Below are 113,733 nucleotides of genomic sequence, written 5' to 3'. Positions count from 1 at the left end.
AGCCCACCAGTGAAGAAGAAACCATCCTCTTCGCCGCCATTCGCGCCAAGCTGGCGGTGGATGCCACCTGGTACACACGCAAGTCGGCCGAGATCATTGGCGTGACCGAAGAAACGACGACGGGCGTGCACCGCCTGAACGAAATGTCGGCCAAGGGCACATTGCTGTTCCGCGCGATCAATGTGAACGACTCGGTCACCAAGAGCAAGTTCGACAACCTGTATGGCTGCCGCGAGTCTCTGGTGGATGGCATCAAGCGCGCCACCGACGTGATGATCGCTGGAAAGGTCGCTTGTGTGGCGGGTTACGGCGACGTGGGCAAGGGCTCGGCCCAGGCGCTGCGTGCACTGAGCGCGCAAGTCTGGGTGACCGAAATCGACCCGATCAACGCCCTGCAGGCAGCGATGGAAGGCTACAAGGTCGTGACGATGGAATACGCCGCCGACAAGGCGGACATCTTCGTCACCACCACGGGTAACAAGGATGTGATCCGCCACGAGCACATGGCCGCCATGAAGGACCAGGCCATCGTCTGCAACATTGGCCACTTCGACAACGAAATCGACGTAGCGTCGATGGAAAAGTACGAGTGGGAAGAGATCAAGCCGCAGGTAGACCACATCACCTTCCCCGATGGCAAGAAGATCATCTTGCTGGCCAAGGGCCGCCTGGTGAACCTGGGTTGTGGCACGGGCCACCCCAGCTTTGTGATGAGCGCGTCGTTCGCCAACCAGACCATTGCGCAGATCGAGCTGTTCACCAAGCCTGCTGCCTACCAGGCTGGCAAGGTTTATGTGCTGCCCAAGTCGCTCGACGAAAAGGTGGCGCGCCTGCACCTGAAGAAGGTCGGCGCCATGCTGACCGAGCTGACGGATGCACAGGCCGCCTATATTGGTGTGAGCAAGAACGGGCCGTACAAGGCCGAAACCTACCGCTATTGATCGGCGGGTGAGCCGCATGCAGGCGTTAGCCTGCATGCATGTTTGCTTCAAAAAACATAGCTGCTAGCGCTTGTCCAATAAGCGCTAGGGGCTAATTTGACTCCAAAGGATGGCGCGATGCGCGCAGACGTGTTTTTGGTGGAGCGCGGCCATGCCGCCACCCGGTCCCAGGCACAGCGGCTCATTGCAGCCGGTGTGCAGTGGCGACTCTCGCAGGGATTGCCTTGGCAGAAGGTGACAAAAAACGGCGATGACATTCCTGGCATCGCCGAGGTCGAATTGCTCGACAGCGCCGAAGCCCGGTACCTCTCGCGCGGTGGGCTCAAGCTGGAGGGCGCTCTCAAGGCCACGGGGCTGGCGGTGGCCGGTTGGCGTTGCCTGGACGTGGGCCAGAGCACGGGCGGCTTTACCGACTGCCTGCTTCAGCAGGGCGCAGCGCAGGTCATTGGTGTGGATGTAGGCCATGGCCAGTTGCACGAGCGCCTGCGCAGCGACGTGCGCGTGGTGGGCGTGGAGGGCCTGAACGCCCGCGCCATGACGGCCGAGTCGCTGCAGGAAGCGTGCGAAGAAGCGCTGTGTGAGCGTGTGGAGCAAGACCCCGATGACAACGACACCCAGCCGGTCGCGCCCTATAGCTGGATGCGCAATGGCGGCCTGGTGGACGAGGAATACGACGACAGCGACGATGCCAAGGAGCAGGACGTGGAGGCCTTCAAGGCCGAACGGGTTGCCAGGGAGAATTCCCGCGCCGAGGGGGCACTGCCCACCGTGCGCCGTCGCAGGGAAGGCCGCGAAGCCGTGGACATCACGCCCGCGTTCGACCTCGTCACCGGCGATTTGTCCTTCATCTCCCTTACGCTGGTTTTGCCTGCCCTGGTGCCGTTGATGAAACCCGAAAGTGCATTGCTCATGCTGGTCAAGCCGCAATTTGAATTGCAACCGGGCCAGGTGGGCAAAGGCGGTATCGTGCGGGATGAAGCCTTGTATGGGGTGGTGGAAACGCGCATCCGCGAGGCCTGCGCTGAGCAGGGGCTGGCGGTGGTGGCGTGGCTGCCCAGCACCATCGATGGCGGTGACGGAAACCGCGAGTTTTTTGTATACGCAAGGAGGGCCGCATGAACGCAGCCAGCGCGCAAGGCACCGGATTCCCGGTAAGTTTTGAGTTCTTCCCGCCCAAAACCCCCGAGGGCGTGGAGAAGTTGCGTGGCGTGCGCCAGCAGCTTTACACCCTGCAGCCCGATTTTTGCTCGGTGACCTATGGGGCCGGTGGTTCCACCCAAGAAGGCACCTTTGGCACCGTGCGTGAGATCCTGGCAGAAGGCGTGGGCGCCGCGTCCCACTTTTCGTGCATTGGTGCCACACGCCAGTCCGTGCGCGAGGAGTTGGCCACTCTGAAGGCCATGGGAGTCAAGCGCCTGGTGGCATTGCGCGGAGACCTGCCCAGCGGCTATGGCGCGGGGGGCGAGTTTCACTATGCCAGCGACTTGGTAGCCTTCATTCGTGCCGAGACGGGGCGGGATTTCCACATTGAAGTCGCGGCCTACCCTGAAGTGCATCCCCAGGCCAGGTCGCCGCAGGCGGACCTGCAAGCCTATGCGACCAAGGTATTGGCGGGGGCGGACTCCTCCATCACCCAGTATTTTTACAACAGCGATGCGTATTTTCGCTTTGTGGAGGATGCCCGGCGGCTGGGGGTCGACGTGCCTGTGGTGCCAGGCATCATGCCGATCAGCAGTTCGACGCAGCTGATGCGTTTCTCGGACGCCAGTGGTGCTGAAATCCCGCGCTGGATTCGCTTGCGCTTGCAGGCGTTCGGCGACGACACGGCCAGCATCAAGGCCTTTGGCCTCGATGTGGTGACGGACCTGTGTGACCAGTTGCGCAGTGCAGGCGTCCCGGCACTGCATTTCTACACCATGAACCAAAGCGCGGCGACTCTCGAAATCTGTCGCCGGCTGGGGATCTGATGGCGGGGCGCAGACGGGTCACGTTTGCGCAGCTTGGTTTCCTGGTCTCTGGGCCAGGCTTGGTGGGGTGCGTTGTGGCGGCGTGTGTCTTGGGGGCTGCGTTGCCTGTTGCACGGGCCCAGGGCCTGTCGGCACAGCCGCAAGACCTGGCGCCGAATCTCCTCACGGTGCCGGGGGAATCCATGTTGATCGACCCGCCACCTGCGCCGCCACCCGTCAGCGTCGATGCCTCCCCCCTGGGCCTGCAAGCCGATGAAGTGGGACTCGCGTCATGGTATGGCGCCCGGTTCCACAGGCGCCGCACGGCCAGTGGCGAACTGTTTGACATGCGGGCGTTGACCGCGGCACACCCCACCTTGCCCTTTGGCACGCGGGTCTGCGTGCGCAGCGAGGCCACGGGACGGTCGGTGGTGGTGCGCATCAACGACCGGGGCCCCCACATCCGCAACCGCGTGATCGACCTCAGCCGGGGTGCGGCCGAGGCGCTGGGTGTGATGGGGCTTGGGCTCAAGCCGGTTGAGCTGTTTGCCCTGGAAAGCGACGAGCAGGACTGCCCGGCGCCGTAGGCACGGTCTCAGGCCGCTCAGCCGCCCGATTCGAGCGTGTGGGTGGCGTGTTTGTCTTGCGCCAGCAGCTCCGCCATCTGTGGCAAGGCTGTTTTCAGGGCTGCCTTCAGCGTGAAGGGTGGGTTGATGATGAACATGCCACTGGCCGGCAGGCCCGGGCGCTTGACATCACCGGCTGCCGTCTCCGTGAGTTTGCTGGACTTGACCGTCAGCGTTGCATGCAACCAGCTTTTGCCCGCTTTGGTGGCCAGCGTCTTCAGGCGCCGGGGCAGGTCGTGCGCTTCGGGGCGGGGGATGATCGGGTACCAGAACGCGTAGGTGCCCGTGGCAAAGCGCTTGAGCGAATCGGCCGCCAAATCCAGCACCTTGCCGTAGTCGCTCTTGATTTCATAGCTGGGATCGCATAGCACCAAAGCGCGCCGGGCTGGTGGGGGCAGAAACTTTTTGATGCCCTCAAAGCCGTCTTCGTGCAACACAGCCACTTGTCGGCCCGCCTGCAGCTGGGCCACGTTGCCGGCCAGGGCCCGCAAGTCAGTAGGGTGCAGCTCAAAAAGCTTGAGCTTGTCTTGCTCGCGCAGCAGGCGCTGCGTGATGAACGGCGAGCCGGGGTACACCCGTAGCGTTTTGCCCTGGTTGAAGGCAGTCACCATCTCTACATAGCTTTGGAGCGCCGGCTCAAGTGCTGGAACCGTCGGCGCAAAGAGGCGGACGATGCCGTCGGCGGCCTCGCCGCTGGTGCTCGCATAGTCACCATCGAGCCGGTACAAGCCCGCGCCGGCATGGGTGTCCAGCACGGTCAAGGCCGCGTCTTTTTCGATGAGATGTTGCAAGGTGGCAATCAGGACCGTGTGCTTGAGCACATCGGCGTGGTTGCCTGCGTGGAAGGCGTGGCGATAACTGAACATGGCCCCAATGGTAACGATTGCGCCTGCAGATCTCATCCAGGGTGCTTTCGGGTCGCGGCACAATCGACACCTGCCGGAGTGCAGGATGGCCACGTGCGTGATGTTTTTGGCATACAGGAATCCTTTTGTTGCGATATCCCGTGGACCATGCTTCATGATGGTGCCCGCAGCGGCTTAGGCGCCCGCCGTGTATTTTTGATTTACCCTTGATGCCGCAAGCCCGCCAACTATCTTGACCATGACCGAAAGCGCCGCCCCAGCCCCTGCCAGTGGTGTCAGCCACGTCGACGCGCTGCCACCCGGCTCCCGCTTGGCCGAGTTCGAGATTCTTGCGCTTTTGGGCGTGGGTGGTTTTGGCATGGTCTACAAAGCGTTTGACCATTCACTGCATCGCGCGGTGGCCATCAAGGAGTACATGCCTGCGGCGTTGGCCGGCCGAGCAGAAGGGCAGTCGCTTTGGGTGCGGTCGTTCTCCGACCAGCAAACATTTCACGCCGGACTCGCTTCGTTCGTGGGCGAGGCGCGTTTGCTGGCGCAGTTTGATCACCCGTCGCTGGTCAAGGTGTTTCGTTTCTGGGAGGCGAACAACACCGCGTATATGGTCATGCCGCTATACAGCGGCATGACCCTCAAGCAGGCACGGATGCAAATGCGCACGCCACCGCCTGAAATCTGGTTACGCAAATTGTTGTGGTCGGTGCTGGGAGCCTTGCGCGTGTTGCACGAGGGGAACACGCTGCATCGCGACATATCACCTGACAACATTTTTCTGCAGGACAACGGGCCCCCGGTGCTGCTGGATCTGGGGGCGGCGCGCCATGCGATCAACGACCAGGACCGTAAACACACGGCGGTTCTCAAGGTGAACTACGCGCCCATCGAGCAGTATTCCGAGGATGATGAAGATCTGCGGCAAGGGCCATGGAGCGACCTGTATTCACTGGCCGCCGTGATCCACGGTTGCCTGACCAATGACACCCCCTTGCCTGCGACGCTGCGCTCCATTCGTGACCGCATGGTGTCGTTCTCGCGCATCGCAAGGACTGTCAAACGACAGTTCGGCGTGGAATATTCGGCCCCCTTTGTGGCCGCGATATCACAGTCGCTGGCGTTGCGCCCCGAGGACCGTCCGCAAAACATCGATGCGTTCCTGCAGTCCATGGAGATGACTTCGGCACCCGACGAAGTCCAGCATTTTGATTTCAGGGCCGAGTTGGGCGATATCTGGGTCGAACCCGCCGATCAACCCGGGCCCGGGTTGCTTATCCCCACCGTCGACGTGACCTCGGCGCCGGGTATCGTGGCCGATATCCATGCCCAAGCGCAACGGGTGCAGAGCGCTGATAAAGTCCCCGCTGCGGACGAGTCTGGCGGCGATACGGTCATGCTGGATGGGCCAGACACAGTGGTGTCTGACCCTGGCGATACCGTTTTCATCGATGCGGGCGATACCGTCGCAGTCGACGACTCGCGTTACGACGAGTTGGTGAATAACTGGAGATCCGACGCGGGCGGCAGGCCTTCCGTCGAGCCACGCCCTCACGCCTTGGAGGCCGACACGGTGCGGGCGGCCGCGCGCGGGGCGGGCAAGATTCCTAAAACCGCGCGGAGAACTCCGGTTTGGGCGGGACTCGCTGTCGCAGTCCTGGCGGTGGTTGTGGTAGCTGCGGGCGTGAGGTGGTCTCAGCGGGGTAAGCCTGCGCGCGATGAGATCATCACAGAGATGGCCGAGCGGCCGTCGACGCCTATTGTCGCAGAGGCCGCGCCTGCCGATCCGGGCATTGCGGGGGGCATTGTTCCCGTTGCGGATGTCGCGGGCGGTGCCAATGTGGTGCCACCGCTCGCCTCTGACGGTGCCAGCGCTGTTGTCTCCGCCGCATCGGCGCCAGTCCCTGCGTTTGTCGCTGCGCCCCAGCCGCGTGCGGCGAGCCGTTCGGCCAAACGCGCAGCCCCCGAGCCGATTTCCACGCCGATCGTTGTCCACGAGGAGCCTATCCCTGCGCCGCCGCCCATCGTCACTCCGCCCAAGCCCAAGCCCGTGGCTGCGCGGGTGCCGTCGCCGCAAGACGTCTGTGCCGATTCCAATTTTTTTGCGCGCCCCATGTGTATTTACCAGGAGTGCCAGAAGCCTGCTCAGGCCGGGCAGGCCATCTGTGTGGAAAACCGCCGCCGCTATGAAGCCGAAGAGCAGCGTCGTCGCCAGAGTTCCAACTGAGTGGTGTACGTGAATTGCAAGCGCCTGCTCGCTTAACGCCAGTGCGCAGCTTGCGTTCGATATCAACAAATTCGTATAATCGCGGGCTTCGCAGCGCTTTTGTGGTCCCGCGGCGAAGATTGACTCCCACCTAAGAGGCTTCCTTCAGAGAAGCACCGACCGTGGAAAAGGACCCGCCAAACCCTCTTCATAAGAGAAAACTCATGACTACAACTTTCAGCGCTAAGCCCGCTGAGGTCGTGCACGAGTGGTTTGTGATTGACGCGACCGACAAGGTCCTCGGACGAGTAGCCAGCGAAGTTGCTCTCCGTTTGCGCGGCAAACACAAGGCCATTTACACGCCTCACGTCGACACTGGTGACTTCATCGTCATCATCAACGCCGCCCAGCTCAAGGTCACCGGCACCAAGTCCCTGGACAAGGTGTATTACCGCCACTCGGGTTATCCCGGCGGTATCACGGCCACGAACTTCCGCGACATGCAAGCCAAGCACCCCGGCCGCGCGCTGGAAAAGGCCGTCAAGGGCATGCTGCCCAAGGGCCCCCTCGGCTACGCGATGATCAAGAAACTCAAGGTGTACGGTGGTGCAGAGCATCCCCACACCGCCCAGCAGCCCAAAGTGCTGGAAATCTAAGGAGCCTTGAGATGATTGGTGAATGGAACAATGGCACCGGCCGTCGCAAGTCCAGCGTCGCCCGCGTGTTTCTGAAAAAAGGCTCCGGCAAGATCATGGTGAACGGCAAGGACATCCAGTCCTACTTCGGCCGCGAAACCTCGATCATGATTGCCAAGCAACCGCTCATGCTGACCAACCACGCCGAGACCTTCGACGTGATGATCAACGTGCACGGTGGTGGTGAATCCGGCCAGGCGGGTGCTGCCCGTCACGGTATCACCCGTGCGCTAATCGACTACGACGCAACGCTCAAGCCCGTCCTGAGCCAAGCCGGCTTCGTGACGCGTGATGCCCGTGAAGTTGAACGTAAAAAGGTCGGTCTGCACTCTGCACGCCGCGCCAAGCAGTTTTCCAAGCGTTAAGCTTTGGAGCTGTCCGGATGTTGCCTTGTGCAACATCCACTGCAAAGTATTCCTCGGACTGCTTTACAGAGAAAAACCGCCTTCGGGCGGTTTTTTCGTTTATGGTGCGCTCTTTTGTTTTCAGCGGGCGGCGCGCGCCTGCACTGTTCTGACTCAATGCGTTTTCGTCTCCTTCGCCGTCGGCTGACTATTACTGCCCCTCGGGTTGCCATTCGCAGTGCGTTGCCATGGCCTTTTCGCTGGCTGGCATTGGCGGTGGTGTTGGGCTTTTGCGCCGCCGTTGCACTCTGGGCGTTTGAGTTTGGTAAATCCATTGCGGGGCTCGACACGGCTTCACATGACGAGTTGCTCAAGCTGAAGGCCGAGGTCACACAATTGCGGGATTCCGCGCAGGAGAGGCAAACCGTAGCGCTGACGTCTGAGGGTTTGTTGGTGACCGAGCGTGCCGCCAAGGAAAGCTTGCTCACCCAGGTGCGCCAGCTTGAGGCCGAAAATCAGACCCTGCGTGAAGACCTTGGTTTTTTTGAAAAACTGATTCCCGCAGCGAAGACGGATGGCCTGGCGATTCGCGCGCTGCAGGCCGAAGTGGTAGGGGGCATGCAGTTGCGGTGGCAGGTATTGCTCATCCAGGCCATCCGCAATGCGCCTGAATTCAATGGGCGGCTGGAGTTGGTACTGGCAGGCACCCGAAATGGCAAGCCCTGGACTCAGACCCAGCCACCCCAGGGGCACCCGGTTCAGGTCAAACAATACCGCCGTATCGAGGGCGTCGTCGATTTGGCGGCGGACACCGTGGTAAAAACCGTCACTGCACGCGTGATGGATGGCACTGCCATTCGCGCCATGCAAGTCATGCCCGTCGACCAGTCGCCGGCTTCTCCGTGAGTCGGCGATGGGTGCTCGTCTTGCCAAGGTGGCACCCACTAGATCCGGGGCTTTTTCATGCGGATCTGGCCGCACAAAGCCTTTTTACCCCTCTCACATGCCCGCCCGCGGGATCCATGTTTTCAAGGACTTTTGCCCATGTTTTCGCGTAAAAAGCAGCCGCCCATCAAAAGCCTGGTAGCGCAGGGCACAAAAATTGAAGGCAATGTGCACTTTGGCGAAGGCATGCGCATCGACGGCGACGTGGTGGGGGATATCCGCGCCAGCGCCGGGCAGCCCAGCATTCTTGTGATCTCCGAAACGGCCCGTGTTGAAGGGGCCGTGCATGCTGACCATGTCATCATCAATGGGCAGGTGCTGGGGCCGGTACACGCTGGCGAGCTTCTGGAGTTGCAGCCCAAGGCGCAGATCACCGGCAACGTGCACTACAAGGCGCTTGAAATGCATCAAGGCGCCACGATAGCGGGACAAATGATTCCCACCACCGTGCTGATCGGTGAAAAGCCCCCACTCAAGTTAGCGTCAAACAGCCAGTGAACCGAATTCCCGACGGGTTTGCAGTAGTATTCCCTGCAAACCCTGAACCCGGAGTACCTCATGAGCGCTGTTGCCGAAAACATCCAGACCGAAATGCCTGCCCCCATTCTGTTTACCGACAGCGCGGCGGCCAAGGTGGCGGACCTGATTGCCGAAGAGGGCAACCCTGATCTGAAACTGCGTGTATTTGTGCAGGGCGGTGGCTGCTCAGGGTTTCAGTATGGTTTCACGTTTGATGAAATCACCAACGAAGACGACACCATCATGTCCAAAAATGGGGTGTCTCTGTTGATCGATGCCATGAGCTACCAGTATCTGGTGGGCGCAGAGATTGATTACAAAGAAGATCTGCAGGGCGCGCAGTTTGTGATTAAAAACCCGAATGCCACCACCACGTGTGGCTGCGGTTCCAGCTTCTCCTGATCCGTGTCACGCGGCGCAGGCAGTTTGCCAGACTGCTTGCGCGATACCGAATGAATCAAGCCGCCTCTGGGCGGCTTTTCATTGGGACTTGGGGTCCTGAAAACGGCCCTTGACTGTCGATATGCCCTGGGTGGGCCGCGTGGGCCCTGACACCCTGCGCGGCAGGCCGGTTTGAGGCTGGTTTTGTTTTGAAGGCGTTGCCCAGCACCATGTCGCAGCAATCATCCCCCAAAGTGCTTTTATGGCTCGTAGCCGTCGGCTTCTTCATGCAGACGCTGGACGCGACCATCGTCAACACCGCGTTGCCGGCCATGGCGAAGAGCCTGGGCGAAAGCCCGCTACGCATGCAGTCTGTGGTGGTGGCGTATTCGCTGGCGATGGCGATGCTGATCCCCGCCTCTGGTTGGGTCGCAGACCGTTTTGGGGCGCGCCGTGTCTACCTTTGCGCCATCCTGCTTTTTGTGGCGGGGTCGGTGTGTTGCGCGTTTTCGCAGAGTCTTTCTCAACTGGTGGCCGCGAGGGTGGTGCAGGGGGCGGGTGGTGCGCTTTTGCTGCCTGTGGGGCGGTTGGTGGTGCTGCGGACTTTCCCACGCGAGAAGTTCTTGCGGGCGATGAGTTTTGTGGCCATTCCGGGGCTCATTGGCCCGCTGCTGGGGCCAACCCTGGGTGGGTGGCTCGTGGAGGCGGCGTCGTGGCACTGGATTTTTCTCATCAACGTGCCGGTAGGGCTGATAGGCTGCGTGGCCACCTTGCGCCACATGCCGGGCGAGCCGGTGCCCATGGTCTCGCGCTTTGACATGGCAGGCTACCTGATGCTGGCCTTCGGCATGGTGGCCTTGTCACTGGCGCTGGATGGGCTGGCCAGCCTGGGGTTGCGGCAGGCCAGCGTGTTGGTGCTCATGATTTTCGGGCTGGCCAGCCTCGTTGCCTATTGGTTGCACGCAGCCCGCAAGCCTGACCCGTTGTTTTCCCCGCGGCTGTTCTCTATCGACACCTTGCGCATTGGTTTGCTGGGTAATCTTTTTGCCAGACTGGGCAGCGCGTGCATGCCGTTCTTGATCCCACTGCTGCTGCAGGTCACCATGGGCTACTCGCCAATGCAGGCGGGGATGATGATGCTGCCGGTCGCCACAGCGGGCATGTCGATGAAGCGGTTCACCACCACGCTGATCACCCGCTTTGGTTACCGCCAAGTGCTCGTGGGCAACACGCTGCTGGTGGGCGTGACCATGGCCAGCTTCGGGCTGGCGGCGCCCACGCAGCCGCTGTGGGTGCATGTTGTGCAACTGGCCGTGTTTGGCGCCGTGAACTCACTGCAATTCACCGCCATGAACACCGTCACCCTCAAGGACCTGGAGCACGCCATGGCCAGCAGCGGCAACAGCTTGTTGTCCATGGTGCAGATGGTGGCGATGGGCATGGGGGTGGCCGCCGCTGGTGCCGTGCTGGCTGCGTTCACCGAGTTCTTTCAAGCTGCGGGGGCGGGGTTACAAACACTGCCAGCGTTCCAGGCCACCTTCGCCTGCATGGGGCTCATCACCGTGGCATCTGCAGGTATCTTTTGGCAGCTGTCACCGCAAGACCGCTCGCGCCATGCCGCCGAGGCGGCGGTGGAGGCCCGCGAACCGGGCTAACGGCACCAGGGCGTAGTCGCCAGGCGCGCGTCCTTCGGTCAGGGGCAGGCCGGGTACACGGCACCCAGCACCCGCTGGCCGACTGCGCCGGTCACACTGGCCAGGTTACCAGGCGCTGCGTGTAACGTCTGTCGGGCCAGCCATGCAAAAGCGGCTGCTTCTACCTGCATTGCGGGCAGGCCCAGCGCATCCGTGGGCACCACCTGCAGGTCGCGGCAGGCGAGCTGAAGGCGCGTCATGAGATGGGTGTTGAGTGCGCCACCGCCACATACTGCCAATGTTTTGCTATTGTTTTTATAGCTATTTGCGCAATTGCAGCAAGCGCTAACGGTGAATTCTGTCAATGTCGCTTGCACGTCAACCGGCGCCGCATGTGCAAAGCGCTGCAGATGAGTCTCCAGCCAGGCCGGGTTGAACAGATCGCGGCCCGTACTTTTGGGGGGCGTCTTTTGCAAGAAGGGCTCTTGCATCAATGCCCCCAGCAAGTCAGGCAACACCTGCCCCGATGCGGCCCAGGCGCCGGCAGCGTCAAACGCGTGCCCGGTATGGCGTTGACACCAGTAGTCCATCAATGCGTTGCCGGGCCCGCAGTCAAACCCGATGACGCTATCGTCCGCGCCCAGAACGCTGAGGTTGGAGATACCGCCGATGTTCAGCACCAGAACGGTTTCACCGGTGCGGCCGAAAATGCCTTGGTGAAACGCTGGCACCAGCGGGGCCCCCTGGCCCCCGGCTGCCACGTCGCGGCTGCGCAAGTCGGCGACCACCGCAATGCGCGTTATTTCCGCAAGCAGGGCAGGATTGCCCAGTTGTAGCGTGTAGCCTGTTCCGTCAAATTCCTGGGGTCGGTGCCGCACTGTCTGGCCATGGGCGCCAATGGCTCGGATGGCAGACGCGGCGTGGCCGCTGCGCTCCAGCAGTTCATGCACAACGCGGGCGTATGTGCGCGACAGCGCATTGCCGGCCAGCGCGGCGCGATGTAATTCGTTGCTACCGGGGGTATTGAGCGCCAGGAGCTCTGCGCGCAGCGCTGGCGCAAAAGCGGTGCTGGCATGGTGGGTGACCACCATGCGCGGCCCGGAGAAGTCGGCCAGCACGCCGTCCACCCCGTCGAGCGATGTGCCCGACATCAGGCCGATATACAGATCGGACATGGCCTGTGGATCGGTCGCGACGGTGGGCGGGGCAGCGTGTTTGGCCAGCAGTGCGGGGATCAGTCCGCGCTGGCCTGTTCGATCAGCGCTGCGGCAGACAACTGCACCCGCATGTTGGCCGCCAGGCGGTTGAAGACAGGGCGCGCAGCCGCCGACACAGGTGCCGCTGCATCACTTTGGGCGACGATGGTCATCGGGTCTTGCTGCTGGCCGTTCACGCGGAATTCGAAATGCAGGTGTGGCCCGGTGGCCCAGCCGGTGGCGCCCACGGCTCCAATGGTCTGGCCTTGTTCCACCGTTTGGCCCTGGTGCACATCAATGCGGCTCAGATGGGCATACACGGTGACGTGCTGATTGCGGTGCTTGACGAAGATAACGTTGCCATAGCCGTTTTGCACGCCGGCAAACTCGACCACACCATCACCCACGGTGCGCACGGCAGTGCCGGTGGGGGCTGCAAAGTCGGTCCCCAGGTGCGCTCGCCACGTTTTCAGGATGGGGTGCAGGCGCATTTTGAAGCCGCTTGTCACCCGCGAGAATTCCACCGGTGCCGCGAGGTAGGCGCGGCGCATGCTCTCGCCATTGAGGGTGTAGTACGCGCCTTTGGCTGCGCCCGGTTCCTGGAACCAGACGGCTTCATGGTTCTTGCCGTTGTTGACAAACTCGGCGCTCAGTACGCGGCCGCTGGAGAGCGGTTCGCCATCGGCTTCCAGGGTTTCGTACACCACCGAAAAGCGGTCGCCCTTGCGCAGCGAGCGGCGAAAGTCGATGTTGCCCGAAAACAGCTCGGCCATTTGCACCGCGACAGCGTCGGGGATGTTTGATGCATCGGTGGCGGCAAACAGCGAACTCTGGATGATGCCGCCCGACAGGCGGCTGCTGGTCGTCATCTTGGCGGTTTCGATGCGCGTGGCGAATTGCTCGCCCTTGCGCTCGACAATCAGGCGGCGGAAGTCGCCACTGTCGTCAGGTACCCAGCGGACTGTCAGGCGCACGAGGCGATGGTCATCGGTGGTCTCGGCAGAAACGATACGGCCAGTGCGTCCGAGCACATTTTGTCGGACAGGACTGTCACTTCGCAAAAAAGCGGCAGCGGCCGGGTCGGCCACGCCCAGGCGTTGAAGCAACGACTCTGGCGTGTCGCTGCTGCGCACCTGCTCGGAGCGGAACAGCGAGAAGCCTGGGGACTCCAGTTGGCCCAATACCAGATTTTCAGCCAGTGACTCTACGGGGTAGCTCACCGTGCGCACGGGCAATTCGGCCACGTCGGGGCCCAGCGATGCCACGGCGAAAGCGCCGCCACCGCCGGTCAACAGCAAGGCTGCGATGGCGGCAGTGATACGTTTGGGGTGTTGTTGGATCGTGCGGGACAGTCGGTCAAGCAAAGCCGAACTGGCGGTGGTCAAGCCGTGAATCAAAATTCTATTCCCAGGGTGATTGCGAATCCATGACACTCCTCCGGCGCTAAGACGGGGCAAGGCATGAAACACAGACTGTCAGGCTGCAGCCATTCGACAGGATGACGAAAAACAAGTCGAAACAGCGGGCCCACTAGAATCCGCCTCTGCAATGTGGGCTGAAGTATAGCGGTGCATGCTGTCTAGACATCCAAAAAAACCCTTATGAATCAATCTGCTGTTACAACAACCCCGGTCTCTGATGGTGTAGGACGGGCCCTCGAAATCTCGCTGCGCGGCGTGCAAGAGCTGCTGCCGCAGGACGAATGGGTCAAGAAGCTGACACGCTCGGAGGCCACCGGCCAGCCGCTGCGCATCAAACTGGGCCTGGACCCCACGGCCCCCGACATCCACATCGGCCACACGGTGGTGCTGAACAAGATGCGGCAGTTGCAAGATCTGGGCCACCAGGTCATCTTCTTGATCGGCGACTTCACCAGCCTGATCGGCGACCCATCGGGCCGCAACAGCACGCGCCCGCCGCTCACGCCCGAGCAGATCAAGGTGAACGCCGAGACTTATTACAAGCAGGCCAGCATGGTGCTGGACCCCGCGCGCACCGAGATCCGCTACAACAGCGAGTGGAGCGAGCCCCTGGGTGCGAGCGGCATGATCCAGCTGGCCTCGCGCTACACCGTGGCGCGCATGATGGAGCGCGACGACTTCCACAAGCGCTTCACCACCGGCCAGTCCATTGCGGTGCACGAGTTTTTGTACCCGCTGATGCAGGGCTACGACTCGGTGGCCTTGAAGAGCGACCTGGAGCTGGGCGGCACGGACCAGAAGTTCAACCTGCTCATGGGCCGCCATTTGCAGCAGGAATATGGCCAGGAGCCGCAGTGCGTGCTCACCATGCCGCTGCTGGTGGGGCTGGATGGCGTGGACAAGATGTCCAAGTCCAAGAGCAACTACATCGGCATTGCCGAGGACGCCAACACCATGTTTGCCAAGGTGCTGTCGATCAGCGACACCCTGATGTGGGACTGGTACACGCTGCTGTCGTTCAAGAGCCTGGCCGAGATCGCCGCGCTCAAGGCCGAGATCGCAGGCGGGCGCAACCCCAAGGACGCCAAGGTCATGCTGGCCAAAGAAATCACCGCGCGTTTTCACAGCGCCGCAGCGGCCGATGCGGCCGAGCAGGATTTCATCAACCGCAGCAAGGGCGGCGTGCCCGATGAGATTCCCGAGGTGTCGTTGTCTGGCGCGCCGTTGGGCATTGGTGCGCTGCTCAAGCAGGCCAATCTGGCGCCGTCGGGCAGCGAGGCCAACCGCCTGATCGACGGCGGCGGCGTGCGCGTGGATGGCAGCGTGGTCAGCGACAAGGGCCTGAAGCTGGCCGCTGGCACCTACGTGGTGCAGGTGGGCAAGCGCAAGTTTGCGCGGGTGACCTTGGCCTGAGTTTCAGGCCAAATGGGCCGGTAGCGCTTGATGGATAAGCGCTGGTAGCTATCAAAATAGAAGCGCTGAACCCCGCTGGGTCAGCGCTTTTTTGTTGTCAATCCAGGTTGTCGTTCAAGTCCGGGTCTGGCACATCCCCGATCGCCTCGCGCGTGGCCTGCGCCTGGATCTGCAGCCAGGCGCAAAACGCCTTGATCTCGGGCCGCTGCGCGCTGCGCGGCCCCACCATCAGCCAGTAGGCCAGCGGCGAGTCGATGCGGTGGCCGGGCAGCACCTCCACCAGGTCTCCGGCCGCCAGGGCATCGGCAATCAGCGGCATGCGGGCCAGCGCCAGGCCCTGGCCGGCCAGGGCCGCCTGCACGATCTGGTGGGCGTAGTTGAAGTACAGCCAGCGCTGGGGTTGCAGCTTGGTCAGGTCGCGGGTGTCAAACCAGCGGCGCCAGCTCAGGTGCTCCAGGTAGTGCGTGCGGTGGGCGTCGCCCGCCTCGATCAGGGTGAACTGCGCCACGTCGGCCGGGGTGCGCAGTGGCTTGCCGCTTTTGAGCAGCCAGGGGCTGGCCACCACGGCCAGTTGCTCGCCAAACAGGCGGATGCCGCCCTGCGTGGCGCCAGCGGGCATGGCGTAGCGCAGGGCCAGGTCCACGTCCGAGGTTTCCAGGTCGACCTGCACATCGCTCGCATCAATGCGGATGTCGATGCCCGGGTTGTCGCGCTGGAACTCCTCCATGCGCGGGATCAGCCACATCGAGGCAAAACTCGCCCAAGTGGTGATGGCCACGCTGCGGCGCCCTGCGGTCTGGCGCACCAGGCGCACGGCGGCGTCCATGCGCTCCAGCGCCGGGGCCACGGCGCGCTGCAGTTGCGCGCCTGCACTGGTGAGCTCCACCGCCCGCGTGTGGCGCAGGAACAGCGTCACCCCCACTTCTTCTTCCAAAGCCTGTATCTGGCGGCTCACGGCCGACTGGGTGAGCGCCAGCTCGTCGGCGGCAGCGCGGAAGTTCAGGTGCTTGGCCACCGCCAGAAAGGCGCGCCAGTGGCCGGTGGCCACGGGGCGGGTGCGAAGAACGGCAGGGGAGTATTCGGCAGAGGTCATGGTGGCATTCCTGCGCAGGATGATTCATGCGTTGATGGAATGAATAGCGTACCGCGTTTTCATTGGACTGTGTAGCGCCGCAAGCGCACCATCCAGCCCTAACAACACCTTGTCATTGAGCCGAAGGAGCTTGTCATGCCACCGACCCACATTCTGGAAACGCAACAATTCGTTCAGGCCAGCCAGGCGGGCCGACCTGCGGCCGGTTGCTGGAAATTGACCAATGGCCAGGCCCTGTCGCTGCGCCCGCGCACCCGTGGTGTGCTGCAGATTGCGCAAGGGCAGGTCTGGCTCACGCTGAGGGGGGCTCTGGCGGACTGGCCGGGCTCTGCGGCGGACCATGTGCTGAAGGCGGGTGAGCAATTGGCCATCGCGCCGGGCCAGCATGTGGTGATGGAAGCTTGGAACCCTGCGGGGCACACCGATGCCGTGGCTTTCCGTTGGGACAGCGTGGCGGCACCGGCCACAGCACAGCCCACCAGCCTGGCCGCCCGCGAATGGGAATGTGGTGTGGTGCAGCCGCTGCGCGACCTGGTGCATGCACTGGGCCAAGGCGGGCGTGCCTTGGGTACGGCGCTGGTGGATGTGACGGGTGCGGGCGGCCGATTTGCTGCGGGCCTGGCCCGGTTTGCTATGCATCGGATAGCAGGCCCGCTCCAGCGCAAGCCAGCCTGAAGCGCCCATGCAGAAAAAGCATCAATAGGTGCCGTGCTTTTCATTGGACGTTGTTCTACAAGCCGCGCACCATACGTTTTATTAGGGTTAACCCGGACAAAATCATGACAACCTCTCGCGCTCTCCATTTGCTCTCCACATCCCGCGCCGTGGGCGCCATGGCCGCAGATGCCGCCGGCTTCGTGGCCGCTGGTGCCGCCATCCGTCTGGCCCCTAAGGCCGCGATGACACTGCGTATTGCCGAAGGCCAGGCCTGGGTCACGCTGGGCAAGGGCATCGGCGATAGCAGCGACGTGTTCCTGTGCGCCGGGCAGTCGCTGCCCGTGGCTGCAGGCCAATCGGTGGTGGTCGAGCCGCTGGGCGGCCGCCGCCTGCAGTACCGCTGGGTGCGCGGGGATGCCGCCAATGCCCGCCCTGCATCGTGGTGGCGCCGTGCGTCGTTTGGCAACGGGGCGCCTGCCCACGGTGCCTGGGGCGACGCCTGCTACGCCTGACCTGATCTGCTGGGGGGGCATTCCCCTTGGTGTGGATGTGATTGACACGCTAAAGAGCTGCAAGCGATTGCCTATCAATCGCTTGCAGCTCTTTTTTTGATAGCTAACGCCCTTGGAGCAGGCTCTCAGGTCCGTGCGGCGGAGGCCGGGGCCTTCACGACAGGCTTGACGCTTGTGAACTTGAATGGGCTATGGGCGTGGGCTATGTGGCGCTAGGGCGGTGCCTCGCCCAGCAACCCGATTAACTGGGTCTGCAGCGTTGTCAACAGCTCATCCGACAGGGCGGGCCGCCCTGTCGCAGTGGCCCGGGCCAGCACCAGCCCGCCGACCATGGTGGCCAGAACGTGGATGGCGCGCGCGCGGTCTTGCGGTGGCTCGGTGGCGCTGCCTGCCTCCGCATGGCTGTCTGCCAGCAACTGCGCAAATCGCCCGATATTGCGCTCGATGCCCTGGGCAAACACTTCTGACAATTTGCCACCCGCCCGTGCGGCATCCACCGCCAGGGCGGCGACCGGGCAGCCCGTGCCCGGCGCGTCGCGGTGCTGGGGCGAGAGGTAGCTCTGAATGCGCTCGCCCACGGTGGGCGCGGTGGTAGGGGGCGTGGCGCCGTTCAGCGGGGCTATCGACCAGTCGAACGCACGCGCGCACGCCTCTTGCACCAGCGCATCCTTGGAGGCGAAATGCCGGTACAGCCCGCCATGCGTGAGCCCCGCATCGCGCGTGATGTCGGCCACGCCCACGCCGGCCAGCCCCCGCTCGCGGTACAGGCGGGCCGCCGCGTCCAGGATGCTCTGTCGGTTTTCTGCGGCCTGTGCTTTGGAAACCTTCATGCTTGCCTCTTATTGATTGCGGCCGTACGCAAAAATGGATTCGGCGTTTATGATGATGGTTGCAATCATAAAGGCGCGAACCTGGTCGTTCGCGCTCCGCTGCAGCACCCCGGTGTTGCAGCCCCATCTGTCTGACGAGGTGAATCCATGAAAAAAATGACCCCTGGCGGCTGTTGTGCCGATGTGTGGAGTGGTGTGTGTTGCGGCAAGGCGGTGGCCTGATGCGGCGCGTTGTGGTCACGGGCATGGGCCTGGTGTCGCCGCTGGGCTGCGGCGTGGATCTGGTCTGGCAGCGCCTGCTGGCGGGGCGCTCGGGTCTGTCGCGCCTGCCGGAGTCGGTCACGGACGGCATTGCCGCCAAGGTGGCGGGGCAGGTGCCCAGCGTGGCGGACGACGCGGAGGGGGGCTGGGATGTGGATGCCATCGTCTCGTCCAAAGACCAGCGCAAGATGGACCGCTTTATCCCCTTTGCGCTGGGCGCCGCGCAGCAGGCGCTGGCCCAGGCCGGCTGGCCCCCGGCCGACGAGCGCGCACGCGAGCGCACCGCCACCGTGATCGCGTCGGGTATTGGCGGCTTCGGTGCCATTGCCGAGGCCGTGCGCACCACCGACTCGCGCGGCCCGCAGCGCCTGTCGCCGTTCACGGTGCCGTCGTTCCTGGTCAACTTGGCGGCGGGGCAGGTGTCAATTCGCCATGGGCTCAAGGGTCCGATCGGCGCGCCGGTCACGGCGTGCGCCGCCAGCATCCAGGCGATTGGCGATGCGGCGCGCCTGATCCGCAACGGCGAGGCCGACGTGGTCGTGTGCGGCGGTAGCGAGGCTGCCATTGACCGCGTGAGCCTGGGCGGTTTTGCGGCAGCCAAGGCGCTGGGCTCGGCCTTCAATGACACCCCCGAGCAGGCATCGCGGCCGTTCGATGCGCAGCGCGACGGTTTTGTGATGGGCGAGGGCGCGGGCATGCTGGTGATCGAGGCGCTGGACCATGCCCTCGCGCGCGGCGCGCAGCCACTGGCCGAGCTGGTGGGCTACGGCACGTCGGCCGACGCGTACCACATCACCTCCGGCCCCGAAGACGGTGACGGCGCCGCGCGCAGCATGTGGGCCGCGCTGGCGCAGGCGGGGCTCAAGGCCGACGAGGTGCAGCATCTGAACGCACACGCCACGTCCACCCAGGTGGGCGACCGGGGCGAGCTCGCTGCCATCCGCCGTGTGTTTGGCGCGGGCGCGCAGGTGGCCATCAGCTCCACCAAATCGGCCACCGGCCATCTGTTGGGGGCCGCGGGCGCGGTGGCGGCCATCTTCACGGCGCTGGCGCTGCGCGACCAGGTGGTGCCGGGCACGTTGAATCTGCACACGCCCGATGTGTTGACCGAAGGGCTGGACATGGTGGCGCTGCGCCCGCGGCCGATGGCGCTCACGCACGCCATGCTCAACGGGTTTGGTTTTGGGGGGGTGAATGCCACCCTGATCTTGCGGCGCTGGCCGGCAACGGCCTGACGCGCCTTACGCCTGGCTCGTGATGCGGGTTGCCGGCCTGGCCCGCTGCGGGCCGGTGCCTTTCAGTGGACGAGCTCGCCGCGCACGACTTCAAATGCGGCGAGGGCGGCTTCCCCATCCAGTTGCTCCATGCGGGCCAGCGCTTCCACATCTTCTACCGTGCTGAACGCCAGGCTGAACTGCTGAAAACGCCGCCCTGCCAATGGGCCGTGGTGCAGCACCTCCACGTTGACATGGCGGGGGTCGTTGCGGATGCGCTCAATAAGCTTGAGTACCGCTTTTTGCGGGCCTTCCAGTTGCTGGCAAAAGCGCTGGCCGTCAAAGATCAGCAACCCTGTCACGTCCAGCTCCGCGTTGACATGGCGCGCGCGCCCAGCAATCTCCGCCACCACGCTCAAGGGTTGATCGGGGGCGAGGGTGCTCACATAGAGAACCTCGTAGAGGACGGGGGATACGTTCATAAGTGAGGCCCAATGTAGAGGGCGCACGGTGGCCGCGCAATGTCAAAAGACATAGGTGTGACCGCTGCGCCACCCCGCGAACGACGGCGTTGTAGTCGGATGTGAATGGACGCCCTCCGTCCCTAGAATGGCGCCACCATGAATGTCACCTTGCCTGCCAACGTCTGCCCTCCGACCTGCCACGATTGCCGGTTGCGAAAGACCGGTGCGTTCACCGCCGTGAAGCCCGAGGTGCTGGATTTCATCGAAGGATTTCGCATCGACAGCCTGGCTGTAGAGGCCGGCGGCGCGCTGGTGCGCGAGAACCAGACCAACGCCAAGCTGTTCACCCTGTATTCGGGCTGGGCGTTTCGCTACAAGACCATGAGCGACGGGCGCCGCCAGATCCTCAACTTCTTGCTGCCTGGTGACCTGGTGGGCCTGCAGCAGGAGTTTGGCGATGTGTCTACCCACGGTATCGAGGCGCTGACTGACTGCTCGTTGTGTGTGTTCCAGAACGACAGCCTGTGGGCGCTGTTTCGCGAGCATCCGCGCCTGGGCTACGACATCACCTGGCTGTCGGCCCACGAAGAAGGCCATGTGGACGACAACCTGCTTACCGCCGGCCGCCGCAACGCCACCGAGCGCGTGGCCATGCTGCTCATGCACCTGTACCGGCGGCTCGACCGCATCGGGCTGGTGGAGGACGGCACAGTGGCGTTCCCGCTCAACCAGCAGCACATTGCCGACGCCCTGGGGCTGTCGCTGGTGCACACCAACAAGACGCTGCGGCGCCTGTCGCTGCTGGGCCTGCATGAGCTGAAGAACGGCCGCTTGCGCCTGCTCAACACCCGGGCTCTCGCGCGCATCGCCGAGTACTACGACACGCCGCCCCGGCTGATGCCGTTGCTGTAAAACGCTGTCTGCTGCGGCAGAGATCTGAGAGAAATTGCCTCTAGCGCTTGATAGATAAGCGTGAATAGCTATTGTTTTAATAGCTTTTTGCGCCCAGCGGGCTGCAGCCGATAATCCACGCCATGCCCGCGCGCCGGGCTTTTGCAGCGCCCACCCATCTCCTCTTTCATGACCTCACTCGACATCCTCATCATGGCGGCCGGCAAAGGCACGCGCATGAAAAGCCGCCTGCCCAAGGTCCTGCAGCGCCTTGCTGGCCGCCCCTTGTTGCACCACGTGCTGGACCAGGCCGCGCACCTGCAGGCCCGCAGCGCCATCGTCATCACCGGCCATGGCGCTACAGAAGTAGAAGCGGCTACCGCAGGTGCAGCAGGCGCTGGCGCCTCTTTTGACCTCAAATTCGTGCGCCAGGAACCCCAGCTGGGCACGGGTCATGCCGTGTTGCAGGCCGTGCCGCACCTGCGCGAAGACGGCACGGTGGTGGTGCTGTCGGGCGATGTGCCCCTGACCCAGGCCGACACCCTGCGCGCCCTGGTGGCTGCCAGCGGTGGCGAGCGGCTGGCGCTGCTGACGGTGACCCTGCCCGACCCCATCGGTTATGGCCGCATCGTGCGCAATACATCGGATGCCGTGCAAGGCATCGTCGAACACAAGGATGCGAGCGAGGCCCAGCGCGCCATCACCGAGATCTACAGCGGCATCATGGCCGTGCCCGCGCGGTTGCTCACGCCCTGGCTGGCGCGGCTAACCAATGACAACGCCCAGGGCGAGTACTACCTGACCGACATCGTCGCCATGGCCGTGGCCGACGGTGTGCCCGTAGTGGCCCACCGCATCAGCGACGCTCTGCAAGTGGCAGGCGTCAACAGCCCGCTGCAACTGGCCGAGCTGGAGCGCGCGCACCAACTGCGCCAGGCGCGGGCGCTGATGGAGCAAGGCGTGCGCCTGGCCGACCCGGCCCGCTTCGATGTGCGCGACGATGCCCGCACCGGCGTGCGCGGCGAGCTGGTGTGCGGCCAGGACGTGGAGATTGACGTCAACTGCGTCTTCACCGGCCGCGTGGAGCTGGGCGAGGGCGTGAGCATCGGCGCGAATTGCTGCATTGCCAACGCGCGCATCGCGGACGGTGCCGTGATCCACCCCTACACCCATATCGACGGCGAAAAGGCGGGCGCCACCGTGGGCGAGGGCGCGCTGATCGGCCCCTTTGCCCGCCTGCGCCCCGGCGCGCAGCTGGGCCGCGAGGTGCACATCGGCAACTTTGTGGAAGTGAAAAACAGCACCCTGGCCGATGGTGCCAAGGCCAACCACCTGGCCTACCTGGGCGACGCCACGGTGGGCGAGCGCGTGAACTACGGCGCGGGCAGCATCACCGCCAACTACGACGGCGCCAACAAGCACCGCACGGTGATTGAGGCCGACGTGCACATCGGCAGCAACTGCGTGCTGGTGGCGCCCGTGACCATTGGCGCGGGCGGCACGGTGGGTGGTGGCAGCACCATCACCAAGAGCACGGCGCCCGGCGCGCTCAGCGTGGCGCGCGGCAAGCAGGTCAGCATTGCCAATTGGACCCGTCCCGCCAAACAACCCAAGCCATGAACGAGCCAGACGCGACCGGGCAGGAGCTACAGCAACTGCGCGCCGCGCTGGCCCGCAGCCAGCAGCAGGTGGCCGACATGGCCGCCGCGCAAGAGGAGTTCCTGCGCGCCGTCTCGCACGACCTGCGCGCGCCGCTGCGGCATGTGACGTCATACGGCACGCTGGTGCGCGAGGTGCTGGGCGACTTGCCGCCCGAAGTGCTGCAAGGGCCCGAGGTGCAGGAAGCGCTGGGTTTTCTGGCCACCATGGACCAGTCTGCCCGCCGCATGGGGTTGATGATCGACGGCCTGCAGGCCCTGGTGCGCGTGGGCCGCGCACCGCTGCTCCTGCAACCCGCGTCGCTGGCGGGGGCCATTGCGCAGGCGCGCGCCACGCTGGCAGGGCAGGAGGCGGGTCGGACCGTGGATTGGCAGGTGGCGCCCGACCTTCCCGTGCTGCACGCCGACCCGGCGCTGCTGCAGGAGCTGCTGGTGCAATTGCTGGGCAACGCGCTCAAGTTCACCCGGCCCGTGGCCCAGGCCCGCATCGCCGTGCAGGCCGATGTGGCGCCCTCGGGTCAGGTGGGTTTCATGGTGCAGGACAACGGCGTGGGATTCGACCCTGCGCGCGCGGCTGGCTTGTTCGGCGTGTTCCAGCGCCTGCACCGCGAGGCCGAGTTTGAAGGCGTGGGGGGCGGGCTGGCCTTGTGCCGCACCATTGTCGAGCGCCATGGTGGAACGGTAACCGCCACCGCCGTGTCGGGGCTGGGGTGTACGGTGCGGGTGCAGTGGCCTGCTGGTTCCTACCCCCCTGCCATGCCAGGTCGAAAGATCGCTAGACCGCTAGACCGCTAGACCGCTGGCAGCAGCGCAGGCTCCATACAACCGGCCACCTGGTTGCGCCCCCCGTTTTTGGCCGTGTAAAGCGCCGTGTCTGCTGCGTCGATCCACGCCCGCAGGCTGCTATGGCGGTGGTCTGCAGGCGCTACGCCGATGCTGCTGGTGATGCGAATACCCGGCAGGCTGCGCAGCCGCACCCCTTCGGTTTGCTCGCGGATGCGGTGCGCAATGGCCAGGGCGTCCTTGGCGTGCATGCCGGGCAGCACGATGGCAAACTCGTCGCCGCCATAACGCCCAGCGCAGTCGCCTGCGCGCACATTGCCGCGCACCACGTGGGCCAATGCGCGGATCACTTCATCTCCCACGGTGTGGCCATGGGTGTCGTTGATTTCCTTGAATCGATCGATGTCCAGCATCAGCATGCAGGCGGGCTCATCGGTGGTGTGGTGGCGGCGCAGTGCGGCCTCGGCCTGCTCTTGCCAGTGGCCGCGTCCGAACAGGCCGGTGAGTGCGTCCATGCGACGCAGCTCGTCGAGCATCTGATTCTGGCGCGCGGTTTTGCGTATCAGCTGGTAGCTCACCATGCTGACCGACAGCGTGTGCAGCACCATGACCGGCAGGCACGCGATCATCACGCGCATGGATGTCTCGGGTGCCCAGTGAACGCCCATCAGCAGCGCGCAGACCGAGCCGCCTGCCAATATGGCCCATAACGCGTGAGCCCACAGCCTGCGAATGCCCGTGGTGATCTTGTCCACCATGGTCAGCGTGACCACCAGCACGCTGGGCAGCAGATTGAAGTGCATCAGCGGCACAAACGCGGCCGCCATGGCGGAATCAACGAGCAGGTTGTTGATCTCGGTGCGATACGGGTCAGCGCTGTAGCGCGTGCGCAGGTAGGCCACGTGGGGCCACACAAACGCGAGCAGCACCATGCCCGCCCAGGCATACAGCGACGCCTGGCGTTCCCACAGCACGACGCCCACCACCATGCCACCCAGCCCCATGCCCAGCATGCGCAAGGGGTAGATACGTCGGGGCATCTGGCGGCGAGGCGTTGACATGGGTGTGATGGGCGTGATGGGTGTGCCAAGGGTGCCGGGGCGGCCTGCAGCGGGCATTCGTGCAGGCGGTGTGTAAGAAATTGTCAGAGCTTACAGTGCGCCGCCAGCAGACACCAGCATGAAATTGCCACGTGACCCCCGTGCCGGAGCGCCGTGGCGCATGGGCCCGCACTGTGGCGCTCCAGGCATGTGGTGTGGCAGCGAGCGTTTGCTCTCAATGCCAAATGCCCAATGCGGGGCGTCGAAACCCGTCAACGCGCCTGAAGATGCCGCAACTGCTGGCGCAATGCGGCCACCTCCTCGATCAGGTCGGTGGTCAGGGCGGCCAGTTCGGGGTCGGCGTCGAAGGTGGCTTCCAGGTGGGCCAGCCGCCGTGCGCGCACCACGGTGGCGCTGCTGAATCGCCATGTGGTGGGGTTGCCGGTGGCGCCCTCGGCACTGGTTTGCAGCAGGCCCTCTTGCAGCCGTGTGAGGACCCAGTCGGCATCCATCCGGCAGGCGCTGGCCAGGGCGTCGAGGGTGAGTGCGGTGGCGTCGTCGTCCAGCAGCTCGGCCAAGAGGGTGTGGCGCGGGGCCGCGCTGGTGCCAGAGGTGGATTGCGGGGCGCTCATGGCTGGGCTCCTTGGGGGGCTCGTGGATTGAAATGCGCAAACGCCTGTGCGAGCGACGCATAGGCTGCGCGCGTTGCATCGTCTGTGGCGGGCGGCAAGGCGATATGCAGCTCCAGATACAGGTCACCCGCCGGCTTGCCGGGGATGCCACGGCCTTTCAGGCGCAGCTTGCGCCCGGCCTTCCAGCCTGCGGGAACGGTGACCTCGATCACCGACCCGCCCGGCGTGCCCACCTCGATCGAGGCGCCCAGTGCCGCCTCCCAGGGCGCCACCATCAGCGGTTGATAGACATCGCGGCCCTCGGTGCGCCAGCGTGGGTCGGGCTTGAACATGACCTCCAGGAACAAATCGCCCGCTGGTGCGCCACCCCAGCCGGGGCTGCCCTGGCCCGCCAGGCGAATCAGCTGGCCCTCGCGCACACCCTGCGGGATTTTGACCAGCAGGCTGCGCTCGTCCCGCGCCAGCGCGCCGTCATCGGCCTGGTGAGCACTTTGCAGCGTGAGCGTGCGCTCAGCCCCTTGGTAGGAGTCCGCCAGGTCGAGCTCGATGCGCGCGTGATGGTCTGTGCCGCGCACGGCCTGGGGGTGTGAACCTGCGGCGCCGCTATCGTGGGCTGAGCCCGTGGACCTGCCGTGTGCCCTGCTTGCCCCCGCACGCGCTTGGGCAGCGCGGCCAAACAGTTGCTCGAAAAAGTCGCTGAAATCTTCCGGGGCGCCGCCCTGGCCTTGGGGGCCGTAGCTGTGGGCGCCGTCTGAGAATTCGAACCCCGCGTCCCAGTGGGGCGGTGGTCGATATGCCTGCCCGGCCTGTGCGCGGGGCTCCTGTGCCAAGCGGTCGTAGGCGGCCCGCTTTTCGGGGTCTGACAGCACTGCATTGGCCTCGTTCAGTGCCGTCATGCGGGTAATGGCATCGGGCTCCTTGCTCACATCGGGGTGGTACTTGCGCGCCAGCTTGCGATAGGCCTTCTTGATCTCGTCGGCGTTGGCGGTGGGTTTGACCCCCAGCGTCTGGTAGTAGTCCTTGAACTCCATGCAGCAGGCTCCTTGGATGGGCGCGTTGGCAAGATGCCCTATGCGCGCCACGTGTGTGCCACCCACTGTATGCCAGCGCCGTTGCCAATGCCAGTGCCCAGCGACAGGGCAATCGCACCTTGTGCGCGCCCGCCAAGGGCACGCCCTTTTGCCCTGTTTTGTCAAAAACAATAGCTGCTTGCGCCTATGTATCAAGCGCTACAGGCACTTTTGTATCAAATTTTGCGCGGCGTGTCGCAAAGAATGTCTTGACGTTGCGTACATTGGCATCGCTCGTGAACAGGCGCTGAGACAGTGCGAGATACCCGGGCATGTCGCGTGTGTGCACCACCAGCACGAAGTCTGGCCCCGGGGAGACGCGCCAGCACTGCTGCACGTCGGCATCTGCCACGGCGCGGGCTTCAAACGCGTCGAGCTGCTCTGCGCCCTGGCGGTCAAGCGACACCTCGACAATGCACGCCAGCCCATGGCCCTGCACGGCGGCCAGCCGGTCGGGCTGCAGGATGGCTACTTGCCGCTCGATCAGCCCTGCATCCAGCAGGCGCTTGACGCGGCGCAGGCAGGTGGGCGGCGACACATGTGCCTGTTCGGCCAGCGACTGGTTGCTCTGTGCCGCGTCTGTTTGCAGAAGATTGAGCAACTGCACGTCAATCGCATCGAGTGATATGGATTCCATTTTTCTATGATAAATGGATATAAATTTCATCAAATGGTTGTGTTGAAATTTAAATTCAAAAACTATGAAATATTGATTAAAAATTAATTAGCAGCGTGCCTACCATCGCACCATCGCTTCCCATCAAAGGCATCACCATGTGCGGCATCGTCGGCGCGGTCTCCACGCGCAACATCGTTCCCATCCTCGTCCAGGGCCTGCAGCGGCTTGAATACCGGGGCTATGACTCCTGCGGAGTGGCCGTGCATGCTGCCAGCCTGGACGCCACGCGCCACGGCACACCGCAGGGCGGCTTGCAGCGCGCCCGCAGCACCGCCCGCGTGGCCGAACTGCTGGAACAGGTGCACACCGAACACATCGACGGCGCCACGGGCATCGCCCACACCCGCTGGGCCACCCATGGCGCACCAGCGCTGCACAACGCTCACCCCCATTTCAGCCACGGCGCCGGTGCAGACGCCGCCACCGCTGCGGGCCGTGTGGCGCTGGTGCACAACGGCATCATCGAGAACCACGAAGAGCTGCGCAAAACGCTGCAGGCGCGAGGCTACGTGTTTGTCAGCCAGACCGACACCGAGGTCATTGCTCACCTGGTGGACAGCCACTACAACGGCGACCTGTTCGATGCCGTGCGGGCCACCGTGGCCGAGCTGCAAGGCGCCTATGCGATTGCCGTTATCCACAAGGACGAGCCCCACCGCGTGGTGGGCGCGCGCGCAGGCTCGCCGCTCATTCTGGGCGTGGGGCAGGGCCAAGGCGCTGCCGCAGAGGCGTCACCGTCCGTCGAGCACTTTCTGGCCAGCGACGCCATGGCTCTGGCCGGGGTGACGGATCAGATCGTTTACCTCGAAGAAGGCGATCTGGTGGACCTGCAACTGGGTCGCTACTGGATCGTGGGCAAGGACGGCGCAGCACTTACACCCCTCCAGCGCCCCGTGCGCACCGTGCGCGCCCACAGCGGCGCGGCCGAGCTGGGGCCCTACCGCCACTACATGCAAAAAGAGATCTTCGAGCAGCCCCGCGCCATCGGCGACACGCTGGAAGGCGTCGAGGGCATCGTGCCCGAGCTGTTTGATGGCGTGGGCCAGCATGGCGAGCCCGGTGCAGCGGCCTGGCGCGTGTTCAAAGAGATCGACCGCGTGCTCATCTTGGCCTGCGGCACCAGCTACTACAGCGGCTGCACCGCCAAATACTGGCTCGAAGAAATCGCCGGCATCCCCACGCAGGTGGAGGTGGCCAGCGAATACCGCTACCGCACCAGCGTGCCCGACCCGCGCACCCTTGTCGTCACCATCAGCCAGTCGGGCGAAACCGCCGACACCCTGGCTGCGCTGCGCCATGCGCAGTCGTTGGGCATGCAACACACGCTCACCATCTGCAACGTGGCCACCAGCGCCATGGTGCGCGAATGCAAGCTCGCCTACATCACGCGTGCCGGGGTCGAGATCGGCGTGGCCAGCACCAAGGCCTTCACCACCCAGTTGGCCGGGCTGTTTTTGCTGACCCTGGCGCTCGCCCAGTCCAAAGGCCGCCTCAGCGAAGACCAGGAAGCCGCCCACCTCAAAGCCATGCGCCACCTGCCCGTGGCTTTGCAGGCCGTGCTGGCGCTGGAGCCGCAGATCATCAGTTGGGCTGAAGACTTTGCCCGCATGGAAAACGCCCTGTTCCTGGGCCGGGGCATGCACTACCCCATAGCGCTCGAAGGCGCGCTCAAGCTCAAGGAAATCAGCTACATCCACGCCGAGGCCTATCCCGCCGGTGAACTCAAGCACGGCCCCCTGGCCCTGGTGACCAGCGCCATGCCGGTGGTCACCGTAGCGCCCAACGATGCGTTACTGGAAAAACTCAAGAGCAACATGCAGGAAGTGCGCGCGCGCGCCGGTGTGCTCTATGTGCTGGCCGATGCCGATACGCGCATCGACAGCAGCGAAGGCATTCACGTCATCCGCATGCCTGAACACTACGGCCCCTTAAGCCCACTGCTGCACGTGGTGCCGCTGCAGCTGCTGGCGTATCACACGGCATGCGCGCGGGGGACGGATGTGGACAAGCCCCGCAACCTGGCGAAAAGTGTGACGGTGGAGTGAGTGTTGATTTCCAGGGCGGCTCTTTCCTTAATTGACTAAAGTTATGGACTTTTTCATGTATAAAAATTAGATTTCAACAATTATTTTTCGATTGTGGGAATTTTCTACAAATTTGACTCATGCACTGTGGGTCGTAAAGATAGCTCTGCAGCCTGTAGATAAAGCCCCAAGGGTGCCGCGCACCAGTACTGATGGGTTGATCGTAAAAATAAACTCTGTAACCTGTAAATAGAGCCTGTAATGGTGCAGCGCACCTGCACCGATGGGTTCCAAGCGCCTCAGTTGAGGCGCTTTTTTATTGTCAGCTCGCAAAGCTATGGGGAGTTGGATGGGCTGCTTCAGGCTGGCAGCTGCCGCTGAGTTTTGGCATGCCGACGACCGCTGCCGTCAGCACCGGTCATTCAGTTGTCGCAAACTGAGTGACTGCTGCACCTCCAGGATCTGACCTTCGTCGAAACTTGTGCCTCTGACTGCCAGGATCCAATGAGGCGTGCCGGTCAGCGGCAGCTTTCACAAATTGCAAATGGCGGTACCGACCCAAAGCGGAAGTACGACTGCTCACGGCGAAAGACCGCTGAGCAACGCTGACCTTGGTTGCAATCACGGTGTCGGCAAATCTTGCCGTGATTTAGGCGTAGAGCGAAGGCAAAGATCGTGTCTTAATATCTCGTTACATCTAACACTCTGCGGCAAAATTTTGTGACGGCAACCCTGCTGACCCAAGGTCCTGTCGAGTTGGCACATACAGGGAGACACCATGCACATTCAACATGTAGAGATCGGCAACTTTCGAAAGCTTCAAGCCGTACGGGTGGACTTCGCCGAGCAAACGACAGTTTTCGTGGGCGCGAACAACAGCGGAAAAACGTCGGCCATGGTTGCGCTTCGCCACTTCCTTGTTGACCGAACTGATTTTTCCATCAATGACTTCACCTTGTTCCATTGGGCCAAGCTTGATGCGATGGCCATCGCCTGGGAGATGTCCACTCCCGGAGAGGAAGAAGCAGAGTTCAATTGGGATGAAGTTCTGCCGCACCTCGATGTCTGGCTGAATGTTCCGACAGAGGATCTTCACTATGTTCAGAAGATTCTTCCCACCCTCGATTGGGCGGGGGCGCATATCGGCGTTCGACTGCGCTACGAACCCAAGGATGTCCAAGCCCTGAAGCAAGAGTACCTGGCGGTCAAGCTCTCCGCTGCTTCTGTCATGGGCACTGTGCCGGCATCGGCAGAGGGCACCACGGCAGCAGCGATCCCGCTCGTGGAAGGGTTCGCGCTGTGGCCGAAGTCGATGATGGACTTTCTGTCACTTCGGCTGCGTTCATCCTTTGAGGTTCGAGCCTATCTCCTTGACCCCGAAAAGCTCGTGACGCCAAAGAACGGTATTGCCACTCCTCAGGCCCTTCCGGTTGGCAGTGAGCCAATCGAAGGAGACCCGTTCAAGAAGATCATTCGCATTGATGAAATCAGCGCACAACGCGGATTTGGATTTGTTAAAGCTTCAAATCGAGGGGACGATTCACAGGAGGACGGGAACTCGCGGGGTGGCAAGAAGCTGTCCAGCCAGCTTCGCAACTACTACACCCAACATCTTGACCCCTTCGATCAGCCCGAGCCAAAAGATCTGGAGGCTTTGCAGGCACTCCATAGCGCTCAGGCCGCATTTGGCGAACGTTTGGCAACCTGCTTTTCAACGGCTTTGAAAGAACTTGAGGACATCGGCTATCCCGGCGTCACCGACCCGAAACTTACGATCACCACAAGCATCAAGCCCATCGACGGTTTGAACCATGCATCGGCGGTTCAATATGAAGTCCCCACGCACCTCAAGGAGGGAGAAGGTTTTGCGCACCGCCTCCCTGAAGACTCAAACGGCCTTGGGTATCAAAATCTGGTCTCAATTGTCTTTGCGCTGATGAGCTTCCGCGACAAGTGGATGAAGGTTGGCAAGGCTTCCAAGTCAACCGACCCCGAAGAAGCCCTTCGTCCACCGCTTCATCTTGTCCTGATTGAAGAGCCGGAGGCGCATCTGCATGCACAAGTCCAACAAGTCTTCATCAAGCAAGCCTATGACGTTTTGCGCAAGCACGACAAACTCAAGGATGCGAAGGACCTCCGCACACAGCTTGTCATCAGTACACACTCAAGCCATCTCGCACACGAAGCCGACTTCGCTTCCCTGCGGTACTTCCGTCGCCTTCCTGTCAAGGCGGTGGGCGGCTCCGTGCCGGTGTCATGTGTTGTCAACCTATCCGAGACCTTCGGAAGCGGGGAAGAGACAGGCCGCTTCGTCAAGCGATACCTGAAGGCGACGCACTGTGATCTGTTCTTTGCTGATGGCGCTGTGCTGGTCGAAGGGCCTGCCGAGCGCATTCTTGTCCCCCACTTCGTTCGCAAGCGTGACCAGTACGAGTATCTGCGTCGCTGCTACATCACCTGGCTTGAGATCGGCGGAAGTCATGCGCACAGGCTGAAGTCCTTGCTTGAGCATCTTGGGTTGAACACGTTGATCATCACAGACCTTGACGCGAAGGATGCTGCTGGAGTGTCGGTTCCCCCGGTGCGTGACTCAAACCTCAAGGCCCGCAATGAGACGCTCAAGACCTGGGTTCCTGCGGTCGAGGATCTGGACACGCTGCTCGACAAGAAACCCGAAGAGATCGTCCTTAACGATCCAAGCGGCTACGGCATTCGCGTCGCCTACCAGCAGCCTATCTCAGCCAAGTTCAAATCCAAGGAACACAAAGAGGCGCTTGCCAATACGTTTGAAGACGCCTTGGTCTATGAAAACCTCGACTTGTTCCAGAAGATGGAGGGGACGGGCCTGATGGGAAGGATTCGTAAAAGTCTTGATGCAGCGACTGATCTCGGCGATCTCGCTCCCCGAATGCTTACTGACTTGGCGAAAGGCGGCAAGGCTGAATTCACCATGGATCTTCTCGACAGCGACGAGATCGACACGATGAAAGTACCGGCCTACATTGACAGCGGATTGCTTTGGCTCGCTGCACAGCTTAAGCGCAAAGAAGATGGCATCTCAGGCAAGGCCCTTGAACCGGCGGAAGTTTTGGAAAGCGCCGCCGAGACTACGAAGGCCGCCGCATGAGTCGCCAGACAGCCGTTGCGAGCACGGATATCGCTGATGCTCATGTTGATGAAGAGATCGCGGCTTGCTTGAATCTGGATACCCCGAAGAGCTTCTTCCTTTTTGCTGGTGCTGGTTCTGGAAAGACGCGCTCCCTTGTGACTGCGCTACAGCATGTGCAGACGACTCTGAGCGAGCGTCTCCGGGTCAAAGGACAGCGCGTGGGGGTCATCACTTTCACGAATGCAGCCAGTGACGAAATCAAGAGGCGGCTGCTGTTTGATCCGCTGATCGACGTTCGCACAATTCATAGCTTTGCCTGGTCTTTGATCGAAGGCCTCAACCACGATATCCGTGAATGGCTGCGCGTTGACCTGGCAGAAGACATCGCGAAGCTGAACGTGGATGAGACCAAGGGTCGAAAGGGCACGAAGGCATCGACGGATCGCCTCAGAAAAATTGAGTCCAAAACGAAGCGCCTCCAGAACCTGCCAAACGTCAAGTCATTCACGTACAGCCCGACCGGGGACAATCGCGGGCGCGATGCTTTGAATCATTCTGAAGTCTTGCAACTGACGGCGCATTTCCTCCACACCAAGCCTGCTATGCAAAGCATCCTCACGGGCCGCTACCCCATCCTGCTCATCGACGAGAGTCAGGACACCAACAAGCATCTGATCGATGCGTTGTTTGCGGTTCAAGCCAAGCTCAAAGGGAAGTTCATTCTTGGCCTTCTCGGAGACATGATGCAGCGCATCTATAACGACGGGAAAGAAGGGCTGGGGCAGGGACTTCCCCCGGATTGGGCGACCCCCGGAAAGCAGCTCAATTACCGTTGCCCCAAACGGGTCATTGCCCTGATCAACAAGGTCCGTAGCTCAACAGACCAGCAACACCAGCAGCCCATCGCCGCCGCAGTTGATGGCGTCGTTCGTCTCTTCATCCTGCCAAGTGACCTCGCAAACAAGCCCGCCGCCGAACAGAAAATCGCAGCCTATATGTCGAGGACGACGGGCGATGAAAAGTGGAATGAACCCAAGACGATCAAGACCCTGACACTTGAGCATCGGATGGCAGCATCACGCTTGGGCTTCCTTGATGCTTTCTCTCCGCTCTATGACGTGGAGGGTTGGCGTACCAGCTTCCTCGACGGGACGCTGCCTGCATCGCGGTTCTTCTCTGACCAAGTGCTTTCGCTCGTGAATGCCAAGCAGAACAATGATCGGTTTGCTGTTGCGCGTATCGCTAAAGCCTACTCCCCGCGCCTCACGCAAGAGGTCTTGCGCGCGGCCAAAGACACCCAGGAACATCTGAAGCAGGTGAATGCTTCAATTGACGTGTTGATGGGGCTTTGGAAAGACGGGGCCAATCCGACCTTGCTTCAGGTTCTGCGCTGCGTCGCAAAACACAATCTCCTCGAAATTCCTGAATCCCTTCAAGCCAGCGCGTCAGAGGAAAGTGCTGAAGCCGTAGCTTCCGATGAGGATGAGCGCGAGGACCGGCAGACCGAACGGGCGCTTGCCATTCAGTCCTTTCTGAATGCGCCGTTCTCTCAGATCGGTCCAATGATGGAGTACCTCTCGGGGGACGCGCATTTCGACACGCATCAAGGCGTGAAAGGGCTTGAGTTTGATCGTGTCATGGTCATCATGGATGACGCAGAGGCAAGAGGTTTTTTATTCAAGTACGAAGACCTGTTCGGGGGCAAAGCAGCGGGTGAGAAAACCGTTGAAAGCACCAAGCGGCTGTTTTATGTGACGGCGAGCCGTGCAAAGGAAAGCCTCGCACTCGTTGCATATTCTTCGGCCCCAGACCGAGTCCAAAGCTTCGTGCTTCAGGAAGAATGGTTCAACGCCGATGAGGTCGTTGGCGGAGTTCCCGACTGACAGATAGTTTGTTTTGAACGCGATCGCTACCTGGCTTGGCGCGGAAGCGAGGGCAGAAACTGGCCTATGACATCCGACGCCACCGCACTGCCCGGCAAGGTCGAGAAACCTCTCTCAAGGCCTAGCGTCCATCACAGATGTCGACTTCGATCGGCAGGGTTGGCCGGGCAACTGTTCAATTACCAATAGTCGAGCGGAGCCTTGACCAGACGTTTAAGGAAGGCCTGTCGATGACTGCTCATGGCCGGTACCGGGTCTTGCTTGGCGAGACCGTAAGCTGACCTTCGGTGGAAAGATTCGACCGGTCATGGTCGGCTAACGGCAGATCTGCTGGGGAGCCGGTCCCGGCCAAGAGCGGTCTGTGGCGACAAATGAAAGCGGACGCTCAATGTTTGACGTGATAGGTGGACGGGGCCGAAAGCGAAGGGAATCGCAAGCGCAACTTGCGGAATTCCAACTTACTAGGTTTTCGGTCCTTCAACGGTGTCCATTCAACCCTGGGGTGGGATGCGTCTGGCCTGGCTCAGTGCCCTATACCAAGACAACCGGCTTCTTGATTGCGCTGCTGTCGGGTGCGATGGTAGGGTTGACGTCTTCCAGGCGTAACCAGTCGCATGGCCTGAAGCCTAGGCTCAATTGCAGGTGGTTTGCAACGCAGCCCTGCCTTCGTCGGCGCAGCATTCGCGCAGCAAGAAGGCGCTAAGGCGGCGGACTTCAGGGAAACGGGCCATCGAATAGACTTCGCGCGCTCGGCGCTCCTGCTGCAGCAGGCCGGCATCGACCAGCGCCGAAACGTGATGCTTCAGCGTCGAACCCGGCATCTGGGTGGCTTCTTGAAGCTCGGTGACATTGAGACCACGTGCACCCGACCGAAGCAACGATCGGAAGATGGCAAGCCTCGGCATGCTACCGAGGGCTGCCAGCATCAACGCCGCATCTTCGTCGACCAGCGTCGGTTCAGGTACTGCAGCATTCATCTCAGTTGCACTCCGACACTAGATTGCTGGTGGCGTCATTTCCCCGCATTGAATCCCCACGACATCATCGCCCGGGCTATCGCAGCACGCGTCGACGCCAGCCAGCTCGGCTGCGTCGCGCAGTAGGTCCAGCTGAACTCGGCGGGTGCTTCGACATCCAAGTTTTGTAATTGCACCTGTTCGCCGCGCCACAGGCGCAGCGAATCGCCCACCCGTAACGTCCTTCCGCAAGCCGAGAGAGATCCAGCGCCGACACCCACCACGCCGCAAAGATCCGGCTGCAGCGAAACCGAAGATCCCGGGGCAACGCGCCAGCAACCGACGCATTTCTTGATGTAGTCATCCATCATCCATTCCTCCTTGAACAGTAGGACCAAAACGCACTTGTGGCCGAGGCGGAATCCTTGAACCGCCGAACGGAGTGATCCCCAGGCGGTAAATTTGCAGCGCCGAACATTTCAAAACTATATCTCTAGTGTTGTGGTTGTCAAGCGCTGATTGGCATCCGCTATCCACGCGCCCACGGAGTCACACGAGGTTGCGGGATGGGATAGAGCGATGGCTTGGTGCGGTTTGACGAGGTTATCGGCTCTTCTGGGCTGTGGGCAAGCCGGATTGAGCCCCGATGACAGCTTTCGGGAATGGTGTCCACTGGCGGCAAAGGGCCCTGAGCCGACTATGGACACCATTCCCAAAAAGCGGTCATTGATTCGTACCCCAATTGCTTGCAGCCCAAAGCGTGACTGTAAAGAGCCCTGCCGCTGCAAGTTAGCAAGCTATAGTCTGGCCAAATAAAACTTGCGGGGTTTGCCGGAATTTTTATACCTGTTTTTTTGAACAGTTCAGCGCTTGCACACCCAGGCTGCAAGCCGCTTACAGGAGAAATCAGTGCCCAGAATATCCCGCAAGGTTCAGTTTATCCCGCAGGTTTTGCGGTCTAAATTACGTTAGGCCGCACTCAACAAGCATTCGGTCCTCGAAGCAATGAACTCCAATCAATTCGTATCCGCGCTCGTCGAGCACGTTCACGCAGCCGCTATCGAAGACACCGTAAGCCAGCTCGAGAGGCCTTCAGGAAGGAAGCCCCCACGGAAGCTCGTGCATGCGGCAACCTGGTATGCCGGCCTCAGTGCCCCAGACAAGGAGAACCTGAAGTCGGTCATCGAACTCTCGGTTCACGGAGCGTTGTTCGGGTTGCTCTGCACACTCGATGGAGTGCGAACCATCCAAGAGAACCCAGAACATCAGTTTCAGCTGCTCTCTGTCGAACATGGCGTCAGCACGCAACTGAACGCTCTGGATAGCGAGCTTCTGCATGACACCTATCAGGGCCTGGTCTACTCACGTGTGTTCGAGTAGCGAATCAATGGTGTCGCAACGCGTACCGTGCGGAGTGCGGCCTAACCCCTCGCTCAAGCGGAGCGCCAACGTCAGGCCACCAGGCCCGGTCTGGCGGTACGCGGTACATTTTCGCCAGCCCGGGCCTGGCGTCCTGCCGCTGGCGCCCGCTTAGCTCGAACGTTAGACCGCGTATGGCCTTTCCAACTACTGAGAGATTCATAGAGGAAGCTGAAGCGAAGTTGGGAGTTTCGCTCCCAATTTGGCTCCGAGCACGCCTCCTCACTGAGAACGGCGGAACCATCGAAGCTGCTGATGACTACTGGGGGCTGTTCTCGGTCTTCGACACGACCGACCGGAAACACATCGCCAGATCGTCCACCAACATTCCGGGTGAGACTGAGAGCGCTAGGGACTGGCCTGGCTTCCCGCCCTCTGCAGTTGCTATAGCCGCCGACGGCTCTGGTGACTTACTTGTCCTTCTTCCAACCACCGACAATCCAGCGGTCCTCGGGCCAACGGTCTATCTTTGGCAGCATGAGGCAGGTGAACTACCGGTCCCAGTAGAGGTTTCATATGCATAGGGTGCGGTCTAACAGTTCGTATATGGACTCCCCCACAAGGGCAAGAAACTGATTGATGTTTTGGCTGTTGGGGAATCGCCTGCAGTCGTATATCCGGCATCTGAGGTGGACTCTGTTGTGGTCCGTGCCAGCATGGAATCTGCGGGACCGGCGCGCCAATCGTTGCAAACGGCAGGCAAGCTGCCGGAAGAGTTATCGGCGTCAGACGGTCTGGGGTGTACCCGGTTGGCCATGTGGGTCAATCAATCTCGTCGCAAGCGGCGTGGGTGAAACGTAAACGGGTTTTTGGGTGACTGCTTTGGGCTGTTGGTGAACTGGTCAGAGCGGCATCACAAAGCTCTCTAGGTTGATCTTTCTGCTGAGCCGCTCGGACTCACCAAACGCTGTCTTGTCCCTGAGCGTGGCGTAGCAGATCCGAGCGAGCTTGTTGGCCAGTGCACAGGCCGCCTTGTTGTGGTTTGAGCGGTTTTGCACCTCCAATGCCCAGCGGCGCACGCCGCATACCTCGCGCCCGGCGCTATCAGCCACCTTGGCTGCACGTAACACGCTCCTGGCACCGTGCGTGAGCAGCATGCGCAAATAGCGGTCCCCGCGTTTGGAGATCGAGCCCAGGAAACGCGAGTTGCCCGAGGAGTGTTCGCGTGGCGTGAGCCCAAACCAGCTGGCAAAGTGGCGTGCATCTTTGAAATGCGTCACATCGCCCGAGGTGGCCGCCACCAGGGCGGTGGCCGTGAGCAAACCAATGCCAGGAATGGACAGCAGCGTGGTGCACGCCGGGCTCAAGCGGGCCAGGGCCGCAAGCTCACGCTCGAGTTGGGCAATGCGCGCCTCCAGCAAACGCACCTCTTGGACCAGCAAGCGGGCCGTGCCTCGGATCAATTCAGGCACGCCAGAGCCGGGATCGGCCAACACCCGGCTGATTGCCTCCAGCCCAGTGCGCGCGCCCACGGGAATCGCTATGCCGAACTCGCGTAGGAGGCCGCGCAGCGCATTGATGCGTGATGTGCGCGTACCCATCCAGAGCGAGCGCACGCGGTGCAGACCTTGCAAGGCTTGTTGCTCAACGGACTTCACACGCACAGGGCGCATGTCAGACGCGCGGGCAGCTTCGAGCAAAGCGGCGGCGTCGGTGGCATCGGTCTTGTTGCGCCGCACGTAGGCGCGCACGTACTGGGCAGGCAGCAAGCGGACCTCGATGCCAAGGCCATTGAGCCAGCGTGCCCAGTGGTGGGCTGAGCCGCAGGCCTCCATGACAACCAGCGAGACAGAACGGTTGGCAAACCAGCGCTCGAACTGGGTGCGTGTGAGACGCTGGGTTTCAACGATGTGCCAACGCTCATCGGCCACGGCGATTTGGAAAACGGATTTGGCCAGATCCACGGCCACGGTAGTAGCATTCATGTCGGACTCCTTTCGTTTGGACGAAGACCTGATCCCCACGCCAATGAAGACCAGTGCGCAACTCTCGCGCAAACAAACGGGGGAGTCCATCCCATCATTCAAGCCGATGCCGCTTCGCGGCACGGCTTAACTCAGGTGTTAGACCGCACGGGCCACATCCTCGTAGGACCACCATAGTTTGATGAGGTCAGCGTGTGCATAAGAAATGAAAACAGAGATCAGTAAGACAAGGACCGCGCGGCTCCTCGCGTCCTTCATTCGATATGCGGACGAGAAAGGCTCCATCGACAAGCTACGCGACGAGTTCTTCGAAGAAATTAGCGCGTTGTACTCGAACGGAAATGTCCTTAGCCAACATCTCTACGAGCTTAGCGAGGCAGGCATCGTCTACTATGAAGAGATTGGCGAGGACGGCTTCGCACCAATCATCATGGTCGGCTGCACGAAGCAGACCGCAGGTCATCTTGCCGGCCTTCTCAAAGAGATTGAAGACGATCTGGAAAGTCTGAGGCGCCGCATCAACGAGATACTGACCTTCGACCCCGATCGCCTAAAGTCAGAAATCCACGGCGCAGGAGAGAAGCTCGGTGCTGCTCGAAAGTCTGCGGAGGAGAACGAGCTTCTGAGACCTCTTCTTCGACAAATTGGTGAAATAGAGAAATACCTTAACGGCGTTTCCGCAGTGGCTGATAAATACGAGGATGTGTACAAGAACATCATCCGGCCTGTCCAGCTTGAAGGGAGGTCAGGTGTAGAGGCCACCGTTCGCTGGGCCGTCATCAGTATCGTTGCATCGACAGCAATCTCAGTCGTCTTGGGAAACTGGAAAGAAATTGTCCAGCTCTTTAAGTGAAAGAAACCGTGGAGGTGCGGGTGGTGCGGTCTAACAGGTCGTTCGACGCGGACGCCCGGCGGCGGTCCTTCGCTTCGCTCCGGTCCTTTCCGCCGGTCGCCGGTCAACTCCGACGTTGGGCGTCATTGGCGCACTCTCTATAGCAACGTCATCCAGATGAACGACACACAGCAAAACGCATCGGCAGCAATAGCGGTAGGCGAACTCTTCGCACGACAGTACGTCGAGCGAGGCGCACCACTACAAGACAATCCATTCTTCCGCCGCAGGCTAGACGCGTTCCTGCAATCCAATCATTACAAGGATTACGCTAATCTCGCGGCCTATCTTCGTCAGGAGTCGGGCCTCGTAGTCGAAACTTTCTATTCAGACGCGTACAAGAGCGTTTACTACAAGTTCACTGACTTCTTCTCAAGTACCAAGATCGAGCTTGTTCTGAGCGCGGTGACCCTGATTTGGCGCTTCCTTCGGAAGTATTCGCAGGTGAGCACCACTCGCAACTCGGCTAGTCCATTCGCCTACACGTATCCAAGTGCCGATGCTTGGCACGCGTTTGTTGCTCGCGCGATGCGCGAGGAAAACATGGCCTATACGCTCGATGAAAAATGCGGGGTTCACTTCTTTGTTGATGAAGAGTTCGAGAGAAATAGGGTGACGGCGCTATCGTGCCTAACCTCTGCCCGATACGGCGCAGTCCGAGTAGCGTTCGAGCAAGCCCACAGCTACCTTGATGCGCAGCCAGCCGATACCAAAGCATCGGTGCGCGCCGCGTTTGAGGCTCTCGAAATTCTTGGCCGTCTCATGGACACACAAAGCAAGAACCTCAATAAATGGATGGTCGAGAATAAGCTCAAGCCAATGGCCGTGGCTAAAGCGCAAGACGCAACAGAGACTGTAGTCGTCGAAAAGCTTTTTGATGGTTTAGCTCTTGCCGTTGATGGCTTACACAATTACCGCCATGGTCAAGGAAGTCAGCAACCAATTGCACCGTCACTCTCCGTGGCCGTCTATGTCCTTTCCTCCGTTGCTGCCGCATTACGCTGGCTCGTAGCAATTGACCAACAACCATGACGCCCAACCCGGCGGTCGACCCCGTTCGCTTCGCTCTCTGGACGCTGCGCGATGAGGCCGCGCAGCGCCGGTCACCTTGAACGTTGAGAGTTCGCTTTCGCCAGCGGCGACCGACTGCTCCTGGCCGCTAGCGGTCTCTGGCTGAGGTTACCTGCTGCGGGTGCTCATGGTGCCGGACTGACCGGTCACCATCGCCGGAATGCGCAACCGGGGCGATTCAGACATGGTTTATGCGTGTCCATGTCAATGCCCCTCATGAGGCTAAATAAATGCCTCACCAGAGGCCTCGCTTATTCACATCAGCAAAGATGGCGGACAGGGCCTGCAGCTTTTGTGCCTCCGTCAAAAGGTCGGTCGCAGCAAGCACCGGCGACATCGGAAACCCGGCAACTTCATGGGTTCGCCTGAGCACCTGCTCCACCAAACTGGTTCGCGGAACAAACACGTAGCGAACTTCGCAATCCAGTCCATCGGCCAGGCGCGCAAGTGTGTTCAACGTAATGTTCCCACTCGCCTCGGCCTGCTCCAGCTTCCGCGCCCCCTGGGCTGTCACGCCCAAACGCGCTCCCAGCGCTTGGGAGCTCATACCCAGCGCTAGTCGTACCGTCTTCGTCCAGCCGCACCTAGGTGTAGCAGTGGGCTGCAGCTTCGCGAAATCGCAAAACTGGCGGTCGAGTTCAGCCAAGCGGGAGAGATCCAGGCGGTTTTTCAAGGGGCAAATGACCAAGACAACAGGATGGTTGCCTCTCTGACGGTATCGAGGCAACCGGATTGTTTCCATTCAGAGGCGTGCGCATCCGAAGCACGGAAATGGCATTCCCACTCCGTTATCTTCGTGCGTGACGGCCTTACACGGGACCAACTGGTCTCATATTAACTTGAATGATGAACGATGCTACGTTTGGAAAAAGCGACTCTCGGAAAATTTGGACCACAGGACATGATGGGCCTGATCTCGTCACAGGGCTGGGAGGCCATCTTGCCCGACGCACTCCAGGACAACCACCTGTTGCTCATGTCAGACCAAATCAGAGACCTTCTTTCCGGCGCTGGCTGGAAAGGTGGTGGCCACGAACCTGCGAGCGCCGCACTGCCGCTGACTTTATTGCTGCTTACCAAAGCCGGTGCCAACCCATCGGGCGATGGCTTTGAAGTCGGTCTGGAAACTCTGCAGGAGGCACTTTGTTTGCTCAACACCGCCGTTGACCGCGAGATCGTCAACCGCATGCTGCAGCGCCAAGATCCAACTCCAATTGGCACAGGTCTGATACAGGGACTTCAAATGCTGGTTCAGCATGCCAAAGAGGAAGCAGAATCAGCATGCCACGCCTAATCGGCAACGAGGCCTTTGAAGTCAGTTTTGAGTGTCTTGAGCAGCTCACTTATCGAGGCCGCATCCAACTCCGGGCAATAGGCTACCGCAACCAGTGTCAAAGGATGGATCTGCATCTGCTCAGCCAAGACCTCTATGGTGCGGACGCTGGGAATCTGGTGACCCTGCTCGATGCGGCTGATGTGGCGGCGGCTTGTGGCCAGCAGCATGTCTTCCTGCACCAAGCCGCGTGCCGCGCGCAGCTGGCGCAGCGCTCGACCAAAGTCGGCTTGGGGTGGAACTCGCTTTCGGGAAGACATCTCCCCGATTTCCGCCCAGCGAGACCAAAAAGACCACGACCAACTAGTCTCATTGATATTCAATCCTCAACAGAAATTCAGTGGCTGTTGAAAAGCAGGATTTGAATCATCGACATGCCCGTACTGTTTCTGGATTTTGATGGGGTCTTGCACCCAGAGCATTGCCATGAATCGAAGCACTTCTGCCGACTGCCCGTTCTGGAGGATTCGTTGAGGCAGGTGCCCGGAACCAAAATAGTGATCACGAGCACATGGCGGCTGGAACAGAGTTTGGCGGACTTGCGGCAAAGGTTCTCCCCGGACATCGCTAACATGATCCAAGGTGTCACTCCTAGGTACAGCGAACTGCAGAACGTTCCGAACACGTTGGTCAGCTATCAGCGGGAGGCAGAGTGCCATGCTTGGCTTTGGTCCAACAACTTGCCCCATTGCAATTGGCTTGCAGTCGATGACCGATCTTGGCTCTACAAGCCGTTTTGCAGGTCGTTGTTGTTGGTCGATGGTCGTGATGGGCTCACAGAGGCCACAGCATGTCTGCTGGTAACGCGTCTTCTCAGCCTTTTGTGAAAGAAAAGCGAGGAGAGTTGGTAACACATCCTCAGACAAGAAGTGGGAGCAACGAAACAGCCCCGACTGGATTTCGGACATGGGCTCAACTGACAATAGCCTGAGGTCTACCACAGGCTCCTAACCGGCTTTTTGAACCGAAAGGGAGTTCAACCCAAAAACTGTTAGGGCACCCTCTAGTACGTAAATTCAATCACTTACGCCCTACTAACTGTAAGAGTCATTCAGAAACAACGACGGCTGCGCCATTGCCCGATCGAACGAGGCCAAGGAACTGGGTGTGCGGATGGGCCATCCCTGGCATGAGATCCGGCACTTGGAGAAGGAGGCCGGTCTTGTGGCCCTCTCGGCCAACTTTGCGCTGTATGGCGATATGTCTGACCGCATGGCCAGCCTGGTGGCTGCGCTGGGGCACCGCCATGAGGTGTATTCGATTGACGAGAGCTTTGTGGACCTCAGCGGAATCCGGGGTGACATGACGGAACGAGCCCATGCCATCCGTGCGCGGGTGCTGCAGTGGGTAGGTATTCCCTGCGGCGTCGGTATCGCCCATACCAAGACCCTCGCCAAGCTGGCGAACCATGTGGCCAAGACGGCTGAACGCAAACCTGGCTCCTACCCTGCAAAACTGGCCCAGGTGTGCAACCTCGCGCAATTGCCCCGTAAAGATCTGGATGCGGTGCTGGATTCGACCGATGTGGGAGAAGTCTGGGGCGTCGGGCGCAAGATCGCGGCCCAACTGAAGGACGCGGGCACCGAGACCGTCCTGGACCTGGCACGCCTTGATCCGGCCATGGTGCGCAGGCGCTGGTCGGTGGTGCTGGAGCGCACGGTGCGAGAGTTGCAAGGCATGCCCTGTATCGGATTGGAGGAACAGCCGCCACCCAAGAAGGAAATCGCCTGCACCCGGTCGTTTGGGCAACCCATCAGAGACCTCCAGGCGTTGGAACAGGCCGTCAGCACGTTTGCCAGCATGGCAGCACAGAAGCTGCGCAGGCAGGCCAGCCACACGGCCCATGTGCTGGTGTTCATTCACACCAGCCCCTATCGCAAAGGGCCGCAGTACGCCCGGTCCATCACCGTACCGCTGCTGCGGGCCACCAGCGATACGGTGCCCGTAGTCAATGCCGCATTGGCTGGGCTTCGCCGCATTTACCGATCGGGCTACGCTTTCATCAAGGCAGGAGTCATGCTGCTGGATTTGCACAGCGCAAAGCTGCGGCAGGGGGAGCTCGACTTGGAACCGCTGGAAGCGCAAGACTGCGCACGTGAACGGCTGATGGGGGTGCTCGATGAGCTCAATCAGCGCTATGGGCGAGGGACGGTGAAGCTGGCCAGCGCGGGAGTGGAGGCGACGGGAGAGCGTGCAAGCTGGGCTATGCGGCAGGAGCGCAGGTCACCAGCCTACACGACTCGTTGGGACGACATGCTGGAGGTAGGGGATGTGAATGTCACTTCGCCCCCGATGCCGTCTACTGCTGAACAGGGCAGACAATGATGGTGATTGCGTGAGGGCGGAGCTTCGGGTGTTAGAGGCGCTTTCGCAGCGATTGCGGTCGCTCGTCCAGCCACCATGGAAGTCCGCTGACGAACTCTCATCGGACGTTCGGAGCGGTGGGCCATTTTTTTGGATGGAGATGGAGAACACCAATACGTTGGCTCCTGACACGTGTTGCGCCTTGAAGCCAGTTCAAGCAGGTTCGCGAGCTTCGCAGTCAACTCGGAAAGACGTTAAGTGCCTCTCAGCATGCAGCTCGCAAAGCATGATCGAATCGGCATAGCCTTGTCTGCCTGAGCGAGTGCCGCTCTCGATCTTGATGCCCGGTTGATCTTTGCGAATGAGCTTGACCTTCTCATCGTGGAAAGGTTCATAGTCAAACAGTGAATCAACCAAAGGAGGCTCACATGGTCCATTTCAATGTTCCTGATATGACATGCGGCGGTTGCGCTCAGCGCATTGGTCGAGCAATCGCTCAGGCTCAAATGCCAGCGGGCGTCGAAGTAGAAATCGATGTGGCCGCGCGGCAGGTCCGCGTTCATGGGCAAGCCGAAGACGGCACTGTGGAGCTTGTCCGCTCTGCACTTGAGCGTGCCGGATACAAAGCAGACGCCGTGGTGGGGACTTCATCGAGCCGAACAACCGGTGGCTGCTGTGCGTCTCGGTCCACAGCCTCTGTTGACGTGAATCAAGGCGCTGCGAACCGTACGTCGTCATGCTGCAGTTGAACCAACAAGGAGACCATCATGCGTCTGAATATCGTCGCTGGGCTGTTGACAACCCTTTTCGTGGCGGGCTGTGCCATCGCGCAATCTCCAAAACCTGCGGACGAACACGCAGGTCACCACCCCGGTGATGCACAGAGCGGTGGCATTGCCACCCAGTCTCTCCCGGCAGCCACTGCCGCGCCAACACCGGACGCCTTTGATCGCCAGATGAAGGCGATGCAGGAAATGCACAAAAAAATGCAGGTGGCCAAGACTCCCGCCGAACGATCCGCGCTGATGGATGAGCACATGAAGCTCATGCAATCCGGCATGGCCATGATGGGCGCGGGTAGTTCTGGTGGCATGGGCATGGGGATGATGCAGCAAGGGGCACAGGCCAAACCTGCCGCACCTGCAGCCTCTGGAAACCCGGGCATGGGAGGCATGATGGGTATGCACGCTCAAATGGAGCGCCGCATGGCCATGATGGAACAGATGATGCAAATGATGGTGGATCGCCAGGCGGCCATGCCATCCAAATAGCCCCCCGCGAGCGTCCTGAGGGGCGCTCGCCGCAAAATCTCATTGAGATTCTTTTGTAGATTGCCTTCCTGAATCAACCAGCGCAAGGCGCGTTGTCCCTGAGCCCGTTACTGCCGCCCCCCAAGCACGACGCATCTCACGAATGGGCATGTGTTCGGTTCTTTTGCATCCATGGTTGATCGATAGCTCAACTGGATGCCATTGACATCTGCGACGGTGCTCTTTTCGGGTTTTCAGCGACAGCGACAGGGGGTACCGCTGACCGGGTGGCGCCGCTTTGAGCTACACCCAGGCCATGGAGACCAGTTCGATTGAGGCTGCATTGCTTGGCGTCCCCACGCAGCCTCTCGATTTGCAAACTCGATGCCCCAAGGGGCCCCCAAAGCCAGCCTCACGAAGCCTCAGCGTCCCGCAGATCGCGTTTTCTCGGCTTTCTCATCAGCACATAGGCTGCAGGAATCACGAACAAGGACAGCAGCGGCGCGGTCACCATTCCGCCCAGCATGGGGGCCGCGATGCGGCTCATGACCTCCGAGCCCGTCCCACTGCTCCACACGATGGGCACCAGGCCCGCCAGAATGACTGCCACGGTCATGGCCTTGGGTCGCACGCGCAGCACGGCACCTTCCCGAATCGCGTCCAGCAGCTCTTCCAGTGTGGGCTGCCTGCCGTCTGGACATCTCTCTGCGAGTGCCTGCTTGAGGTAGATGAGCATGACCACCCCGAACTCAGCCGCGACCCCCGCCAGGGCGATGAAGCCCACACCGGTGGCGATCGAAAGGTTGTAGTTCATGAGGTACAGGAACCAGATGCCCCCAGTGAGCGCAAATGGCAGCGTTGCCATGATCAGTCCCGCCTCGCCCATGCGCGAGAAGGTCAAGTACAACAGCACGAAGATGATCAGCAAGGTGGCAGGCACCACTACTTTCAGGCGGGCATTAGCCCGCTCCAGGTACTCGAACTGGCCTGAGTACGTGATGCTGACCCCGGGCTCCAGCTTGATCTGTCGGCTCACGGCATCGCGCAGCTCATTGGCCACGGAAGCCAGATCGCGCCCCCGCACATCGACATATACCCAGCCCGATGGGCGGGCATTCTCGCTTTTGAGCATGGGTGGCCCATCGGTGATGGCGATGCTGGCCACCGTACCCAGCGTGATCTGCTGCCCCATGGGGGTGGAGATGGGCAATTGGGCCAAGCGTTCGGGCGAGTCTCTCCACTCACGCGGATAGCGCAGGTTGATCGGGAAGCGGGCCAAGCCCTCGACCGTTTCCGAGATGTTTTCACCGCCAATGGCCCCGGAGACCACGGCCTGGATATCGGACACATTCAGCCCGTAGCGCCCCGCGGCCGTGCGATCGATGCGGACATCGACGTAGCGGCCCCCTGTCAGGCGCTCGGCCAGTGACGAGGCCACTCCCGGAATGCCTTTGGCGACCTGCTCGACCTGTGCCGCGATCCCATCGATCACCTGCAGGTCGTTGCCCGTCACCTTGACACCGATGGGGCTCTTGATGCCGGTTGCCAGCATGTCGATTCGGTTGCGAATGGGTGGAATCCAGATGTTGGACAGGCCGGGGATCTTGACGGCCTTGTCCAACTCTTCGATCAGGCCCTCGGGCGTCATTCCTGGACGCCATTGGTCTCTGGGCTTGAGCTTCACCGTAGTCTCGAACATTTCCAGCGGCGCCGGATCGGTGGCGGTCTCTGCTCGGCCCGCCTTGCCGAAAACGCGTTCGACCTCGGGCACCGTCTTGATCATCCGGTTGCTCAGTTGCAGCAGTTCGGTGGCGCGCTGCGCCGACAGGCCCGGCAGGGCTGACGGCATGTACAGCAGATCGCCTTCATCGATCCTGGGCAGGAACTCGCCCCCCAAACGCGACAATGGCCAGATCGTGGTCGTCAGCGCCAGCACGGCGATGACCAGGGTGGATTTGGGACGGTGCAGAACCCATTCCAGACAGGGCCGGTACGCCGCAATCAGCACCCGCGTGATGGGGTTCTTCTGCTCATCCGGGATACGACCCCGGATCCAGTAGCCCATGAGGACCGGGATCAGCGTGACGGAGAGACCCGCTGCCGCGGCCATCGCGTAGGTCTTGGTGAACGCAAGTGGCCCGAACAACCGGCCCTCCTGAGCTTCCAGCGTAAAAACGGGCACAAAGGACAACGTGATGATGAGCAGCGAGAAGAAAAGCGCAGGCCCAACTTCCTCGGCAGCTTCGGTGATCACTTTCCAGCGCTCTTCACCGACCAACTGCTGGTCGGGATGCTTGTGCTGCCAGGACTCCAGCTTCTTGTGGGCGTTCTCGATCATCACCACCGCTGCATCCACCATGGCGCCCACAGCAATGGCAATGCCGCCCAGGGACATGATGTTGGCGTTGATGCCCTGGTAGCGCATCACCAGAAACGCAGCCATGATCCCCAGAGGCAGAGAAATGATGGCGACCAGCGCAGAACGCAGGTGCCAGAGGAACAAGACACAGACCACCGCCACCACAATGAACTCCTCTACGAGTTTGGTGGTGAGGTTCTGGATCGCCCGCTCGATGAGTGCGCTGCGGTCGTAGGTGGTGACGATCTCCACGCCCTGGGGCAGGCTGCTTTGCAGCTCGCTGAGTTTGGCCTTTACGGCCTGGATCGTTTCCTGGGCGTTCTTGCCAGATCGCAGCACGACCACGCCTCCAGCCACTTCCCCCTCGCCGTCGAGTTCAGCGATGCCGCGCCGCATTTCCGGCCCGATCTGGACGGTGGCGACATCCCCCAGGCGCACAGGCACCCCTGCGCGCGACACCAACGGGATGGCGCGGAAGTCGTCCAGCGTCTTGAGATAGCCGCTGGCGCGCACCATGTACTCGGCGCCGGACAGTTCCAGCACCGATCCACCCGTTTCCTGGTTGGCATTCATGATGGCCTCGCGCACCTGCCCCTGAGTGAGGCCTTGGGACGCAAGCTTGATGGGGTCGAGCACGACCTGGTACTGCTTGACCATGCCCCCGACCGATGCCACCTCGGCCACGTTGGGTAAGCTCTTGAGTTCGAACTTCAGGAACCAGTCCTGCAAGGCGCGAAGCTGGGCCAGGTCGTTTTTGCCGGTGCGATCTACCAGGGCGTACTGGAAGATCCAGCCCACCCCGGTGGCATCTGGGCCCAACGACGACTTGGCCGTAGCGGGTATCCGGGCCACTACGACGCGGGCATGAAAGGCCAGATCACTGTGGTCAAGAAGTAAGAAGCTATTTCTCTCATCCACTGAACAAGGATTTCATATGAAAAACGCACATACCTTTCTGCTCAGCATCGCGCTATCGTTGACCACTCTTTTGCCGATGTCCGCGATCGCGCAGGCCTCGGCCGAAGCCGGTAAACCCTCTGCCATGACGTCCGCCTCGATGACAGATGGAGAGGTGCGCAAGATCGACAAGGATGCGGGAAAAATCACCATCAAGCACGGTGACATCAAGCATTTGGAGATGCCGGGCATGACCATGGTTTTCACAGCCAAGGACAAGGCCTTGCTCGACAAGACACAAGTGGGCGACAAAATCCGCTTCATGGTTGTCAGCGAGGGCGGAAAGATGGTCGTTACCGCCATCGAACCTGCCAAGTAAGGAGGCTGGGGTAGAGAGCGCCCCCAGGGGGCGCCCCTCACCACACGTAGTCAAACCGGTAGGGAAAAATCGCTTCTAACTGCATCGACACTGCGATGGCGACTGTGTCGCCCGCGTTCCTGTTAGCGGTACTCCCCAAGTCAGGCTTTCCGTCAACTCTCAGGAGCAAGCGCTGGGCAAGGAGCGCAAAAAGTCATGATCCTCGATACGCGGCCGCCTAAGCATGGAGGCCAGCAGCAGCCGCTTCATGTGGAAGGCTCTTGGCTATCTAGGTCAGTGCGCGCCTCGATGCACATGTACGCCACGCATCCAAGTCATGAGATCCAAATGACTGGTTGTCGGCTTGTCGGCCACCCCAGAGTGAGCAGTGGATGCCTTGGCACCGCGACGCTTCGGTTTGACAAAGCTAGCACTGTGATTAGGGGCCGAGGGACTGTCTGCGGCGAGGTTTTCCAGAATGGCGCAATGGGCATGATCGTCCCCTGCGCACACAGAAACCAACTGCTCTAACGCCGATTTCATCTCGACAATTTCCCGTAGCTTTTCCTCCAGATCTGCCAGATGGCGCTCGGCAATAGCTTTTACCTGCCGACTGGTGCGGTGTGTGTCGCCCCATTGGCCGATCAGCTCTGCAATCTGGGGCATGGAGAAGCCGAGGCGGCGCGACTGCCGGATGAAGCGGAGTACTGAGACTTCACGCTCACCGTATTTTCGATATCCGGCCTCGCTGCGTTCAGCTTCCGGCAACAAACCTGTTTGCTCGTAGTGGCGGATCATCTTGGCCGATACGCCTGCCGCCTTGGCTGCATCGCCGATGTTCATGAGTGTGGTCATGGATGCTCCTGTGCAATGGAATAACACGGTAGCAAGGACTTTCGTCCTTACCATCGTGTCAATGTCAAGCGCTCTGAATATTACGTTCTGTAAAGCCTAGATCAGGCGGGCGGATATCCAGCTTCGGTCAGTACCTCGACCAGTGTCTTGCGATCTTCCGCACTTTGCACAGTGACCATACGTTTGGACATGTCCACCTGCACTTTGCATTCAGGGTCTGTCATCTGCAGCGTCTGGCTCACCATACCAGCGCAGTGTCCGCAGGTCATGTCGGGGAGTTGGAATTGATGCATTTTTCACCTCTTGGAAAAAGTTAAGAAAATCCTGCAAAACCTCCTGTCAAGTCAGATAGAAGCAGTTCAGTCATGGCATCCTCGCCAGCCATGAAGCAAAGCAGCCTTGACCTGAGCCTGAGCACCAAGAAGACCCGCAAGCAGGAGCTGCTGGCCCAGATGGATCGGGTGGTTCCCTGGGCTGCGTTGGTCGAACTCATTGCCCCGTACTACCCCGAAGGCAAGAACGGACGTCCACCCTTTGCATTGGAGGCCATGCTGCGCACCCATTGCATGCAGCAGTGGTTCACCTTGTCGGATCTGTCAATGGAAGAAGCCTTCTTTGACACCCCGATCTACCGGGAGTTTGCAGGCCTTGATGCCCATGGGCGAATGCCTGACGAGAGCACTATTTTGAGGTTCCGCCATCGACTGGAGAAACACAAGCTGGCCGAGCAGATTCTGGCCACGGTCAACGAACTGCTGGCAGCGCAGGGCTTGCTGCTCAAGGCGGGCACTGCGGTAGACGCCACGCTGATCGCAGCGCCCAGCTCTACCAAGAACAAGGACAGAAAGCGCGATCCAGAGATGCACTCCAGCCAAAAGGGCAACGAATGGCACTTTGGTATGAAGGCTCACATTGGCGTGGACGCAGACTCAGGATTGGTGCACACCGTCATTGGCACCTCGGGCAACGTGGCGGACGTAGTAGAGGGCAACAGCTTGCTGCACGGAGAGGAAAAAGACGGGTTTGGTGACGCGGGCTATCAAGGCGTGCACAAGCGCCCGGATGCCCGGGCTAGCGTGACGTGGCACATAGCGATGCGCCCGGGCAAGCGCAAAGAGCTGGATAAAGAGACCAACCCCGTAGACGCGCTCATAGACCAGATGGAGAAGATCAAGGCAAGTATCCGGGCCAAGGTGGAGCACCCCTTTCGGGTGATCAAGCGGCAGTTTGGATATGTGAAGGTGCGCTACCGGGGTTTGAAGAAGAACACGCTGCAGCTCAAGACGTTGTTTGCGCTGTCCAATCTGTGGATGGTGCGCCACCAATTGCTGGCGGTGCAGGGATGAGTGCGCCTGCAAACAGCAGGCAGCCGCAGCAGCGGCGCAAGCCGCCCGAAAGAAGGTCACAAAACATGGCCCAACCGCTGGCAAAACGGTATCCATGGCCTCATCTGAGAACATCGGCCTTGTAGCACTTACGAATCCGAGTTATTCAGGACATCCTTAAAGTTGCTAGGTATAAAAATGGTTCTTGTGCTCCGGCCAACATCAGATCTACCAAGAGGTGTGGGGTAAGCCTACTGGCGTTCGCGACGAGCATGTGGGAGATACTGGCGGACAATACGCCACGCAACTCGTGCCCACCCAATTACATGATCGCTAAGCCCCCAGAGTACATGGAGCCTAAAACTAAGCTCAAGGCGCTCCTCCATAGGATTCATACCCAGGTCGACACAACGTTCTCTGGACTGGGGGTCATTGTGTGGGATGGCGTGTCTTCGATACCAATCTTCCCTATGCGAAGTGAACAGCCAAGGTGAATCGCCCCGGTTTTGAACTGACCCCCAGAAGTTGGACAAACTTCAAGGGGTTACATGAAGAAGTACAAAACGGAGTTCAAGCTGGAAGTGGTCCAAAGCTTCTTGGCTGGCGAAGGCGGCGCGAAGCTCTTGGCTCGGCGGTGGTCGGTTCCCGAGGAGAAGGTTCGCACATGGGTGAGCCACTACCGCCTGCACGGCATCGACGGTCTACGCCCCAAGCGCAGCGCGTACAGTGCGCAGTTCAAGTTGCAGGTGCTGGCTCATCAAGATCGCGAGCAGCTTTCCAGTCGTCAGGTCGCGGCGCTCTGCTGAGCCTGAGCCGGAGAATCCGCTACAACTGATGAAGACGAGGACTTTCCGGACCGCCGTGCACATTGAATCATTGCAAAGAGGCGAGGGCCGTCGACCAACTCAATGTTCCGACCCTGTGCAAACTCCATCGCATCGGCTGTGAAGCGACCCGAGGTCACCACGAATCCACCGGTGGCGCCCTTGGCTGCCATGACACCGTAGAGTTCGCGGACGGTGGTCACCCCTACCTTGTAAGCCTTCCACTGTTTGCACTGCACGAAGAATTTCTCATTGCCTTTGGTGAGTACGAGGTCCACCCCACCATCTGGGCCGGCGCCCCCTAACTCGGCAACCTGGTAGCCCTGCTGTCGATAGGATTCCCCCACGAGGATTTCAAACTCTCTCCAGCTCATGCCATCAAGAGCGTCCGAGCTTTCAGCTTGCGAAAGACCGGCTATCAGTTCCCTGCGTTGTTTGCGTCGCCAGGCGGAGATCGCTGCAGCAATTAGGCACATCAGGGGAACGAGATACTGGCCGATCGTCGCCAGTCCATGGGTGATGGCCTTTTGCATCATGGCTCCCACCATCGCGCCACCCTGGCCTTGGATATCTGAGGGTTTGATAGGAGCGGCCAAGTTGCTGAGCACTGCGTAGCTCACCGCGGCGAGCACCAAGCAGACCCACCAAGGAAGCAGAGACATTAAGTCCAGGATGTCTTCCAAAGGACTGGTTTTCTTGCGTCTGGCCATCATCTCCTCCCTGTACGTTGGTGCTCTTTGAAAAAGGCATCTTTGTGCCTGGAAGCTCAGCGGTATCTTGGCGACAGCTAGCCTCGGGATGCGCTGTATCGAGTGACGGTGTGCGCGTCCATGAGTCGTCAGCAATCAGTGTTCAAGAGCTTCTTTGCCGCAGTGCAGTTCAACGCAATCTCAGAGGTCTTTCCTTCCTTCGCGTTGAAGATCGTGAAGACCATGTAGTTACTCGTGTCACACCGAGCTCGAATTGCTCCATCAGGCGCTCTGACTGCGTGGGAGACGGTTCGGCAGCTCGGAAAGTTGTGTTTGATGATCCGGCTAGCTACGACCCTCGCATCACCCTTTGGCGCGGCTCCCACACTTGATTGCGCGATAGCGGATGCTGAAAATAAGGTACTGCAAAAACCAATGATTGCGATCGAACTGCGATAGGGGATTTTCATGATTTGCGATTGTTGTCGGCTGGCCTGGCCGCAACAGGTACGGCTAGCAGGTAGTTCACCAAAGCACCCGTCTGCGTGCGCCATCAGTTGACGGCAGGTATGCCAAGTGCATTGAGCGTAGGCGTTGTCATAGTCCCAGTCTTCTGAAATCCCTTCAGCTCTTGGAAGTGCTTTAGTGCCTCACGCAGGCCGTCATTCATCACCCCATCTATCGATCCGTCATACAGGCCCAGGCTGCGAAGCTTGATCTGAACTCGCATGATCTGCAGTCGCAGTTTCTCTGGATGAGTCAACTCATCTGAAGAGGGGGGCTGCTTTCCAGGTGGAGATAACTGAGACACGCCATTCTTCGCGGGGGTATTGGATCCAGATGCGTTGTTCGAATCCAAAAACTGTCGAGGTGCTCCAGGGGCCGGTGCTGGCTCGGGGGCATAGCGGTTCGTCGCAGGAGGAGATACTGGGGCAGGAGATGGTGCTACGTAGGCTGGAGCCGGGCTTGGCACTACATATGCAGGGGCACGGTAGCTAGAGCTCCCACTGGATCCTGAGTAGTGAGAGCTGTGGCTTGAATGCGATCTATGGCTGGAGTGCGAACGATGTCCTGCAAACAGATTGTCTGATTCTAAATTTAATGGGCGCAACGGCACAGCACCAGCCGTGTCGAGCGGCTCCATCTCCGCTCTGGGTGCGGGTGCCGCTGATACGCTCTTAGTGACCAGTAAAGGCAACCCCGCCACGAAAAGAGAGAGGTTTCGAACGAATTTGCTCATAAATTGACCTCGCTTGTCTCAATTGTTCTTAGGGGCGCAGGTTTCCAGCCTCGCTCATACCAGGCAAACAGTCCAGAGCAGTTCTTCTTTGCTGCACAACCCTCACATTCAGGTGCAAAGACGTTCTTCCAATCTGAAATGCTCTTCTGCGCCTGAGGCCAAAGAGGCTGAGGTAACGCGCACAAAGGCGTGTTCATCCAGACGTGGGGAATCCGGTAGGTGCGTAGCACTCTGCGGGTTTGCTCCAGTGTTGCGCCCCAAGCGATCAGGTCCACTTCGCAAGCTTCTCGATTAGCTAGGGCAAACCCGATCGGCTCGCACCCCATCAATGCCCACTCCCGGATGAATGGGAGGTTTCGGGCGACGAACAGGGCCAGCTCCGGCAGAACCTCCAAGACCGGAGAAATCAACACGGAGCGCAACTGGATCTCCTGTTGGTGATCCTGGAGCGTGAGCAATCCATCAATCGTCTCGTCAAAGGCGCCGGGGGCCTGCACAACAAAGTCATGCAGGAAGTTGGCATGCCCGTACAGCGGCACCAACCAACGAACCTTCGTACTGAGGCCCGATAGAACCTCCTCCACGACAGTTGCATCTGCAAACAACCGGCCATTGGTCAAAACTTCCACTGCCGTCTGGGGAAGACGGTGACCAATGGCATCCAGAATCCGCCGTAGGCCTGCGCCCAGCAGCAATGGCTCACCACCAGTGAGGCCGATGGTTCGAGGGTGCCAATTCAGATGGGAGATGGCCTCTAAGGCTTCCTCAACGAGCCACCCGTCGTCTTCCTTGGTTGGCGGTTGGGAGCACATCAGGCAATTGCTGTTGCATCGATTTGTGAGGAACAGCGTGTGATGGGTGTCAGTTGCTCGCAGCAGGACGATCAACTCTCCCGTGAATGGGCGCGCGACAACGATGTCCCCAATCTCCAGCTGATCGCTTACGGCCCAAGCGAGGTTATCGAGGCCGGTACGCTGCAAGTCCTCAATGGAACGCCTTTCGTCGGGACTCTGGACTCGCACCAAGAAATAGAGAGACGGCTCCCACTGAGCCGCAAAGCCCTCGAAATCCACCACCCGACGCACGTGCGCACCGCATCTCTCATCGAGGTCGGCAGGCACTCTACGCATTGGCGCATGACTCCCGCACTTGCGCCCACTCGTGCATTCGCGCAGACGTATCCTCGTCAGCAGTGCGCAGGGCCGTGAACATGGCGTCAAAGAGAGCCATATGCCGCTGGCAGTGTTCAGTTGCACCCGCAGCAATAGCCATTGTTCCGTGCTGAGCCTGGGCATCGACGGGGTTGGGCGAGCAGTACAAGTTGTAGGCGCAGTCGCGGCAATCGCTCATGGATCGAACGTCGCTGGCCTCCACCAATTGCTGCCGCACCGGGGAGTTGAGTAGCCCGCCCAAGGATTCACCAATGCGCCCCATTCGTAGCGATCGATCCCCTGTCTCTGCGAGCATGCGCGCTTCATCGCTGGGATAAACAAACCCGTCGTAGTTGTATACAAGGACACTGGTACCTGCGCCTGTCGGACTTTGAAGATCCACGTAGCCCGCATCAAAGGTTGAGAGCATCTTGTTCAACAAGATCGCCGCGTACACCTCCCGCAGCTCCACGCCGCGCTGGTTCCAGTACATGATCCGATCAAGACCACGCCGATAGAAGACCAGGAAATCCTGGACAGAGTAGCCGAGCAGGTTCTGATTGCGTTTGGCGAACCCATAGCTGCTGAGCGGTCGCAAGAAGATCTCCCGAAACCCCTGGCGGACATACTCATCCACGATCGCCTCAGGGAAAGCCAGAGACGCTTTGGTTGTCGTCATCAAGGCGGCAACGGCTTCGGCTCCAATCCTTTCTCGTGCCAGTTGGATGCCAGCCAGGGTACGTTCGTAAGCATTTCGACCTGGGGTCGGTCGATTGGCGTTATGTAGTGCGCGAGGCCCATCCAAGCTGGTCGACATGTAGACGCTGTGTTCCTTGAAAAAGGCACACATCGCGTCGTCGAGCTGATGGAGAGTTGAAGCGACTACAAAGCGAATTCGACGGTTCGCTGCTGCCCCCTCGCGGATGCGCAGGATGGCATGTTTGACCAGGTCGAATCGCAGCAGCGGATCACCGCCTTGAAACTCGACGGTGAGCTGATCGGATTTGCTTTCGAGAATGGTGTCGCATGCAGCATTCAGATCCGAAAGCGACATCGTATGCCCCTCGTCGTCAAGGGACCTGCTTACCTGGCAATATTGGCAGGAGTGGGCGCATTGCAGGGTGGGCACGATGATATGAAGCGATGGACCTGAGGTAACGGTCTCTCGCTTCGCTGCAATACGCGAAGCCAGCAAGCGTTGCATGCCCCTTGACATAGCCTCATCAGCGAGCAGAAAGCGTGCACGCAGGGCGGCCTGTTTTCGAAGTTCAAGATTTTGTGGGGACACGCGAAATCGATCAAATTCCTCGCTGTCAAAGAACGCAAAGTCCCCGGCCGCTCCGGTCACGATGATGTGGCCATCCGGAAGTAGGCGGTGTCTGGACGGCATAGCCCGAGGTGCGTACCTCACCCGAGCACCTGCATAGATCGCCTGTCAGTCGACTCTTGATGCTTGACCTTGATCAAGACGCGCAGTGCATTGATGAGAGCCATGCCCCCTCCTGTTCCTGAATCTCTTATTCAGAAACATTGTGCAACAATAATTCGTAAAGTCGCATCGAAAAATGTGCGGCGCTGCGACCCCATCTTCCTGGGCTTCGTTAAGCTCTTCGTCGCGGATGGGCTAAGAATGTGTAAACAGGCCCAAGTACTTCGGGAAGTGGCAATCTAGTCGCTGCCCTTATCCGTGGTGCCTCGTGATAGAGATGCGTAGTAGGCTGCTTCAAAAATGTCTCCGCGGTGCGTACCTCGCGGCAGTACAGTCGCCAGCCTAGACCGCGCGTCCTCTACAGAGGTGGAGTTTTTGATGCCCATTGCGGCTAATGTCATTGCCAGACGCTCGAGGAACTGATCTTCTAGGCCTTGGCTCATTCGATCGGACTCTGTCGACAACTCGACTGCTTTCAGCGCGGCGTGAACGAGCCTCTCTTCTGCGCCAAGTGGCAATCGTATCAGTGCAAGTATCAGGCAGTACGGCTGCATGTCTTGGAAGAAATCCAAAGATAGCTGGAACATTACTTTGCATCGCATGAGCCAGAACGCCCACAGAGCTGCCACGCTATCTTCATTCGAACGTTCGTCACGAAGTGCTTCAGAGATCACCACCGCCATGTGCGCAACGAGGTCTGCCACATCCTTACGTGGGTGCCAGATTGCCTTGGCCAGGGACGCGAAGGGCTCGTGATGGCGAAAGCGCTCTAGGCGCTCAATTGCCGAAATCTGTTCGCCGTCGTCCACTGCGCCGGTCAAAGATGCCAACAGATATCGCACGGACACGGCGATTCCCACGTTCCATTGAGAGAGCTGAGCCAGGTGTCGTGCAATTTCAAGTTCGGTCAGCAAGCCTTCTCGATCAGAAAGCTCGAGCAACGCCAAGGTATTGAACACCTTCAGGCGGGTGTTCTCATGCGCTAGGTAGACCCGGCTGGTAGCGTCGTCACAATAAACAACCCACCGGCCTTCCTTGCCCAGTGCGATGTAGTCCTGCACCAATTCTTGAGGCGTAATTGTTTGAATCGATTGCCGGGAAGAAGACGGCTGATCAATGTGTTCTAGGTTGGTGTTGATGAACTTCAGCAAACCCATTGCCTGCGAGCGCGCAATCACGTTCACAAGTGCGCCACGGCTATGATTGCTGATGTAGTTGACGGTCCGTCTGGAAATTGCGATGCGCCCAAACAATGACAAGAGAACCGGCAGTAACTCCAAGTCTTGAAGCACTAGTAGCGCGGTGATATCCAGCAATGGGACATCTCTTCGGACCTGCGTCGCGAGCTCTTCACTGGACGCATGCATCGGAAGATGGAGCTGAGCATCATCGGGCGAAGATTTCTTGCCGACATGCCAGAGGGTAAAAACGTCTCCGATGTAGTGCAGGGCGTATGTCGGCCGCATTGCATAGGGCACAGGCAACCGGCCGTTTCGAAGGTCGTCTTCACGCTTGTTGAACTCCTGCATGCGAGCACGCGAATCGCCACCGATCACTTCGTCAAGAACGTCGTGCAATTCATCGACACTTTGAACGGCGTTCGCCCGCTCTTTTACGGCACGAAAGATGGTTGATTTCGGCCATTGATCCACAAAGCGAGCGACGCGTTGCTGAAATGCATCCCACTCCTGGCGCGCAATGCCCTGTTGATTCAGAGTAACGACCTGGAGGAGCACTAGGTACATTCCCTCTTCAGTTTCAACGTCCACATTCACCAATTTTCCAACGTCTCTGACTACATCCATTGCATCGTCGGCAAGTTCCAGTTGACTCAGGACCAGTGCATTCAATCGAAGAAGTTCCAATCGCTCTTCGCGACTAGTTTCTGATGCTAGCAATCGCTGGATGGCATTGCGTGCCTCGCTTAGACGTCCGAGGCGCAAGCAGATACCGAGGTAGTTACGCAGGGTAGAAAGTCGACCCGAGCCCAGCTCGATTGCTTGCTCAAGTGCCGTCTTTGCTTGGGCTGTTTTGCCCTGCATTTCAAGCGCGACAGCAAGCATGCTCTGCAGGCTATGCGTCGGTCCAAATCGAATGATGGCAGCGCGGGTCTCTATTTCCGCGTCTAGCCACTCTTCCAGGACGAGGTGGGCGCTTAACAAGCGGGTGTGGTCCGCAAGCGATAGCGCCATGTGTTGTCGTAGCTTGAGGGCTAGCGAAACAGCCTCCCGCGCCGCATCGCTGTCATCGGTAGGGAGATTGGATAGCAGATTACCAATTAGCACTTTCGAGTTGGGGAACTGCGAGACACCATCGCGCAAGATCCCCAGTGGATCCTGGGATATGCCAGGAACTACTGCAGCAGTCGCGAACTCCGACAACGCCTCATACTCCTGATACGCGGGGACTGATTTCAGCTGGGCCAGGAGCTTTTCTCTGTCGGCGGATCGAGACAGCTTTGCGGCTGCGGCCGCCCCCAGAGCGAATGCCATAGGCGTTTGATATGTTGGCCCGCCAGGCGACTTGAGAGCGTTGAGAGCTGCAGTTAGAGATGCCTCGTAGTCCTTGTTTTGAAATGCAATGGACGCACGTCGAGCCAGCACTGCGTGCCCTCCGGGTTGCCGCAAGTTGGCCTCCAGGGCAACCTTTAGTTGACCCGCACCGACGGCCAGTATCTCGACGTTTTCCTGAAGCTCCCGGTATTCAGGTCTTTCTGTTGCCGCCTCGCTTAAGAGGCCCAGTGCCTCGATTTGTTTGCCTGTAGCGCCCGCCACTGCCGCCGCAACTGGTGCTAAGAGCTCAATGTTGACAGGCCATCCAAGCTGCTTGTGAAGTCGCAGGCATTCGAGAGCGTGATGCCAAGCCCGCGTCGCGGCTTCTCCGTCTAACCCTGGAAGCCCAGAAAATGGAAGAATCTCGGCATCCTCGTCTAGCTGACTTGCTGTCGACAACGCCTGTTGCCAAGCCGCCCTTGAAAGAAGCAAATGGAGCGCGGCGCTGATGTGGGGGTCTGTCGACAAATTCGAGCGGAGTGCCGCTTCCCCTGCGGTTCGAATATCAGCCCATTTTCTTTGGCTACTCCATAGGACCAACTGCGCCTGGAGTTGCTTTGCTCGGCTGGAAATTTTGTTGATGGTCTTTTGAGCTTCGTCATAGGCTCTCATGGAGGTGAGAACGCGCACCAGGAGGCTCCGACCATCGTCAGACTCCACACTCCCTAGTAATGTGGCCACGCTTTCAATGTCGGCACTTTCACCGCGATCAACCGCGTCAAGGAATTTGAGTTCAGCCACCGGTAGCAGATGCTTTTCGATTGGATGAGACAGGTGTGCCTTCTCGAAGAAAGCCAATGCGTCATCAGCCCGCCGGCGCTGCATTGCAACTTTGCCCTGCAAGCTGAAAAACCAAGCCGTTAGAGCTGGAGAATCGTTCAGGCGAGCAAAGTCAATACTCTGAACAACCTTTTCCGCCAAAGAAGTTCGGCCAGCACGCGCGTATGCGAGACCCTCTGCAAGCTCCCTTCCAACTCCCTCACCTGGCAGTTCTTCTTCCTGATCGAATGAAGTAGTCAGCAATGTCGGATGCCTAAGGACATTCTGAACTAACTGTTCTAGTTGCTCCGCATAGCCGCCGGGAATCGGTCTAGTTTGCTGAGCCAAGCTTGTCAATGATTCGACGGCCCTTGCTGCGCGAAGTCGATCTGCAAGGTACGGGACTACGTCGAAATCTGGGGTGAGGGTCTGGGATACAGGTATATGGAGCGTTACCTCACGCTGGGCTCCCTCCGTGTCAACCTCGTACCTGTTGCCACGTAGCCGCTCAATTTCATCGGAGACCCACGTCCAGTAGACCTTGCTGTTTACGAGGTCGGCCTTTCCGTTGGGCAAGAATGAGACCTTGACTACAACCAGCATCACCTCATCGGCTGTCTGTGCATAAAGATTTAGCGTACTAACCTTCAGCGTCATGGACAACGTGTTTCCATCCGCAGATAACTTAGGAGCCTCCGTTCCTTTGAGCTGAATTCGGAAGGTGTATTGCACCAAGTTATTAGGAGCGACCTGTACCTCCAAGTCGAATCCATAGTCGCTAGGGCCGTCTCTGGAGGTTAAGTCCCATGTGGCAGGATGCGCGTAGTCAAGCACATGCTTGGACGCAATGCTGGTGTGATGATTTTTGTCAACGATCGGAAATGACGCAGTCATGCGAAGATCTTCTGCTTTCTTGTATATCGCTGCTCTCGGCCGCTCCCGAAATTTTTGAGTCGGAAGCCGCGATGCGCATCATGCCGTATCCGAACGTCCGCAACGTGGCACTGAACGCACGCTCGTCGCGCGAGTTCCGCCGACCGCTGTCGCTGCAATGCGGCCCCTGCGCAAATTGATAGCGATGACGACTTGCAACGTCCGCAAGCTAAGCGCCTTGTGTTGCGGCCTCGTTCGGAATAGCCTACCGAGATGCCAGAAACGGACAGGCTCTTTCCCGAGTACCAACTGCTGTCCTGGCTGCCAGACGAAACATTCTTCAGTCTTGTTAGCCGTCATCACCAGCTTTGGGGGCACGTCACATCTGCGCAAACCTGCCAACTGATCTTCGGCAGCGCACGTGCTGGTACCCACCATGATTTACCCAACAGTCTTGGTGCCTTCTCGCAGCGCACGAATGCATTGCTTGGAGAAGTCGATTTCATAGCGAGGGAGCGGACACTACTCAAGTTCTATGCAGCCTTCGCTCCTCCAGGCGAGACTGAAAATGCAGTCGCGTGTATGTCCAGCGCCAGTGTCGCCCACTTGAAGCTGCGCCTTGGCATCCTTACCAGTCGCTTTCGCGCCAATCATCCCCTCAAAGCTTGCCCGCAATGCATGGAACAGGACCTCCGCGAGACGGGGTGGGCCTATTGGCATTTGAAGCACCAGTTCCCGGGTGTGTGGAAGTGCACGACACACAAACAACCACTGCTGCAATCTGCCCTGAAAGCCAATGGAGTCGAGCGCTTCCAATGGCTTTTGCCACGCTTGAGCGAATTGAATCCCGCTAGCGTGGCGCCCATCGAGACCGTTTCGTCCTCCGTGTTACTGAGCCTCGCCGAACTCATTGAACACCTTGTGCAATCAGCGGAGCATCAACCACTACTGTTAGGGAAGCTGCACGAGGTCTACCGCCCGGAACTGCAGGCGCGCGGTTGGATTGCCGGTGTGGCCAGCTTCCGCACTGGACAGATCGCGACTGCCTTCCTCAACTACTGCGAGCCGCTCAGGCGCATCCCGGAGTTCGATTCGCTGGCCGAAGACGAGGAGGGGATGGCAATGCAATTGGGCCGATTGTTGAGGCCACCTCGCTCTGGCACGCACCCGCTCAGGCACCTGTTGCTCATCCATTGGCTGTTTGGCGATGCCCAACGGTTTGACTGCGCATTGAAATCTGAGGACGCCCACAAGCGCGCACCCACCCAGGACGATGTTCTAGCCAAATTGCCAGTCGTTGACCCGCGAATAGACCGCCTATGTAGCCTCATTCAGGACGAGGGGCAATCAGTGCGCAAGGCGGCGAGATTGGTTGGGGTCGATCCGCAAACAGCGCTCGTCTGGGCGGCAAAGGCTGGGATAGCGATTTCACGTCGGCCACAGAAGCTGTCCACAAATGTGCGTGCCAAAGCAATCCGAGACCTACGCAGAGGGATTGACAAGGAAAAAGCGGCCTCTCAAGCCGGAGTCTCCGTCGGGAGCATCAGCCGCTTGCTGCTCAGTGACGCAAAGCTGCATGCAGATTGGTCTGAGGCACGAAGCGCAAAAGCGAGAGCCCATTCGCGAGCACTGTGGCTCCAATTGTTGCAGTCCTCGGGAAGTCTCGGGATCAAATGGATGCGCCAACTGGACCCGCGCACCTACATGTGGCTCTACCGGAACGACCGCGCCTGGCTGGATGCCAACAAGCCCGACCTGCTACCAGCTTCGCTGCGTCCGAGGCCCTCAGTAGTGGATTGGGAAGCCAGAGACGAACAACTACGCAGCTTGGTTCGTGAAGCAGCGTTGCACCTTACGGAGGAGCGGGGCGTGCGCCGCATCCACTTCTGGCAGTTGTGCCAGCAAATACCTGATCTCCGGGCCAAGCGGGCTTCTCTGCAACGGTTGCCCCGCACCCTTGAGGCGATCCAGGCGGCGTTGACTGCACATCTCCCCTCCCAGGACCTTTTTCGCTGATGCCAGTCCAGTCTCGCCAACATTTCAGGCTTGATATGCATATATGTATTGAGATATGCTTAATGCATGATTGAATCAGAAGTGAGAGCGCGCGCAGCTAACGCGCGCCGCATCTGCACGGCGCATGGAATCGCCCAGGCCGATATCGCTGCCCATGTGGGGGCCAGTCAATCGCAGGTTAGTCGCATCCTCAAAGGGGAGGGCATAAGGGCTTCCCGCTTGTTTGAAGAGGTGTGCCTTTTCGTTGAGCGCTTCGAGGGCGGAGTCAGCGCCGATGCTGTGCGCAGCAACCACGACCTGATTGAGGCACTTCAAGCGACTTGGGATGGTTCTGCGTCAGATGCCAAAGCCTTGGCAGCTGTCATCCGTTCGCTTGCTGTGCTGAAACATTCGACACCTGTTTCCCGATCTCAAGGAGAGCGTTCATGACCATGCTCGTGCAGCCTGCGCCATTGCCGGAGGAGTTGGATCGCGGATATCTCGGCCGGATCATGAGAGTCAACGGCTACAAGCATCTGAAGGAAATGACGGACTCCATGGCAGCGCACCTTGGACATCCAGGAGCGAGCAGACGGGAGCTGACCGTCCATGCACTACTGAGTCAGATGGCGGGAATGTCCGAAGTTCAATTTGCACAGCGGCATACCACCTTGCCGTTGCGACGAGGAATCACCTCATATCACCCCGAGGTTGCTCATGGAAGTGAGGGAGAAGGCACGGCACTCAACTACACAGCGATGCAGAAGACGTACCACGCAGCGTACTTCTGCAAAGACTGTGTGACTGCTGACGTCCACTTTCATGGGGTTAGCTATTGGCGCCGGGATCACCAAATACCAGGGCAGCTATGGTGTCCGAAGCACAGGACACCGTTGTCTTTCGTGTCCACTGGGGATCCACTTCTGCACTCGCCAACTCAGTTCGTCGGAAGCGGTGAATCAATCCCATACGTGTGGACAGAGGAGGCATTACAGAACGGATATGTGCAAAGGTTCCTCGATCTGGCGGCCACTTTTTACGATCAACCAAAGCCCTTCAGTGTCGCGTTAGTTGTCCCCATGTTGAATGACCTTGGCCGGTCGCTCGGGTTTAAGACCAATCCTGGGCAGAGTAGGGGCGATTTGATCAGCGATCGACTACGTGATTTGTTTCCTCATCATTGGCTCGATGCGGTGTTCCATGGAATTCTGGAAAAGGAGCCAGGCACGTTCCTACACCAGATCGACGGGGTGATGTACTTAAGAACTTCGGCGTCTTCCGTGACGGCATACTTGTTGGTCTTGAGCGTGCTGTTTGGGAGTGCCGACGAAGCGATTAACGCGCTATTGAACGCCTGCAGTGATGATGAGCCGCGAGCAGTACGCCGTTCTCGGCGCGTTCACAACTTGCCTGACGACAATACCCTGATTGACCTCTACGTCGAGGCCCTCGGCGCGCATAGCGAAGTGATGAAGAAATTGGAGTTTCCTGCGCACACGGTGAGAAAGGCGCTTCTCGGCTTGGGCCTTCCAACACTTTCCGATGCGGATGACCCTGAGGCGATCGGTCGTGTTGTCGGCTTGAGAGCCTTCTACCTTCGGCGGCTTTCTTTTTCTGCGAGTGCAGAAGTTGCTGGGCTGTCTGAGCGAAAGTTCGAGGGATTGCTTCGGATGTGCGGCCCCAATTTGCCTAAATGCTTAAAGAGGATGAATCCCAAAAACAGCGTGCGGCCCCGTGCTCGAAAAGCAAAGCAGATTTTGTCAGTGCAATTGGCAGCGACAGTGGAACCTGTTCAGTGAACGGGCCCACCTTGCAACTAACTCTGTTGACTCTCAGTTGCTTTTGACTGGACCCCAGAACTGACCCCAGAAGCTGTGGTCCCGGGTGACCAGGTCTTCGTACCGTCCCATCCGCTTGGGATCTTGGCTGCGCAGTGCGTCGACCGCGGGTCCCACAGGAGCGAGATAGGTATCCGCTGCGACGCGGAAATCGTCGAGCCGCAAATCGTCTTCTTTGCGCTCAAATGCCACTCGATGGGCGGCCACCCATAAGGCGATGATCAACCGTTGGACACCCGCCGTTTTTTCCATGATGACCACAGCCAGTTCATCCGAAATCGGTAGTGGTCGCGCGACATACTGGTACACCCCCAGCCTGGGCAGGAATTGCTGTCGAAAAACCGGGTCTTCAACATCGGTAAAGTGCTTGAACGCGTGATACCCCGAGGTGACAATGCGTTCGGCGTTGCTCAATCGCTTGGTCAACGCACTGATCCCATCGGGTGTGCCCGATACCAGCAAGGGTATTTGCCACGTGTTCATCAATGTGAGGATCCATTTGATGCACTGATCTTCCACAATGCTGAGCTCTGGAGGTTCCTCCCCGACCTTCCGCCGTCTACGTCGATCCAGTGTTGAGAGTTTGAAGAAATTCTGGATCTCATCGAGATGCAGCAAGCCCAGAAAATGGGTCGATGCCACTTGTCGCCATTCCTCCAGCATCTGCATCCCATTGCGCCACTCTCCCGACAGTGTCTCGTCGAACCGGGTACTACCGGTGACCTTTTTCCATGCAGTCATCAGTGCGGCTGCGAGATCTGTTGCTTTGCCACTGGCAGGGACATCCAGTGAAAGCCAAACTACCTGTTGCAAGCCGTTTGTCATCCGAAAAAATGACGGATGCTTGATGACTTGCAGGGGATACCTACCTAGGCACCTTCTGATCGCTTGTGTCTTTCCCGAACCTGATACTCCCTCCACCGCCGCTCCGAAAGCTGGAGCATTCAACGGTAGCTGGAACTGAACAGGTTCACCGCTGATCTTGCTCCAGGTGCTCGCAGATGAGGGGTGCAAATGGTGGTAGTTCTGCCTGATCATCATGTCGATGGATTCGAACAGCTGAAGCCCTTCAATGCTCGGTATGTGTAAGTTGCGGACATCCATCAGCATATGCAGTCGCAGGTGACGCGGAATGGTCCCAATATCCTTAGGAGGTCGCTTTGGAAGCACTACGAGTGAACTCGCAGCTTCCGGCCGCGAGAGGATTGGACCAAGCCCTTGGACCAAGATGTTGTCAGCGTACGGGTCGTGTGGGGGGACATGTTTAGAGGTCATTGGCCACCTCCCTATCCTTTGCCGCAAAGATGTCTTCCATCATGCTGAGATGGTTTTCGCTGACCGCTGCGCGGTCTTTTCGGGTGCCACGGTATTCACAGTGCAACATCTGGGCAGCGATTTCATTTTCCATAGCACGGGCCTCCGTGATCGTCGGTGCTCGGCCTCTGGACCGATCAAGAGCTATCCGGGTCTGTTCAATCGATTGCTGGCGGATGGCATCCATGCGCTTCAAACCAAGTACCGCGGCAGACACGCGTTTGTGCTCGATGTCGGCGGCCTTGAGCTGTTGAAAGGCAAAAGCGTCAGCCATATCGTCGTAGTCGATTTCCGGTGAAGCATTTGCATGGTCAGCTATCTGGAGGTCGATAAGGCCATCGCCAGAAACGTTAGGTGTCCAAATGGTCGACACAGATCCCGGGTAGTACTGGACTGGAATTTCCCAACCCCCAGACGATCTGGCGAAGGTGGACCAGTGTTCCGCCTCCACAAGCGGGGATTCGTAATAATTTCCGCGGAACCGAATGCCGCGCGGGGTGACACGAGCTTCGCGAGCTGGCAGTAGTTGGGTCACCAGCTCTGCTTGCGCGGCTGCACGCAGGTAGCCGATGCCCATGGCATGGCCCCAACTCCAGAGTCCTGCAGGGCTGGGAAACACACCGGCGGCGGCCATATGAGCGTCAACTCGATTTGAGCGAATCGCGGTGAGGTTGTAGACAAAAAACGATTCGTGCAGGTATTGGGTGTACTGGCGGACATTCATCGTCGCAGCGGCTGGGTTAGAGCGCCGAAGGTCGTATTCCACACGTCGAGCGTCCATTGCCCCAGGTAGGAAGTTGTACTGGGTGTTCTTCACAATGCGATGCAGGACCTCCACGATGCCCTTCAGGTCGGGGCGAAATGGCGGCGTGTACTGCATATCTCTGATCAGTTTCATTCCCGTGGCCTTCGCACGTTTAGAGAGGTATTCGCCGCGATCACACAGAAGACGCGCCGGAAGCGTGGGGGATGGAAATAATGACTGGCGCATCTCGTAGCCCCAGAGGTTGCTTAACATCGCTGGCGATGCCGTTGTGTTGAAAAGGCTCACCTGCGCCGTGTCCCAACTGGGGCCAGTCAGGCATACATAGAAACCAACGATTGCCGTGGACCAGACATCGACAATGATGTAGACAATCGGTCGTCCTACGATCCACTCAGGGTTGACCGCCGATCTCAGGTAGATGTCACCGATGGTGCTGTCGATGGCGTACAAAAGGCCAGGGCCGGGGGAACCCTGCCAACTGCAACTGGTCATGCCGCGCAGAGAGCGCTTAAAGTGGCCTTTGCTAGTTGTTTGAAGAATTTTTTCTAGCGCGCTGGTCTCAACAGTGAGAACCCGTTTGACCTGCTCGTAGCTTGGATACTCGCCCTGCTTGAGTTCCACATCCACGATCTTCCCTGCGTCGTCGTAGCGCATAGCTTTAACAAACCTGCTCGAGATGATTTCTCTGTGCCGTCTACGCATCGATGGCTTTGGAGAAGGTATGCGCTTGTCGGCCGCGATGATTTTGGCGCGCCAGTCTGCATTCATGCCGGGCTGAATAGGTTCACCCCAAGAGCCGTATGCTTGTTTGTTAATTCTTTGCTTCAGCGTCTTCCGTCCGACCTTGTTCGTTCGCCCATCCTCGCCAAGGTCTCGAGGCTTGCCTTTTGCGCCGCAGCGATCCCATCGCGGTCGTAAACTTGTCGAAGTCAAACCAAACCTGCATAGCAATGACCAAAGGTTGTAGATATAGCTCCGACTAGCCTTATGTCTCACCATGGCATTTCGGACCAAACGGCCTAAATTGCCGTGAACCAGCAGTTCCTCCTTGAGCTTTTCCGGGTCGAGGAACTCGCTCATTACATTGCATCGCCGCTCGAATTTTTCAGCTGTATTTCGATCTGTAAGAGGCAGGTAGTAGGTCGATGCGAGCTCCAGGGATACAGGCATCAACTCATGCGCTTCATGGAGCTCAAGGAGGGCCTGCCGAGGCACGCTCAATAGCTGCCCTACCAACGGCGCTTTGACGATCCTTTTCGACCGTTTGGTTTTCTCTAGCCGCGTGCGCCCGCCTCTTTTGTTTTCAGAAAGGTGCGAAGGGGCAAACTGTGAGCAGTAGACGAAATTGATCTCGGGGGCATCAGTTACGATTCGAAAAAGTCCGGCTTTCAAACCGAGAGCGTCCCCTGCGAGGCGGAATACCTGATTGGGCATCAGAGACATGATGACCTCCTTGATGCAATCGGATTGAGCGCGAGGAAATCCGTCATCGGCAGCAGTGTGAAAGGCAAGTGAGGGCGCCAATGACGGCGGAGGTCAAGAGGCAGTTGGCCTTGCCAAACGGCCTGCCAAAGTGCCCGTTGTGCCAGGTACACATGCTGCTCTGATCCACCGAAGATCTGAGTCAATCGACCGATGACGTCGGAATAGGGATGAAAAGGCATCGACCGAACGACATGGGTGGCAATGTTGATCTCGGTCGCGCTGGCAGGCTCAGCCAATCCCCAGGCTGAAGCGCTTTTCAAGGTCAGTCCGACGCGCTTGTCGTATTGCTCGGGTGTGATCAGCAGCCATTCCACACCACGCGATTGCCAGTACGTTTTTTCTAGGAGTAGGAGCTCTTTGGCGCGTGGAGTAAGCGTGTCATATGGCTTGCAGGAAACTGCTAACAAGGTCAGTTTTGTTGCCTTGGGCGTCCTTAAAACCAGCAACAAGTCTGTTGTGCTGGTCCAGATAACTGTTTCGTCGGTGTCGGTCACAACGGGATGTTTGATACCCATCTGGTGTGCCAAAGTCATCGTGCCGGGGTAGACCCGTCCTCCCATCCCAATCTGCCAGCGGCTCAACTCATGCTCAGCATCTTCCTGGTTGATTGGGAACTGCTCGACGAGGTCAACCAAGTTTGGCAGCATCGAAGCAAAGTTAAGGCCTGTCCATTCGCCATCCGACAGCAGCTCCCGCTGGCGGTCGCGCCACAAGAGCAGATGGGATCGACCGCGGCTCGACGGATCTGAGCGTGAGACACGATGCCAGGGTATGTAGTCCGAGTACGTGCCGAGGCCTCGCCCCTCTTTCAAGAAGCGAGCAAGTACTTTTGGGGAAAACTTCTTTTCAGTTCTCATGAGCTGCCTCCAGGTGCTGGGGACAGCTGCAGAAGTTGCTGGCTACTGCTGGGGGTCGAGACTCAGTTGTATCTGGGTTTTGCGCGCCATATGGATCTGGTAAATGCAGCGAAGGGGTTGACAGTCGTGTCTGGACCTCACCGCACAAGACAAGTCTTTGCATGATTCTGACTTCCGAGTAGTTCGCCTGATAGGCGCGAACAAATCCACCACCCTGAGGTCAGATCGGTTAATCTAGCGTTGCACTGCGCGAGGACTTCGGTCTGAGCACCCTGGACGGCGGGGCTTCTGAAAGATGGAGCTCTGCCGTTTCTTATTTCATCGCCACCTCCAAGCTTTGACGGATGGATCGAACATGGGCGGGCGACAACTGCTGGCCTATGCAGGCGATGTCTCGTAGCAGGTCCGCCACGTGGCGTGGGGTAGATCGGGCCACTCTCAGCCCCATGCCACTGCGCTCTCGCGAAGCAAGTTCGGCGAGTTGCTGGGTGTCACGCGGTGATAGTTCCAGAGCCTGAGCCAACCGGGTCACCGCTGGCTTTGCAGGCGGTGGGCGACGCGCATTCTCGAATTCACTGATGAGTGACGCCGTCACCCCAGCTCTCTCTCCTAGTGAGCGGAGGCTCAATCGTTGTCTACTTCTCAGCAGGAACAAGAGCTCGCCGAAACTGCTGGCGGCGTTTTGGGGGGCGAGGTTTTCCTCTTCGTGATCACGAAGTCCGATGGGATCGCGATAGCCCAGAGCCATGTTTTTGGATGGTGTGACGGATATAGAAGGCGAAAGTGGTTCGAGGGTAGACCTCGCCCGGAAAACTGTCGATACAAAAACCAAAGAGATTCGCTTGTGGTTTTTGCGCCGCCATGTCCACGTCCCCATTTGGAGATCACGCAGATATCCATCAACAATCGAGACAACTGATCAGCACTTGAAATGCAAATTTGCTAAAGAGGAGCCTGATCTGCATTTTTATGACTGGAACCAACACGTCCCCGATGTTCAGGTTGAGGCTCAAATGCGCTGTCAACCACTTCAAGCATCGGATGCTGGAGGCGGCGCATGAGCCTGGAATTTCTCAGGGAAAGTCGGTCCTCACACGCATGACGGAAGTACTGACTAGAGCGCCATTCGACCCAAGAACCTGGGACAGTTGGTTTGGTGATGCGCCGCCTCGTGTTCAACGTGCAGCAATCGGAAGGCTGGATCAGTTCTTTGATGCCAAGGCGGGTAGGCTGAGGGAAAGGCGCGGGGAAAGCGGGTTCTATGAAGAGCTGGTGTTCGGAGGCTTGGCCGTGCAGGCTTTGGAACCCGACATGGGTAAGCTGCATCGATCACCTGTTGGGCAGCGGATAAGCCAGTACAGACCGCGAAGTCCACTACATCTTCATTTGGACGCTCTGGACGTGGCAGCGCTTGAAAATGATCAGGTGCACAAGGGGTTATGTCTTTGGGACGCGAAAGCGGTGCTATCGAATCGGGTAATGGAGTGTTTGCACGACAGGTGGAACCACCGGAGCGGCACGGTGTACGAGTCCCTGCCATCCGACATGGAACTTGCCATGCTTGAGTTGTCCGACGCCGATCGACAGTCCGCCGAAAAGGAGTTCACCTTTGGCCCGCTGGCGTTTCAGAACCTCATGAGGATGGCGCCACAACCGATGTACGAGGCGCGCTTGAACCAGCTTGATTTCTCCGCAAGCCAGGTTCACAAAACGATGTTTGGCATCGCAGCGGACGCTTCTTTCTTGAAAGGAGATCGATTGACTGCTTGGTGTCTTGACGCAGCTACGGCTGCGCTGGCGCTGCAGTCAATGAGTTGGCGGTTTCAGCTAGACATGCTGGCTTCGGGGCGCGCCATCGTGATGCCTGAGATTTGGTATCTGGATGCGATGCAGGCACTATTTTTCGGCCCCGATGATGAGGATGCATTGTCCGAGGCTTTGGGGCGCGCGAACGAGATGGGCCAGTTTCAGTGGTTGCCAGATACATACGACGCATTGCTGGCGGCCCGCGATCAGTATCACGCCTTGCTTGCCCAACTGGGGTTGCAACCAGAGACTCTCTGGCAGATCGCTGAAGGTTTTGATCAAGCCCACCCGGCGGCTATGCGGAAAGGGACCTAACTAGTTTCCAAACTGTGCCGAAAGACCTCCCGGTGACTGCGTACCTATCAGCGGTTGCAGGTGCGCAGCCCAAGATAGGCCTCATTGAGGCGGACGGAAAGTTCTATGCCCCAGGCACCTCGCCCTCCGAGGTGGTGGCAGCTTCTCTCATGTGCGACGACCTTGCGTCGCAAATGATCCCGTACTGCCACAGAAAACTCGCGTCATTCGATGGAGACAAGAAGGCGACAGTACAAGCCGCATTGAAAGACCTTCTTGCCAAGCGTTGTGTACCGATGAGCAGTGCGTTTGGATCATGCACAAAGTCGTGGACGAGTTGAATTGGTCTGTTGGTGAGCACATTTAGCGCCTCTGAACCATCAGGTCCAGATGAATAAACAGGTGTGCCCCTCGCAGGACCTATCGAGAACCAGCGCACAGAACAACTACTGCCTTCTGGAGCAAACGCCCGCACATGAAAAATCCGCATTATGAGTACTTGGGAAGGCGCATGCGTGAGTACCACCGCATGCACCAGTGGCGCCTGTCGGACGGCGGCCTGTTCATTCCTCACGCGTACTGGAACATGGGGCCTGACAGCCTGTCGACTTGGGACGACGTAGGCTTCATTCTCAATGGGCGGCGCATCATCGTCTGGTGGCAACACCCTCGACGGGTCTATGGGGCAGCAATTTCCTCCATGGCATGGAAGGAAGCAGGGAATGGCCCTCGCGATGACTGGCTCTTCCAGGGAGGGACCAAGAACTACAAGATGGTTGGCAAGTCGAAAAGGCGCAAAAAGCTGTTCACCACCACCAGTCGCGCACCCTCTGAAGCCCAGACACGGCACTACGCAAAGCTCCAGGAAATTGAAGAACGGCTGACCCGGCATGGGATTGACTTGGAGGTCCACCCGTCATGGAAATGGGAGCGCCTTAGTTGGGCGATGGGCGTCAGCCTTGTGGCTCCGCTTGAGGTCCGAAATGAAACGGAACTGGCTGAAGTGGCGCGCCTGGCCCGAGAGCTTATCTTGCAGAAAACCAGTTTGGCCCAAGAGTTTCCGGGCTTTGTGTACGACAAAGCAATCTGGCTTCGTGAGCAGGCCTTACTGGCTCACGACCTCCCCGACGCCATGAAGTGAAAAGCTGACGAGGCTTAAAGGGCCAGGAGAGATATCCGCTGTACGAGGCAATTTGAAAGGAGTTGATGTGACGACTGACGCTGCCAGCTATCCAGGCGTTCCGGAAGATTTTCCGGTGACTGCGATTCCCTCTACCATTGGGGGAGCTCATCCAAAGATGAGCCTGGTTGAGGAAGATGGAAAGTTCTATGCCCCAGGTACTTCGCCGTCAGAGGTCATTGCTGCTTTCCAGATGTGTGACGATCTGGTCTCGCAGATGGTTCCGTACTGTCAACGAAAACTGGCGACCTTCGGAGGGGACCAGGAAGCGACGGTGAAGGCTGCGCTAAAAGGTCTTTTGGCCAAGCGATGGTGCTCAGATGCGCAGTGCGCGTGGATCATGCGCAGGGTTGCGCGAGAACTGCAGTGGCCTGTGGGTGACAGTGCTTTGGATATCTGAGCCCTTTGGCTTGTCACCCCGGCGGGGGATGATGACCATGTTGTGCCCCCTGGCTACGAGCCCGCATGAAGCTGCAGGAAATTCCCTATTCGAATTGGTTTCTATCTTGGACTCTGTGCTCCAGTCCGCCCCACCCGACGCCAGGTATGCCGTTAACAAGAAACAGCTAAATGCCGGTGCCGTAGTGGCGGCCCAACAACCAAGCGGACCAGGCTGCGATTCTGATGAAGCATTGTTAGCGCCGAAGCCAGTTTCAGCCAGATCTTCCCAAATGTGCCGGTAGTGGACTGGCAGAGCCAGCGACCCGTGACACACGGGAAGAGCCTGCGCCAGCAGCGATATACAGAACTCTTGGAGCCAGTGCCGTGCGAGCAACCATCCTCAGTCCCTCGGTTTTAACGATCCCGCAGTTTCTCAGTCCTGGGGAGTGTGAAAGCCTAGTGCAACTCGCCGAGCAAGCAGGTTTCAGCGCTGCCGAGGTGAGGATGAACACCGGCCAGAAATCAATGCCCAATGTGCGAAACAATGAGCGCACCACGGTAGAAAATCCTGCGTGGGTTGCGTTGCTTTGGCAGAGACTGAGTCAGGTTGATCTGCCAGAGGTCGATGGAGCGCAGGCAGTAGGACTTCCCAAAGATCTGCGCTTTTACAAGTACGGGTCTGGCCAGCGATTCAAGATGCACAAAGACGGCCCATGGCACGAGCAAGGCTTGTCCAGCCAACTGACCTTCCTCGTTTACCTGAACGATGGTTTTGTGGGCGGAGCTACTGACTTCAAAGAGTTTCAGGTGGTTCCAACAACAGGCACCGCCCTGGTCTTTGTGCACGACACCTGGCACGAAGGTGCTGAGGTGACGGATGGCACAAAGTACGTGCTTCGCTCGGACGTGCTGTTTTCTGGATAGAACGGCCATCGTTGTTTCAGCTGCGACCATGGCTCGATGAAGTTTTTTCGCATCCCGGATGCATCATGTGGCCGCTGGTGAAGCAGGTGCGGGCGCTCCCGGTCGTGAGGTTTTGTCACTGTAGGTCGCGGCCAATCACGCGACAGCAAGGCTTGCGTCGCCTCAATTTGCCTCAGGCAAAGCCCGGACTGGCGTCTTATCGCTAATTATCAGGATTTTGATAATTCATATTGTGAAATATTCACCCTGACGCCGCCCACGAATTGCAGTGCCTCCAAGCGCGATCGGCTTCAGCGCCAACCACCAGCCCGATGCCTGGAACGCGCAAGCTGCGGCTGGGGGATGTCTGCTCCCTGCACCAATATTTGTTGTCCAAACCTTGAATCTGCTTACAGTGAGCTCCAAGGAGGAGACAGATGCAGGTCATACCGAACAAGATGGGTCGCAGTCTTCAGAAATCACTGCTTTCGGCGCTCGCGGTCGCACGCTCCATGGCCTTGGTCGCAGGCGCACTGGCACTTTCCAGTGCTGCCATGGCCTTTCAGATTGCGCCCATGGGCTCGGCATTTGAATCCAAACTGACCAACGAGACTGAAGACTCCTTGGCGGATGTGGCTGGCAGATTGGGTGTGCTCATCAAGGGCCGTGTCCATGAAGAGATCACACAGATTGCCATGGGCTGTCCGGTCGAGCCCGCCAACCTGGCTCAGGACGCTACCTGCAGCATCCGAGACCTGCCTTTTGTGACGCCCTATGTCATTTACGGTGTCCGCTGGAATGATCTGCCACCGTTCAAGCTGTTACCCGATGAAGGCAATTGCACCTACCTGGGCAAGTCGTGCATCGTGGGCCAGACCATCCGGTTTTCCACACAGCCGCTGTGCTGGTACTGCCTCTTCAAGGACGCGGAGAAGAAGGCCCAGACCAAAACGATTGTGGGCTGCAGCAAGGCTCAAGGTACTGTTCACGGCAATGTGATGACCCGATCACACTTCGGAGACTTACAGTTCCTGCATGCGATGGCCAGTGAAGAAGGGGTGCACCCCGGTGCAACACGGGCCAAGGTGCTGGACTGGCTGGAGTTCGCCTGGAAAGTGTCCTCGCGGGAGATCAAGCCCGATACCTTTCTTCGGGATATCGATAACGCAACACTGAAGGAGCACTTTGGGTGCACGCAGTGGCGGGTCTCCGATCTCTACATCCTGGGGCACCAGGACAAGCTGCTTCCCTACCTGCACCATGTGGCGTTCGGGTCCGTGCTGCACACCGTGCAGGACTCATTTGCTGGCGCCCATTCTTCACGGGAGGCCACGCCACCCGGCGGTATGTGCAAGGACACTGCTTTTGCGCAGCCTCGGCGAATTGTGGAACTCCATACCTATGGCGCCCAGGATGGCGGCCTGCATGATGAGCAAGACACCCGGGATGCCATGACCCGCGTGAGTGCTGCAGACAAGTGGCCGGACGCGGTGGAAGCCACGCGCAATCTGGCGCGTTTCTATGATGACCGCGCCAAATGGACGGATGTCCAACCCTACATGCAGTGCCTGTTTGAACTGGCGGATGAACGCAAGGACTCTTCGCCGGGAGAGCCGTATCGTCGCCGCTGAGGACGTGGCAGGGGCAAATCGCCCCCACCCACTCACTGCGGATTGAGCAATGCCAGTGCCTTACGCTTGCCGAATTTGAGCACCTGGGCAATGCGCTCTAGCTGCGCAGCCCGTGGGTGCACCCGACCTGATTCCCACTTGTAGACGGATAGCGATGACGCGCCCAGCAGCAGGGCCATCTCTTTCTGTGTGATGCCCAGCGCTGCTCGTTTTTCACCCAGGGCCAGTGCGTTGAATTGGACCTGTCTTGCCTTCTTGGCCCCGGCTTCTTCGATCGCAGCTTTGGCTTTGGGCTCATCCGCTACTTTGACCTGGCGTCGAGAGGCCTTGAGCTGAGAAGTCAGCGCCTTCACCTCGCGTTTCAATGCCGCGATCTCGGACCGATGGCTGGTGATGGCCTTGCGCATGCCCTGCAGCTCGGGCTTGATTTCCTTGCGCGCCATGCGGGCGACTTCAGCGCGAAAGGCATTGGAAAAAGTGTTCATCGGCTCGATGGTAGCTCTTGTGCCGACGCACTGACTGGACATCTACTGAACCAGGCGGCCAAAAAAAACCGCCAGCGGCACTGGGCCCGTTGCGGTTTTGAACGAGGCCATGCGGCCAAATATGCCGCTGCTTGCTTGCCAGCCTTGAGCTTGCAGGGCACCCGCTGTATGGTGACGCAGTTCGCAAGGAGTTGATATGTCGATTGACCGTGCCAGCTATCCAGGCGTGCCGGAAGATTTCCCGGTGACGGCGGTTCCCTCTGCCCTTGCGGGCGCCCAGCCCAAGATGGGCCTGGTTGAGGAAGATGGGAAGTTCTATGCCCCGGGCACTTCGCCCTCAGAGGTCATAGCAGCTTTCCAGATGTGTGACGATCTGGTCTCGCAGATGGTCCCGTACTGCCAACGAAAGCTGGCGACCTTTGAAGGGGACCAGGAAGCGACGGTGAAGGCGGCGTTGAAAGGTCTTCTGGCCAAGCGATGGTGCACGGATGCGCAGTGCGTGTGGATCATGCATAGGGTCGTGCGAGAGTTGCAGTGGCCAGTGGGCGAAAGCGCTTTGGGCATCTAAAAGCTTTGGCTCGTCACCCCTGCGCGGTTTGATGGAAGATCATGGCTATGGCCAATGACCAACTGCTCGTGGACAACAACCACATCGAGAACCAGATACGACCGATTTCCATTGGGCGCGACAACTGGTTGTTTGCCGGCTCGCTTCGGGCGGGCAAGCGCGGTGCCGCTGTGATGTGCCTGATTCAAAGCGCTCGGCTCAATGGCCATGACCCGTACGCTTACCTCAAAGATGTGCTGACGCGCCTGCCAACCCAACAGGCCAGCTTGATACATGAACTGTTGCCGCATCGCTGGCAGCTGCAGACCAAGCCTGCATCTGCAACACCTCTTCAAGATGAGTTTGTCGCACACTTCCCGAAATCGGCCAGCGGCTCTAGCCAACGGATGCCGCCGGCGAGTAGCATGTAAGTATGCCGAAGAAAACAGCGCAGAAACATCGGTTGAGCCCAACGCACCAGGCTTCGAGTGAAGACCGAGCTTGGCTTGATATCGCGCCTGTCGGCCGCGAATTCGGAAGCCCGGACTATGAGCGACTGACGGCGCTGGATCAAGCCGCCTTCGCAGCTTTCCAATCGTGGGAGCAGGTGCGAAAGTGGCTGGCCGCACCAAACTCTCAGCTTGATGGAGCTTGTCCAGAGGACGCGGCGCGAAGCCCCGATGGACTTAGCAAAGTCATGTCAATCCTGATGGTGGCTGGTGCTCGTGTCAGTGACGACTTCATGCGCGAAATTGAGAATTTGCCTGTCCAGGAACGAGACACGCCAACGGGACTTTAGTAAAGCCTAAATGGCATTCACAAAGTAACTGCGCCGCTCGTCAATATGGGATGGCCGGACGCATATGCTGGGCGTCGCGTCCCCTCCGGCTGTGAGGATTGTCTACAGGCGGTGGCACTGCTCTCCGCAGTTCGACAGTGAAGCACAACTCTGGTCAAACAGGCTTCGGCACTAAAAATGCCCCATCAGAATCGCTGCCGGGTGCGTTCGGTTATTGGACCGCCGCTACGGCAAGGTCGCGGTGCCAACTCGCTCGGTCGTACACAAAGCCCGGGAATTCTTGGGTCAATGTGGTCTTGCGCAAGATGAGGCCACTGGCTAGGCGCGCCACTTCTGCAAGCTCCTGTTCATTTCGTACTTCCATCGGCGCCACAAGGCTCACGCCCATCGCCCAATTGAGGCGCACCCATTTCCATGAGGGTTGAACTTCCAGGTCAATCCCATCCTGGGTCAGCCGTTCTTCGACCTGCCGCAGTTTGGCGTAGTGCTGTGTTTTCGCCTCAGAAGGCGCACGACTGAGGTAACTGCTCAGTTTTTTCCGCTTGCCCGACTTGCCGACCATCTTGTATTTTTTGGTCGCCCCCTCGCGGAGCCAGTCGCCCTGCGGACCGTCACCCGCCTCTTCCCAGGCCATGGACGTGATGGCCTCCCTGTAGACATGCCGAGGGTGTTGCCACCAAACAATGACGCGCCGGCCATTGAGGATGAAACCCACATCGTCCCAGGTTGACAGGCTTTCCGGCGCAATGTTCCAGTAGGCGTGCGGGATGTACAGGCCGCCCTCTGACAGGCGCCACGGGTGCGTACGGTGATATTCACGCATGCGCCGACCCAGAAGCTCATAGTGGGGATTCTTCATGTGAATCCTTCCGTGGAGGAGGGATGTGAATACTCAGCGCGAATGTTCAAGACAAATCCTGCGAAGAGTGTATGGCGACGAAAAAAACCGGGCTACGACCGTGAATGATATGGGTAATAGGGCGCAGCAGGATCTGCTGCGAGACTGGGATCGCATTGCGCCTATGGGTCGCGAGTTCAGCAGTCTCGACTATGAGCGACTGGCAGAATTCGATAGCCTGGCGTTCAAGGCCAAAGGAAGTCTGTTTGCGGCCCACCGTTGAGCAAGCCCAGCAGGTGTTGATCATCCCGACACGAGGACGCATCGGCTTGGTCTTCCAGGTGTAGTAGCCGCTTGGATGTACAGCCAGGACCTTGGACAGACAGAGAACGCTGTCTGCAGTTTCAGGGCACGCGATGAATGCGTATTTCGGCTTTGCAGCGATTGCCGTCGTTGAAATCGGATCGACGAACTCACGGTATGTGGTGCGCAGCGGTCATCGCATTGCGCCGGCGCAGAACAAAAAAGGCATCGCGAGCGATGCCTTCAGGCTGCAAGCAGCAGATGCAATGGCCTCGGTCAGAGGGCCTGGACCAGTTCCGGCACCGCAGTGAACAGATCGGCCACAAGCCCGTAATCGGCCACGCTGAAGATAGGCGCCTCAGGGTCCTTGTTGATCGCCACGATCACCTTGGAGTCCTTCATGCCGGCCAGATGCTGGATGGCACCCGAGATACCGGCGGCGATGTACAGCTGCGGCGCCACGATCTTGCCGGTCTGTCCCACCTGCAGGTCGTTGGGGGCATAGCCCGCATCCACGGCCGCACGGCTGGCACCGATGGCGGCGCCCAGCTTGTCGGCCAGCGGGGTCATCACTTCGTCGAACTTTTCCTTGCTGCCCAAGGCGCGGCCACCCGAGACGATGATCTTGGCGGCGGTGAGTTCGGGGCGGTCGTTTTTGGCGATCTCGCTGCCCATGAAGGTGCTCTTGCCTGTGTCGGCGGTGGCCGCAGCGGTTTCGACGGCGGCGGAGCCACCGGTGGCGGCGGCGGCGTCAAAACCCGTGGTGCGCACGGTGATGACCTTGGTGGCATCGCCGCTTTGCACGGTGGCAATGGCGTTGCCCGCGTAGATCGGGCGCTCGAAGGTGTCGGCGCTCACCACTTTGGTGATGTCGCTGATCTGGGCCACGTCGAGCTTGGCAGCCACGCGAGGGCCCACGTTCTTGCCGCTGGCGGTGGCGGGGAACAGGATGTGGCTGTAGCCAGACGCGATGGCCAGCACCTGGGCCGACACGTTCTCGGCGAGGCCGTGTTCGAGGCCGGGGGCGTCGGCGTGGATGACCTTGGCAACGCCAGCGATCTGGCCCGCTGCAGCGGCAGCAGCGCCTGCGTTGTGGCCTGCGACCAGCACGTGCACGTCGCCACCGCAAGCGACCGCAGCCGTGACGGTGTTGAGCGTTGCGCCCTTGATGGACGCGTTGTCGTGTTCAGCAATAACGAGTACCGACATCTAGATCACCTTCGCTTCGTTCTTGAGTTTGTCGACCAGAGCGGCGACGTCAGCCACCTTGATGCCTGCGCCGCGCTTGGCGGGCTCGGTCACCTTGAGGGTTTTGAGGCGCGGAGTGACGTCCACGCCGAGGTCTTCAGGCTTGACGATGTCCAGCTGCTTTTTCTTGGCCTTCATGATGTTGGGCAAGGTGACGTAGCGGGGCTCGTTCAGGCGCAGGTCGGTGGTGATGACGGCGGGCAGCGTGAGGGCCAGGGTTTCCAAGCCGCCATCCACTTCACGGGTGACGTTGACCTTGTCAGCCAGCAGCTCGACCTTGTTGGCGAACGTGGCCTGGGGCAGGTCGGCCAGGGCCGCCAGCATCTGGCCGGTCTGATTGGCGTCGTCGTCGATGGCCTGCTTGCCCAGGATGACCAGCGAAGGCTGCTCTTTGTCGATCAGGGCTTTGAGGATCTTGGCCACAGCCAAGGGCTGCAACTCGACATCGGTTTCGACCAGGATGGCGCGGTCGGCACCAATGGCCATGGCTGTGCGCAGGGTTTCCTGGCACTGCGTGACACCACAGGACACAGCGATGACTTCGGTCACCAGGCCCTTTTCCTTCAGGCGCACGGCCTCTTCGACGGCGATTTCGTCAAAAGGGTTCATGCTCATCTTCACGTTGGCGATGTCCACACCCGTGTTGTCCGACTTCACGCGGACCTTCACGTTGTAGTCCACCACGCGCTTGACAGGGACGATGATTTTCATGGGGTTCAGCTCCTTTAGATTTTTTCCAGCACCACGGCAATGCCTTGACCCACCCCGATGCACATGGTGCAGAGCGCATAGCGCCCGCCCAGCGTGTGCAGTTGGTTCACGGCCGTGGTCGCGAGGCGTGCACCGCTGGCGCCCAGCGGGTGCCCCAGGGCGATGGCTCCGCCCCACTGGTTCACGCGCTGGTCGTCGTCGGCCAGCCCCAGGTCGCGCAGCACGGCCAGGCCTTGGGCGGCAAAGGCTTCGTTGAGCTCGATCACGTCCATGTCGGTCAACGTCAGACCCGTCTGGGCCAGCACCTTACGCACAGCGGGCGCCGGGCCGAAGCCCATGATGCGCGGCGCCACGCCGGCCGTGGCCATGCCGACCACGCGGGCGCGCGGCGTGAGGCCGTATTGCCTAGCCGCCGCCTCATTGGCGAGCAGGAGCGCGCAGGCACCGTCGTTCACGCCGGAGGCGTTGCCCGCGGTCACGGAGCCACCTTCGCGGACTACGCCCTGGAGCTTGGCCAGCGCCTCCAGCGTGGTGGCGCGGGGGTGTTCGTCCTGGCTGACTACGATGGCGTCACCTTTCTTCTGGACGATGGAGACGGGTACGATCTCGCGCGCTAGGTAGCCCGCGACGATGGCGGCGGTGGCCTTCTGCTGGCTGGCCAGGGCCATTCGGTCCTGGGCCTCACGCTCGATCTTGAAGTCGTCGGCCACGTTCTCGGCAGTTTCGGGCATGGAATCCACGCCGTACTGGGCCTTCATCAGCCTGTTCACAAAGCGCCAACCAATAGTGGTGTCATACACGGAGTTGCTGCGGCTGAAGGCGGATTCGGCCTTGGGCATTACAAACGGGGCGCGACTCATGGATTCCACCCCACCGGCGATCATCAGGCGGGCCTCGCCAGACTTGATGGCACGCGCAGCACTCCCTACAGCGTCCAGACCCGAGCCGCACAGGCGGTTGATGGTGGCGCCTGGCACCTCGATGGGGAGGCCGGCCAGCAGGGCTGACATGCGCGCCACATTGCGGTTGTCCTCGCCGGCTTGGTTGGCGCAGCCATACAGTACGTCGCTCACCGCCGCCCAGTCCACGCTGGGGTTGCGCTGCATCAGCGCCTTGATGGGCAGAGCGCCCAGGTCGTCGGCTCGCAAGCTGGAGAGCGCGCCGGCATAGCGACCGAAGGGGGTGCGGATGGCGTCACAGATAAAGGCTTGTGTCATGGGGAATCAAACGTCAAGTAGCAAAGAAATGTTACCCAGGCGCGCGCCGTGGCCGCTGGCCTGAACCAGGAATTCCATGTCGCACTGCAACGCGCTGCGCGGCTGTTGGCGGGCCCAGTGAACGGGGCCACCTTCCCAGCGCGGAAAGCCGTAGCCATGCACTAGCACCACGTCGATGTCGGTGGCGCGCAGCGCTACTCCCTCCGCGAGCAACCACGCGGCCTCGTTGACCATGGTCAGCATGACGCGGCGTGTGATTTCTTCCGGCAAAACGGGGCGTCGGGCGACGCCGCGTCGCACAGAAGCATCGACAATGAGGCCGCGCACGGCTTCATCGCTGGCCGTCGAGGCCTTGCCGTCCGTATAGCAGTAGTAGCCCGCGCCCGTTTTGCGCCCCATGCGTCCTCGCTCGCACAGATGGTCGAGCACGTCCACGTAGCGCTCGCGTGGATCGCGTGTGGCCGCGCGTGCGCGGCGCATGCGCCAGGCGATGTCCAGGCCCGACATGTCAGCAACGGCGAACGGGCCCATGGCGAAGCCGAAATCCTGCAGCGCGCGATCCACGTCCTCGGGCCAGGCGCCGTCCTCCAGCATATATTCGCACTGGCGGCGGTACGCATCGTAGATGCGGTTGCCAATGAAGCCGAAGGCATTGCCGCAGGGCACCGCCATCTTATGCAGCTGCTTGCCCAGGGCCATGCCCGTGGCGAGAACGTCGGGGGAGGTCTCGCGACCGCGCACCACTTCGAGCAGCTTCATCACGTTGGCCGGGCTGAAGAAGTGCAGGCCAATCACGTCGCCGGGCCTGCGCGTTACCGACGCAATGGCGTCGATGTCGAGGTAGGACGTATTGGTCGCCAGCACGGCACCGGCCTTGGCGTGCAGGTCGATCTGGCGGAAGACGGCCTGCTTGACCGCGAGTTCCTCGAACACTGCCTCGATGACCACATCCGCATCACCCAGGCGCTGCCAGTCGGTGGCGCCAGACAGCCGGGCCTCGCGTTCTGTTGCTGCCTCCACGGATATTTTCCCTTGGGACACGCGTTGGGCGTAGTGGTCGCGTACCCGCTGCAAGCCGCGCTCCAGAGCCGCGTCGTCCTGCTCCATAAGGAGTACCGGCAGTCCGGCATCCAGCGACGCGATCGCGATGCCCGATCCCATGGTGCCGGCACCAATCACGGCAATGCGGCTGAACGGCCTCGGCGCGTCGTCCACGGACGGCTTCATCGCCTGCCGTTCGGCAAAAAAAAGGTGCCGCAGCGCGTGCGCCTCGGCGCCCAAGCGCAGTCGGTTGAAGACCTCGCGCTCGGCTTGCAACGCCTGCGCAATGGGCTGCGTTGCCGCGGCCTTGATGGCTTCGATGGCTGCGACCACGGGCGGGCGCTGCCGGCCCGCCCGCAGGGCGGCCTCTTGCGCCTTTTGAATCTGCTGTGGCGATTCCTGCGGCACGGTTTCTTCGGCCACGCGGCACTTGCGGCCCTGGAGTTGGCGGGCGAACTGCACGGCGGATGTGCGCAGATCGCCTTGCGCGATGTGGTCGATCAGACCCAGCCGGCTCGCCTCAAGGGTAGGCACGCGGGTGCCCGCGCAGATAAGGCCAATGGCACGCGCGATGCCCACCCGGCGTGTGAGTCGCTGCGTACCGCCCGCCCCAGGAATCATGCCGAGCGTGACTTCAGGAAGGCCGACGACGGCTTTCTCGTCCGCCACGCGGGCATCGCAGCCGAGGGCCAGCTCGAATCCGCCCCCCAGCGCCGCACCGTGGATGGCTGCGACGATGGGCTTGCTGCATGCCTCTATCGCCGCGATCACGGCAGGCAATTGCGGGTCTTCCAGCGGCTTGCCGAATTCCTTCAGGTCGGAGCCTGCCATGAAGGTGGCGCCCGCGCCAATGATCACGGCGGCCTGCCACTCGGGAGTGCACTCCAGCGACTCGACCGCTTGCAGCAAGCCCCGGCGCACTTCGAGCGCCCCAGCGTTGATGGGCGGGTTGTGAATCTCGATGACGAGCACGTCGTTCTGCGCATGGCAGCGGACGGCTGGGATGGGAGAAGTGTTCATGGCATGAATGAGGTTGATGACTGGAACCAGTCCGTCAAGATCGTGTTGATGGGGCCGCTCTGCTCGTACTGCACCCAATGGCCTGCATCCGGCACGATGCGCAGCTCCCACGCCGGGTTGCTTGCGCGCACGATGGGCCCCATGTCGTCCGGCACAGCCGTCACGTCGTGCTCTCCCCAGATCAGCAGCAACTCGCCCCGGTATCGGGAGAGCGCGTCGAGCAGGTTTGCCGCGCGCGAAAATGCCTTGCTGCGATAGCGGGTGGCGTGGGAGGCGCATGCATGCACCACCAGCGCCTTGGCATCCACGTGCGATGCCTGGTGCAACATCAGCGCGCGCAGGTTGTGGGCATGGACCTCCCACCGTGCCCGCCCCTCAACCCGGCGCCAGTCGCGCAGCTCCCAGAGCGGGCGCCGCGCGCCGCCATGTCCGGCCGTGCCCAGCAGCGCAAGACGGCGTACCCGGGTGCTGACGCTGGCGAGCTGCGCCGCAGTCAATCCACCGAACGAGAAGCCCGCCAAGCAGAAAGCCGCATCGCCCAGCAGATGCAGAAGTCCTTCATCAAGCGCCTTGACCAGGCGCTCCTGGCGATCGGCATCGTGCGGATGCCCCGGTAACACGTCGGAATCACCGAAGCCGGGCATGTCGGGCACCCACACGCTGAACCGTGTGGCCAGCGTCTCGATGTTCCGCGCCCAGTGCATCCATGAGCCGTGGCCGCCATGGAGAAGCACCAGGTCGGGGCCGCGTCCCCAATGCCGCCAGCACAGGCGTGCATCATCGTGCCGCGTTTCGTGGCGGCTCCCCTGGGCCGCCAGTTGCCGCAGGGAGCGTCGGGCCGCCGCCAGATCTCTCGGGTCAGGTAGGCACGGGGTCATGTCTGGAAGATCAGGGCATCGACAGCAGTCACGCCCTGCCCTTCGGGCAAGATCAGCAGCGGATTCACCTCGGCTTCGGAAACGCGCAGTTCCGGCTTCAAGGCCAGCTGCGAGAGCGCGCTCACGGTGTGCGCCAAGGCCTCCAGATCGCCCCGCGCCTTGCCGCGCAGGCCCGTCAGCGGCTTGAGGGCATTGACCTCTGAGATCATCCCGCGCGCAGTCTCCACTGTCACTGGCGCCAGGCGAATGCTGCGGTCTTTTGCCACCTCGGCCCAAATGCCACCTGCGGCCAGCATGATGATGGGGCCCGCATCTGCGTCCACGCGGTAGCCCACCAGCACTTCGCCCAGGCCTTTTTGCATGGGCTGCACCAGCACTTCGTCGCAGGCAGCCTGGGGTGCTTTCTCGTCCAGGTTGCGCCGCAACGTGGCCATGGCGGCGGCCAGCTCCGCATCGCTTCCGATGTTCAGCAGCACGCCACCGACCTCGGTTTTGTGCGGAATATCTGCCGAGCAGACCTTGGCCACCACGGGGTAGGCAAAGGGCAGCGGTGCGGCCTCGCTGCCAAAGCGGCGCAGCACGGCGGGCGCGTGGGGCACGCCCACAGCGTCGAGGATGCCGTATGCGTCGGCCTCGCTCAGTGCGCGCGCCGGGCCGGGGGCGGGCAGCAGCGGCTCCTGGCCCGGCTGGCGACGCGCCAGCACGGCGGCGATGGCGTCGCCACAGGCCTCGGGAGAGCGAAAGCACGGTACGCCCGCTGCGGTGAGCGCGGCCAATGCCTCGGGCGCGTCGGGCACCAACATGGCGGCCAGCGGCTTGGGTTGCCCTGCGCATTCGACGATGGGCTTGACGGCCAGCTGCGGCTGAAAGCGCGCCGACGAACCCACCACGGCCAGCACCAGATCAAATTCGGGCGCGGTGAGCAAAATGTCCAGCGTGCCCTTCATGGTTTCGTACTTGGTGCCCGCCAGCGTCATGTCGAGCACACGGCCCGGCGTGCAGGGCAGGCCCGCCTGCGCCAGGCGCTGGAGCGTTGCAGCCGAGGGCGGCTCCACCACCACGCCCCGGATGCCCAGCTGGTCCACCGCCATGGCCGCACCGCCGCCGGTGGTGGTAACCACGCCCACACGCTTGGGGGCGCTCTCCAGTGGAATGCGCTTGGCAAGCGGAAAGGTTTCGAGCAGGGCGTCCAGCACGCCCACACGGGCAATGCCCAGGTCCTTGAAAAAGGCGTCGGCGATGTCGTCTTCGCCTGCAATGGCGCCGGTGTGGGTGGTGGCCATCTCGGCGGCAGCGGCGCTGCGCCCGAGCTTGTAGGCAATCACCGGCTTGCCAGCTCGGTGCGCTGCCCGCGCAAACGCGCGCAATTCGGGGCCGTGGCGCAGGCTCTCCAGAAACAGCAGGTAGCCCTCGATGGCCGGGTCGTCCAGCGTAGCGGCGCAGATTTCGCCCACGTTCAGGTCCACCTCGCTGCCCACCGACACCAGCCCCGCAAACCCCACGCCGCGCGCCTTGCCGCGCGAGACCAGCGCGCCAATCATGCTACCGCTGTGCGAGGCGACGAACACCTTGCCCGGCGGAATATCGGACTCGGCAAACGCGGCGTTGGCCGTGAGCACCAGGCCCGTGCGCGGGTTGACCACGCCCAGGCTGCTCGGGCCCAGGATGCGGATGCCCGTCTCGCGGGCAATCTGGCGCAACGCTTCCTCGCGCTGCACGCCCTCACTGCCCGATTCAGAAAAGCCGCTGGCCAGGATGGTGACCACCTTCACACCCAAGCCCGCGCATTCGCGCACCGCGGCGATCACGGTCTCGGTAGGTGTAAGCACGAAAACGTGGTCGGGCACCTCGGGCAGGCTTTGCAGGCTGGGCCAGGCCCGCAGCCCCTGGACCTCGGCCCGCTTGGGGTTGATGGGGTAGATGCGACCGGCAAAGCCTGAGCGCTGCAAGAACTGCACGGGCCGCCCGCCCATCTTGCTGGCGTCATCCGAGGCACCGTAAAGGGCGATGCTGGCAGGATGGAGCAGCGCCTGCGCCAGCTGCGCTGTTGAGTCGTTGTGTGATGTCATTGCGTGTCGATTTTGATGGTCTTGAACTGCTCGCCCCAATGCGCAACCTCGCGCTGGAGATCGCCGCGAAACTCCTCGGGGCTGTTGCCAATCACGATGGCGCCCAGGGATTCCAGCTTGGCTTTGATTTCCGGGGTCTGCAGTGCCTCTAAAGCCGCTGCGTGCAATTTTTTGACGATGGCGGGGGACGTTCCCACGGGGGCCAGCAGGCCGTTCCAGGAGTCCGAGACCATCGCCGGGATACCCGCCTGTGCGAAGGTGGGCACGTCGGGCAGCCCCGACAGGCGCTGCGGGCCGGCCACAGCCAGAGGCTTCACCTTGCCCGCCTGCAGAAATGACATGGCACCGCTGGCGGATACGAAGGCCAAGTCCACATGCCCAGCAATCAAATCCGTCATCACATTGCTGGCCCCTTTGTAGGGGATGTGCGTGAGCTGCACGCCCGCTAGGCGTTGGAGCAACTCGGTCGCCATGTGCTGCGACCCGCCCAGGCCGGTGGTGCCGTAGGTGAGTTTGCCCGGCTCTTTCTTGGCCAGGGCGATGAATTCCTTGACGCTGCCCACGGCCATGTCGTGCCGCACCGCCAGCACACCTGGAGAAGAAGACAGCTTGGAGATAGGCTCAAAACTTTTGACGGCGTCGAATTTCAGCTTTTTGTAGACGTAGCTGTTCATCGTGAGCGGCGCGGCAGCCACCAGCAAGGTGTAGCCGTCGGCCGGGGCAGCTGCCACAGCTTCGGAAGCGATGTTGGAGCCAGCACCGGGGCGGTTGTCGACGATAAACGGCTGTCCCAGCCGCGTCTGCATATGGACCGCAATCATGCGCGCAACCAAATCCGTGGGGCCGCCCGCGGAGTAACCCACGATGATGCGCACGGGCTTGGATGGGTAGGCCGCTTCGGCCATAACGCCACTGGCAAGCCCCAGGGACAGTGCCGCGCAGGCGGCCAGCGAGAAATTACGACGATTCATGTTTGTCTCCTTGATTTTTGGTTATCAGTCTTTGGCCGGACGCTGCGAGAACGTGCGGCCGAAAACACCTTCGGCGATGCGGTTCTTCAGGATTTCTATGGAGCCACCGGCGATCATCCAGCCGCGCGTGCGACGCACGCAGTACTCCACCAGTGACTCCTGGCTGAAACCCATGCCGCCCATGACCTGCAGCGCGTCGTTGGACACTTCCCAGCCGGCCATGTTGCAGGCCAGCTTGGCCATGGCGGTGCTTTGCGCACTGGGCAGGCCATGCTCACCCTCCATAGCCGCGCGGTACAACATCAATTGCGCCTGCTCCAACTTCAGGGCCATGTCGGCAAACTTCCACTGCAGCCCCTGGAACTCGCACAGCTCGCGGCCAAACTGCTTGCGCGTCATGGCATGTTCACGCGCCGTGTTGAAGGCATAGCGGCCCAGGGCCAGCGCACGCGCGGAGTTGCCCAGGCGCTCCACGTTGAAGCCGGAAATCTGCTTCTTGAAACCGCCAGGCCCCAACAGCACGTTGGCGGCCGGGATTCGGCACTCATCAAAATAGAGCTGCGACCACTGCTCGCCGTTCATGAAGTTGGAAGGCGTGCCCACCTGGAAACCAGGGGTGCCGCGCTCGACCAGCACCGAGCCAATGCCGCCCACGCCGGGGCCAAAGCGCACATAGATCAGGAACAGCTCCGCCTCCGGACTGTGGGTAGAAAAAATCTTGCTGCCATTGATGACGTAGTGGTCACCATCCTTGCGGGCGCTGGTTTTGAGCTCGGTGACGGCAGAGCCCGCATCGGGCTCGGTCATGCCCAGCGAGATCAGCTTGCGGCCTGCCAGCAGGTCGGGCAAAAAGCGCTGCTTTTGCTCGGGCGTGGCGTATTCGACAAAGGTGCGGATGGGGCCAAAGTTGCCCGCCTGCACAATGTCGGCGCTCTTGGGGCAGACCAGGGCAATCTGCTCGATGGCCAGCACAGCGTGCATCAACGTGCCGCCCTGGCCGTGGTCTTCCTCGGGGAAGGCAATGCCCAACAGGCCCTGCTCGGCCAGCAATGCGGCAGTTTCCCAGGGGTAGTGGGGCGAATGTGCGCGCTCCAGCGCGCCGTCCTTGAGCTTGGCCTGGGCAAAACGGGCCACCGAATCGGCAAATGCCTGGTGCTCTTCACTGAGTTTGAAATCCATGTGCGTTCCTGCGGGGTGTGTAAGTAGGCTCGATAGTGCCGACGCCACCCTCTTTTGAGAACTTCGTCTTTTGTCATGAGCCCCGACAAATACTCATACCTCCACCACTTCTGTGAAGTTCACAGCAGCACCCGCACGCGCGACCATATGCACCCATGCCAACACCACCGCTGAACTCCATGACCGCTGCCCAACGCTTTGCCACATTCGCCTCGTCCCTGAACCAGGCGCCCCTCACGCCCGAAGTCATCCACCATGCCAAGCGCGCCGTCGTGGACTGGTATGCAGCGCTGCTGCCCGGCGCCATCGAGGCCCCGCCCACGCTGCTGGAGCAGGCCCTCGCCGAGGACCTGGACCGGGGCGGCGCCCGGCTGGCCCTGGGCCGCGCGGCCACCGTGCGCACGGCTGCGCTCATCAACGGCACCGCAGCCCACACCGTGGAGGTGGACGACATCTACCGCGAGGCCATCTACCACCCCGGCGCCCCCACCATCGCCGCTGCGCTGGCGCTGGCCCAGGCACGCCAGGCCACCGGGCTGCAGATGATCCGCGCTGTGGTGGCGGGCTACGAAGTCTCGACGCGCATCGGTGCCGCGCTGGGGCGCACGCACTACCGCTACTGGCACAACACGGGCACCGTGGGCACCTTTGGCGCGGCATCCGCCGCCGCCACGCTGCTGGGGCTGGACGCCGAGCGCCATGCGCATGCGCTGTGTACGGGCGCCACCTTTGCCGCAGGGCTGCAGCAGGCGTTCCGCATGGATTCGATGTCCAAGCCACTGCACGCGGGCCACGCGGCCGAAGCCGGGGTGCTGGCCGCCCTGGCCGCCGAACGCGGCGTAACCGGCTCGCTTGACGTGCTCGACGGTGACGCCGGCATGGGCCGCGCCATGGGCGACGCGCCCGACTGGAACCTGGCCACCGCCACGCTGGGGCAGGACTTCCACATCACGCGCATGACGTTCAAAAACCACGCCTGCTGCGGCCATACCTTTGCGCCCATCGATGGTGCGCTGGAGTTGCAAGCGCGCATGGGCGTGCGTTGGCAAGCGCTGGACGCCATCGAGGTGGCCACCTACAGCCCGGCGCTTGAGGTGGCGGGCAATTTCACCCCCAAAACCGCTGCCGAGGCGCGTTTTTCCATCCCCTTCGTGGTGGCGACGGCCCTGATCCACGGCAGCGTGCGCCTGTCGGCCTTCACGCCCGAGCGGCTGGCCGATGCGGACATCCGCGCACTGATGGCGCGCATCCGGCTCAGCATCGATCCCGCGCTGGACGCCCGCTTTCCGGGCCAGCGGGCCGCGCGCTTGCACTTCACTACCACGGACGGTCGGCAGGCCGAATACCTGCAACCCACGCGCAAAGGCGATCCGGAGCAGCCGCTGACGGACGCCGAACTCTCAGACAAATTCATGGAGCTGGCGGAGCCCGTGGTGGGCGATGGACGCGCGCGCAGCTTGCTGAGCAACCTCTGGGCACTGGACACGCGCACGCACCTGCTGGACCTCTGACAGCCCATGCACAGCGCCACGTCCAAGCTCCTCACGCTGCTGCTGGCATGGGCGGCTGCGGACATCTTTCGCCGCCTGCACATCCCGGTTCCGTGGATGCTCGGCCCGCTGCTGGCCACGGCGCTGGCCACGCTGGCCGGTCTGCCTACCCGCAGCAGCCTGCGGCTGCGCAACGGCGGGCAGTGGGTGATGGGCGCATCGCTGGGCCTGTATTTCACGCCCACCATCGTGGCCCAGCTGGGCGCGCTGTGGTGGGCGGTGCTGGCGGCGGTAGCTTGGTCACTGGCGCTGGGCATGGTGTACGGACACTGGCTGTACCGCTCTTGCGCAGGTCGGTTGCCCGGCGTACCCGATGCGGCACTGCGGCCATCGGCCTACTTCGCGGGCGCCATCGGCGCGGCCTCCGAAATGACACTGCTGGCAGAGAAGGAAGGTGCCCGCACCGACCTCGTGGCCGCATCGCACAGCCTGCGCATGCTGATCGTGGTGCTGGTGATGCCCTTCGGCATGCTGCTGGCCAAGTCGTGGTGGAACCTGGAAGTGGTCAGCCTCGCCCCGCTGGTCAGCGCGCCCTTCACGCTCACTGGAGCGGCCTGGCTGGCGCTGCTGACCATGGCCGGGGGCCTGGCGCTGCATGTGCTGCGCCTGCCCAACCCGTGGTTTCTTGGCCCGCTGCTGGTGGCGATCGCACTGGCGGCCAGTGAAACAGCGCCTGCCGCCGTGCCCACGCTGCTGTCCAACGTGGCGCAGCTGGTGATCGGGGTCAGCCTGGGCGTGCGCTTCAGCCCGCAGTTTTTGCACACCGCGCCGCGCTGGCTGGCGCGCGTGGCACTGGGCACTGTCGGCCTGATCATGGCCTGCGCAGCGTTTGCCCTGGTGCTGGCCTGGGCCACCAAGCTGCATCCGGCCACAGCCATCCTGGGCACGGCACCGGGTGGCATGACGGAGATGTCCATCACCGCCAAGGCGCTGCAACTGGGCGTGCCCGTCGTCACGGCCTTACAGGTGACGCGTCTAGTGGCCGTATTGATTCTGGTGCGGCCGGCCTACCGCCTGTGGGCGACTCGCCTTCGCGAGGGCGCGCACCCGCGACAGCCATGACCAAAGCTCATTCCTGCACGACAAATTGTCGGTTGTGCCGGGGATGTCGCTATGGAACAGTCCCTCCAAGAGGTACATATTTATGCACACCACTGATAGCGAGACAACCGGCAGCACGGGCGAGTGGCTAGCCCACCGCGGCCGCTGGGTCAACGTGACCTTCATGATCAAGAAAGGCGAGGAGGAATACCTCGTCACCCTTCGCGACGGGCACGTGACGCACCTCCAGCCCGGCCCGCACGTGATGCCGCGCTGGACATTTTCACTGGTTGCGGGTGAGGACGCGTGGCAGCGCTTTTGGGCGCATGAGCCGCAACCGCGCTTTCACGACCTGATGGCGATGGTCAAGTTCAAGACGCTGCGGGTCGAGGGCGACCCAACCATCTTCATGAGCAATCTGCTGTACTTCAAGGAGCTGGTCAAGCGGCTCGGAGGGCAACTCCATGCGCGTTGAAAAAGAGGCCGTTACTGGCGGCTATGTGAACTTCGAGATCGAAGGCCGCATGTGCCGCGTGTACTACGAGACGGCTGGCAGCGGCCCACCCCTGTTGTGTCTGCACACGGCGGGCAGCGACACACGACAGTACCGCGCGCTGCTCAACTCGCCAGAACTGACGGCGGGCCACCAGGTGATCTGCTTCGATATGCCCTGGCACGGAAAATCCTCCCCGCCCGAGGGCTGGCAGACACATGAATACCAGCTGACCAGCGCGCTCTATGTGCAGACCATCCTGGCCTTCATGGACGCAATGCAAATCGAGCGCCCCATCGCCATGGGCTGCTCAATCGGCGGGCGCGTGGTGCTGCACCTGGCGCTGCAGCAGCCAGAGCGCTTCAAGGCGCTGATCGGCCTGCAATCGGGCGCGCACGTCCACCCCTACTACGACCTGGACTGGCTGCACCGGCCCGACGTGCACGGCGGCGAGGTGTGCGCCGGCATCGTCTCCGGCCTGATCGGGCCAGGTGCACCGCAGCGCGACCGCTGGGAGACGCTGTGGCACTACATGCAAAGCGGCCCCGGTGTGTTCAAGGGCGACCTGCATTTCTACACAGGCGAGGGCGACCTGCGCGGCCGCGTGCAGCAGATCGACACCGTACGCTGCCCGCTCTACCTGCTCACGGGCGAGTACGACTATTCATGCACGCCCGAAGACAGCCAGGAACTGGCGCGCCTGATCCCCGGTGCACAGCTACAGATCATGCCCGGCCTGGGTCACTTCCCAATGAGCGAGGCACCGCAGGAATTCCTGCGCCACCTTCTACCCGTTCTGCAACGCATTCACACTTCATAAGGACCCTCATGAAAATCGGATTCATCGGCCTCGGCCGCATGGGCTTCGCCCTGGCCTCCCACCTGCTGCGCAAGGGCGTTCATCTCACGGTGCACGACATTCAAAGTGCCCCCGTGGACGCGCTCGTAACGCAGGGGGCCTTGCGTGCGGCCAGCACCCGGGAACTCGCGGCCAGTGTGGACGTGGTGTTCACCATGCTGCCCGGCCCCAAACAATCGCGCGCGGTCATCCTGGGCGATGGCGGCGTGCTAGACGGTCTGCGCAGCGGCAGCTTTCTGGTGGAGCTGAGCACCATCGACACTGACACGGTGGATGAACTGGCCCGTGCATCGCGCGAGCGCGGCGTGCATTTCGCCGACGCCCCTGTAGGCCGCCTGGCCGCCCACGCCGACCGAGGCGAGTCGCTGTTCATGTTAGGCGCCACCGAAGCCGACCGCGCCACGTTGGAGCCATTGCTGCTGCAGATGGGCACCACGGTGCTGCACTGCGGTGACCCGGGCAGCGGCACGCGCATGAAGCTCATCAACAATTTGATGGTGCTTTGCTACTGCCAGCTCAATTCCGAGGCACTGGTGCTGGCCAATGCGCTGGGCCTGGACACGCGCAAGACCTTTGACGTGCTCACGGGCACCACGGCGTCGAACGGACAACTCAAGGAGAAGTGGCCCGTGAAGGTGCTGGGCGGCGATCTGACGCCGGGCTTCGACATTGCACTGGGCTTCAAGGACCTCACGCTGGCCTGCCAAGCAGCGCAGTCGGCCGGCATCTCGCTGCCGATGGGCAACCTGGCGCGCAGCATGTTTCAGCTTGCCCGCCATGCCGGCAAGGATGGACAGGACACCTCGTGCATGACGGATTTTTGGGCCGAGTCCAACGGGCTGCCGCCGCTGCGGATGTAGGGCCCTGCACACATATCACCCCAAACAACCAAAAGATATCAGGAGACAAGCCATGAAACCCACCTGCACCAAGATAACGATCGCCGCAGCCCTGCTTACCACCTCGATGCTCGCGCCCGCGCAGGACAAGAGCGCGCGCATCTCGGACGGCGTAATCAAGATCGGCGTACTGACCGACCTCAACGGCCCCTTCATGGACAACGTCGGCAAGGGATCCATCATCGCCACCGAAATCGCCATTGAGGAGTTTGGCGGCAAGGTGCTGGGCTACCCGATTCAGATGGTCACTGCCGACCACCAGAACAAGGCCGATGTGGGCTCCACCCGTGTGCGCGAATGGTTCGACCGCGACCAAGTGGACGTGGTGACCGAGCTGGGCAACAGCGCCGTAGCTCTGGCCACGATGAAACTCGCACAGGAAAAGGGGCGCATGTCCATCGTCACCGGCGCCGGGGCGGTGCGCATCTCCAATGAGGACTGCACGCCCAACAACCTGCACTGGGTATATGACACCTACTCGCTCGCCAAGGTGGGCACGCAGTCTGCGGTGAAGGGGGGCGCAAAGACCTGGTATTACCTCACGGCGGACTACGCCTTCGGTCATTCTCTGGAGAACGACGGCAAAAAAATCATCGAGGCCGCCGGCGGAAAGGTGCTGGGCTCGTCTCGCTACCCGTTCCCGGGCAGTGACTTTGCCTCTTATATCCTCAAGGCGCAGGCCAGCAAAGCCAACGCGGTGGCCATTGCTACGGCGGGGCTCGATCTGCAGAACGCCATCAAGCAGGGCAAGGAGTTCGGCCTGGCCAGCGGGGGGCAAAAGACCGTGGCCATGCTCATGAGCATCATGGACGTGCACGGCGTGGGTCTGAAAGACGCTGGCGGAATGCTGTTCGCCGAATCGTTCTACTGGGATCTGGACGACTCCTCTCGCGCATTCGCGCGCAAGTTCTTCGAACGAACCAAGCGCATGCCCACCGCGCTGCAGGCCGGGCAGTACTCGGCCACGCTGAACTACCTCAAGGCCATCGAAAAGGCCAAATCCGACAACGTGGCCGACGTGATGAAGGCCATCAAGAGCATGCCTATCCAGGACGCATTTGCCAAGAACGGCAAGGTGCGTGCAGACGGCAAGATGATCCACGATATGTACCTCGTGCGCGTGAAAACCCAGCAGGAATCGAAGGCCGCGTGGGACTACTACACGGTGTTAGAGACCGTGCCCGGCGAGCAGGCGTTCCACTCTGCCGCAGAGAGCAAGTGCCCCTTGTTCAAGCAGTGATGTCCTCGCCATGAACCAAGTCTGCTATCAAATCCTCGCCGTGAAGTACGCCACGGTGGATCGGGCACGGGGCAGCAACTTCCTGCACCCGGCCCCCGGCGACCCACAGGCACCCATGGCGCTGGATTTCTTTGTCTGGCTGATCCTGGGGCCAGGCGGTGCGGTGCTGGTGGACACGGGTTTCAGCTCCGCCTCGGCACTCGCGCGCGGACGGCGGTACCTCGTCTCGCCGCTGGAATCGCTGCGCCGCCTGGGCCACGCGCCCGAGGGCATCCGCGAAGTAGTACTCACGCACCTGCACTACGACCACGCGGGCAACGTCGGCGAATTCCCTGCCGCCACTGTCTGGGTGCAAGACCGCGAGGTGCGCTACGCCACGGGCGACTGCATGTGCGACCCGAAACAGAATCACTTCTTTTCGACCGACGACTTGGCGGTGCTCATAAAGCGCCTGTACCAGGGCAATGTCCGGCTGGTCGACGGCTTTCACGTGCTGCGCGACGGCATCGAGCTGCACCGCGTGGGCGGCCACACCGACGGCCTGCAGGTGGTGCGCGTGCGCACCGCAAGCGGCTGGGTAGTTCTCGCGTCCGATGCGGCGCACTACTACGAAAACCTTGCGCTGCAGAACCCCTTCCCCGCCATTTTCAGCCTTGACGACATGCTCACGGGCTATGCACGCATCCGCGAGCTGGCCGATGGGGAAGACCTCATCGTCCCTGGGCATGACCCCTCAGTTTGTGCCCGCTTCGAGAGCGCAGGCGTGCCCGGCGTCCACGCCTGGCGTATCGCCTGACCTCCTTTTTTATATCCATGGAGACACATTGACATGACTGCATACCACTTGCCCAAGCGCTCTTTTCTGCTGAGCTGCGCGGCCCTGGCCCTGGGCACTACTGCCTTCGCCCAGACGGCGGGCAGCGACTGGCCCACGCGCCCCGTCACCATCGTCGTGGGCTTCGCCGCGGGCGGTCCCACCGACGTGGTTGCGCGCATCCTGGCCGAAAGACTTTCTACCCACTTCAAGCAGAGCTTCGTGGTGGACAACAAGGCCGGCGCTTCCGGCGGCGTGGCGGCCATGCAGGTCAAGCAGGCCGCGCCCGACGGCTACACGCTGATGTTCGGAAGCAGCAGCACGCTGTCCATCATCCCCACGCTGCAAAAGACCGGTTACGACCCGCTCCGGGACTTCACCGCCATCGGCCTGGTCGCCAGCTATCCGTACTTCCTGGTGGCTCCCGCTTCGTCGAACATCACCTCCCTGGACGAACTGCTCAGGCAGGGGCGCAGCCCCTCATCACGACTGAGCTACGGCTCCGCTGGCAACGGCGCGGTCAACCACCTCGCGGGGGAGTGGTTCAAGCACGAGGCGAAGATCGACGCAGTGCATATCCCCTACAAGGGCGACTCGGCCGCGGTTACGGACCTAGTAGCGGGCCGACTGGACTTCGCATTCCTCGCAGGCTCAGTGGCTCTGCCGCAGGCCAAGGCGGGAAAGATGCGGCTGCTGGCGTCCGCCAGCGCCGTGCCTGGTCGCGGCGGCGAGGGACTGCCCACGCTGGGCGAGCAACGCTTCAAGGGCTACGCCGCCGAGCCATGGAACGGGCTGATGGGCCCCAAAGGCATCCCCCAGCCCATTGTGGCCAGGCTCAACGCAGCCGTGAACCAAATCATGAGCCGCCCGGACGTGGTGGCCCACCTGGCCACCATAGAGCAATACCCACTCACCGGCACTCCCCAGCAATTCACCGACCATATCAAGGCGCAGACCGCGCGCTGGGCTGCAGTGATCCAGTCGTCCAACATCAAGATGGACCAATAAGCATGTCGTATTCCCAATGGATTGCCGGAGCGTTCCGCCAGGGCGCATCCACCCAGCGCTTCACCGTCATCAACCCCAGCACCGGCCAGCCGCTGGGCGACTACGCCCATGCGACGCCAGCGGATGTACAGGCCGCCATCGACGCGGCAAGCCAGGCGCTGCGCAGCTGGAGCAAAACCCCGGCCCTGGAGCGCTCCACGCTGCTGCGCCGCGTGGCCGCTCTGATGCGCGAGCGCGGTGAAGCCATCGGCACGCAGATTGCGCGCGAACTGGGCAAGCCCCTGGGCGAGGCGCAAAAGGAAGTGGTGACCGCCGCGGAGATGTTTGAGTGGGCGGCCGAGGAGGCGCGGCGCATCTATGGCCGCACCATTCCCGCGCGCACCGGGGGCGTCACACAGACCATGGTGCTAGAGCCCATCGGCGTGGTGGCCGCGTTCGCGGGCTGGAACGCGCCGGCCATCACGCCCGCGCGCAAGATCAGCAGCGCGCTGGCGGCGGGCTGCACGATCGTCATCAAACCCTCTGAGGAAACGGCGGGCGTGGCGCTGCACATCGCACGTGCGGTACAGGACGCGGGCGTGCCCGACGGCGTCGTCAACATGGTGTTTGGCAATCCCGGTGAGATCGCCGACCAGCTTTGCGCCTCGCCGCAGGTGGCCATGGTCACCTTCACGGGCGCCACCTCGGTTGGCAAGCAGATCGGTGCCAAGGCCGCAAGCGTGATGAAGCGTGCCACGCTGGAGCTGGGCGGCCACGCGCCGGTGATCGTCTGCGACGATGCTGACGTGGAACGCGTGGCGCGCATGGCTGTGGCCACCAAGTACCGCAACGCGGGCCAGGTCTGCACATCGCCCACTCGCTTTCTGGTGCAGGCAGGCGTGTTCGACGCTTTTTGCGCGCACTTCGTGCAGACCGCTCAGGCCATTAAAGTGGGTGACCCGTTCGACCCAGCCACGCAAATGGGTCCACTCAAAAATGTTCGCCGCCTGCAAGCTATTGATCAGCTGGTGCAGGATGCACGCGGGCGGGGCCTGACCATCGCCACGGGCGGCGAGCGCATCGGCACCGAAGGATTTTTCTACCAGCCCACGGTGATCGTGCGGCCCTCGGTCGATTGCGATGCTGCCAACATTGAGCCCTTCGGACCGGTGGCGCTCATCAGTCCGTTCGTGCAGCTGGACGACGCTATCGCGGAGGCCAACCGCCTTCCCTTCGGCCTGGCCTCCTATGCGTTCACCAACCAGCTGGAGCGTGCCCACCGCCTTGCAAGCGAGATAGACAGCGGCGTGGTCTGCATCAACGAGTGGCAGGCTTCGCTGCCCGAGACCCCCTTTGGTGGCCACAAGGACAGTGGCCTGGGCTCAGAGGGCGGCATCGAGGGCTTGCAAGAGTTCCTGCGCATCAAGTGCGTTCGCCAAGGGGTGTCAGCATGAGCACGGTGCTCGGCTTCGTTGGCGTGGGGGTGATGGGTGAGGGCATGTGCCGCAACCTTTTACAAAAATGCGGGTTGCCGGTGCACGTGGCCGACATGCAGGCCGAGAACGTGGCGCGCCTTGCGGCACTCGGCGCGGTGACGTCGAGCATGCCGAGGCTGCGCGAGACAGCACACACAGTGTTCCTTTCGTTGCCTTCGATCGATCAGGTAGAAGACGTGTGCTTCGGCGCCGAGCCGCTCATCGTTTCCGGCGGAACGGTGAAGACCGTGGTGGACATGAGCACCAGCGACGTGCCGCGCACGCGCGCGCTGGCCAAGCGGCTGGCCACACACGGTGTGCGTTTTCTCGATGCCCCCGTGGCCCGCAGCCGGGAGGCCGCAAACAACGGCACGCTACTTATCACCGTGGGTGGTCCGGCTGACCTGTTCGAGGCCATAGTGCCGTGGCTGCGCTGCATGGGATCGGACGTGGTGCTCTGCGGCGGCGTTGGCGCCGGGCAGGTGGTCAAGATCATGAACAACATGGTGTTGCTATCCACTGTCAACGCGCTGGCGGAAGCTATGGCAATTGCCGAGGCCGCTGGCGTGGACAAAGCGCTGCTCGCCAGCGTACTGCGCCAGGGCTCGGCCGATTCGTTCGCGCTACGGCTCACGGGCGAGAAGCTTGCGCAGGACGAGTTTCCGGAAAAGCTCTTTTCTACCGCCTACGCGCTCAAAGACCTGCGGCTCGCGCTGGACCTCGCGCAGGCCTCGGGCATCACGCCGGCCGTGGCCCAGGCCACGGCAGCACTGCTGGATGTGGCCTGCGCCAGCGGCTATGCGATGAACTACTACCCGGTGATTTACCGCCTGCTACGCGCTTGAAAAGCATAGCTGCTTGCGCTTATCTGGCCTAAACAAAGTGGTTAAATCTATCTGAAATCCATTGCCTACGGGCGCAGGCAGCTCACTTTTTCATAGTCGCCTCGCCTCGCGCATCAGCCAGCCCTTGAACGCAGCGATCTTGTCAGAGTGGCGCTGCAACGAAGGCGTGACGATGTATTGCCCTTGGCCAGTGTGCAGAGGGCGCGCGAAAGGGCGCACCAGGCGGCCGGCTTGAAAATCGGCTTCCAGCATGTGCTGCTGACCGATGGCGACACCCAGGCCGTCCACGGCCGCCTGCCATGTGAGGATGGAACTGCTGAAAACCATCTTCTCGGCCGTCTCGAAGACATCGCTCATCCCCGCGTGCGCAAGCCAGCGCGGCCAGTCGTCCTTGCGGTACTTGGAGACCAGCAGGCGCTTGCCGCGCAACCCCTCTAGGGTGGCTGCGCCCTCGATGAAGCCAGGCGCGCAGACCGGCTCCACGACGTCCTCCAGCAACAGCGTGGCCTCGGCGTCCGGCCAGGTGCCGTTGCCCAGCACGATGGCCAGATCGCACTTCTCCACCCCGAAATCCAGCGGCGCGTTGCTGTTGAGGATGGATACTTCCACGTCCGGGTACTGTGCTTTGAAATGCGGCAGGCGCGGGATCAGCCAGCGCGCCGTGAGCGTGGTGTAGGTGCGCAGGCGGATGACGTTGTTGGAATATTTTTGAGTGATGAAAGCGGTGGCGGCGGAGATTTCCTCGAACGCCGGCCGGATCCTGCGTGCGTAGGTTTCTCCCACCTCGGTCAGCCGCACGCCCACCCGTTCGCGTGCGAAGAGTTGCACGCCCAGGTATTCCTCCAACACGGCCACCTGCCTGCTCACCGCCGACTGACTCACGTTCAACTCGCTGGCCGCCAGCGTGAGATTACTGGTGCGTGCGACGACTTCAAAGACCTTGAGGGGATTGAGTGGGGGTGTTTTCATCAGCACGCCATTGTCTAGCATCGCGATTGGACTTACCGAAACCGATCTGGGGCCATACCGGTTGGCGCTGGCACCGTAAGAGCTGCGCATTTACGGTGAGCAGGAGCCGCCATGCCGTTCAGCACAGCTATTGGAGATTTGCAGTAAACCCTGCACAAGAATGTTAACAATCGTTGCCCGCTTGAGATGGGGGGTAGCGCTGCGTGGTCATTAAAATATCATCGCGTCCACAAAACCCAGGTGAGAGGGTCGGAAATGTCCGGTTGCCTCTCTGATTTTTCTTCCTTCTACGCTCGTTCTGTGCGTAGACCCGGCGAATCATGTGGTGTCAAACACGCCGAGATTCGCGGGCTTATGTCATGACGCTCTTCAACTTCAAAACTCAAATGCGCTTTACCCAAAGTTCTTTGCTTCGCCCCCCGCAGTTGTCGGCCCTACTAATTGGCGCGGCGTCTTTGCTTAGCGGCTTCAATGTCGGTGCTCAGACTTTGGGAATGTACCTCTCCCCCCGGTGAGCAGAACACGACACGAGCGGGTGCCACTGTTGAACCTTTCTCGGGTGCCACCGGGGCTATTGGCGCCTCGGGAAATTTTGCGGTAGGGTCGTGGTCTGGCGCTACAGTCGGCGTCAGACGGGACAATGCCGGCAATTATGGCGGCGCAAATGGTACGGGGCAGTATCTCGCCATTCCAAGCACCGATGAGGTTTCCGTCTCTTTGACGGGCGACCGAAAGTACGTGGGCTTCTGGTGGTCAGCGGGCAATGCCGGCAACACCATCAAGTTCTATGATGATGCCAACAATCTGTTGGTGACATTCACCACGAACTCGCTGACAACGCTCCTGGGTGGTGGCGGCAATATCACCGCTATCAACGGCAGCGAATATGCAAAGCTTGCCTACTTTGGCAACCCAAATCCTCCAGCGGGTCGCATTCCCACTGAGACCTATGGCTACGTCAACCTTTTGCTGCAGGGGACCAGCACCAGCTTCGGGCGGATCGTGATCGGGCACCAGGGCGGAGGAAGCTTTGAGCTGGACAACCTGGCTGTGGCCGATGCAGCGGCGGTGCCTGGTACTTGGGTGAACTATGAAACGGTGCCGATAAATTTGCTGGCAGGAGCCATCGGTTCCAACAACGATACTGCCATTACACCGCGCGACGTACCTGTCAGTGGCAACGTTGCCACCAACGATAAGACGGTGGCAGGCTCCACGTTCGTAGTCACCACGCAGCCCCCCAACGGCTCGGTCACCATCGACGACCCGGCTACTGGCGCCTTCACCTATAAGCCCAAAACCGGCTTTGTGGGTGAAGACACGTTCACCTACCAGCAGTGCAAACCGGCGCCGGATCAGGCAGAGTGTGCGACGGCTTCAGTCAAGGTGACGGTGGCACCCGATGCCGTGAACGACACAGAGGCCACGGAGGTGAACACACCGCTCACTGCTTCGGTCGCAAAGAACGATTTCACCCTGGCGGGCTCCACCTTCACGACGATCACACTGCCTACCAACGGCAGCCTCGTCTCACCACTCAACCTGGCGACAGGTGAATACACCTACAAGCCCAACACCGGCTACACCGGCACCGATACCTTCGTGTACCGTCTGTGCCTTCCGGCCCCCAACGCCGGGATGTGCGATGACGCCACAGTGACCATTACGATTGCGCCGCAGGCCGTGCCCGTTGCCTCCAGTGTGTCCATCACTGGCACGCCTTCGGTGGGCCAGACACTGACGGGCAACTACACCTACACCGATGTCAATGCTGATCTGGAAGGCATCTCCACCTTCCGCTGGGTGCGCAGCCCCACCAATAGCGTGGTTGGTGGCGTAAACGTGGGCAACGCGTCTGGGTATACAACAGTACCCGCGGACGATGGCAGCTATATGTTCTTCTGCGTGACGCCAGTGGCGGTGACCGGCCTGTCCCCAGGCGTGGAAGTCTGCTCGCCAGGGGCGCGTCTCGGTGCCGTGGCACCCGCCTCCATTCCCACGCTGTCTCAATGAGGAATGATCATTCTGTCCTTGCTGATGGGAGCCTTCACGGTGGCCTTTACGCGCGCACGTCGCTGAGTGAAGAGTCCGAGCGTTGAGAGCACGCCCTGCACGGCGGAGCGCTAGGGTGGTGGATAATTTTCACTTAGGGATATCCTCCGCCTTCATCGCTTGGACCGTCTGCTGCGAATGAATGCAACCAGCCTCAAGCAGCCGCCCGTGACGTTTAGTCGAATGACTGGTTGTGATCGCAGCAGTCGTTCAACGACTGCTGATTGAGCGACAGCAACCAGCCTTTATGTACAGCTGTGCATAAAGGCTGGTTGCGGACGCTCAGCCAGCAGTTGGCGAAAGGCTGCACAGTACGAGAGCAGTCATTGAACATCGGAGCCTAGCGAGGCTCTCAATTCAAGACCTATCACCGCCAGCGCAGTTATGGATCAGGCATTGCCCCAAATGCGCAATTGCTGTCATTAGCTCATAGTTAGAGTTGGATAACAGTTCGCCGAGCCTAGCCAGTCCTCGCGACCGCCCCCCGAACACACATCATTGATAGACGTGACCACCCGCACTTCACCTGACCTGGACTGGGCGTCGATCTTGCCCTTGAATGGATCTAAACAAAATGGCTTCGAGGAGCTTTGTACGCCTATTGCAAGGTCATCGTGCCCTAGCGACGTTGAGTTCGTCCGCAAAGGTCGACCCGATTCCGGCGTTGAAGCTTTTGCGGTCCAAACTGGCGGAGGCGTTTGGGCATGGCAAGCAAAGTACTTTCAAACAATAAAAGATTCACAGTGGAAACAGCTTGACGAATCGGTCAGGGCTGCTCTTGTTGATTTCCACGCAGAAGTGACCCACTGATCCCCAGGATTTCCATCCAAACCTGACCCACGTACTAACCTTAACCTGCTGCTTCTTTGAGCAGCAGGAGACCAGGAGTGATAGACGTGGCAACACTGAGTGTCATCAGGCGCTGGGCCCTGCGAGAGTAGCTGTCCATCCGGGAGATCGCCCGCCGCACGGGTCTCTCACATAGGCTGGTACGGCCACGTTCTGTACACCGTGATCGCCAGACGCAAGGGCCTGGTCATTCCGGCCGACTGACGCCGCTTGTGGGCACCCTTTTGCGCAGGTAGCCCCGGGGGTTCCAGGTGATCAGAAAATGCTCGCGGCTGCGGTCACTCTCAAACCATGGGTTCTCATTCAGGAAGGCCTCGATGGCCTCGTAGGGGCCAGGCTTCGGTCCGACCTCCAGTCCGTGGTGGCAGATGCTGTCCTCCACGATGAAGTAGCCACCGGGCTGGACGAGCAGTGCGTACTGCCGCAGGACCTGCAGGGTGTTGTCGAAGGTGTGCGCGCTGTCCTCGATCAGCAGGACCTGCTCATCCGCCGCGATCAACCGCTGCACCTGCGCGAAGGTTTCACACGCGTCGCCCTCTATCAGCGTCACCCGAGGGTGGTCGCGCACCACGGGGGGGACCAGATGGTGCGACTGATCCACGCCGATGACCCGCCCATGGCCCATGGCGTCGCACAAATGCGCCAGCGCCAGCAGGTGGCCGCCATGAAAGTTGCCGATCTCGACGATTACATTGGGCCGGGTCTCGACAATGATTTCCTGGTAAACCCAGGCATCCAGCGGATTCTTGAGCGTCCGGATGCCGAAATAGGTCGTGTGGTCCATGATGCCCTGCTGCACGACAGGCAGCACCTCTGCGAGAGTGGCGTCCAGGCGCATTTCCATGGGGTGGAAATTCAGCATCGCCCTGTCTCCACGCGGGCATTGGTCAGCGGCCAATGAGGAAGTGGCATCGGAAATTCGCTTTCAGCTTTCAATGTCGGCTCTCGAATGCGTTTGCAGCTGCAGTGCGCGAGCTCATAACTCTTGGAATCACGGGTTCTGCAGGACAATCCGGACGATGATAAATCGCAGCCGATGGTCGGCTACACCGAAACAACGGTAGCTGACACAGGGAGGCACGGTGAATCACTCGCAGGTTCCGCTGGTCGTAGATCTCGACGGCACTCTGCTCAAGACCGACCTGTTGGCCGAAACGGCCAATGGCGTCATCGTCGCACAGCCTTGGCGCATCTTCCAGGTGCTGGCCTGGCTGTCGGCTGGCAAGGCCACGCTGAAGGCACGCCTGGCACAAGCCAGTGTCCTCGATCCGGCCACGCTGCCTTTCAATGAGGAACTGCTGGCCTGGCTGCGGGAGGAAAAGGGCCAGGGGCGCCGCGTGGTGCTCGCAACGGCAAGCCACCAGCTTCTGGCCGACCAGGTGGCCAGGCACCTGGGCCTGTTCGATGAAGTGCTGGCCACCCAAGGGGCGCTCAATCTCAAGGCCCATGCCAAGCTGGATGCGTTGGTGGCCCGCTTCGGAGAAGGTGGTTTTGACTATGTGGGCAATGACTGGGCCGATCTTCCTGTGTGGAGATCTGCGGCCCAGGCTCATGTGGTGGGGGGGCTCGCGGGTGTGTTGGGGCAGGTGCGCGGTCTGGGGCGGCCGGGGCGCCATATCGCCAGTGGCCGGCCCACTGCCTGGGAGATGCTGGTGCGTGCCATGCGCCCGCACCAGTGGGTCAAGAACCTGCTGGTGTTTGTTCCGTTGATGACCGCACACCGCTACGCTGATGGCGCCAGCGTGGGGAATGTCTGGTGGGCGTTCGTTGTCTTCAGCCTGACGGCCTCCAGCGTCTACCTGCTCAATGACCTGGTCGACCTGAGCGATGACCGCCAACACCCGGGCAAGCGGTTGCGCCCTTTCGCGTCGGGCAATCTGGATCTGGTGCTGGGCTGGGCGGCCTGGCCTGCGCTGGTGGTGGTGGCGCTGCTGATTGCAGGCGCCAGGTTGCCTTGGCAATTCGTGGTGGCTCTCGTGGCGTATTTTTTGTTCACACTGGCCTATTCCCTGCGGCTCAAGCAGATGCCGGTGGTCGATGTGCTGACGCTGGCGGGGCTGTACACGCTGCGCATCGTGGCCGGGGCAACTGCCATTGGCGTGCCTTTGTCGTTCTGGCTGCTGGCGTTCTCCATGTTCCTGTTTTTCAGCCTGGCCCTGCTCAAGCGCTACAGCGAGCTGCGCGCGGTCTCGCCCGCTGGCCGGGTGGTCGGGTTGCGGGGCCGCGGCTACGACACGCAGGACCTGGGCCTCATAGCCAGCCTGGGGGGTGGCGCGGGCTACATCGCGGTGATGGTGCTGGCGCTCTACATACAGGACGAGCACACGGCTCGCCTGTACGCCACGCCTGCCTTCATCTGGCTGGCCTGCCCGTTGCTGCTGTACTGGGTTTCGCGCGCGTGGCTCATTGCCCACCGTGGCCACATGCACGACGACCCCGTGGTCTTCGCGCTGAAGGACAGGGCCAGCTGGACGGTAGCCGCACTGCTGGCGCTGGCGTTCGCGCTGGCCAGGGTGGTGGCTTGAGGGGCGTTGCGTCATGGGGACGCCTGAGCGCCGACCCGCACCACACTATCGGCCTGCACGATGCGGCGCAGGTGGCCAGCGTGCTCGCCGGCGCCCGCGTTCCCGGTCTGGCCCATGGCATGGGCCGCAGCTATGGCGACGTCTGCCTCAACCCGGCGGGTCTGCTCTGGCTCACAGCGGGCCTGGACCGTTTCATCAGCTTTGATGGCACCACGGGCCGCCTGGCGTGCGAAGCGGGCGTCTTGCTGCGTGACATTCAGCGCCTGGCCTTGCCTCGGGGCTGGGCGCTGCCAGTCATGCCCGGCACGCAACAGGTCACGGTGGGCGGAGCCATTGCAAACGATGTCCATGGCAAGAACCACCACCGGTACGGAACGTTCGGCGACCATGTGTTGCGCATCCGGCTGGTGCGCACCGATGGCAGCACGCTGGATTGCGGCCCTGGTTTGCGGCCCAAATGGTGGGCGGCCACGGTCGGCGGTCTGGGCCTGACCGGGGTGATCACCGAGGCCGAGATCCAGCTGCGCCGGCTGACTGGCCCATGGCTGGATACCGAAACCATTCCGTTCGCGGGCCTGCAGGAGTTCCTCGGCCTCGCAGACGAGTCCGAGGCCAGCTGGGAGCACAGCGTGGCGTGGATCGATTGCCTCTCGGGCACCCGGGCGCGCGGCCTGTTCATGCGGGCCTCTCCGGCCGGACCGCAGACGCGGCCCGAGCCGGTCCCCCGGGTTCTGAGGGTGCCCTGCGTGCCACCGATCTTGCTGGTGAACCGCTTCTCGCTGCGGCCGTTCAACGCGCTGTACTTCCATCGGGGCAGGATGAGGGCTGGCCGGGCCGTGATGCACCAGGAGTCTTTCCACTATCCGCTGGACGCACTGCTCGGCTGGAACCGCCTGTACGGGCCCGCAGGCTTCTTCCAGTACCAGAGCGTGGTGCCGCGCCGTGCCGGGGCGGCCGCCACTGAAGCCATGTTGGGCGAGATCGCGCGTTCGGGAGAGGGCTCATTCCTGGCGGTGCTGAAGACCTTTGGCGAACGGACACCGCCCGGCATGCTGAGCTTTGTGCAGCCGGGCGTGACGCTGTCGCTGGACTTTCCCCACCGGGGGGCGAGGACCCTGGCCCTGTTCGAGCGGCTCGATGCCATCGTGGCCGAGGCCGGCGGCCGGCTGTATGCGGCCAAGGACGCGCGCATGCCCAGGGCACTGTTCGAGGCGGGGTATCCGAGGCTGGATGAATTTGCGGCATTCCGCGACCCAGGCGTCAGCTCGGGGCTTTCGCGGCGGCTGTTGAGGAGTTGATGTGAGCGACCGCAAAAGAAAAATCGTCATCATTGGTGCCACCTCGGCCATCGCCGAACATTGTGCTCGGCTGTGGGTGCAGGCCGAGCCCGTGGACCTGACCCTCGTCGGCCGCGACCCTGGCCGAGTGGCGCGCGTGGCTGGTGATCTGCAGGTGCGCAGTCCGCAGTCCGACATCCGTGGCGTGCAAGCGGATTTTCTCGACCCGCTGGCCATCCGCGCCACGGTCGATGGCATTGCGCGGCAAGGGCCGGTGGACATCGTGCTCATCGCCCATGGCAGCCTCCCCGCGCAGACGGTGTGCCAGGAGGACCTGGTGGCCTGCCGCGAGGCGCTGGAGATCAATGGGGTTTCGCCGGTACTTTTCGCCGAAGCCTTCGCCAGCCACATGGCCCTGCACGATCAGGGTTCCCTGGCACTGATCGGCTCGGTCGCCGGTGACCGGGGGCGCAGGTCCAACTACGTGTACGGCGCGGCCAAGGGCCTGATCGCGCGGTATGCCCAGGGGCTGCAGCACCGTTTTGCCGGCACGGGGGTGCGGGTGGTGCTGATCGAGCCCGGCCCCACCGAAACACCGATGACCGCACACCTCAAGGCACAAGGCGCCCGGCTCGCCGACGTGCAGGAAGTCGCACGCCAAGCGGTCGCCGCCATCGAGGCGGGCAAGGCGCTGGCGTATGTGCCCGGGCGGTGGCGCTGGATCATGTTGGTCATCCGCCATCTGCCGCGTGCCGTCTTCAACCGAATGAAAATCTGAGCATGGAGATCCACCGCAATTCCACCGCCCGCAGAGGCCCCTGACGCCAGTCCCCGTTCAGCTCGGGCTGTTGCTGGCCTTGCTGTTCACCGGCGCGTTCTACCTGTCGTATGCGCAAAGCTCCTGGTTCTTCCAGGACGACTTCCAGCTCATCATGCAGTACGCACACGCGCTGCAGCCCCAGCAGCTCCTGGACTTCGGCAGCTTTGGCCGCTTTCTGAGCCGCAACGCCTACTGGCGTGAAAGTCTCCCCTGTCGCACGTTCCCCACACGCAGGCTGAGTCAATGGTTTAACTATTTTCAAACGGGGGCTTTTCTGGGTGTGATGAACTGCGGGGTGTCACCAAGGCCGTCAGCCAAGACCTTTGACGCCCCCCGTGCCTTCTCCATTACTCTTGGCCTGTGAACCCGACTATCTAAACGCCGCAGAGGATGTATCCTCAGACTCTGGCCGCAATCGGCCAGGAGGCGCCGATGCCCCGTGAGAGGCAGTTCTGCAGCGGGAGTTGCCCGTGGGTGCTACCAGATGGACTCACGCTGGCGGCTACCAAGCGGTCATTGGGTGCGGAGAAGGGCGCGTGCCCAAATGGCGCCTGTGTGAGGTACTGCAGTCATCGGGCTTGCGCAACCTCTTGTATATTTCGCACGACCATCGCTCGATGGGGCTCATCCTTGCTCTCGAATGGACATACACCAAGCAGAGATTCAGTTGGCGGGAGCAAAGCACCTGCGATGGCTGCCGGAGGGAGTTGTCGTTTCCGACGACGGTTTGTTGATCTCCGGATGGGCTCTGACGGTCTGGGACCGCCAGGACCGGATGCGCTTTCTGATCAATGGCGTTGCCTTCGACAAGCTTGACTGGCCCCTGGAATCCGCCTACCTCACCGCGACGTTCCCCGACATGCCGCACGCGCAGGCTTCCCGCTTCTTTGCCTGGCACCAGCGAAGGCCTGACCGCGAGCTGTTCCCCAACGGTTTTGCGCGCTTCAATGTGACCGGCCCACTGGGCGAGCACCGCTTGTCGTACCGTACGGCCTGGTACCTCGCAGACCCGGCCACCGAGCCTGGCATGCCCACACCGGCGCAGATCGAACGCGTGATCGGCAAGCCGGACGAACAGGCCTACCGGCTTGGCGGTGCCACCATCGTCCAGCGGGTGGAAGCGCTGCTGCTGGAGCGATTCGACCGGCCGCTCGCTTCCTTCCAGGCCATCCTGGACTGGGGTTGCGGTGCCGGGCGGCTTTGCCGCTACCTCACTGCGCGGTCGTCAGTGGTCACCGGCATCGACATCGACCCGGACAACGTGGCGGCGTGTGTGCGCCTGCTGCCGCAGGGCCGTTTCCTGCAGGTGGACCTGATGCCGCCCACGCCCTTCCCGGCGGCGGCGTTCGACCTGGTGGTGGGCCTGTCGGTGCTCACCCACCTGGACGAACCCGTGCAGGACGCGTGGCTGGCCGAGCTGCAGCGCATCACCCGCCCGCAAGCTTTGCTGCTGCTGTCGGTGCAGGGCCTGGCCCAGATGTCGCTGTACCGGGCGCCGCCTGAAATGGCGCTGGTCGCGCACGAGAAGGGCATTCTGGACAACGGTGCCAATGCTCAGCTCACCGAGGTGCTGGCAGACCAGACCTACTACCGCGACGTGATGCATTCGCGCGACTACATCATGACCCGGTGGGCGAAATGGTTCGATGTGCTCGACATCATCGAAGGCATGGCCGGCAACCAGGACCTGGTGTTGCTGCGCCGTCGCGCAGACTGACAAAAGAAGGAGCCGGCATGCACCCGAGCGCCATGCACAACGGTGCCCTGTTTTTCGAGACCTACCTGGCCAGCCACGCGCAGGCCACGGTGCTGGACATCGGCTCGCAGGACGTCAATGGTTCCCTGCGCGCGCTGGCCTCGCCCGGCATGAACTACGTGGGGCTGGACTTCGCGGCCGGGCCGGGTGTGGACCTGGTGCTGGACGACCCCTACCACCTGCCTCTCGCCGACGGCAGCGTGGATGCGGTGGTCAGCAGCTCGTGCTTTGAGCACATCGAGATGTTCTGGCTCATGTTCAACGAAGTGCTGCGCGTGCTCAAGCCCGAAGGGCTGTTCTACCTGAACGCGCCCAGCAACGGCGAGTTCCACCGCTACCCGGCGGACTGCTGGCGCTTCTACCCGGACGCTGGCGAGGCCTTGGTGCGCTGGGGCGTTCGCTCAGGGTGGCAGCCGGCCCTGCTGGAGTCGTTCACCACCCACCAGCAGCGCGACATCTGGAACGACTTCGTGGCGGTGTTCGTGAAGGACGCGGCCTGTGTGGGGCAGCACCCGGCGCGCATGCTCGACCGGCTGGAGCGCTACATGAATGGCCGCAGGCACGGCGTGGAAGGTATCCTGTGCCTGCAGGCAGCCAGCGAAGACGGGGCCAAACTCGCGCAGCTCACCGGCCACGCCAAGCCCCAGGCCTGACGCTTCACCTGACCGTTCTTCAGCCCGTCTTGCGCAACCACAGGCTGGCACCCTCGTTGCGCAGGCACAGCGGCATGTGCTGCTCGAAGAAGCTGCGGTGGAAGTGCGACATGTAGGTGTTCATGAGCAGCACCTGGAAGCGCGCGTTGTCTTGCAGGAAGGCGCGCACCAGGTAGGCCTCGTTCCAGGCCCGGCCTTCCAGGATCCATTCCTTCGGGTATTCGAAGGGGTAGAAGATGTCGTGCAGGTGGATCGCCACGCCGGGCGCCAGCAGGGGAAAGATGTCGAACAGCAGGCGATTTACGTCGCTGCCCACCTTGCTGACGTGGGTGGAGTCGATGAACAGCACGTCGTTCTCGCCCAGCGCCTGGAACACCTCCACCGGCACGTCCTGCAAGGGCTGGCCCAGCACCGTGGTGCGGGCCTCGTCCCCGGGGTGCATCACCGATTGCAGCAAGGCCGGGTAGGGGTCGATGAAGGTGGTGTGGACGGGGTGGTCCAGGAAGTGTTCGATGGTGTCCAGCGTGACGCACGACGAATGGCCCGACCCCACTTCCACCACCCGCCGGGGCGCAAGGTGGCGCAGCATGCAGTGCAGCATGATCGCGTCGGAGTAACCGTAAGCCGGGTTCTGGTAGTGGTAGCGAAGCCCGGGGCTGGGCTGGTCGGTGAAGGGGATGTCCGGGTAGTAGCCGGCAAAGCGTTCCAGCAGCGCCTGTTGTGCGGCTTCCTGCATGTCGATGCCGGGCAGCGCGCGCGGCATGGGGCCGAACAACCGGGCCTCGTTGTCGCGCACGGCTTGCAGGTCGGGCAGGGCCGAGTAGTAGTGGCCAGGGGGAAACCGTTCGGTGGTGGGCTCGGGCATGGCGATGTGATGTTGTCAGGTGTGGGGTGGAGGGGCGCCGCCACCGTATTGAGCCACAATGATCCGGTCACCTCACGCGCATTTTTCCAGCCCTGCCTGTGCAGCCCCTTGTCTACCCGCATCGCATGTCACCTGTTCCATCTTCCACCGCCCTGGACCAGGACCTGGCCGCCCATCTGGACTCTGCCTGGGGCGACCCTGCCACCTGGTTGGCCCATGGCCTGCAATGGCTGCACCTGGATGCCGTGCGTGAGCACATCCAGGAGCAGGTGACAGGCGATGCGGCGGTGTCGCCACTGGAATGGTTTTTTCAGACCGTGGGTGCCGCACAGCCCCTGCCGCTGCGGCGCGTGCTGGTGCTGGGTTGCGGGCAGGGCACGGTGGAACGCCAGGTGGCGCGTGCCGGCTGGGCCAATGAGATCGTGGCCATCGACCTCTCGGCCAAGGTGCTGGCCGTGGCGCGGGCGAACGCCGCCGCCGATGGCCTGGCCATCCAGTACCTGCAGGCGGACATGAACCACCTGCCGCTGGGGCAGCCCGGTTTCGAGCCCGCCAGTTTCGACGCAGTGCTGGGGGTCTCCAGCGTGCACCACTGTGCCGACCTGGAGCACCTCTACGCCAGCCTGCACCGCTTGCTGGTACCGACGGGCTGGTTGTTTCTGGACGAGTACGTGGGCCCCGACCGCTTCCAGTTCCCCGACCACCAGGTGCGCTTCTTGAACCAGTTGCTGGACCTCCTGCCCGGGCATCTGCGCTCTCTTTACGACGGCCGGGTGAAGGGTAACCTCAGCCGTCCCACGGTGGAAGCGGTGGTGGCCATCGATCCCAGCGAGGCGGTGCGTTCGTCGCAAGTGCTGCCCCTGCTGGGCCGGCATTTTGACGTGCTGCAGCGCCGGCCCTACGGCGGCGCCATCCTGCGGGTGCTGTTGTCCGACATCGCGCAGAACTTCCAGGACGCCGCCGCCAGGCCCTGGTTGCAGGCGCTGCTGGGCGCCGAAGAAGAACTGTTCCGCACCGGGCGCCTGCAGCGCGACATGGCGTGTGTCATGGCCCGCGCGCGCAGTCAACGCGGTGGAGCCAGTCGGCCATCCAGCGCGGGTCGTTGAGGCCGAGCGAGAACATGGCACCGGGGGCCGCCAGCGCCTGTTTGGTGGGCAGGGCGGCGTAGGCCTGGTGGATGAGTGGCAAGCGCTCGCTCAGCACGCGGCTGGCGGGATCGAGCCCGGTCACCACCGTGAGACCGGCCGGCGCGGTGGGCACGGTCACGATGCGCAGGTCCGGGCGCAGGCCCTTGAGGCAGGGCACGATCTTCCAGCCGTCGGAGGTGTAGAAGCCGGTGCGGCGCTCGCGGCTCGCGGTCGATGCGCTCAAGGGCAGGGTGTCGTGCAGCAGCACCACTGCGCCCGGGGCAGCGAAGCGCTCGGCCGCGATGAAGTCATCGAGCACTGCTTCAAAATGGTGGTCACCGTCGATGAACGCTAGGTCGAAACCTTCGGGCGCCAGCCCACTGTCAGCCGGCACCGCAGCGAAGAAGGCTGCGCTCTTCATGCGATACAGCCGGGCAATGCCCTGGCAGCGGCTCAGAGGATCGCCCAGCGGCGATGGATCAACGCCGATCACCCTTGTCGCTGGTGAGGCCAGCGCCAGCGACTCGCCCTTTTCCACACCGATCTCCAGGTAGGTGCGGGGTGCGAGCTGCTCGTGGAACCAGGAGAGCCAGAAGCGGTAGTCGGCCCCCGGCCAGCGCAGCCTTGCCAGGGTCACATGTACCTCTGGCAGGTTGGGCTCCTGGGCCAGCGCGTCCCACAGGCATTCCAGCGCGGCCTGGTGCTGGCCCAGCCGCACCAGCCAGCGGTAGCGGGTCAGGGCCTTCACCTCCAGCGGGTGGCGCCTGGCTGGGTGCTCGATGCTTGGTTCACGCATTGCCGTCTCGCTGCATGCCTTGCAGCACGTGCCGCAGCGCCTGTCCAAAGCGCTCTTCGTTGTAGCGGGCGCCGCACTGCACCCAGGCCGACGCCTGCTGCCGCAACCAGAGCGCGTCGTCGCGCAACAGGCGCTCGATGCCGTCGGCGAATGCGCTGGCGTCGCGCGCCGCCTGGATGTCGATGCCTTCGTCCCAGCCGAGCTGCCGCACCAGCACGGAAGAGGCCACCACCGGAATGCCGTTCGACGCCGCTTCGATCACCTTGGCCGGCACGCCGCCGGCGTAACGCACCGGCGCCACGAACACGCGGGCGCTGTCGTACAGCGGCTCCAACTGGGCTTGGGGTCCCAGCAGGAGTACGTCCGGCCCGGCCAGTTCGCTCACCCGGCTGGACCGGTTCACCCCCACCACCGAAAGCACCGGCGGGAGCGCCATGCGCTCGCGCAGCAAGGGCATCACCTGTTCGATGAACCACACCAGGCCGTCTTCGTTCGGCGTGTCGGGGTGCACCGCGCCCACGAACAGCAGGCCACTGCGCTGCGCCGGCCCGGGCGCAGTGCGGCGCAAGGTGGTGGCGTGGCTCAGCAGGGTGACGCGGTGGCCGGCGGCGCGGAACAGGGCCGCGTCGCGGTCCGACACCACGAACACATGGTCGGTGCCGTTGGCCAGGCCGATCTCGCCGGCCAGCCGCGCCTGGGCCGCCGCGCGGCTCAGCGGCCTGCCCTTCACGGCCGCCTCTGCGATCTCGCGCAGGGCGAACAACGCTTCGGCGTCGTAGACCATGCGCATGGGCTCGAACAGCTCCGGCCTGCGCTGGCGCAGCGGCTGCAGCGCCTTCAGGTTGGGCGGGCGGCTGACCACCAGCACGTCGTACAGGCCCCGGCGTTGTTCCAGTAAAGCTTCCAGTCGGTCCAGCCCAGGGGTTGTGCCATGGTCCAGCATCACCTCGGTGCTGGGCGGCAGCGATGCGTACACGTCCCGCCAGTGGTCTTCGGCCACCCACAGCGGGAAGAAGGTCACCGGCCAGTCGCGCAGCGCCTGCAGCATCAGCCGCGCGCGGGGCAGGCCGCCGCCCTTGAACATGTGCGGCACTTCGTTGTCGATGACGAGCACGCGCGGGCGGCGCGGCTGGTCTTCCGGTGAACGCCAGCGGTCAGCGTCCAGCGGCTGCGGCGAGGGCGTCGGCTGGTGTTGCAGCCATTCGCCGTGGCACGCCAGGAAATGCCGCTGGTTCTCGCGCATCTGGCGCGGCGCTTCGTCGCCCTGGGCGCTGCCCCATTCCAGGTGCTCCAGCAGCACTTCCGGCGCGTACACCACGCGAAAGCCGGCGCGCCACACGCGCACGCAGAAGTCGGTGTCCTCAAAGTAGGCCGGTGCAAAGCGGTCGTCGAACCCGCCCAGCAGGCGCCACACGGCCATGGGCACGGCCAGGAACACGCCCGACACATAGTCCGCCGCGCGACCGGCCATGGCGGCCGGTGAGAACGGGTCTTCGCCCCGGCCCATGCCCACGGTGGAGCCGTCTCGGAAGATGCGGTTGCCGGCCTCCTGCAGGCCTCCGGTGGTGAGCACGATGCGCCCGCCCAGTGCGCCAATGGCCGGTTCCGCGTCCAGCCGGGCGCAGGCAGCCGCCAGCGCGCCTTCCTGCAGAATGGCGTCGCTGTTGAGCAGCACCACATGGCGCCCTCGGGCCCTTTGGGCG

Annotated in this window: 103 protein-coding genes and 3 pseudogenes (2 of these 106 cut by a window edge); 64 read left to right on the top strand and 42 right to left on the bottom strand. The window is 61.3% G+C overall.

Annotated features, from left to right (window positions below; all coding sequences use genetic code 11):
* The 4 genes from ahcY to KI609_RS19605 all read left to right on the top strand — a co-directional run.
* Positions 1–941: the 3' portion of an adenosylhomocysteinase gene (gene ahcY, locus KI609_RS19620; RefSeq protein WP_226445217.1), read on the top strand. The gene continues 493 nt to the left of window position 1, outside the view; the window shows 941 of its 1,434 coding nt (coding positions 494–1,434); its start codon lies beyond the left edge, outside the window; the stop codon is at positions 939–941.
* 117 nt (positions 942–1,058) lie between these two features.
* A complete protein-coding gene (locus KI609_RS19615; RefSeq protein WP_226445216.1) occupies positions 1,059–2,060 on the top strand; it encodes a TlyA family RNA methyltransferase in 1,002 nt (333 codons plus the stop codon).
* Positions 2,057–2,908, top strand: coding sequence for a methylenetetrahydrofolate reductase [NAD(P)H] (gene metF / locus KI609_RS19610; protein ID WP_226445215.1), 852 nt, complete (start codon positions 2,057–2,059; stop codon positions 2,906–2,908). The genes KI609_RS19615 and metF overlap by 4 nt, the downstream gene beginning before the upstream one ends.
* A 101-nt stretch (positions 2,909–3,009) precedes the next feature.
* On the top strand, positions 3,010–3,474 hold the full coding sequence (locus KI609_RS19605) for a septal ring lytic transglycosylase RlpA family protein (protein ID WP_413463342.1): 465 nt from the start codon (positions 3,010–3,012) through the stop codon (positions 3,472–3,474).
* A 17-nt stretch (positions 3,475–3,491) separates the two neighbouring features.
* Here KI609_RS19605 and KI609_RS19600 read toward each other — a convergent pair whose 3' ends face one another.
* Positions 3,492–4,379 carry a 23S rRNA (adenine(2030)-N(6))-methyltransferase RlmJ gene (locus KI609_RS19600; RefSeq protein WP_226445214.1) on the bottom strand — a complete coding sequence of 296 codons (888 nt, stop codon included), beginning with the start codon at positions 4,377–4,379 and terminating at the stop codon, positions 3,492–3,494.
* A gap of 238 nt (positions 4,380–4,617) precedes the next feature.
* Between KI609_RS19600 and KI609_RS19595 the strand changes: the two genes are divergently transcribed.
* The 7 genes from KI609_RS19595 (at position 4,618) to mdtD (ending at position 11,112) form a co-directional block, all read left to right on the top strand.
* Complete coding sequence (locus KI609_RS19595) at positions 4,618–6,594, top strand: serine/threonine protein kinase (protein ID WP_226445213.1); 1,977 nt, start codon at positions 4,618–4,620, stop codon at positions 6,592–6,594.
* Between the two features lie 203 nt (positions 6,595–6,797).
* Positions 6,798–7,229, top strand: a complete 432-nt coding sequence (gene rplM, locus KI609_RS19590; RefSeq protein WP_008907237.1) for a 50S ribosomal protein L13 — start codon at positions 6,798–6,800, stop codon at positions 7,227–7,229.
* 11 nt (positions 7,230–7,240) lie between these two features.
* Positions 7,241–7,633 (top strand): 30S ribosomal protein S9, encoded by a 393-nt coding sequence (rpsI, locus tag KI609_RS19585; protein ID WP_226445212.1) that lies wholly within the window; start codon positions 7,241–7,243, stop codon positions 7,631–7,633.
* 156 nt (positions 7,634–7,789) lie between these two features.
* A complete protein-coding gene (locus KI609_RS19580; RefSeq protein WP_226445211.1) occupies positions 7,790–8,518 on the top strand; it encodes a DUF6776 family protein in 729 nt (242 codons plus the stop codon).
* A 138-nt stretch (positions 8,519–8,656) separates the two neighbouring features.
* The gene (locus tag KI609_RS19575) at positions 8,657–9,055 is read left to right on the top strand and encodes a bactofilin family protein (protein ID WP_226445210.1); all 399 of its coding nucleotides are present in this window, start codon (positions 8,657–8,659) and stop codon (positions 9,053–9,055) included.
* 60 nt (positions 9,056–9,115) lie between these two features.
* Entirely contained in the window at positions 9,116–9,478 is a 363-nt protein-coding gene (gene erpA, locus KI609_RS19570) for an iron-sulfur cluster insertion protein ErpA (RefSeq protein ID WP_226445209.1), read from the top strand.
* Positions 9,479–9,687: 209 nt separating this feature from the next.
* Positions 9,688–11,112 carry a multidrug transporter subunit MdtD gene (gene mdtD / locus KI609_RS19565; RefSeq protein WP_226445208.1) on the top strand — a complete coding sequence of 475 codons (1,425 nt, stop codon included), beginning with the start codon at positions 9,688–9,690 and terminating at the stop codon, positions 11,110–11,112.
* Between the two features lie 38 nt (positions 11,113–11,150).
* Here mdtD and KI609_RS19560 read toward each other — a convergent pair whose 3' ends face one another.
* Positions 11,151–12,266, bottom strand: coding sequence for an anhydro-N-acetylmuramic acid kinase (locus KI609_RS19560; protein WP_226445207.1), 1,116 nt, complete (start codon positions 12,264–12,266; stop codon positions 11,151–11,153).
* A gap of 59 nt (positions 12,267–12,325) precedes the next feature.
* On the bottom strand, positions 12,326–13,684 hold the full coding sequence (locus KI609_RS19555; protein ID WP_226445206.1) for a M23 family metallopeptidase: 1,359 nt from the start codon (positions 13,682–13,684) through the stop codon (positions 12,326–12,328).
* Positions 13,685–13,888: 204 nt separating this feature from the next.
* On the opposite strand from KI609_RS19555, the gene tyrS reads away from it, so the two are divergent.
* Complete coding sequence (tyrS, locus tag KI609_RS19550; protein ID WP_226445205.1) at positions 13,889–15,121, top strand: tyrosine--tRNA ligase; 1,233 nt, start codon at positions 13,889–13,891, stop codon at positions 15,119–15,121.
* Positions 15,122–15,218: 97 nt separating this feature from the next.
* Here the strand turns inward: tyrS and KI609_RS19545 are convergent, their stop codons facing one another.
* Positions 15,219–16,214, bottom strand: coding sequence for a LysR substrate-binding domain-containing protein (locus KI609_RS19545; RefSeq protein ID WP_226445204.1), 996 nt, complete (start codon positions 16,212–16,214; stop codon positions 15,219–15,221).
* A 135-nt stretch (positions 16,215–16,349) separates the two neighbouring features.
* On the opposite strand from KI609_RS19545, the gene KI609_RS19540 reads away from it, so the two are divergent.
* Positions 16,350–16,889 (top strand): DUF2917 domain-containing protein, encoded by a 540-nt coding sequence (locus KI609_RS19540; protein WP_226445203.1) that lies wholly within the window; start codon positions 16,350–16,352, stop codon positions 16,887–16,889.
* 104 nt (positions 16,890–16,993) lie between these two features.
* Complete coding sequence (locus tag KI609_RS19535) at positions 16,994–17,383, top strand: DUF2917 domain-containing protein (RefSeq protein WP_226445202.1); 390 nt, start codon at positions 16,994–16,996, stop codon at positions 17,381–17,383.
* A 212-nt stretch (positions 17,384–17,595) separates the two neighbouring features.
* Here KI609_RS19535 and KI609_RS19530 read toward each other — a convergent pair whose 3' ends face one another.
* A complete protein-coding gene (locus KI609_RS19530) occupies positions 17,596–18,213 on the bottom strand; it encodes a TetR/AcrR family transcriptional regulator (RefSeq protein ID WP_226445201.1) in 618 nt (205 codons plus the stop codon).
* Between the two features lie 221 nt (positions 18,214–18,434).
* Between KI609_RS19530 and fabF the strand changes: the two genes are divergently transcribed.
* Positions 18,435–19,709 carry a beta-ketoacyl-ACP synthase II gene (gene fabF, locus KI609_RS19525; RefSeq protein WP_226450543.1) on the top strand — a complete coding sequence of 425 codons (1,275 nt, stop codon included), beginning with the start codon at positions 18,435–18,437 and terminating at the stop codon, positions 19,707–19,709.
* A gap of 62 nt (positions 19,710–19,771) precedes the next feature.
* Here the strand turns inward: fabF and KI609_RS19520 are convergent, their stop codons facing one another.
* Complete coding sequence (locus KI609_RS19520; protein WP_226445200.1) at positions 19,772–20,170, bottom strand: BLUF domain-containing protein; 399 nt, start codon at positions 20,168–20,170, stop codon at positions 19,772–19,774.
* Positions 20,171–20,308: 138 nt separating this feature from the next.
* Here KI609_RS19520 and KI609_RS19515 point away from each other — a divergent pair, with 138 nt between their 5' ends.
* The 3 genes from KI609_RS19515 to KI609_RS19505 all read left to right on the top strand — a co-directional run bounded on the left by KI609_RS19515 (position 20,309) and on the right by KI609_RS19505 (position 23,496).
* Positions 20,309–21,064: a Crp/Fnr family transcriptional regulator gene (locus KI609_RS19515; RefSeq protein ID WP_226445199.1), complete on the top strand. Its 756-nt coding sequence runs from the start codon at positions 20,309–20,311 to the stop codon at positions 21,062–21,064.
* Positions 21,065–21,232: 168 nt separating this feature from the next.
* Positions 21,233–22,663 (top strand): bifunctional UDP-N-acetylglucosamine diphosphorylase/glucosamine-1-phosphate N-acetyltransferase GlmU, encoded by a 1,431-nt coding sequence (gene glmU / locus KI609_RS19510; protein WP_226445198.1) that lies wholly within the window; start codon positions 21,233–21,235, stop codon positions 22,661–22,663.
* Positions 22,660–23,496, top strand: coding sequence for a sensor histidine kinase (locus KI609_RS19505; RefSeq protein WP_226445197.1), 837 nt, complete (start codon positions 22,660–22,662; stop codon positions 23,494–23,496). The genes glmU and KI609_RS19505 overlap by 4 nt, the downstream gene beginning before the upstream one ends.
* On the opposite strand, the gene KI609_RS19500 is transcribed toward KI609_RS19505, so the two are convergent.
* The 4 genes from KI609_RS19500 to KI609_RS19485 form a co-directional block, all read right to left on the bottom strand.
* Positions 23,493–24,545, bottom strand: a complete 1,053-nt coding sequence (locus tag KI609_RS19500; RefSeq protein ID WP_226445196.1) for a sensor domain-containing diguanylate cyclase — start codon at positions 24,543–24,545, stop codon at positions 23,493–23,495. The two genes, KI609_RS19505 and KI609_RS19500, sit on opposite strands and share 4 nt — an antisense overlap.
* A 251-nt stretch (positions 24,546–24,796) precedes the next feature.
* The gene (locus tag KI609_RS19495) at positions 24,797–25,156 is read right to left on the bottom strand and encodes a MerR family transcriptional regulator (protein WP_226445195.1); all 360 of its coding nucleotides are present in this window, start codon (positions 25,154–25,156) and stop codon (positions 24,797–24,799) included.
* The gene (locus KI609_RS19490; RefSeq protein WP_226445194.1) at positions 25,153–26,187 is read right to left on the bottom strand and encodes a DnaJ C-terminal domain-containing protein; all 1,035 of its coding nucleotides are present in this window, start codon (positions 26,185–26,187) and stop codon (positions 25,153–25,155) included. Before KI609_RS19490 ends, KI609_RS19495 begins: the two co-directional genes overlap by 4 nt.
* Before the next feature lie 184 nt (positions 26,188–26,371).
* Positions 26,372–26,863 carry an Lrp/AsnC family transcriptional regulator gene (locus KI609_RS19485; RefSeq protein ID WP_226445193.1) on the bottom strand — a complete coding sequence of 164 codons (492 nt, stop codon included), beginning with the start codon at positions 26,861–26,863 and terminating at the stop codon, positions 26,372–26,374.
* Between the two features lie 137 nt (positions 26,864–27,000).
* Between KI609_RS19485 and glmS the strand changes: the two genes are divergently transcribed.
* From glmS to KI609_RS19470, 3 genes are all read left to right on the top strand, one after another.
* Positions 27,001–28,950: a glutamine--fructose-6-phosphate transaminase (isomerizing) gene (glmS, locus tag KI609_RS19480; RefSeq protein ID WP_226445192.1), complete on the top strand. Its 1,950-nt coding sequence runs from the start codon at positions 27,001–27,003 to the stop codon at positions 28,948–28,950.
* Between the two features lie 757 nt (positions 28,951–29,707).
* Positions 29,708–32,056: an AAA family ATPase gene (locus KI609_RS19475; RefSeq protein ID WP_226445191.1), complete on the top strand. Its 2,349-nt coding sequence runs from the start codon at positions 29,708–29,710 to the stop codon at positions 32,054–32,056.
* A complete protein-coding gene (locus tag KI609_RS19470; RefSeq protein WP_226445190.1) occupies positions 32,053–33,921 on the top strand; it encodes a UvrD-helicase domain-containing protein in 1,869 nt (622 codons plus the stop codon). The genes KI609_RS19475 and KI609_RS19470 overlap by 4 nt, the downstream gene beginning before the upstream one ends.
* A gap of 632 nt (positions 33,922–34,553) precedes the next feature.
* On the opposite strand, the gene KI609_RS19465 is transcribed toward KI609_RS19470, so the two are convergent.
* Together KI609_RS19465 and KI609_RS19460 are read right to left on the bottom strand one after the other, a co-directional pair.
* A complete protein-coding gene (locus KI609_RS19465) occupies positions 34,554–34,898 on the bottom strand; it encodes an ArsR/SmtB family transcription factor (protein ID WP_226445189.1) in 345 nt (114 codons plus the stop codon).
* A gap of 35 nt (positions 34,899–34,933) precedes the next feature.
* On the bottom strand, positions 34,934–35,245 hold the full coding sequence (locus tag KI609_RS19460) for a hypothetical protein (protein ID WP_226445188.1): 312 nt from the start codon (positions 35,243–35,245) through the stop codon (positions 34,934–34,936).
* Between the two features lie 637 nt (positions 35,246–35,882).
* Between KI609_RS19460 and KI609_RS19455 the strand changes: the two genes are divergently transcribed.
* Both KI609_RS19455 and KI609_RS19450 read left to right on the top strand, forming a co-directional pair.
* On the top strand, positions 35,883–36,257 hold the full coding sequence (locus KI609_RS19455; protein WP_226445187.1) for a hypothetical protein: 375 nt from the start codon (positions 35,883–35,885) through the stop codon (positions 36,255–36,257).
* A gap of 173 nt (positions 36,258–36,430) precedes the next feature.
* Positions 36,431–36,820 (top strand): SMI1/KNR4 family protein, encoded by a 390-nt coding sequence (locus KI609_RS19450; protein ID WP_226445186.1) that lies wholly within the window; start codon positions 36,431–36,433, stop codon positions 36,818–36,820.
* Between the two features lie 318 nt (positions 36,821–37,138).
* Here KI609_RS19450 and KI609_RS19445 read toward each other — a convergent pair whose 3' ends face one another.
* Positions 37,139–38,221, bottom strand: coding sequence for an IS110 family transposase (locus KI609_RS19445; RefSeq protein WP_226445185.1), 1,083 nt, complete (start codon positions 38,219–38,221; stop codon positions 37,139–37,141).
* Positions 38,222–38,426: 205 nt separating this feature from the next.
* Here KI609_RS19445 and KI609_RS19440 point away from each other — a divergent pair, with 205 nt between their 5' ends.
* Both KI609_RS19440 and KI609_RS19435 read left to right on the top strand, forming a co-directional pair.
* Positions 38,427–39,074, top strand: a complete 648-nt coding sequence (locus KI609_RS19440) for a hypothetical protein (protein ID WP_226445184.1) — start codon at positions 38,427–38,429, stop codon at positions 39,072–39,074.
* 156 nt (positions 39,075–39,230) lie between these two features.
* On the top strand, positions 39,231–40,145 hold the full coding sequence (locus KI609_RS19435; RefSeq protein WP_226445183.1) for a hypothetical protein: 915 nt from the start codon (positions 39,231–39,233) through the stop codon (positions 40,143–40,145).
* 274 nt (positions 40,146–40,419) lie between these two features.
* On the opposite strand, the gene KI609_RS19430 is transcribed toward KI609_RS19435, so the two are convergent.
* A complete protein-coding gene (locus KI609_RS19430) occupies positions 40,420–40,857 on the bottom strand; it encodes a helix-turn-helix domain-containing protein (RefSeq protein WP_226445182.1) in 438 nt (145 codons plus the stop codon).
* A gap of 228 nt (positions 40,858–41,085) precedes the next feature.
* Here KI609_RS19430 and KI609_RS19425 point away from each other — a divergent pair, with 228 nt between their 5' ends.
* Entirely contained in the window at positions 41,086–41,478 is a 393-nt protein-coding gene (locus KI609_RS19425) for a hypothetical protein (RefSeq protein ID WP_226445181.1), read from the top strand.
* On the opposite strand, the gene KI609_RS19420 is transcribed toward KI609_RS19425, so the two are convergent.
* Positions 41,475–41,777 carry a helix-turn-helix domain-containing protein gene (locus KI609_RS19420; protein WP_226445180.1) on the bottom strand — a complete coding sequence of 101 codons (303 nt, stop codon included), beginning with the start codon at positions 41,775–41,777 and terminating at the stop codon, positions 41,475–41,477. The two genes, KI609_RS19425 and KI609_RS19420, sit on opposite strands and share 4 nt — an antisense overlap.
* A 114-nt stretch (positions 41,778–41,891) precedes the next feature.
* Between KI609_RS19420 and KI609_RS19415 the strand changes: the two genes are divergently transcribed.
* The 4 genes from KI609_RS19415 (at position 41,892) to KI609_RS19400 (ending at position 45,092) form a co-directional block, all read left to right on the top strand.
* Positions 41,892–42,344, top strand: coding sequence for an HAD domain-containing protein (locus KI609_RS19415; RefSeq protein ID WP_226445179.1), 453 nt, complete (start codon positions 41,892–41,894; stop codon positions 42,342–42,344).
* 247 nt (positions 42,345–42,591) lie between these two features.
* Entirely contained in the window at positions 42,592–43,842 is a 1,251-nt protein-coding gene (locus KI609_RS19410) for a Y-family DNA polymerase (protein WP_226450541.1), read from the top strand.
* 407 nt (positions 43,843–44,249) lie between these two features.
* Positions 44,250–44,570 (top strand): heavy-metal-associated domain-containing protein, encoded by a 321-nt coding sequence (locus KI609_RS19405; protein ID WP_226445178.1) that lies wholly within the window; start codon positions 44,250–44,252, stop codon positions 44,568–44,570.
* 18 nt (positions 44,571–44,588) lie between these two features.
* Positions 44,589–45,092: a hypothetical protein gene (locus KI609_RS19400; RefSeq protein ID WP_226445177.1), complete on the top strand. Its 504-nt coding sequence runs from the start codon at positions 44,589–44,591 to the stop codon at positions 45,090–45,092.
* Positions 45,093–45,483: 391 nt separating this feature from the next.
* Here the strand turns inward: KI609_RS19400 and KI609_RS19395 are convergent.
* Positions 45,484–48,285: pseudogene (locus tag KI609_RS19395) on the bottom strand (efflux RND transporter permease subunit); the annotation flags it as partial.
* A gap of 79 nt (positions 48,286–48,364) precedes the next feature.
* Here KI609_RS19395 and KI609_RS19390 point away from each other — a divergent pair.
* Positions 48,365–48,706, top strand: a complete 342-nt coding sequence (locus tag KI609_RS19390; RefSeq protein WP_226445176.1) for a copper-binding protein — start codon at positions 48,365–48,367, stop codon at positions 48,704–48,706.
* 273 nt (positions 48,707–48,979) lie between these two features.
* Here the strand turns inward: KI609_RS19390 and cueR are convergent, their stop codons facing one another.
* Positions 48,980–49,540, bottom strand: coding sequence for a Cu(I)-responsive transcriptional regulator (gene cueR / locus KI609_RS19385; protein ID WP_319003115.1), 561 nt, complete (start codon positions 49,538–49,540; stop codon positions 48,980–48,982).
* A 101-nt stretch (positions 49,541–49,641) separates the two neighbouring features.
* Positions 49,642–49,833 carry a heavy-metal-associated domain-containing protein gene (locus tag KI609_RS19380; RefSeq protein WP_226445175.1) on the bottom strand — a complete coding sequence of 64 codons (192 nt, stop codon included), beginning with the start codon at positions 49,831–49,833 and terminating at the stop codon, positions 49,642–49,644.
* Between the two features lie 90 nt (positions 49,834–49,923).
* On the opposite strand from KI609_RS19380, the gene KI609_RS19375 reads away from it, so the two are divergent.
* Together KI609_RS19375 and KI609_RS19370 are read left to right on the top strand one after the other, a co-directional pair.
* Positions 49,924–50,886 carry an IS5 family transposase gene (locus KI609_RS19375; protein ID WP_055395751.1) on the top strand — a complete coding sequence of 321 codons (963 nt, stop codon included), beginning with the start codon at positions 49,924–49,926 and terminating at the stop codon, positions 50,884–50,886.
* A 527-nt stretch (positions 50,887–51,413) separates the two neighbouring features.
* Complete coding sequence (locus tag KI609_RS19370) at positions 51,414–51,671, top strand: helix-turn-helix domain-containing protein (protein WP_226445174.1); 258 nt, start codon at positions 51,414–51,416, stop codon at positions 51,669–51,671.
* A gap of 29 nt (positions 51,672–51,700) precedes the next feature.
* Here the strand turns inward: KI609_RS19370 and KI609_RS19365 are convergent.
* The 5 genes and pseudogenes from KI609_RS19365 to KI609_RS19345 all read right to left on the bottom strand — a co-directional run.
* A pseudogene (locus KI609_RS19365) lies at positions 51,701–52,399 on the bottom strand (restriction endonuclease); the annotation flags it as partial.
* 532 nt (positions 52,400–52,931) lie between these two features.
* Positions 52,932–53,618, bottom strand: a complete 687-nt coding sequence (gene hxsA, locus KI609_RS23110; protein WP_226445172.1) for a His-Xaa-Ser repeat protein HxsA — start codon at positions 53,616–53,618, stop codon at positions 52,932–52,934.
* Positions 53,615–54,748 carry a His-Xaa-Ser system radical SAM maturase HxsC gene (gene hxsC / locus KI609_RS19355; protein WP_226445171.1) on the bottom strand — a complete coding sequence of 378 codons (1,134 nt, stop codon included), beginning with the start codon at positions 54,746–54,748 and terminating at the stop codon, positions 53,615–53,617. Before hxsC ends, hxsA begins: the two co-directional genes overlap by 4 nt.
* The gene (hxsB, locus tag KI609_RS19350; RefSeq protein WP_226445170.1) at positions 54,741–56,159 is read right to left on the bottom strand and encodes a His-Xaa-Ser system radical SAM maturase HxsB; all 1,419 of its coding nucleotides are present in this window, start codon (positions 56,157–56,159) and stop codon (positions 54,741–54,743) included. Before hxsB ends, hxsC begins: the two co-directional genes overlap by 8 nt.
* Before the next feature lie 278 nt (positions 56,160–56,437).
* Positions 56,438–60,403 carry a DUF4365 domain-containing protein gene (locus tag KI609_RS19345; protein ID WP_226445169.1) on the bottom strand — a complete coding sequence of 1,322 codons (3,966 nt, stop codon included), beginning with the start codon at positions 60,401–60,403 and terminating at the stop codon, positions 56,438–56,440.
* 252 nt (positions 60,404–60,655) lie between these two features.
* On the opposite strand from KI609_RS19345, the gene KI609_RS19340 reads away from it, so the two are divergent.
* The 3 genes from KI609_RS19340 (at position 60,656) to KI609_RS19330 (ending at position 64,176) form a co-directional block, all read left to right on the top strand.
* A complete protein-coding gene (locus KI609_RS19340; RefSeq protein ID WP_226445168.1) occupies positions 60,656–62,398 on the top strand; it encodes a TnsD family transposase in 1,743 nt (580 codons plus the stop codon).
* Between the two features lie 66 nt (positions 62,399–62,464).
* Complete coding sequence (locus KI609_RS19335) at positions 62,465–62,827, top strand: hypothetical protein (protein ID WP_226445167.1); 363 nt, start codon at positions 62,465–62,467, stop codon at positions 62,825–62,827.
* Entirely contained in the window at positions 62,824–64,176 is a 1,353-nt protein-coding gene (locus tag KI609_RS19330) for a TniQ family protein (RefSeq protein ID WP_226445166.1), read from the top strand. The genes KI609_RS19335 and KI609_RS19330 overlap by 4 nt, the downstream gene beginning before the upstream one ends.
* 33 nt (positions 64,177–64,209) lie before the next feature.
* On the opposite strand, the gene KI609_RS19325 is transcribed toward KI609_RS19330, so the two are convergent.
* From KI609_RS19325 to KI609_RS23105, 4 genes are all read right to left on the bottom strand, one after another.
* A complete protein-coding gene (locus KI609_RS19325) occupies positions 64,210–65,319 on the bottom strand; it encodes an AAA family ATPase (RefSeq protein WP_226445165.1) in 1,110 nt (369 codons plus the stop codon).
* A 160-nt stretch (positions 65,320–65,479) separates the two neighbouring features.
* Positions 65,480–67,738 (bottom strand): Mu transposase C-terminal domain-containing protein, encoded by a 2,259-nt coding sequence (locus KI609_RS19320; protein ID WP_226445164.1) that lies wholly within the window; start codon positions 67,736–67,738, stop codon positions 65,480–65,482.
* A complete protein-coding gene (locus tag KI609_RS19315) occupies positions 67,729–68,637 on the bottom strand; it encodes a TnsA endonuclease N-terminal domain-containing protein (protein WP_226445163.1) in 909 nt (302 codons plus the stop codon). The genes KI609_RS19320 and KI609_RS19315 overlap by 10 nt, the downstream gene beginning before the upstream one ends.
* A gap of 313 nt (positions 68,638–68,950) precedes the next feature.
* Positions 68,951–69,385 (bottom strand): helix-turn-helix domain-containing protein, encoded by a 435-nt coding sequence (locus KI609_RS23105; protein ID WP_226445162.1) that lies wholly within the window; start codon positions 69,383–69,385, stop codon positions 68,951–68,953.
* A gap of 221 nt (positions 69,386–69,606) precedes the next feature.
* On the opposite strand from KI609_RS23105, the gene KI609_RS19305 reads away from it, so the two are divergent.
* The 5 genes from KI609_RS19305 to KI609_RS19285 all read left to right on the top strand — a co-directional run bounded on the left by KI609_RS19305 (position 69,607) and on the right by KI609_RS19285 (position 74,832).
* Positions 69,607–70,758: a hypothetical protein gene (locus tag KI609_RS19305; RefSeq protein ID WP_226445161.1), complete on the top strand. Its 1,152-nt coding sequence runs from the start codon at positions 69,607–69,609 to the stop codon at positions 70,756–70,758.
* Between the two features lie 454 nt (positions 70,759–71,212).
* Positions 71,213–71,878 carry a hypothetical protein gene (locus KI609_RS19300; RefSeq protein WP_226445160.1) on the top strand — a complete coding sequence of 222 codons (666 nt, stop codon included), beginning with the start codon at positions 71,213–71,215 and terminating at the stop codon, positions 71,876–71,878.
* Between the two features lie 67 nt (positions 71,879–71,945).
* Positions 71,946–72,317 (top strand): hypothetical protein, encoded by a 372-nt coding sequence (locus tag KI609_RS19295; protein ID WP_226445159.1) that lies wholly within the window; start codon positions 71,946–71,948, stop codon positions 72,315–72,317.
* A 365-nt stretch (positions 72,318–72,682) separates the two neighbouring features.
* Positions 72,683–73,222 (top strand): prolyl hydroxylase family protein, encoded by a 540-nt coding sequence (locus tag KI609_RS19290; protein ID WP_226445158.1) that lies wholly within the window; start codon positions 72,683–72,685, stop codon positions 73,220–73,222.
* Positions 73,223–73,638: 416 nt separating this feature from the next.
* Complete coding sequence (locus KI609_RS19285) at positions 73,639–74,832, top strand: hypothetical protein (protein WP_226445157.1); 1,194 nt, start codon at positions 73,639–73,641, stop codon at positions 74,830–74,832.
* Positions 74,833–74,864: 32 nt separating this feature from the next.
* Here the strand turns inward: KI609_RS19285 and KI609_RS19280 are convergent, their stop codons facing one another.
* Positions 74,865–75,317 carry a helix-turn-helix domain-containing protein gene (locus KI609_RS19280; RefSeq protein WP_226445156.1) on the bottom strand — a complete coding sequence of 151 codons (453 nt, stop codon included), beginning with the start codon at positions 75,315–75,317 and terminating at the stop codon, positions 74,865–74,867.
* Between the two features lie 196 nt (positions 75,318–75,513).
* Here KI609_RS19280 and KI609_RS19275 point away from each other — a divergent pair, with 196 nt between their 5' ends.
* From KI609_RS19275 to KI609_RS19265, 3 genes and pseudogenes are all read left to right on the top strand, one after another.
* Positions 75,514–75,885, top strand: coding sequence for a hypothetical protein (locus KI609_RS19275; RefSeq protein WP_226445155.1), 372 nt, complete (start codon positions 75,514–75,516; stop codon positions 75,883–75,885).
* 65 nt (positions 75,886–75,950) lie between these two features.
* Positions 75,951–76,184 (top strand): annotated as a pseudogene (locus KI609_RS19270) (transposase domain-containing protein); the annotation flags it as partial.
* A gap of 113 nt (positions 76,185–76,297) precedes the next feature.
* Positions 76,298–76,663: an antitoxin Xre/MbcA/ParS toxin-binding domain-containing protein gene (locus KI609_RS19265; RefSeq protein WP_226445154.1), complete on the top strand. Its 366-nt coding sequence runs from the start codon at positions 76,298–76,300 to the stop codon at positions 76,661–76,663.
* A gap of 211 nt (positions 76,664–76,874) precedes the next feature.
* Here the strand turns inward: KI609_RS19265 and KI609_RS19260 are convergent, their stop codons facing one another.
* A complete protein-coding gene (locus KI609_RS19260; protein ID WP_226445153.1) occupies positions 76,875–77,522 on the bottom strand; it encodes a hypothetical protein in 648 nt (215 codons plus the stop codon).
* A 100-nt stretch (positions 77,523–77,622) separates the two neighbouring features.
* On the opposite strand from KI609_RS19260, the gene KI609_RS19255 reads away from it, so the two are divergent.
* Positions 77,623–77,784, top strand: coding sequence for a hypothetical protein (locus tag KI609_RS19255; RefSeq protein WP_226445152.1), 162 nt, complete (start codon positions 77,623–77,625; stop codon positions 77,782–77,784).
* Positions 77,785–78,080: 296 nt separating this feature from the next.
* Here the strand turns inward: KI609_RS19255 and KI609_RS19250 are convergent, their stop codons facing one another.
* Genes KI609_RS19250 through KI609_RS19215 form a run of 8 tightly spaced genes read right to left on the bottom strand, consistent with a single transcriptional unit; the run spans position 78,081 to position 88,138 of the window.
* Positions 78,081–79,013, bottom strand: coding sequence for an electron transfer flavoprotein subunit alpha/FixB family protein (locus KI609_RS19250; protein WP_226445151.1), 933 nt, complete (start codon positions 79,011–79,013; stop codon positions 78,081–78,083).
* On the bottom strand, positions 79,014–79,763 hold the full coding sequence (locus KI609_RS19245; protein WP_226445150.1) for an electron transfer flavoprotein subunit beta/FixA family protein: 750 nt from the start codon (positions 79,761–79,763) through the stop codon (positions 79,014–79,016).
* A 14-nt stretch (positions 79,764–79,777) separates the two neighbouring features.
* The gene (pcaF, locus tag KI609_RS19240; protein WP_226445149.1) at positions 79,778–80,980 is read right to left on the bottom strand and encodes a 3-oxoadipyl-CoA thiolase; all 1,203 of its coding nucleotides are present in this window, start codon (positions 80,978–80,980) and stop codon (positions 79,778–79,780) included.
* A 6-nt stretch (positions 80,981–80,986) separates the two neighbouring features.
* Positions 80,987–83,041: a 3-hydroxyacyl-CoA dehydrogenase NAD-binding domain-containing protein gene (locus KI609_RS19235; protein ID WP_226445148.1), complete on the bottom strand. Its 2,055-nt coding sequence runs from the start codon at positions 83,039–83,041 to the stop codon at positions 80,987–80,989.
* A complete protein-coding gene (locus KI609_RS19230) occupies positions 83,038–83,919 on the bottom strand; it encodes an alpha/beta fold hydrolase (protein WP_226445147.1) in 882 nt (293 codons plus the stop codon). Before KI609_RS19230 ends, KI609_RS19235 begins: the two co-directional genes overlap by 4 nt.
* Positions 83,916–85,988, bottom strand: coding sequence for an acetate--CoA ligase family protein (locus tag KI609_RS19225; protein WP_226445146.1), 2,073 nt, complete (start codon positions 85,986–85,988; stop codon positions 83,916–83,918). The genes KI609_RS19230 and KI609_RS19225 overlap by 4 nt, the downstream gene beginning before the upstream one ends.
* Entirely contained in the window at positions 85,985–86,959 is a 975-nt protein-coding gene (locus tag KI609_RS19220) for a Bug family tripartite tricarboxylate transporter substrate binding protein (RefSeq protein ID WP_226445145.1), read from the bottom strand. The genes KI609_RS19225 and KI609_RS19220 overlap by 4 nt, the downstream gene beginning before the upstream one ends.
* Positions 86,960–86,983: 24 nt before the next feature.
* Positions 86,984–88,138: an acyl-CoA dehydrogenase family protein gene (locus tag KI609_RS19215; protein WP_226445144.1), complete on the bottom strand. Its 1,155-nt coding sequence runs from the start codon at positions 88,136–88,138 to the stop codon at positions 86,984–86,986.
* A 179-nt stretch (positions 88,139–88,317) separates the two neighbouring features.
* Between KI609_RS19215 and KI609_RS19210 the strand changes: the two genes are divergently transcribed.
* From KI609_RS19210 to KI609_RS19165, 10 genes are all read left to right on the top strand, one after another.
* The gene (locus tag KI609_RS19210) at positions 88,318–89,649 is read left to right on the top strand and encodes an MmgE/PrpD family protein (protein ID WP_226445143.1); all 1,332 of its coding nucleotides are present in this window, start codon (positions 88,318–88,320) and stop codon (positions 89,647–89,649) included.
* A gap of 6 nt (positions 89,650–89,655) precedes the next feature.
* Positions 89,656–90,750 carry an AbrB family transcriptional regulator gene (locus KI609_RS19205; RefSeq protein ID WP_226445142.1) on the top strand — a complete coding sequence of 365 codons (1,095 nt, stop codon included), beginning with the start codon at positions 89,656–89,658 and terminating at the stop codon, positions 90,748–90,750.
* Between the two features lie 82 nt (positions 90,751–90,832).
* Positions 90,833–91,204, top strand: a complete 372-nt coding sequence (locus KI609_RS19200) for a hypothetical protein (protein ID WP_226445141.1) — start codon at positions 90,833–90,835, stop codon at positions 91,202–91,204.
* Positions 91,194–92,042: an alpha/beta fold hydrolase gene (locus KI609_RS19195; RefSeq protein WP_226445140.1), complete on the top strand. Its 849-nt coding sequence runs from the start codon at positions 91,194–91,196 to the stop codon at positions 92,040–92,042. Before KI609_RS19200 ends, KI609_RS19195 begins: the two co-directional genes overlap by 11 nt.
* Before the next feature lie 8 nt (positions 92,043–92,050).
* Positions 92,051–92,941 (top strand): NAD(P)-dependent oxidoreductase, encoded by an 891-nt coding sequence (locus KI609_RS19190; protein WP_226445139.1) that lies wholly within the window; start codon positions 92,051–92,053, stop codon positions 92,939–92,941.
* Positions 92,942–92,993: 52 nt separating this feature from the next.
* Positions 92,994–94,220 carry an ABC transporter substrate-binding protein gene (locus KI609_RS19185; protein WP_226445138.1) on the top strand — a complete coding sequence of 409 codons (1,227 nt, stop codon included), beginning with the start codon at positions 92,994–92,996 and terminating at the stop codon, positions 94,218–94,220.
* Positions 94,221–94,230: 10 nt separating this feature from the next.
* Positions 94,231–95,016: an N-acyl homoserine lactonase family protein gene (locus KI609_RS19180; RefSeq protein WP_226445137.1), complete on the top strand. Its 786-nt coding sequence runs from the start codon at positions 94,231–94,233 to the stop codon at positions 95,014–95,016.
* A gap of 33 nt (positions 95,017–95,049) precedes the next feature.
* On the top strand, positions 95,050–96,042 hold the full coding sequence (locus KI609_RS19175; RefSeq protein WP_226445136.1) for a Bug family tripartite tricarboxylate transporter substrate binding protein: 993 nt from the start codon (positions 95,050–95,052) through the stop codon (positions 96,040–96,042).
* 2 nt (positions 96,043–96,044) lie between these two features.
* Positions 96,045–97,475: an NAD-dependent succinate-semialdehyde dehydrogenase gene (locus KI609_RS19170; RefSeq protein WP_226445135.1), complete on the top strand. Its 1,431-nt coding sequence runs from the start codon at positions 96,045–96,047 to the stop codon at positions 97,473–97,475.
* The gene (locus KI609_RS19165; protein WP_226445134.1) at positions 97,472–98,341 is read left to right on the top strand and encodes an NAD(P)-dependent oxidoreductase; all 870 of its coding nucleotides are present in this window, start codon (positions 97,472–97,474) and stop codon (positions 98,339–98,341) included. Before KI609_RS19170 ends, KI609_RS19165 begins: the two co-directional genes overlap by 4 nt.
* Before the next feature lie 90 nt (positions 98,342–98,431).
* On the opposite strand, the gene KI609_RS19160 is transcribed toward KI609_RS19165, so the two are convergent.
* Positions 98,432–99,310 carry a LysR substrate-binding domain-containing protein gene (locus KI609_RS19160; protein ID WP_226450538.1) on the bottom strand — a complete coding sequence of 293 codons (879 nt, stop codon included), beginning with the start codon at positions 99,308–99,310 and terminating at the stop codon, positions 98,432–98,434.
* 717 nt (positions 99,311–100,027) lie between these two features.
* On the opposite strand from KI609_RS19160, the gene KI609_RS19155 reads away from it, so the two are divergent.
* Positions 100,028–101,323: an Ig-like domain-containing protein gene (locus KI609_RS19155; protein WP_226445133.1), complete on the top strand. Its 1,296-nt coding sequence runs from the start codon at positions 100,028–100,030 to the stop codon at positions 101,321–101,323.
* 546 nt (positions 101,324–101,869) lie between these two features.
* Entirely contained in the window at positions 101,870–102,172 is a 303-nt protein-coding gene (locus tag KI609_RS19150; protein WP_226445132.1) for a hypothetical protein, read from the top strand.
* A gap of 226 nt (positions 102,173–102,398) precedes the next feature.
* Here KI609_RS19150 and KI609_RS19145 read toward each other — a convergent pair whose 3' ends face one another.
* Positions 102,399–103,055 (bottom strand): CmcI family methyltransferase, encoded by a 657-nt coding sequence (locus tag KI609_RS19145; RefSeq protein WP_226445131.1) that lies wholly within the window; start codon positions 103,053–103,055, stop codon positions 102,399–102,401.
* Between the two features lie 238 nt (positions 103,056–103,293).
* On the opposite strand from KI609_RS19145, the gene KI609_RS19140 reads away from it, so the two are divergent.
* From KI609_RS19140 to KI609_RS19115, 6 genes are all read left to right on the top strand, one after another.
* Positions 103,294–104,736 carry a UbiA family prenyltransferase gene (locus KI609_RS19140; protein ID WP_226445130.1) on the top strand — a complete coding sequence of 481 codons (1,443 nt, stop codon included), beginning with the start codon at positions 103,294–103,296 and terminating at the stop codon, positions 104,734–104,736.
* Complete coding sequence (locus KI609_RS19135; protein WP_226445129.1) at positions 104,733–106,034, top strand: FAD-binding oxidoreductase; 1,302 nt, start codon at positions 104,733–104,735, stop codon at positions 106,032–106,034. The genes KI609_RS19140 and KI609_RS19135 overlap by 4 nt, the downstream gene beginning before the upstream one ends.
* A 1-nt stretch (position 106,035) precedes the next feature.
* Entirely contained in the window at positions 106,036–106,791 is a 756-nt protein-coding gene (locus KI609_RS19130) for an SDR family NAD(P)-dependent oxidoreductase (protein ID WP_226445128.1), read from the top strand.
* A gap of 70 nt (positions 106,792–106,861) precedes the next feature.
* Complete coding sequence (locus KI609_RS19125) at positions 106,862–107,197, top strand: hypothetical protein (RefSeq protein ID WP_226445127.1); 336 nt, start codon at positions 106,862–106,864, stop codon at positions 107,195–107,197.
* A 276-nt stretch (positions 107,198–107,473) separates the two neighbouring features.
* Positions 107,474–108,550, top strand: a complete 1,077-nt coding sequence (locus KI609_RS19120) for a class I SAM-dependent methyltransferase (protein ID WP_226445126.1) — start codon at positions 107,474–107,476, stop codon at positions 108,548–108,550.
* 17 nt (positions 108,551–108,567) lie between these two features.
* Complete coding sequence (locus KI609_RS19115) at positions 108,568–109,242, top strand: methyltransferase domain-containing protein (protein ID WP_226445125.1); 675 nt, start codon at positions 108,568–108,570, stop codon at positions 109,240–109,242.
* Positions 109,243–109,261: 19 nt separating this feature from the next.
* On the opposite strand, the gene KI609_RS19110 is transcribed toward KI609_RS19115, so the two are convergent.
* On the bottom strand, positions 109,262–110,107 hold the full coding sequence (locus KI609_RS19110) for a class I SAM-dependent methyltransferase (RefSeq protein ID WP_226445124.1): 846 nt from the start codon (positions 110,105–110,107) through the stop codon (positions 109,262–109,264).
* A gap of 125 nt (positions 110,108–110,232) precedes the next feature.
* Between KI609_RS19110 and KI609_RS19105 the strand changes: the two genes are divergently transcribed.
* On the top strand, positions 110,233–111,213 hold the full coding sequence (locus KI609_RS19105) for a class I SAM-dependent methyltransferase (RefSeq protein ID WP_226445123.1): 981 nt from the start codon (positions 110,233–110,235) through the stop codon (positions 111,211–111,213).
* On the opposite strand, the gene KI609_RS19100 is transcribed toward KI609_RS19105, so the two are convergent.
* Both KI609_RS19100 and KI609_RS19095 read right to left on the bottom strand, forming a co-directional pair.
* The gene (locus KI609_RS19100) at positions 111,152–112,030 is read right to left on the bottom strand and encodes a class I SAM-dependent methyltransferase (protein WP_226445122.1); all 879 of its coding nucleotides are present in this window, start codon (positions 112,028–112,030) and stop codon (positions 111,152–111,154) included. The genes KI609_RS19105 and KI609_RS19100 overlap by 62 nt on opposite strands.
* Positions 112,023–113,733, bottom strand: the end of a protein-coding gene (locus KI609_RS19095; RefSeq protein WP_226445121.1) for a tetratricopeptide repeat protein. The gene runs 3,530 nt beyond the window's last position; 1,711 of the gene's 5,241 nt are visible here — the last part of the coding sequence; its start codon lies off the right edge, out of view — the gene reads right to left on this strand; its stop codon occupies positions 112,023–112,025. Before KI609_RS19095 ends, KI609_RS19100 begins: the two co-directional genes overlap by 8 nt.

The sequence above is a fragment of the Acidovorax radicis genome, from assembly GCF_020510705.1.
Classification (GTDB): Bacteria; Pseudomonadota; Gammaproteobacteria; order Burkholderiales; family Burkholderiaceae_C; genus Acidovorax; species Acidovorax radicis_A.
Note: the sequence above shows the minus strand (reverse complement) of the source record. Positions and strands in the feature narration are given on the sequence as shown.

Bases quoted from the DNA above. Each gene is read 5' to 3' on its own strand.
- KI609_RS19615 (WP_226445216.1), top strand. From the start codon at position 1,059: ATGCGCGCAGACGTGTTTTTGGTGGAGCGCGGCCATGCCGCCACCCGG.
- metF (WP_226445215.1), top strand. From the start codon at position 2,057: ATGAACGCAGCCAGCGCGCAAGGCACCGGATTCCCGGTAAGTTTTGAG.
- KI609_RS19600 (WP_226445214.1), bottom strand. From the start codon at position 4,379: ATGTTCAGTTATCGCCACGCCTTCCACGCAGGCAACCACGCCGATGTG.
- KI609_RS19595 (WP_226445213.1), top strand. From the start codon at position 4,618: ATGACCGAAAGCGCCGCCCCAGCCCCTGCCAGTGGTGTCAGCCACGTC.
- rplM (WP_008907237.1), top strand. From the start codon at position 6,798: ATGACTACAACTTTCAGCGCTAAGCCCGCTGAGGTCGTGCACGAGTGG.
- rpsI (WP_226445212.1), top strand. From the start codon at position 7,241: ATGATTGGTGAATGGAACAATGGCACCGGCCGTCGCAAGTCCAGCGTC.
- KI609_RS19580 (WP_226445211.1), top strand. From the start codon at position 7,790: ATGCGTTTTCGTCTCCTTCGCCGTCGGCTGACTATTACTGCCCCTCGG.
- KI609_RS19575 (WP_226445210.1), top strand. From the start codon at position 8,657: ATGTTTTCGCGTAAAAAGCAGCCGCCCATCAAAAGCCTGGTAGCGCAG.
- erpA (WP_226445209.1), top strand. From the start codon at position 9,116: ATGAGCGCTGTTGCCGAAAACATCCAGACCGAAATGCCTGCCCCCATT.
- mdtD (WP_226445208.1), top strand. From the start codon at position 9,688: ATGTCGCAGCAATCATCCCCCAAAGTGCTTTTATGGCTCGTAGCCGTC.
- KI609_RS19560 (WP_226445207.1), bottom strand. From the start codon at position 12,266: ATGTCCGATCTGTATATCGGCCTGATGTCGGGCACATCGCTCGACGGG.
- tyrS (WP_226445205.1), top strand. From the start codon at position 13,889: ATGAATCAATCTGCTGTTACAACAACCCCGGTCTCTGATGGTGTAGGA.
- KI609_RS19545 (WP_226445204.1), bottom strand. From the start codon at position 16,214: ATGACCTCTGCCGAATACTCCCCTGCCGTTCTTCGCACCCGCCCCGTG.
- KI609_RS19540 (WP_226445203.1), top strand. From the start codon at position 16,350: ATGCCACCGACCCACATTCTGGAAACGCAACAATTCGTTCAGGCCAGC.
- KI609_RS19535 (WP_226445202.1), top strand. From the start codon at position 16,994: ATGACAACCTCTCGCGCTCTCCATTTGCTCTCCACATCCCGCGCCGTG.
- KI609_RS19530 (WP_226445201.1), bottom strand. From the start codon at position 18,213: ATGAAGGTTTCCAAAGCACAGGCCGCAGAAAACCGACAGAGCATCCTG.
- fabF (WP_226450543.1), top strand. From the start codon at position 18,435: ATGCGGCGCGTTGTGGTCACGGGCATGGGCCTGGTGTCGCCGCTGGGC.
- KI609_RS19520 (WP_226445200.1), bottom strand. From the start codon at position 20,170: ATGAACGTATCCCCCGTCCTCTACGAGGTTCTCTATGTGAGCACCCTC.
- KI609_RS19515 (WP_226445199.1), top strand. From the start codon at position 20,309: ATGAATGTCACCTTGCCTGCCAACGTCTGCCCTCCGACCTGCCACGAT.
- glmU (WP_226445198.1), top strand. From the start codon at position 21,233: ATGACCTCACTCGACATCCTCATCATGGCGGCCGGCAAAGGCACGCGC.
- KI609_RS19505 (WP_226445197.1), top strand. From the start codon at position 22,660: ATGAACGAGCCAGACGCGACCGGGCAGGAGCTACAGCAACTGCGCGCC.
- KI609_RS19500 (WP_226445196.1), bottom strand. From the start codon at position 24,545: ATGTCAACGCCTCGCCGCCAGATGCCCCGACGTATCTACCCCTTGCGC.
- KI609_RS19495 (WP_226445195.1), bottom strand. From the start codon at position 25,156: ATGAGCGCCCCGCAATCCACCTCTGGCACCAGCGCGGCCCCGCGCCAC.
- KI609_RS19490 (WP_226445194.1), bottom strand. From the start codon at position 26,187: ATGGAGTTCAAGGACTACTACCAGACGCTGGGGGTCAAACCCACCGCC.
- KI609_RS19485 (WP_226445193.1), bottom strand. From the start codon at position 26,863: ATGGAATCCATATCACTCGATGCGATTGACGTGCAGTTGCTCAATCTT.
- glmS (WP_226445192.1), top strand. From the start codon at position 27,001: ATGTGCGGCATCGTCGGCGCGGTCTCCACGCGCAACATCGTTCCCATC.
- KI609_RS19475 (WP_226445191.1), top strand. From the start codon at position 29,708: ATGCACATTCAACATGTAGAGATCGGCAACTTTCGAAAGCTTCAAGCC.
- KI609_RS19470 (WP_226445190.1), top strand. From the start codon at position 32,053: ATGAGTCGCCAGACAGCCGTTGCGAGCACGGATATCGCTGATGCTCAT.
- KI609_RS19465 (WP_226445189.1), bottom strand. From the start codon at position 34,898: ATGAATGCTGCAGTACCTGAACCGACGCTGGTCGACGAAGATGCGGCG.
- KI609_RS19460 (WP_226445188.1), bottom strand. From the start codon at position 35,245: ATGGATGACTACATCAAGAAATGCGTCGGTTGCTGGCGCGTTGCCCCG.
- KI609_RS19455 (WP_226445187.1), top strand. From the start codon at position 35,883: ATGAACTCCAATCAATTCGTATCCGCGCTCGTCGAGCACGTTCACGCA.
- KI609_RS19450 (WP_226445186.1), top strand. From the start codon at position 36,431: ATGGCCTTTCCAACTACTGAGAGATTCATAGAGGAAGCTGAAGCGAAG.
- KI609_RS19445 (WP_226445185.1), bottom strand. From the start codon at position 38,221: ATGAATGCTACTACCGTGGCCGTGGATCTGGCCAAATCCGTTTTCCAA.
- KI609_RS19440 (WP_226445184.1), top strand. From the start codon at position 38,427: ATGAAAACAGAGATCAGTAAGACAAGGACCGCGCGGCTCCTCGCGTCC.
- KI609_RS19435 (WP_226445183.1), top strand. From the start codon at position 39,231: ATGAACGACACACAGCAAAACGCATCGGCAGCAATAGCGGTAGGCGAA.
- KI609_RS19425 (WP_226445181.1), top strand. From the start codon at position 41,086: ATGATGGGCCTGATCTCGTCACAGGGCTGGGAGGCCATCTTGCCCGAC.
- KI609_RS19420 (WP_226445180.1), bottom strand. From the start codon at position 41,777: ATGTCTTCCCGAAAGCGAGTTCCACCCCAAGCCGACTTTGGTCGAGCG.
- KI609_RS19415 (WP_226445179.1), top strand. From the start codon at position 41,892: ATGCCCGTACTGTTTCTGGATTTTGATGGGGTCTTGCACCCAGAGCAT.
- KI609_RS19405 (WP_226445178.1), top strand. From the start codon at position 44,250: ATGGTCCATTTCAATGTTCCTGATATGACATGCGGCGGTTGCGCTCAG.
- KI609_RS19400 (WP_226445177.1), top strand. From the start codon at position 44,589: ATGCGTCTGAATATCGTCGCTGGGCTGTTGACAACCCTTTTCGTGGCG.
- KI609_RS19390 (WP_226445176.1), top strand. From the start codon at position 48,365: ATGAAAAACGCACATACCTTTCTGCTCAGCATCGCGCTATCGTTGACC.
- cueR (WP_319003115.1), bottom strand. From the start codon at position 49,540: ATGACCACACTCATGAACATCGGCGATGCAGCCAAGGCGGCAGGCGTA.
- KI609_RS19380 (WP_226445175.1), bottom strand. From the start codon at position 49,833: ATGCATCAATTCCAACTCCCCGACATGACCTGCGGACACTGCGCTGGT.
- KI609_RS19375 (WP_055395751.1), top strand. From the start codon at position 49,924: ATGAAGCAAAGCAGCCTTGACCTGAGCCTGAGCACCAAGAAGACCCGC.
- KI609_RS19370 (WP_226445174.1), top strand. From the start codon at position 51,414: ATGAAGAAGTACAAAACGGAGTTCAAGCTGGAAGTGGTCCAAAGCTTC.
- hxsA (WP_226445172.1), bottom strand. From the start codon at position 53,618: ATGAGCAAATTCGTTCGAAACCTCTCTCTTTTCGTGGCGGGGTTGCCT.
- hxsC (WP_226445171.1), bottom strand. From the start codon at position 54,748: ATGCGTAGAGTGCCTGCCGACCTCGATGAGAGATGCGGTGCGCACGTG.
- hxsB (WP_226445170.1), bottom strand. From the start codon at position 56,159: ATGCCGTCCAGACACCGCCTACTTCCGGATGGCCACATCATCGTGACC.
- KI609_RS19345 (WP_226445169.1), bottom strand. From the start codon at position 60,403: ATGACTGCGTCATTTCCGATCGTTGACAAAAATCATCACACCAGCATT.
- KI609_RS19340 (WP_226445168.1), top strand. From the start codon at position 60,656: ATGCCAGAAACGGACAGGCTCTTTCCCGAGTACCAACTGCTGTCCTGG.
- KI609_RS19335 (WP_226445167.1), top strand. From the start codon at position 62,465: ATGATTGAATCAGAAGTGAGAGCGCGCGCAGCTAACGCGCGCCGCATC.
- KI609_RS19330 (WP_226445166.1), top strand. From the start codon at position 62,824: ATGACCATGCTCGTGCAGCCTGCGCCATTGCCGGAGGAGTTGGATCGC.
- KI609_RS19325 (WP_226445165.1), bottom strand. From the start codon at position 65,319: ATGGATGTCCGCAACTTACACATACCGAGCATTGAAGGGCTTCAGCTG.
- KI609_RS19320 (WP_226445164.1), bottom strand. From the start codon at position 67,738: ATGTCTCTGATGCCCAATCAGGTATTCCGCCTCGCAGGGGACGCTCTC.
- KI609_RS19315 (WP_226445163.1), bottom strand. From the start codon at position 68,637: ATGAGAACTGAAAAGAAGTTTTCCCCAAAAGTACTTGCTCGCTTCTTG.
- KI609_RS23105 (WP_226445162.1), bottom strand. From the start codon at position 69,385: ATGGCTCTGGGCTATCGCGATCCCATCGGACTTCGTGATCACGAAGAG.
- KI609_RS19305 (WP_226445161.1), top strand. From the start codon at position 69,607: ATGACTGGAACCAACACGTCCCCGATGTTCAGGTTGAGGCTCAAATGC.
- KI609_RS19300 (WP_226445160.1), top strand. From the start codon at position 71,213: ATGAAAAATCCGCATTATGAGTACTTGGGAAGGCGCATGCGTGAGTAC.
- KI609_RS19285 (WP_226445157.1), top strand. From the start codon at position 73,639: ATGCAGGTCATACCGAACAAGATGGGTCGCAGTCTTCAGAAATCACTG.
- KI609_RS19280 (WP_226445156.1), bottom strand. From the start codon at position 75,317: ATGAACACTTTTTCCAATGCCTTTCGCGCTGAAGTCGCCCGCATGGCG.
- KI609_RS19275 (WP_226445155.1), top strand. From the start codon at position 75,514: ATGTCGATTGACCGTGCCAGCTATCCAGGCGTGCCGGAAGATTTCCCG.
- KI609_RS19265 (WP_226445154.1), top strand. From the start codon at position 76,298: ATGCCGAAGAAAACAGCGCAGAAACATCGGTTGAGCCCAACGCACCAG.
- KI609_RS19260 (WP_226445153.1), bottom strand. From the start codon at position 77,522: ATGAAGAATCCCCACTATGAGCTTCTGGGTCGGCGCATGCGTGAATAT.
- KI609_RS19250 (WP_226445151.1), bottom strand. From the start codon at position 79,013: ATGTCGGTACTCGTTATTGCTGAACACGACAACGCGTCCATCAAGGGC.
- KI609_RS19245 (WP_226445150.1), bottom strand. From the start codon at position 79,763: ATGAAAATCATCGTCCCTGTCAAGCGCGTGGTGGACTACAACGTGAAG.
- pcaF (WP_226445149.1), bottom strand. From the start codon at position 80,980: ATGACACAAGCCTTTATCTGTGACGCCATCCGCACCCCCTTCGGTCGC.
- KI609_RS19235 (WP_226445148.1), bottom strand. From the start codon at position 83,041: ATGAACACTTCTCCCATCCCAGCCGTCCGCTGCCATGCGCAGAACGAC.
- KI609_RS19230 (WP_226445147.1), bottom strand. From the start codon at position 83,919: ATGACCCCGTGCCTACCTGACCCGAGAGATCTGGCGGCGGCCCGACGC.
- KI609_RS19225 (WP_226445146.1), bottom strand. From the start codon at position 85,988: ATGACATCACACAACGACTCAACAGCGCAGCTGGCGCAGGCGCTGCTC.
- KI609_RS19220 (WP_226445145.1), bottom strand. From the start codon at position 86,959: ATGAATCGTCGTAATTTCTCGCTGGCCGCCTGCGCGGCACTGTCCCTG.
- KI609_RS19215 (WP_226445144.1), bottom strand. From the start codon at position 88,138: ATGGATTTCAAACTCAGTGAAGAGCACCAGGCATTTGCCGATTCGGTG.
- KI609_RS19210 (WP_226445143.1), top strand. From the start codon at position 88,318: ATGACCGCTGCCCAACGCTTTGCCACATTCGCCTCGTCCCTGAACCAG.
- KI609_RS19205 (WP_226445142.1), top strand. From the start codon at position 89,656: ATGCACAGCGCCACGTCCAAGCTCCTCACGCTGCTGCTGGCATGGGCG.
- KI609_RS19200 (WP_226445141.1), top strand. From the start codon at position 90,833: ATGCACACCACTGATAGCGAGACAACCGGCAGCACGGGCGAGTGGCTA.
- KI609_RS19195 (WP_226445140.1), top strand. From the start codon at position 91,194: ATGCGCGTTGAAAAAGAGGCCGTTACTGGCGGCTATGTGAACTTCGAG.
- KI609_RS19190 (WP_226445139.1), top strand. From the start codon at position 92,051: ATGAAAATCGGATTCATCGGCCTCGGCCGCATGGGCTTCGCCCTGGCC.
- KI609_RS19185 (WP_226445138.1), top strand. From the start codon at position 92,994: ATGAAACCCACCTGCACCAAGATAACGATCGCCGCAGCCCTGCTTACC.
- KI609_RS19180 (WP_226445137.1), top strand. From the start codon at position 94,231: ATGAACCAAGTCTGCTATCAAATCCTCGCCGTGAAGTACGCCACGGTG.
- KI609_RS19175 (WP_226445136.1), top strand. From the start codon at position 95,050: ATGACTGCATACCACTTGCCCAAGCGCTCTTTTCTGCTGAGCTGCGCG.
- KI609_RS19170 (WP_226445135.1), top strand. From the start codon at position 96,045: ATGTCGTATTCCCAATGGATTGCCGGAGCGTTCCGCCAGGGCGCATCC.
- KI609_RS19165 (WP_226445134.1), top strand. From the start codon at position 97,472: ATGAGCACGGTGCTCGGCTTCGTTGGCGTGGGGGTGATGGGTGAGGGC.
- KI609_RS19160 (WP_226450538.1), bottom strand. From the start codon at position 99,310: ATGAAAACACCCCCACTCAATCCCCTCAAGGTCTTTGAAGTCGTCGCA.
- KI609_RS19145 (WP_226445131.1), bottom strand. From the start codon at position 103,055: ATGGAAATGCGCCTGGACGCCACTCTCGCAGAGGTGCTGCCTGTCGTG.
- KI609_RS19120 (WP_226445126.1), top strand. From the start codon at position 107,474: ATGGACATACACCAAGCAGAGATTCAGTTGGCGGGAGCAAAGCACCTG.
- KI609_RS19115 (WP_226445125.1), top strand. From the start codon at position 108,568: ATGCACCCGAGCGCCATGCACAACGGTGCCCTGTTTTTCGAGACCTAC.
- KI609_RS19110 (WP_226445124.1), bottom strand. From the start codon at position 110,107: ATGCCCGAGCCCACCACCGAACGGTTTCCCCCTGGCCACTACTACTCG.
- KI609_RS19105 (WP_226445123.1), top strand. From the start codon at position 110,233: ATGTCACCTGTTCCATCTTCCACCGCCCTGGACCAGGACCTGGCCGCC.
- KI609_RS19100 (WP_226445122.1), bottom strand. From the start codon at position 112,030: ATGCGTGAACCAAGCATCGAGCACCCAGCCAGGCGCCACCCGCTGGAG.